At 66.7% G+C, this 112,547-nt stretch carries 95 protein-coding genes, 1 tRNA gene, 2 pseudogenes and 1 riboswitch; of the genes and pseudogenes, 51 read left to right on the forward strand and 47 right to left on the reverse strand.

All coding sequences use genetic code 11. The features are described 5' to 3' along the window. The 8 genes from ACYJP6_RS06805 to ACYJP6_RS06840 form a co-directional block, all read right to left on the reverse strand. Positions 1-890 (reverse strand): ABC transporter permease subunit (locus ACYJP6_RS06805; RefSeq protein WP_459474296.1); only part of this gene is annotated, 890 nt, incomplete at its 3' end. Continuing rightward, a complete protein-coding gene (locus ACYJP6_RS06810; RefSeq protein WP_459474297.1) occupies positions 887-1,795 on the reverse strand; it encodes an ABC transporter permease subunit in 909 nt (302 codons plus the stop codon). The genes ACYJP6_RS06805 and ACYJP6_RS06810, both read right to left, overlap by 4 nt. Further along, a complete protein-coding gene (potA, locus tag ACYJP6_RS06815) occupies positions 1,792-2,946 on the reverse strand; it encodes a polyamine ABC transporter ATP-binding protein (protein WP_145006888.1) in 1,155 nt (384 codons plus the stop codon). Before potA ends, ACYJP6_RS06810 begins: the two co-directional genes overlap by 4 nt. 54 nt (positions 2,947-3,000) lie before the next feature. Next, positions 3,001-4,041: a polyamine ABC transporter substrate-binding protein gene (locus tag ACYJP6_RS06820; RefSeq protein WP_459474804.1), complete on the reverse strand. Its 1,041-nt coding sequence runs from the start codon at positions 4,039-4,041 to the stop codon at positions 3,001-3,003. A 166-nt stretch (positions 4,042-4,207) separates the two neighbouring features. Then, positions 4,208-5,305: a polyamine ABC transporter substrate-binding protein gene (locus ACYJP6_RS06825; protein ID WP_459474298.1), complete on the reverse strand. Its 1,098-nt coding sequence runs from the start codon at positions 5,303-5,305 to the stop codon at positions 4,208-4,210. A 105-nt stretch (positions 5,306-5,410) separates the two neighbouring features. Continuing rightward, positions 5,411-6,769: an aspartate aminotransferase family protein gene (locus tag ACYJP6_RS06830; protein ID WP_459474299.1), complete on the reverse strand. Its 1,359-nt coding sequence runs from the start codon at positions 6,767-6,769 to the stop codon at positions 5,411-5,413. 22 nt (positions 6,770-6,791) lie between these two features. Further along, the gene (locus ACYJP6_RS06835; RefSeq protein ID WP_459474300.1) at positions 6,792-8,150 is read right to left on the reverse strand and encodes a glutamine synthetase family protein; all 1,359 of its coding nucleotides are present in this window, start codon (positions 8,148-8,150) and stop codon (positions 6,792-6,794) included. 34 nt (positions 8,151-8,184) lie between these two features. Further along, positions 8,185-8,934, reverse strand: a complete 750-nt coding sequence (locus ACYJP6_RS06840) for a gamma-glutamyl-gamma-aminobutyrate hydrolase family protein (RefSeq protein ID WP_459474301.1) — start codon at positions 8,932-8,934, stop codon at positions 8,185-8,187. A 406-nt stretch (positions 8,935-9,340) separates the two neighbouring features. Here ACYJP6_RS06840 and ACYJP6_RS06845 point away from each other — a divergent pair, with 406 nt between their 5' ends. Both ACYJP6_RS06845 and aguA read left to right on the forward strand, forming a co-directional pair. After that, on the forward strand, positions 9,341-10,717 hold the full coding sequence (locus ACYJP6_RS06845; RefSeq protein WP_145006875.1) for a glutamine synthetase family protein: 1,377 nt from the start codon (positions 9,341-9,343) through the stop codon (positions 10,715-10,717). 226 nt (positions 10,718-10,943) lie between these two features. Further along, positions 10,944-12,041: an agmatine deiminase gene (gene aguA / locus ACYJP6_RS06850; RefSeq protein ID WP_459474302.1), complete on the forward strand. Its 1,098-nt coding sequence runs from the start codon at positions 10,944-10,946 to the stop codon at positions 12,039-12,041. Between the two features lie 64 nt (positions 12,042-12,105). Here aguA and ACYJP6_RS06855 read toward each other — a convergent pair whose 3' ends face one another. The 3 genes from ACYJP6_RS06855 to desA all read right to left on the reverse strand — a co-directional run bounded on the left by ACYJP6_RS06855 (position 12,106) and on the right by desA (position 16,670). Next, a complete protein-coding gene (locus ACYJP6_RS06855) occupies positions 12,106-13,482 on the reverse strand; it encodes an OprD family porin (RefSeq protein ID WP_459474303.1) in 1,377 nt (458 codons plus the stop codon). A gap of 909 nt (positions 13,483-14,391) precedes the next feature. Beyond that, positions 14,392-15,369, reverse strand: a complete 978-nt coding sequence (locus ACYJP6_RS06860; RefSeq protein ID WP_145006870.1) for a sensor domain-containing diguanylate cyclase — start codon at positions 15,367-15,369, stop codon at positions 14,392-14,394. 113 nt (positions 15,370-15,482) lie between these two features. Next, positions 15,483-16,670 (reverse strand): delta-9 fatty acid desaturase DesA, encoded by a 1,188-nt coding sequence (gene desA, locus ACYJP6_RS06865; RefSeq protein WP_459474304.1) that lies wholly within the window; start codon positions 16,668-16,670, stop codon positions 15,483-15,485. Between the two features lie 252 nt (positions 16,671-16,922). Here desA and oscA point away from each other — a divergent pair, with 252 nt between their 5' ends. From oscA to ACYJP6_RS06895, 6 genes are all read left to right on the forward strand, one after another. Then, entirely contained in the window at positions 16,923-17,108 is a 186-nt protein-coding gene (gene oscA / locus ACYJP6_RS06870) for a sulfur starvation response protein OscA (protein WP_145006866.1), read from the forward strand. A gap of 76 nt (positions 17,109-17,184) precedes the next feature. Then, positions 17,185-18,186: a sulfate ABC transporter substrate-binding protein gene (locus ACYJP6_RS06875; RefSeq protein ID WP_459474305.1), complete on the forward strand. Its 1,002-nt coding sequence runs from the start codon at positions 17,185-17,187 to the stop codon at positions 18,184-18,186. Between the two features lie 105 nt (positions 18,187-18,291). After that, positions 18,292-19,104: a sulfate ABC transporter permease subunit CysT gene (gene cysT / locus ACYJP6_RS06880; RefSeq protein WP_459474306.1), complete on the forward strand. Its 813-nt coding sequence runs from the start codon at positions 18,292-18,294 to the stop codon at positions 19,102-19,104. A gap of 10 nt (positions 19,105-19,114) precedes the next feature. Then, positions 19,115-19,981, forward strand: a complete 867-nt coding sequence (cysW, locus tag ACYJP6_RS06885) for a sulfate ABC transporter permease subunit CysW (RefSeq protein WP_459474307.1) — start codon at positions 19,115-19,117, stop codon at positions 19,979-19,981. A gap of 6 nt (positions 19,982-19,987) precedes the next feature. Further along, the gene (locus tag ACYJP6_RS06890) at positions 19,988-20,956 is read left to right on the forward strand and encodes a sulfate/molybdate ABC transporter ATP-binding protein (protein ID WP_459474308.1); all 969 of its coding nucleotides are present in this window, start codon (positions 19,988-19,990) and stop codon (positions 20,954-20,956) included. A 451-nt stretch (positions 20,957-21,407) separates the two neighbouring features. Further along, positions 21,408-22,652: a methyl-accepting chemotaxis protein gene (locus ACYJP6_RS06895; RefSeq protein WP_459474805.1), complete on the forward strand. Its 1,245-nt coding sequence runs from the start codon at positions 21,408-21,410 to the stop codon at positions 22,650-22,652. Here the strand turns inward: ACYJP6_RS06895 and ACYJP6_RS06900 are convergent. From ACYJP6_RS06900 to gabD, 3 genes are all read right to left on the reverse strand, one after another. Continuing rightward, positions 22,649-23,845: an HDOD domain-containing protein gene (locus tag ACYJP6_RS06900; RefSeq protein WP_459474309.1), complete on the reverse strand. Its 1,197-nt coding sequence runs from the start codon at positions 23,843-23,845 to the stop codon at positions 22,649-22,651. The genes ACYJP6_RS06895 and ACYJP6_RS06900 overlap by 4 nt on opposite strands. 114 nt (positions 23,846-23,959) lie before the next feature. Further along, the gene (gene gabT / locus ACYJP6_RS06905) at positions 23,960-25,240 is read right to left on the reverse strand and encodes a 4-aminobutyrate--2-oxoglutarate transaminase (protein WP_459474310.1); all 1,281 of its coding nucleotides are present in this window, start codon (positions 25,238-25,240) and stop codon (positions 23,960-23,962) included. A 233-nt stretch (positions 25,241-25,473) separates the two neighbouring features. After that, the gene (gene gabD / locus ACYJP6_RS06910) at positions 25,474-26,922 is read right to left on the reverse strand and encodes an NADP-dependent succinate-semialdehyde dehydrogenase (protein WP_459474311.1); all 1,449 of its coding nucleotides are present in this window, start codon (positions 26,920-26,922) and stop codon (positions 25,474-25,476) included. A gap of 341 nt (positions 26,923-27,263) precedes the next feature. Between gabD and ACYJP6_RS06915 the strand changes: the two genes are divergently transcribed. The 4 genes from ACYJP6_RS06915 (at position 27,264) to sugE (ending at position 28,825) form a co-directional block, all read left to right on the forward strand. Beyond that, positions 27,264-27,340, forward strand: a tRNA-Arg gene (locus tag ACYJP6_RS06915). Positions 27,341-27,594: 254 nt separating this feature from the next. Beyond that, the gene (locus tag ACYJP6_RS06920; protein WP_459474312.1) at positions 27,595-27,825 is read left to right on the forward strand and encodes a hypothetical protein; all 231 of its coding nucleotides are present in this window, start codon (positions 27,595-27,597) and stop codon (positions 27,823-27,825) included. 121 nt (positions 27,826-27,946) lie between these two features. After that, positions 27,947-28,333, forward strand: coding sequence for a hypothetical protein (locus ACYJP6_RS06925; RefSeq protein WP_459474313.1), 387 nt, complete (start codon positions 27,947-27,949; stop codon positions 28,331-28,333). Positions 28,334-28,507: 174 nt separating this feature from the next. Further along, entirely contained in the window at positions 28,508-28,825 is a 318-nt protein-coding gene (gene sugE, locus ACYJP6_RS06930; RefSeq protein ID WP_140218247.1) for a quaternary ammonium compound efflux SMR transporter SugE, read from the forward strand. A 12-nt stretch (positions 28,826-28,837) separates the two neighbouring features. Here the strand turns inward: sugE and ACYJP6_RS06935 are convergent, their stop codons facing one another. Then, positions 28,838-29,323, reverse strand: a complete 486-nt coding sequence (locus ACYJP6_RS06935; protein WP_459474314.1) for a hypothetical protein — start codon at positions 29,321-29,323, stop codon at positions 28,838-28,840. A 109-nt stretch (positions 29,324-29,432) separates the two neighbouring features. Between ACYJP6_RS06935 and ACYJP6_RS06940 the strand changes: the two genes are divergently transcribed. The 8 genes from ACYJP6_RS06940 to ACYJP6_RS06975 all read left to right on the forward strand — a co-directional run bounded on the left by ACYJP6_RS06940 (position 29,433) and on the right by ACYJP6_RS06975 (position 38,775). Next, positions 29,433-30,515: a PQQ-dependent sugar dehydrogenase gene (locus ACYJP6_RS06940; RefSeq protein ID WP_459474315.1), complete on the forward strand. Its 1,083-nt coding sequence runs from the start codon at positions 29,433-29,435 to the stop codon at positions 30,513-30,515. 364 nt (positions 30,516-30,879) lie between these two features. Continuing rightward, a complete protein-coding gene (locus ACYJP6_RS06945; RefSeq protein WP_459474316.1) occupies positions 30,880-31,953 on the forward strand; it encodes a saccharopine dehydrogenase family protein in 1,074 nt (357 codons plus the stop codon). 66 nt (positions 31,954-32,019) lie between these two features. Continuing rightward, the gene (locus tag ACYJP6_RS06950) at positions 32,020-32,961 is read left to right on the forward strand and encodes a Gfo/Idh/MocA family protein (protein ID WP_459474317.1); all 942 of its coding nucleotides are present in this window, start codon (positions 32,020-32,022) and stop codon (positions 32,959-32,961) included. A gap of 119 nt (positions 32,962-33,080) precedes the next feature. Continuing rightward, positions 33,081-34,721, forward strand: a complete 1,641-nt coding sequence (locus ACYJP6_RS06955) for a methyl-accepting chemotaxis protein (protein ID WP_459474318.1) — start codon at positions 33,081-33,083, stop codon at positions 34,719-34,721. A gap of 154 nt (positions 34,722-34,875) precedes the next feature. After that, positions 34,876-35,130 (forward strand): hypothetical protein, encoded by a 255-nt coding sequence (locus ACYJP6_RS06960; RefSeq protein ID WP_459474319.1) that lies wholly within the window; start codon positions 34,876-34,878, stop codon positions 35,128-35,130. Between the two features lie 392 nt (positions 35,131-35,522). After that, positions 35,523-36,416 carry an SDR family oxidoreductase gene (locus ACYJP6_RS06965; protein WP_459474320.1) on the forward strand — a complete coding sequence of 298 codons (894 nt, stop codon included), beginning with the start codon at positions 35,523-35,525 and terminating at the stop codon, positions 36,414-36,416. A gap of 5 nt (positions 36,417-36,421) precedes the next feature. Next, positions 36,422-38,221 carry a glycoside hydrolase family 15 protein gene (locus ACYJP6_RS06970; RefSeq protein ID WP_459474321.1) on the forward strand — a complete coding sequence of 600 codons (1,800 nt, stop codon included), beginning with the start codon at positions 36,422-36,424 and terminating at the stop codon, positions 38,219-38,221. Next, positions 38,221-38,775: a DNA-3-methyladenine glycosylase gene (locus tag ACYJP6_RS06975; protein WP_459474806.1), complete on the forward strand. Its 555-nt coding sequence runs from the start codon at positions 38,221-38,223 to the stop codon at positions 38,773-38,775. Before ACYJP6_RS06970 ends, ACYJP6_RS06975 begins: the two co-directional genes overlap by 1 nt. 129 nt (positions 38,776-38,904) lie before the next feature. Here the strand turns inward: ACYJP6_RS06975 and ACYJP6_RS06980 are convergent, their stop codons facing one another. Both ACYJP6_RS06980 and ACYJP6_RS06985 read right to left on the reverse strand, forming a co-directional pair. Then, a complete protein-coding gene (locus ACYJP6_RS06980; RefSeq protein WP_459474322.1) occupies positions 38,905-39,858 on the reverse strand; it encodes a magnesium transporter CorA family protein in 954 nt (317 codons plus the stop codon). Between the two features lie 9 nt (positions 39,859-39,867). After that, positions 39,868-41,427 (reverse strand): RimK family protein, encoded by a 1,560-nt coding sequence (locus ACYJP6_RS06985; RefSeq protein WP_459474323.1) that lies wholly within the window; start codon positions 41,425-41,427, stop codon positions 39,868-39,870. Between the two features lie 173 nt (positions 41,428-41,600). On the opposite strand from ACYJP6_RS06985, the gene ACYJP6_RS06990 reads away from it, so the two are divergent. Beyond that, positions 41,601-41,894, forward strand: coding sequence for a DUF2845 domain-containing protein (locus ACYJP6_RS06990; protein WP_459474324.1), 294 nt, complete (start codon positions 41,601-41,603; stop codon positions 41,892-41,894). A gap of 201 nt (positions 41,895-42,095) precedes the next feature. Here ACYJP6_RS06990 and ACYJP6_RS06995 read toward each other — a convergent pair whose 3' ends face one another. The 5 genes from ACYJP6_RS06995 to pstS all read right to left on the reverse strand — a co-directional run bounded on the left by ACYJP6_RS06995 (position 42,096) and on the right by pstS (position 47,416). Next, positions 42,096-43,382 (reverse strand): putative porin, encoded by a 1,287-nt coding sequence (locus ACYJP6_RS06995; protein WP_459474325.1) that lies wholly within the window; start codon positions 43,380-43,382, stop codon positions 42,096-42,098. Between the two features lie 312 nt (positions 43,383-43,694). Further along, a complete protein-coding gene (gene pstB / locus ACYJP6_RS07000; protein WP_017638707.1) occupies positions 43,695-44,459 on the reverse strand; it encodes a phosphate ABC transporter ATP-binding protein PstB in 765 nt (254 codons plus the stop codon). 5 nt (positions 44,460-44,464) lie between these two features. Next, on the reverse strand, positions 44,465-45,340 hold the full coding sequence (gene pstA / locus ACYJP6_RS07005; protein ID WP_459474326.1) for a phosphate ABC transporter permease PstA: 876 nt from the start codon (positions 45,338-45,340) through the stop codon (positions 44,465-44,467). Further along, positions 45,340-46,314, reverse strand: a complete 975-nt coding sequence (gene pstC, locus ACYJP6_RS07010; RefSeq protein WP_459474327.1) for a phosphate ABC transporter permease subunit PstC — start codon at positions 46,312-46,314, stop codon at positions 45,340-45,342. Before pstC ends, pstA begins: the two co-directional genes overlap by 1 nt. A gap of 76 nt (positions 46,315-46,390) precedes the next feature. Then, on the reverse strand, positions 46,391-47,416 hold the full coding sequence (gene pstS / locus ACYJP6_RS07015; protein WP_459474328.1) for a phosphate ABC transporter substrate-binding protein PstS: 1,026 nt from the start codon (positions 47,414-47,416) through the stop codon (positions 46,391-46,393). Between the two features lie 464 nt (positions 47,417-47,880). Then, positions 47,881-48,044: riboswitch (yybP-ykoY riboswitch) on the forward strand. A gap of 9 nt (positions 48,045-48,053) precedes the next feature. Between pstS and mntP the strand changes: the two genes are divergently transcribed. Then, positions 48,054-48,626 (forward strand): manganese efflux pump MntP, encoded by a 573-nt coding sequence (mntP, locus tag ACYJP6_RS07020; RefSeq protein WP_459474329.1) that lies wholly within the window; start codon positions 48,054-48,056, stop codon positions 48,624-48,626. After that, entirely contained in the window at positions 48,626-49,486 is an 861-nt protein-coding gene (locus ACYJP6_RS07025; RefSeq protein ID WP_459474330.1) for an SMP-30/gluconolactonase/LRE family protein, read from the forward strand. Before mntP ends, ACYJP6_RS07025 begins: the two co-directional genes overlap by 1 nt. Here the strand turns inward: ACYJP6_RS07025 and ACYJP6_RS07030 are convergent. Then, positions 49,483-50,025 (reverse strand): cytochrome b, encoded by a 543-nt coding sequence (locus ACYJP6_RS07030; RefSeq protein WP_459474331.1) that lies wholly within the window; start codon positions 50,023-50,025, stop codon positions 49,483-49,485. The genes ACYJP6_RS07025 and ACYJP6_RS07030 overlap by 4 nt on opposite strands. A 320-nt stretch (positions 50,026-50,345) precedes the next feature. On the opposite strand from ACYJP6_RS07030, the gene ACYJP6_RS07035 reads away from it, so the two are divergent. Beyond that, entirely contained in the window at positions 50,346-51,308 is a 963-nt protein-coding gene (locus tag ACYJP6_RS07035) for a cation diffusion facilitator family transporter (RefSeq protein ID WP_459474332.1), read from the forward strand. A gap of 53 nt (positions 51,309-51,361) precedes the next feature. Here the strand turns inward: ACYJP6_RS07035 and ACYJP6_RS07040 are convergent, their stop codons facing one another. After that, positions 51,362-52,576, reverse strand: a complete 1,215-nt coding sequence (locus ACYJP6_RS07040; protein ID WP_459474333.1) for an MFS transporter — start codon at positions 52,574-52,576, stop codon at positions 51,362-51,364. A 78-nt stretch (positions 52,577-52,654) separates the two neighbouring features. On the opposite strand from ACYJP6_RS07040, the gene ACYJP6_RS07045 reads away from it, so the two are divergent. Beyond that, positions 52,655-53,146, forward strand: coding sequence for a MarR family winged helix-turn-helix transcriptional regulator (locus tag ACYJP6_RS07045; protein WP_459474334.1), 492 nt, complete (start codon positions 52,655-52,657; stop codon positions 53,144-53,146). 49 nt (positions 53,147-53,195) lie between these two features. Here ACYJP6_RS07045 and ACYJP6_RS07050 read toward each other — a convergent pair whose 3' ends face one another. After that, complete coding sequence (locus tag ACYJP6_RS07050) at positions 53,196-54,557, reverse strand: MFS transporter (RefSeq protein WP_459474335.1); 1,362 nt, start codon at positions 54,555-54,557, stop codon at positions 53,196-53,198. A 305-nt stretch (positions 54,558-54,862) separates the two neighbouring features. Here ACYJP6_RS07050 and ACYJP6_RS07055 point away from each other — a divergent pair, with 305 nt between their 5' ends. Together ACYJP6_RS07055 and ACYJP6_RS07060 are read left to right on the forward strand one after the other, a co-directional pair. Continuing rightward, positions 54,863-56,950 (forward strand): ATP-binding protein, encoded by a 2,088-nt coding sequence (locus ACYJP6_RS07055; RefSeq protein WP_459474336.1) that lies wholly within the window; start codon positions 54,863-54,865, stop codon positions 56,948-56,950. 381 nt (positions 56,951-57,331) lie between these two features. After that, a complete protein-coding gene (locus tag ACYJP6_RS07060; protein WP_459474337.1) occupies positions 57,332-57,613 on the forward strand; it encodes a hypothetical protein in 282 nt (93 codons plus the stop codon). A gap of 15 nt (positions 57,614-57,628) precedes the next feature. Here ACYJP6_RS07060 and ACYJP6_RS07065 read toward each other — a convergent pair whose 3' ends face one another. Further along, the gene (locus ACYJP6_RS07065) at positions 57,629-58,414 is read right to left on the reverse strand and encodes an aldolase (protein WP_459474338.1); all 786 of its coding nucleotides are present in this window, start codon (positions 58,412-58,414) and stop codon (positions 57,629-57,631) included. A 133-nt stretch (positions 58,415-58,547) separates the two neighbouring features. On the opposite strand from ACYJP6_RS07065, the gene ACYJP6_RS07070 reads away from it, so the two are divergent. Next, complete coding sequence (locus ACYJP6_RS07070) at positions 58,548-60,365, forward strand: alkaline phosphatase family protein (protein WP_459474339.1); 1,818 nt, start codon at positions 58,548-58,550, stop codon at positions 60,363-60,365. Positions 60,366-60,367: 2 nt separating this feature from the next. Here the strand turns inward: ACYJP6_RS07070 and ACYJP6_RS07075 are convergent, their stop codons facing one another. Next, positions 60,368-61,198 carry a PhzF family phenazine biosynthesis protein gene (locus ACYJP6_RS07075; protein WP_459474340.1) on the reverse strand — a complete coding sequence of 277 codons (831 nt, stop codon included), beginning with the start codon at positions 61,196-61,198 and terminating at the stop codon, positions 60,368-60,370. A gap of 193 nt (positions 61,199-61,391) precedes the next feature. Here ACYJP6_RS07075 and ACYJP6_RS07080 point away from each other — a divergent pair, with 193 nt between their 5' ends. After that, complete coding sequence (locus tag ACYJP6_RS07080; protein ID WP_459474341.1) at positions 61,392-62,132, forward strand: SDR family oxidoreductase; 741 nt, start codon at positions 61,392-61,394, stop codon at positions 62,130-62,132. A 42-nt stretch (positions 62,133-62,174) separates the two neighbouring features. Then, positions 62,175-63,023: an ureidoglycolate lyase gene (locus tag ACYJP6_RS07085; RefSeq protein WP_459474342.1), complete on the forward strand. Its 849-nt coding sequence runs from the start codon at positions 62,175-62,177 to the stop codon at positions 63,021-63,023. Positions 63,024-63,413: 390 nt separating this feature from the next. Here the strand turns inward: ACYJP6_RS07085 and ACYJP6_RS07090 are convergent, their stop codons facing one another. After that, complete coding sequence (locus ACYJP6_RS07090; RefSeq protein WP_186309191.1) at positions 63,414-63,551, reverse strand: hypothetical protein; 138 nt, start codon at positions 63,549-63,551, stop codon at positions 63,414-63,416. A 59-nt stretch (positions 63,552-63,610) separates the two neighbouring features. Beyond that, the gene (locus ACYJP6_RS07095) at positions 63,611-64,174 is read right to left on the reverse strand and encodes a TetR/AcrR family transcriptional regulator (protein ID WP_459474343.1); all 564 of its coding nucleotides are present in this window, start codon (positions 64,172-64,174) and stop codon (positions 63,611-63,613) included. Between the two features lie 74 nt (positions 64,175-64,248). Here ACYJP6_RS07095 and ACYJP6_RS07100 point away from each other — a divergent pair, with 74 nt between their 5' ends. From ACYJP6_RS07100 to ACYJP6_RS07110, 3 genes are all read left to right on the forward strand, one after another. Continuing rightward, entirely contained in the window at positions 64,249-65,121 is an 873-nt protein-coding gene (locus tag ACYJP6_RS07100; protein ID WP_459474344.1) for an alpha/beta hydrolase family protein, read from the forward strand. 159 nt (positions 65,122-65,280) lie between these two features. Next, the gene (locus tag ACYJP6_RS07105) at positions 65,281-66,402 is read left to right on the forward strand and encodes a hypothetical protein (RefSeq protein WP_459474345.1); all 1,122 of its coding nucleotides are present in this window, start codon (positions 65,281-65,283) and stop codon (positions 66,400-66,402) included. Positions 66,403-66,515: 113 nt separating this feature from the next. After that, a complete protein-coding gene (locus tag ACYJP6_RS07110) occupies positions 66,516-66,962 on the forward strand; it encodes a hypothetical protein (protein WP_459474346.1) in 447 nt (148 codons plus the stop codon). 256 nt (positions 66,963-67,218) lie between these two features. Here the strand turns inward: ACYJP6_RS07110 and ACYJP6_RS07115 are convergent, their stop codons facing one another. Then, positions 67,219-67,515: a hypothetical protein gene (locus ACYJP6_RS07115; protein WP_459474347.1), complete on the reverse strand. Its 297-nt coding sequence runs from the start codon at positions 67,513-67,515 to the stop codon at positions 67,219-67,221. Between the two features lie 269 nt (positions 67,516-67,784). On the opposite strand from ACYJP6_RS07115, the gene ACYJP6_RS07120 reads away from it, so the two are divergent. Beyond that, positions 67,785-68,909, forward strand: a complete 1,125-nt coding sequence (locus tag ACYJP6_RS07120; RefSeq protein WP_459474348.1) for an alpha/beta fold hydrolase — start codon at positions 67,785-67,787, stop codon at positions 68,907-68,909. Here the strand turns inward: ACYJP6_RS07120 and ACYJP6_RS07125 are convergent. The 4 genes from ACYJP6_RS07125 to ACYJP6_RS07140 form a co-directional block, all read right to left on the reverse strand. Next, positions 68,906-70,489 (reverse strand): GMC oxidoreductase, encoded by a 1,584-nt coding sequence (locus ACYJP6_RS07125; protein WP_459474349.1) that lies wholly within the window; start codon positions 70,487-70,489, stop codon positions 68,906-68,908. The two genes, ACYJP6_RS07120 and ACYJP6_RS07125, sit on opposite strands and share 4 nt — an antisense overlap. Before the next feature lie 159 nt (positions 70,490-70,648). Continuing rightward, a complete protein-coding gene (locus ACYJP6_RS07130) occupies positions 70,649-71,638 on the reverse strand; it encodes an SDR family oxidoreductase (protein WP_459474807.1) in 990 nt (329 codons plus the stop codon). A 469-nt stretch (positions 71,639-72,107) separates the two neighbouring features. Next, complete coding sequence (locus ACYJP6_RS07135; protein ID WP_459474350.1) at positions 72,108-72,608, reverse strand: GNAT family N-acetyltransferase; 501 nt, start codon at positions 72,606-72,608, stop codon at positions 72,108-72,110. A 125-nt stretch (positions 72,609-72,733) separates the two neighbouring features. After that, the gene (locus tag ACYJP6_RS07140; RefSeq protein ID WP_459474351.1) at positions 72,734-73,900 is read right to left on the reverse strand and encodes an MFS transporter; all 1,167 of its coding nucleotides are present in this window, start codon (positions 73,898-73,900) and stop codon (positions 72,734-72,736) included. Between the two features lie 97 nt (positions 73,901-73,997). On the opposite strand from ACYJP6_RS07140, the gene ACYJP6_RS07145 reads away from it, so the two are divergent. The 4 genes and pseudogenes from ACYJP6_RS07145 to ACYJP6_RS07160 all read left to right on the forward strand — a co-directional run bounded on the left by ACYJP6_RS07145 (position 73,998) and on the right by ACYJP6_RS07160 (position 78,616). Next, complete coding sequence (locus tag ACYJP6_RS07145) at positions 73,998-74,891, forward strand: LysR family transcriptional regulator (RefSeq protein ID WP_459474352.1); 894 nt, start codon at positions 73,998-74,000, stop codon at positions 74,889-74,891. A gap of 215 nt (positions 74,892-75,106) precedes the next feature. Continuing rightward, a complete protein-coding gene (locus ACYJP6_RS07150) occupies positions 75,107-76,519 on the forward strand; it encodes a sugar porter family MFS transporter (RefSeq protein ID WP_459474353.1) in 1,413 nt (470 codons plus the stop codon). 234 nt (positions 76,520-76,753) lie between these two features. Beyond that, positions 76,754-77,761 (forward strand): annotated as a pseudogene (locus tag ACYJP6_RS07155) (HAMP domain-containing protein); the annotation flags it as partial. Positions 77,762-77,848: 87 nt separating this feature from the next. Then, entirely contained in the window at positions 77,849-78,616 is a 768-nt protein-coding gene (locus tag ACYJP6_RS07160) for a methyl-accepting chemotaxis protein (protein WP_459474808.1), read from the forward strand. Positions 78,617-78,973: 357 nt separating this feature from the next. Here ACYJP6_RS07160 and ACYJP6_RS07165 read toward each other — a convergent pair whose 3' ends face one another. Continuing rightward, positions 78,974-80,410 carry a dihydrolipoyl dehydrogenase gene (locus ACYJP6_RS07165; protein WP_459474354.1) on the reverse strand — a complete coding sequence of 479 codons (1,437 nt, stop codon included), beginning with the start codon at positions 80,408-80,410 and terminating at the stop codon, positions 78,974-78,976. A gap of 235 nt (positions 80,411-80,645) precedes the next feature. Here ACYJP6_RS07165 and ACYJP6_RS07170 point away from each other — a divergent pair, with 235 nt between their 5' ends. Together ACYJP6_RS07170 and ACYJP6_RS07175 are read left to right on the forward strand one after the other, a co-directional pair. After that, positions 80,646-81,152, forward strand: coding sequence for a hypothetical protein (locus tag ACYJP6_RS07170; RefSeq protein WP_459474355.1), 507 nt, complete (start codon positions 80,646-80,648; stop codon positions 81,150-81,152). A gap of 353 nt (positions 81,153-81,505) precedes the next feature. Next, entirely contained in the window at positions 81,506-82,558 is a 1,053-nt protein-coding gene (locus ACYJP6_RS07175; RefSeq protein WP_459474356.1) for an acyltransferase family protein, read from the forward strand. 19 nt (positions 82,559-82,577) lie between these two features. Here ACYJP6_RS07175 and crcB read toward each other — a convergent pair whose 3' ends face one another. Then, the gene (crcB, locus tag ACYJP6_RS07180; RefSeq protein ID WP_459474357.1) at positions 82,578-82,955 is read right to left on the reverse strand and encodes a fluoride efflux transporter CrcB; all 378 of its coding nucleotides are present in this window, start codon (positions 82,953-82,955) and stop codon (positions 82,578-82,580) included. 13 nt (positions 82,956-82,968) lie between these two features. Further along, complete coding sequence (gene nhaA, locus ACYJP6_RS07185) at positions 82,969-84,138, reverse strand: Na+/H+ antiporter NhaA (protein ID WP_459474358.1); 1,170 nt, start codon at positions 84,136-84,138, stop codon at positions 82,969-82,971. A 222-nt stretch (positions 84,139-84,360) separates the two neighbouring features. On the opposite strand from nhaA, the gene ACYJP6_RS07190 reads away from it, so the two are divergent. The 5 genes and pseudogenes from ACYJP6_RS07190 to ACYJP6_RS07210 all read left to right on the forward strand — a co-directional run bounded on the left by ACYJP6_RS07190 (position 84,361) and on the right by ACYJP6_RS07210 (position 88,151). After that, on the forward strand, positions 84,361-85,530 hold the full coding sequence (locus ACYJP6_RS07190; RefSeq protein ID WP_459474359.1) for an HPP family protein: 1,170 nt from the start codon (positions 84,361-84,363) through the stop codon (positions 85,528-85,530). A 182-nt stretch (positions 85,531-85,712) separates the two neighbouring features. Beyond that, the gene (locus ACYJP6_RS07195) at positions 85,713-86,144 is read left to right on the forward strand and encodes a DUF4398 domain-containing protein (protein WP_459474360.1); all 432 of its coding nucleotides are present in this window, start codon (positions 85,713-85,715) and stop codon (positions 86,142-86,144) included. A 30-nt stretch (positions 86,145-86,174) separates the two neighbouring features. Beyond that, positions 86,175-86,558 (forward strand): annotated as a pseudogene (locus ACYJP6_RS07200) (DUF4398 domain-containing protein); the annotation flags it as partial. 108 nt (positions 86,559-86,666) lie between these two features. Beyond that, complete coding sequence (locus ACYJP6_RS07205; RefSeq protein ID WP_459474361.1) at positions 86,667-87,674, forward strand: zinc-dependent alcohol dehydrogenase family protein; 1,008 nt, start codon at positions 86,667-86,669, stop codon at positions 87,672-87,674. 84 nt (positions 87,675-87,758) lie between these two features. Further along, entirely contained in the window at positions 87,759-88,151 is a 393-nt protein-coding gene (locus tag ACYJP6_RS07210; protein WP_459474362.1) for a response regulator, read from the forward strand. Here the strand turns inward: ACYJP6_RS07210 and ACYJP6_RS07215 are convergent. Further along, positions 88,148-88,531: a response regulator gene (locus ACYJP6_RS07215; RefSeq protein ID WP_459474363.1), complete on the reverse strand. Its 384-nt coding sequence runs from the start codon at positions 88,529-88,531 to the stop codon at positions 88,148-88,150. The two genes, ACYJP6_RS07210 and ACYJP6_RS07215, sit on opposite strands and share 4 nt — an antisense overlap. A gap of 246 nt (positions 88,532-88,777) precedes the next feature. On the opposite strand from ACYJP6_RS07215, the gene ACYJP6_RS07220 reads away from it, so the two are divergent. Continuing rightward, positions 88,778-92,119 (forward strand): PAS domain S-box protein, encoded by a 3,342-nt coding sequence (locus ACYJP6_RS07220; RefSeq protein WP_459474364.1) that lies wholly within the window; start codon positions 88,778-88,780, stop codon positions 92,117-92,119. 540 nt (positions 92,120-92,659) lie between these two features. Here ACYJP6_RS07220 and prpF read toward each other — a convergent pair. The 5 genes from prpF to ACYJP6_RS07245 form a co-directional block, all read right to left on the reverse strand. Next, positions 92,660-93,811, reverse strand: a complete 1,152-nt coding sequence (gene prpF / locus ACYJP6_RS07225) for a 2-methylaconitate cis-trans isomerase PrpF (RefSeq protein WP_459474365.1) — start codon at positions 93,809-93,811, stop codon at positions 92,660-92,662. Positions 93,812-93,917: 106 nt separating this feature from the next. Then, complete coding sequence (gene yghX / locus ACYJP6_RS07230; RefSeq protein WP_459474366.1) at positions 93,918-94,808, reverse strand: YghX family hydrolase; 891 nt, start codon at positions 94,806-94,808, stop codon at positions 93,918-93,920. Between the two features lie 114 nt (positions 94,809-94,922). Next, entirely contained in the window at positions 94,923-99,041 is a 4,119-nt protein-coding gene (locus tag ACYJP6_RS07235) for a CheR family methyltransferase (RefSeq protein WP_459474367.1), read from the reverse strand. Positions 99,042-99,396: 355 nt separating this feature from the next. Then, positions 99,397-100,185 (reverse strand): nucleotidyltransferase domain-containing protein, encoded by a 789-nt coding sequence (locus ACYJP6_RS07240; RefSeq protein WP_459474368.1) that lies wholly within the window; start codon positions 100,183-100,185, stop codon positions 99,397-99,399. After that, positions 100,185-102,524: a DNA polymerase II gene (locus ACYJP6_RS07245; protein ID WP_459474369.1), complete on the reverse strand. Its 2,340-nt coding sequence runs from the start codon at positions 102,522-102,524 to the stop codon at positions 100,185-100,187. Before ACYJP6_RS07245 ends, ACYJP6_RS07240 begins: the two co-directional genes overlap by 1 nt. 211 nt (positions 102,525-102,735) lie before the next feature. On the opposite strand from ACYJP6_RS07245, the gene ACYJP6_RS07250 reads away from it, so the two are divergent. Together ACYJP6_RS07250 and ACYJP6_RS07255 are read left to right on the forward strand one after the other, a co-directional pair. Next, the gene (locus tag ACYJP6_RS07250) at positions 102,736-103,428 is read left to right on the forward strand and encodes a 3'-5' exonuclease (RefSeq protein ID WP_459474370.1); all 693 of its coding nucleotides are present in this window, start codon (positions 102,736-102,738) and stop codon (positions 103,426-103,428) included. A 106-nt stretch (positions 103,429-103,534) separates the two neighbouring features. Continuing rightward, complete coding sequence (locus tag ACYJP6_RS07255) at positions 103,535-104,578, forward strand: zinc-dependent alcohol dehydrogenase family protein (protein WP_459474371.1); 1,044 nt, start codon at positions 103,535-103,537, stop codon at positions 104,576-104,578. Here ACYJP6_RS07255 and ACYJP6_RS07260 read toward each other — a convergent pair. Further along, on the reverse strand, positions 104,575-105,066 hold the full coding sequence (locus tag ACYJP6_RS07260) for a hypothetical protein (RefSeq protein ID WP_459474372.1): 492 nt from the start codon (positions 105,064-105,066) through the stop codon (positions 104,575-104,577). The genes ACYJP6_RS07255 and ACYJP6_RS07260 overlap by 4 nt on opposite strands. Before the next feature lie 244 nt (positions 105,067-105,310). On the opposite strand from ACYJP6_RS07260, the gene ACYJP6_RS07265 reads away from it, so the two are divergent. Then, positions 105,311-106,330 carry a branched-chain amino acid aminotransferase gene (locus tag ACYJP6_RS07265; protein WP_145006632.1) on the forward strand — a complete coding sequence of 340 codons (1,020 nt, stop codon included), beginning with the start codon at positions 105,311-105,313 and terminating at the stop codon, positions 106,328-106,330. Positions 106,331-107,185: 855 nt separating this feature from the next. Here the strand turns inward: ACYJP6_RS07265 and ACYJP6_RS07270 are convergent. From ACYJP6_RS07270 to ACYJP6_RS07280, 3 genes are all read right to left on the reverse strand, one after another. Then, complete coding sequence (locus tag ACYJP6_RS07270) at positions 107,186-107,749, reverse strand: DedA family protein (protein ID WP_459474373.1); 564 nt, start codon at positions 107,747-107,749, stop codon at positions 107,186-107,188. A 9-nt stretch (positions 107,750-107,758) separates the two neighbouring features. Beyond that, positions 107,759-108,865, reverse strand: a complete 1,107-nt coding sequence (locus tag ACYJP6_RS07275) for a calcium:cation antiporter (protein WP_459474374.1) — start codon at positions 108,863-108,865, stop codon at positions 107,759-107,761. Positions 108,866-108,990: 125 nt separating this feature from the next. Beyond that, positions 108,991-110,091, reverse strand: a complete 1,101-nt coding sequence (locus tag ACYJP6_RS07280) for an acyltransferase family protein (protein WP_459474375.1) — start codon at positions 110,089-110,091, stop codon at positions 108,991-108,993. A 230-nt stretch (positions 110,092-110,321) separates the two neighbouring features. On the opposite strand from ACYJP6_RS07280, the gene ACYJP6_RS07285 reads away from it, so the two are divergent. Continuing rightward, on the forward strand, positions 110,322-111,272 hold the full coding sequence (locus ACYJP6_RS07285; RefSeq protein ID WP_459474376.1) for an adenosine deaminase: 951 nt from the start codon (positions 110,322-110,324) through the stop codon (positions 111,270-111,272). A 2-nt stretch (positions 111,273-111,274) separates the two neighbouring features. Then, on the forward strand, positions 111,275-112,081 hold the full coding sequence (hisN, locus tag ACYJP6_RS07290; RefSeq protein WP_459474377.1) for a histidinol-phosphatase: 807 nt from the start codon (positions 111,275-111,277) through the stop codon (positions 112,079-112,081). The last annotated feature ends 466 nt before the right edge of the window (positions 112,082-112,547 follow it).

Here is a 112,547-nt window from a genome sequence, read left to right on the forward strand (position 1 = left end):
TTGGCGGGGGGCGCCGTGAGGGTCGCCGTTTCGCGTTCGCGCTCGGTAATCTCGGAAGCCGTGGCGTCCATGGCTTCCTGCAGGCCCTGCAGACGCTTTTTCTCGGCACGCCGGGTGAAGTACCAGGCGAAGAAGGTGAACAGCGAGACCGCCAGCAGGATGAGGCTGGCGATGGCGTTGATCTCCGGCTTCACGCCGAGCCGCACCGCCGAGAACACCTCCATCGGCAGGGTGGTCGAGCCGGGGCCGGAGACGAAGCTCGCCAGCACCAGGTCGTCCAGCGACAGGGCGAAGGACATCATGCCGCCGGCTGCCAGCGAGGGGGCGATCATGGGGATGGTAATCAGCAGGAACACCTTCCAGGGCCGTGCGCCCAGGTCCATGGCCGCCTCTTCGATGGAGAGGTCCAGCTCGCGCAGGCGCGCCGACACCACCACCGCCACATAGGACGAGCAGAAGCTGGTGTGGGCGATCCAGATGGTCGCCACGCCACGATCCTGCGGCCAGCCGATCAGCTGGGCCATGGAGACGAACAGCAGCAGCAATGACAGACCGGTGATCACCTCGGGCATCACCAGCGGCGCCGTGACCATGCCGCCAAAGACGGTGCGGCCGCGGAAGCGCGGGATGCGGGTCAGCACGAAGGCCGCCAGCGTTCCGAGGATCACCGAGGAGATGGCCGTGTAGAAGGCGATCTCCAGGGAGCGAAACACGGCGCTCATCAGCTGGCTGTTGTCCAGCAGTCCGACGTACCACTTCACCGACCAGCCACCCCAGACGGTCACCAGGCGGGACTCGTTGAAGGAGTAAATGACCAGGATGACCATCGGCAGGTAGATGAACAGCAGTCCGAGCACCAGCATCAGGTTGGTGAACTTGAGGCCTCTCATAGCTTGCCCTCCAGCTCTTTGGCCTGATTGCGGTTGAACAGCACGATGGGCACGATGAGGATCAGCAGCATCACCACCGCCAGCGCCGAGGCCACCGGCCAGTCACGGTTGTTGAAGAATTCCTGCCAGAGCACGCGGCCGATCATCAGGGTTTCAGGGCCACCCAGCAGTTCGGGAATGACGAATTCGCCCACCGCCGGAATGAACACCAGCATGCAGCCGGCGATGATGCCGTTCTTCGACAGCGGCACGGTGATCCTCCAGAAGCTGGTGAAGCGACTGGCGCCCAGGTCGCCAGCGGCTTCCAGCAGGGTCAGGTCGTGCTTCACCAGGTTGGCGAACAGCGGCAGGATCATGAACGGCAGGTAGGAATAGACGATCCCCAGGTATACCGCGAAGTTGGTATTGAGCATCTGCAGCGGACTGCTGATGATTCCCAGGCTCATCAGGAAGCTGTTGATCAGGCCGTTGGTGGAGAGCAAGCCCATCCAGGCATAGACGCGGATGAGGATGGCGGTCCAGGTCGGCATCATGATCAGCAGCAGCAGCACCGTCTGCTTCTCGCGGCTGGCCCGGGCGATGGCGTAGGCCATCGGGTAGCCGATCAGCAGGCAGACCAGGGTGCTGATGCCGGCCATCTTCAGCGAGCCGAGATAGGCGTCCAGATACAGCGGATCGCCGGCGAACATCAGGTAGTTGCCGAAGTTGAGCGCGATGTCCAGTTGCTGGTCGGCGTAGCTGAACAGTTCTGTGTAGGGCGGGATGGCCACGTCCGCCAGCGAGAAACTGATCTTGAGCACGATCAGGAACGGCAGCAGGAAGAACAGGAACAGCCAGACGAAGGGCACGCCGATGGTCAGGCGGCGGCCATCGAGCAGGCGCTTGAGCAAGGGAGGTCTGGTCATGCTTGCAGTACCACGCCGCTGTCGTCTTCCCAGTACACCACCACGGCATCATCCCAGGTGGGGCGCTTGCCGAGGCGCTCGGCGTTGGCGATGAAGCACTGGACGACGGGACCGGTCGCCAGCTTGACGTAATACACCGAGTGACCGCCCAGGTAGGCGATGTCCTGCACGGTGCCGCTGCACCAGTTGTAGTCGGGGTGTTCGTGATCCGCCGGCAGGCTGGTGCCCATCAGCAGCTTCTCCGGCCGCAGCGCGAAGGTGATCTGCTTTTCCTGGGCCCGGGTGCTGATGCCGTGGCCGATGTAGATCGGTCGTTCCAGTTGGGGGCTGTGGATGATGGCGTGGTCGGCGCCGTCGTCGGTCAACTCGCCATCGAAGAGGTTCACGCTGCCGATGAACTCGCAGACCAGCCGGCTCGCCGGGGTCTCGTAGATGTCCATGGGGCTGCCCACCTGGGCGATCCAGCCCAGGTGCATGATGGCGATGCGCTCGGCCATGGTCATGGCCTCCTCCTGGTCGTGGGTCACCATCACGCAGGTCACGCCCACGCGCTCGATGATCTCCACCAGCTCCAGCTGCATCTGCGAGCGCAGCTTCTTGTCCAGGGCGCCCATGGGCTCGTCGAGCAAGAGCAGCTTGGGCCGCTTGGCCAGGGAGCGCGCCAGGGCCACCCGCTGGCGCTGGCCGCCGGAGAGCTGGTGCGGCTTGCGCTTGGCGTACTGGGTCATGTGCACCAGCTTGAGCATCTCGGCCACGCGGGCGTCGATCTCGGCCTTGGGCAGCTTGTCCTGCTTGAGGCCGAAGGCGATGTTCTGCTCCACGCTCATGTGCGGGAACAGCGCATAAGACTGGAACATCATGTTGATCGGCCGCTCGTAGGGCGGCATGTCGGTGATGTCCACGCCATCGAGGAAGATGCGGCCCTCGCTGGGCCGCTCGAAGCCAGCCAGCATGCGCAACAGCGTCGACTTGCCCGAGCCCGAGCCGCCGAGCAGGGCGAAGATCTCGCCCTTGTTGATGGTCAGGGAGACGTCGTCGACCGCGACGGTTTCGTCGAACTTCTTGGTGACCCGGTCGATCTTGACCAGGACTTCCTTGGCTTTCTTGTCGCCGGTGGCGGCTTTCTTGAAGGCACTGGTGGCAGTCGCCATGTACATCTCCCCTGGAAAATCGGGGACCGGCTCGGCCGGTCCGCTTCGCGTTGGTTACTTGCCGGACTTGACCCGCGTCCAGCTGCGGGTTTCCAGGCGCAGGATCTGCGGGGGCAGTTCCTTCATGACGTAGAGCTTGTCCATCACCGCCTGCGGGGGATAGACCGTTTGGTCCTGCCGCAACTCGGCATTCATCAACTCGCCCGCCTTGGGATTGGGGTTGGCATAGCCGACGTAGTCACTGACCTTGGCGATCACCTCGGGCTGCAGCAGGTAGTTGATGAAGGCATGGGCCTCCTTCACGTTCTGCGCATCCTTGGGGATGGCCAGCAGGTCGAACCAGAGGTTCGCGCCCTCCTTGGGAATCGCGTAGCCGATCTTGACGCCCTTCTTCGCTTCCTCGGCACGCGCACGCGCCTGGAAGACATCGCCGGAATAGCCGAAGGCCACGCAGATGTTGCCGTTGGCCAGGTCCGAGATGTACTTGGAGGAATGGAAATAGGTGATGTACGGCCGCACCTTCAGCAGCTGGGCCTCGGCCTTCTTGTAGTCGTCAGGATTGGTGCTGTTGGGGTCGAGCCCCAGGTATTGCAGTACCGCCGGGTAAACCTCATCGGGCGAATCCATGAAGGATACACCGCACTTGCTCAGCTTCTTGAGGTTCTCGGGTTCGAACAGGATGGCCCAGGAATCGAGCTTGTCGGTACCCAGGGCAGCCTTGACCTTGGCCACATTGTACCCGATGCCGTTGGTGCCCCATAGGTAGGGAACACCATATTGGTTGCCCGGATCGCTCTTTTCCAGCTGCTTGAGCAGCGCCGGATCGAGGTTCTGCCAGTTCGGTAGCTGACTCCTGTCCAGTTTCTGGAAGGCGCCCGCCTTGATCTGCTTGGCGAGGAAGTTGCTCGAGGGCACCACCACGTCGTAGCCGGTGTGGCCGGCGAGCAGCTTGCCTTCGAGGGTCTCGTTGGAGTCGAAGACGTCGTAGACCGGCGCGATGCCGGTGGCCTTCTGGAAGTCCTCCAGCGTGGTCTCGCCGACGTAGTCGCTCCAGTTGTAGACACGCACGGTCGGCTCGGCGACGGCGGTGCCCATGACGGTCAGGGTGGTCACGGCCAGCAGGGTTTTACGCAACGAAAGCACGGGCGGCTCCTTGGTCGGTGGGCATCGAGGCCGAGGCCTTTCAGCGGTCCATACAGACGGACGGCACGCCGGAGCTGCTCCGGCGTGCCGTCCTTTCATCCGCACGCGGCGGCGGACTTCACTTGCCGGACTTGATGGTGGTCCAGGTGCGAGTCATCAGACGCTGGGTCTTGGCCGGAAGATCCGGGAAGGCGTACAGCTTGGTCATGGTTTCCTGGGTCGGATAGATGCCCGGGTTGTTGCGGATCTCTTCGGCCACCAGCGGGGTCGCTGCCTTGTTGCCGTTGGGATACTGCACGTAGTCGCTGATCGCCGCGATCACCTTGGGTTCCAGGATGTAGTTGATGAACTTGAGCGCCCCCTCGGGGTTCTCGGCGTCCTTCGGGATGGCCATGGTGTCGAAGAAGGTGCCGGCGCCTTCCTTGGGAATGTTGTAGGCCACGGTCACGCCGTTCTTGGCGTCGGCCGCGCGAGCCTTGGCCTGGGCGATGTCGCCGGAGTAGCCGACGGCCACGCAGACGTTGCCGTTGGCCAGGTCGGAGATGTACTTGGAGCTGTGGAAATAGGTGATGTACGGACGCACCTTGAGGAACAGGTCCTCGGCGGCCTTGATCTCCTTGGGATCCTGGCTGTCCGGCTTGTAGCCGAGGTAGTGCAGGCCGGCGGGGATGATCTCGGTGGGCGAATCCAGCACGGCGACGCCGCAGCCCTTGAGCTTGGAGAGGTTCTCCGGCTTGAAGATCAGGTCCCAGGAATCCACCGGGGCGTTGTCGCCCAGGGCCGCCTTGACCTTGGCCGGGTTGTAGCCGATGCCGATGGTGCCCCACAGATAGGGAATGGCGTACTGGTTGCCCGGGTCGCTGACTTCCAGGGTCTTCATCAGCTGCGGATCCAGGTTGCCGTAGTTGGACAGCTTGGACTTGTCCAGCGGCTGGTAGACGCCGGCCTTGATCTGCTTGGCCAGGAAGGAGTTGGACGGCACCACCACGTCGTAGCCGGAACGCCCGGCGAGCAGCTTGGCCTCGAGGGTCTCGTTGCTGTCGTAGACGTCATAGACCACCTTGATCCCCGACTCCTTCTCGAAGTTGGCGATGGTGTCTTCGGCAATGTAGTCGTTCCAGTTGTAGACGTGCAGGACCTTGGGGTCCGCCGAGGCGTTACCGGCGAAAAGGCCGGCCAGGCTCAGCGCTAGAAGAGTCTTGCCAAAAACGTTCATGCGGTGGTGCTCCTCAAGTCATCGTTGGTCTGTCGTATCGGTGCGCGGCCAGCGCCCGCGCGCAGTCTGGCAAGGTCCGCCGCTGGGCTCAAGCCTGGCGGACCATCAACCGCGTCCGCGCAGCACCGCGAGGGTCTGATCGAGGCTGCGGCGAGCCAGGGTGACCAGCTCGTCGATGGATTCCGGGGTGATGACCAGCGGCGGGGCGATGATCATGGTATCGCCCACCGCCCGCATCACCAGGCCATTGCGGAAGCAGTGCTCGCGGCAGAGCATGCCGGCCCCACCCTCGTAGCGCGCCCGCGTCTGCTTGTCGCGCACCAGCTCCAGCGCCGCCAGCATGCCCACGCCGCGGGTCTCGCCCACCAGGGGATGGTCGGCCAGCTCGGCCCAGCGTTTCTGCAAATAGGGTGCCGTGCTGCTGCGGACCCGTTCGACGATGCCCTCGTCGCGCAGGATGCGGATGTTCTCCAGGGCCACGGCCGCGGCCACCGGATGCCCGGAGTAGGTGAAGCCGTGATAGAACTCGCCGCCTTCGTCGAGCACCCTGACCACCTCGTCACGCACCACCACGCCGCCCATGGGCACGTAGCCGGAGGTGAGGCCCTTGGCGATGGGCATCAGGTCCGGGGCATTGCCGTAGTACTGGCTGCCGAACCATTCGCCGGTGCGACCGAAGCCGCAGATGACCTCGTCGGCGATGAAGAGGATGTCGTACTTGTCGAGGATCTGGCGCACCCGCGGCCAGTAGCTTTCCGGCGGAATGATGACCCCGCCGGCGCCCTGGATGGGCTCGGCGATGAAGGCGGCGACGCGTTCCTCGCCGACCTCGAGGATCTTCCGTTCCAGCTGATCGGCCGCCCAGATGCCGAATTCCTCTGGACTCTTCTCGCCGCCTTCGCCGAACCAGTAGGGCTGCGGGATGTGCACGATGTCGGGCAACAGGCCACCCTGCTCGTGCATGGCCGCCATGCCGCCCAGGCTGGCGCCCGCCATGGTCGAGCCGTGGTAGCCATTCCAGCGGCCGATGACCACCCGCTTCTCCGGCTGGCCCTTGGTCGCCCAATAATGGCGCACCAGGCGCAGCACGGTATCGTTGGCCTCCGAGCCCGAACCGGTGAAGAACACGTGGTTCATGCCTTCCGGCGCCAGCTCGGCGATGGCCTTCGCCAGCTCCAGCGCCGGCGGGTGGGCGGTCTGGAAGAACAGGTTGTAGTAGGGCAACTCGCGCATCTGGCGGCTGGCCGCCTCCACCAGCTCCTCGCGGCCGTAGCCCACGTTGACGCACCACAGCCCGGCCATGCCGTCGAGGATGCGCTGGCCATCGCTGTCCCAGAGGTGGACGCCGGAGGCCTTGGTGATGATCCGCGCGCCCTTTTCGTTGAGCTGGCGATAATCGGTGAAGGGCGCCAGCAGATGCCGGCGGCTCAGGTCCTGCCAATGGGCAGTGGTAAAGGTAGTCACTCGCCTCTCCTCGGATCGTGCGTCAGACGCTGAGCAGCAGGAACTCCCGCTCCCAGGAACTGATCACGCGCTTGTAATTCTCGTGTTCGGCACGCTTCACCGCGACGTAGCCGCGGGTGAAGCGACCGCCCAGGTAACGTTCCAGGGTGGCGGATTGCTCCATGCGCTCCAGGGCCGCTTCCAGGGTCAGCGGCAGGCGCAGGTTGCGCCGCTCGTAGCCACGACCCTGCACTGGCGCGCTGGGCGAGACGTTCTCGACCATGCCCAGGTAGCCGCACAGCAGGCTGGCCGCCAGCGCCAGGTAGGGATTGGCATCGGCACCGGCCAGGCGATTCTCCACCCGGCGATTCTGCGGATCGGAATCCGGCACCCGCAGACCCACGGTGCGGTTCTCCTCGCCCCACTCCACGTTGACCGGCGCCGAGGTGTCGGGCAGGAAGCGGCGGAAGGAATTGACGTTGGGCGCGAACAGCGGCAAGGCCTCGGGGATGTACTTCTGCAAGCCGCCGATGTGGTGCAGGAACAACTCGCTCATGCTGCCGTCGGGGTTGGAAAACACCGTCTTGCCGGTCTTGAGATCCACCACGCTCTGGTGCAGGTGCATGGCGCTGCCGGGCTCGCCGGTCATGGGCTTGGCCATGAAGGTGGCGGTGACGTCGTGCTTGAGCGCCGCCTCGCGCAGGGTGCGCTTGAAGACGAAGATCTGGTCGGCCAGGTGCAGCGGATCGCCGTGGCGGAAGTTGATCTCCATCTGGGCGGTGCCTTCCTCATGGATCAGGGTATCCAGATCCAGCTCCTGGGCCTCGCACCAGTCGTACATGTCCTCGAACAGCGGATCGAACTCGTTGGCGGCGTCGATGGAGAAGGACTGGCGGCCGGTCTCCTGGCGACCCGAGCGGCCCACCGGAGGCTGCAAGGGATAGTCCGGGTCATCGCTGCGCTTGGTCAGGTAGAACTCCATCTCCGGCGCGACGATGGGCTGCCAGCCGCGCTCGGCGTAGAGCTTGAGCACCTTCTTGAGCAGGTTGCGCGGCGACAGCTCGATGGGAATGCCGCGCTTGTCGTAGGTGTCGTGGATCACCAGGGCGGTGGGCTCCAGCGCCCAGGGCACCAGGAACACCGCGCGGTCGTCCGGCCGGCAGTGCATGTCGATGTCGGCTGGATCGAGCAATTCGTAGTAGATGTCGTCGTCGACGTAGTCGCCGGTCACGCTCTGCAGGAGCACGCTCTCCGGCAGGCGCATGCCCTTCTCGTTGAGAAACTTGGCGGTGGGGGAAATCTTGCCGCGGGCGATGCCGGTCAGGTCGGCGACCAGGCATTCCACTTCGGTGATCTTGCGTTCTTTCAACCAGGCGGTCAGCCGGTCAAGCGGGGTGCTCATAAAGACCTCGAAGGTGCGAGCGGGGTGAACAGCATCAACGTCCGGCCGCGCGCTCCTTGCAGGCACGGCCGAACGCCTGGAATAGGGCGAGGTAGACGGGATGGCTGCGCACCTTCCACTCCGGGTGCCACTGCACGCCGCAGGCGAAGGTACGGGCCTCGCGGACCGAGACGGCTTCGATCAGCCCATCGGGAGCCAGGGCCTCGGCGCGCAAGCCGGGAGCCAGACGGTCGATACCCTGGCCATGGATGGAATTCACCTCGAAGCGCGGCGGTAGGTCCAGCGCTTCGAACACGCCACCCGGCTGCACCTCGACGGGGTGGTGCAGGCCATAGTGCTCGTCCAGGGTTTCGCCACGCTCGCGATGGTCCATGAAGGGGCCGGCCTCATGCACCTTCTGGTGCAGGCTACCGCCAAAGGCCACGTTCATCTCCTGGAAGCCGCGGCAGATACCCAGTACCGGCACGCCGGCGGCGACCGCCGCGCGCAGCAGCGGCAGGGTCACGGCGTCCCGCGCCGCATCGTGCAGGGTACCGGGTTCGCTGGGTGCGCCCTGGTAATGGCGTGGCTCGACATTGGACGGAGAACCGGTGAACAGCAGGCCATCGAGACGCTCGAGCAGGACCTCGGTGGCGATCAGGTCGGCCAGCGCGGGAATCACCAGCGGCATGCCCTCGGCGCCCTCCACCACGGCGCGCAGATACTTGTCGCCGGCGATGTGGAAGGGGTGCAGACCTAGTTGCTTGGTACAGGCTGTGACACCGATGAGCGGCAGCGCGGACATGGGACACCGGGGTGATCGAAACTCCTTGGAGCCTAGTCTTGTTCGTTTTTTTTCACAACCACCGGCAAAAGGTTTCGAGATTCTGCACAGACGCCCTGAAATGGCGGTCTGCAGCGGTGGCGAAATGCGCCAAAAACAGGCGCCTGCGCACCACCCCCGAGCACGGCTGCCTCCAGTTGACTTTGGTCTGCCTTTCGGATTGACTCCAGGGTGGTAACTCCGCTGATTGATATTTTAAACAGGGGCGCTGACAAAGCGTCGGAGCGCAGGCGAGACCGTCCTCTCAGGTCGCTGTCGGATCGACAGCGGGCACTCGTGCCCTCACTGCGGTTGGCCCACTGGGCAAACAGGCGCATCAGGCGCTAACCGTTTTGTCGAGCGCAGCCAAAAGCAAAGGTGTTTCATCATGTCGGTACCCCCGCGTGCCGTTCGTTTGGATGAAGCGACCGACTTCCTCAGGGAACACCCTGAGGTCCAGTTCGTCGATCTTCTGATTGCGGATATGAATGGCGTGGTGCGTGGCAAACGCATCGAACGCAACAATCTGCCCAAAGTCTTCGAGAAAGGAATCAACCTCCCCGCTTCGCTGTTCGCCCTCGACATCACCGGCTCCACCGTGGAAAGCACCGGTCTCGGCCTCGACATCGGCGACGCCGACCGCGTCTGCTTCCCCATCACCGACACCCTCTCCATGGAGCCCTGGCAGAAGCGCCCCACCGCGCAACTGCTGATGACCATGCACGAGATGGAAGGCGAGCCCTTCTTCGCCGACCCCCGTGAGGTCCTGCGCCAGGTCGTCCAGCGTTTCGACGAACTCGGACTCACCGTCTGCGCCGCCTTCGAGCTGGAGTTCTATCTGATCGATCAGGAGAACATCAACGGCCGCCCGCAGCCGCCACGCTCGCCCATCTCCGGCAAGCGGCCCCAGTCGGTCCAGGTCTATTCCATGGACGACCTCGACGAATACGCCGACTGCCTGCAGGACATCATCGACGGCGCCCGTGCCCAGGGCATCCCGGCCGACGCCATCGTTGCCGAATCCGCGCCGGCCCAGTTCGAGGTCAACCTCAACCACGTCGCCGATCCGATCAAGGCCTGCGACTACGCCGTGCTGCTCAAGCGCCTGATCAAGAACGTCGCCTACGACCATGAGATGGACACCACCTTCATGGCCAAGCCCTACCCGGGCCAGGCGGGCAATGGTTTGCACGTGCATATCTCCCTGCTGGACAAGGATGGCCACAACATCTTCGCCGGCGAGGATCCCGAGCAGAACGCCGCATTGCGTCACGCCATCGGCGGTGTGCTCGAGACCCTGCCCGCCTGCATGGCCTTCCTCTGCCCCAACGTGAACAGCTATCGCCGCTTCGGCTCGCAGTTCTTCGTGCCCAATGCGCCGAGCTGGGGCCTGGACAACCGCACCACCGCCCTGCGCGTTCCCACCGGCACGCCGGAAGCGCACCGCATCGAGCATCGGGTGGCGGGCGCCGACGCCAACCCCTACCTGCTGCTGGCCGGGGTTCTCGCCGGCGTGCACCACGGCCTGACCCGGCAGATCGAGCCCGGCCCGGTCACCGAGGGCAACTCCTACGAGCAGCACGAGCAGAGCCTGCCGAACAACCTGCGCGATGCCCTGCGCTACCTGGACGACAGCTCGGTGATGGCGGAATACATAGATCCCAAGTACATCGACATCTTCGTCGCCTGCAAGGAGCACGAGCTGGAGGAGTTCGAGCACTCCATCTCCGACCTCGAGTACAACTGGTACCTGCATACCGTGTAAGCAGGGCCGGCCGACCGGTTCCGCACCGGTCGGTCGTTGTCTCCTCCGAGCCCTGGGCGCCCCAAGGCTGCCTTGTCGCCTGACGCTCCTGGCTCCATGAAGTTAGACTGCGCCTCTCGGATCACTCATGCAGCACCTGCCGCAGCCCTCCCGCGTCGCCACGCCCGAGGCCGCCGGCCGCCCCCTTCCCTTTCAGCCCCGAAGACTCTGGACGGAGAGCCTCGCCATGACCACCCTCACCACGCCGCGTGCCGACGGCTTCCACATGCCCGCCGAATGGGCCGAGCAGCGCCAGATCTGGATGGTCTGGCCCGAGCGGCCGGACAACTGGCGCCTCGGCGGCAAGCCGGCGCAGGCGGCCTTTACCGCGGTCGCCCAGGCCATCGCCCGCTTCGAGCCGGTCACCATAGGCGCCTCGGCGCAGCAGTACGAAAACGCCCGCGCGCGCCTGCAGCATCCCAACATTCGCGTGGTGGAGATCAGCAATGACGACGCCTGGTGCCGCGATACCGGCCCGACCTTCGTCAGCGACGGCCAGGGTGGCGTACGCGGCGTCGACTGGAGCTTCAATGCCTGGGGCGGCCTGGACGGCGGCCTTTACTTTCCCTGGCAGCGCGATGACCAGGTCGCCGGCAAGATCCTGGCCATCGAGAACCTACCGGGCTACCGCACGCCAGACTTCGTTCTCGAAGGCGGCTCCATCCATGTCGACGGCGAAGGCACCCTGATCACCACCGAGGAATGCCTGCTCAACGCCAACCGCAATCCGCACCTGGATCGCCAGCAGATCGAGCGCTACCTGAGCGACTACCTGGCAGTGGACAAGGTGATCTGGTTGCCCCATGGCCTCTACAACGACGAGACCAACGGCCACGTCGACAACTTCTGCTGCTACGTGCGTCCGGGCGAGGTGCTGCTGAGCTGGTGCGATGACGAAACGGGCCCGAACTACAGCCGCTGCCGCGAGGCCCTGGCCGTGCTGGAGCGCGAGACCGATGCCCGTGGCCGTGCCTTCAAGGTCCACCGCATCGTCACCCCGGGCCCGCTGTTCGCTCGTGAAGAGGAATGCCGAGACGTTGATGCCTGCCTGGGCACCCAGCCCCGCCACGCCGGTGAGCGCCTGGCGGCTTCCTACGTCAACTTCCTGATCGTCAACGGCGCCATCATCGCCCCCACCTTCGACGTCCCCGAGGACGCCGAGGCCCTGCGCACCCTGCAGGCCTGCTTCCCCGAGCACGAGGTGGTCCAGGTGCCCGGCCGCGAGATCCTCCTGGGCGGTGGCAATATCCACTGCATCACCCAGCAGCAGCCAACGGGTCGCTGAGCCTTTTCTCCGACCATAAAAAAAGCCCGTCTCGCGACGGGCTTTTTCTTGACCTGGACGCGACTTAGAGCAGCGGCAGGGTGTAGCTGACGATCAGACGGTTTTCGTCGACGTCACGCTGACCGGGGACACCGGACTGCGAAACGGCCGGCAGGTCCGAACGCAGCATGGCGTTACGCCAGGTGAAGCCCAGGCCCTTGAGCTGGCCTTCCGGGATCACGTAGCTGACGGTCAGGTCGCGCTCCCATTCCATGGCATCCCCAGTGCGGGTACGGATGTTGTCGCCGCGTTGGTAGATGACGCCAGCGGTCAGACCCTTGACGCCCAGCTGAGCGAAATCATAGGAGTAGCGGGCCTGCCAGGTGTCTTCGCCGGAACGGGTGAAGTTGTTGATCTGGATATCGGTGATGGCGTAAGTCGAAGCGCCGCCATTCTCGTTCAGATACGGGAAGGCACTGTTGCCGTTGCTGCCCTGGTAGCCCAGACCGAAGGTATGGCCGTAGATAGAGTAGGTGAACAGGCCGCTGTAGAGGCGGTTGTCGATTTCACCCGTGGTACGGGTACCACCGTAGTAGCCGCTGGAAACGTAGACACCAGTGGTGTCGGCCTTGCGGTTCTCGCCCTGGCTGTTGCTATCGAAGTAGCGCAGGTCGGTCTTGAAGGTGCCGTCGCCCAGCTTGACGTTGTGTACCAGGCCCAGGAAATGCTGGTTGTAGAAGTCTTCCAGCTGACCGAAGTAGTACTGCAGGGTCAGGTCTTTGGTGACCTTGTAGTCGCCGCCGACGAAGCGGAAGTGATCGCTGTTGCGACGCACTGCGGCGGACGCAGCACCGTTGGAGCCAGCGATGGACAGATCGTCTTCATCGGTGGAGTTACGGTTCTTGGCGCGCTCCAGCTGACCAGCGACCAGGGTCAGGTCCTTGATGTCCTTGGAGGTGACTTGAGCACCCTGGAAGGTCTGCGGCAGCAGGCGGCCATCGTTGGAGACCACCACCGGCAGCTTGGGCATCAGGGTGCCGTAGCGGAACTCGGTTTCGGAGATCTTCATCTTGGCGGTAGCGCCCAGGCTGCTGAACTCATCAACGGCGCTGTTATCGGTATCGCGCGGGAACATGGTGCCGTTCTGCACGCTGCCACCGCTGGTGCCGTTGGCCTTGCCACCGCTGTCCAGACGCAGGCCCAGCATGCCGACCGCATCGACGCCGAAGCCGACGGTGCCCTGGGTGAAGCCCGACTGGTAGTTGAGCATGAAGCCCTGACCCCAATCCATCACACGAGAAGGATTGGCGGTACCGTTGCGGTTGTCTGTGTTGATGTAGAAGTTACGCAGACTGAGGGTGGCTTTGCTGTCGTCGACGAAGCCGGCAGCGTGCGAAGCGGCGATGAGGGACAGGTTCAGACAGGCCGCGGAGACCGCGACCACCAGTGGCTTCTTGACCATGTGTGCTCCAGGGGTGAATCGTTGTTATGCAGCCACCAGAGGTGTCAGCGCCTGCTGGTGGTGAGCCCGACGGGCTGTGCGGAAGGGAAAGCTAGAGGGCTTTTGTTTCAATTTGGAGAATTTCCCGGGCCTGGTCGACTTTTGAGTTGCGACCTCCAGCACAGGACCCCTGCCGCCGTCTTCCACGTTGCGAAAGCTAATTGCAAAAAAGCATTTCGTCTAGCAATACGTGGATGAAAACCCGCCCTGTGGTCTTCCCCTCTTGCTGGTCGGTCGTCTCGGGCGGGAACCTTGGTCATCCAGCCCTGCTGAAAGGGCTGTCCTTTCACCGCCAAGCCGCCGAACCACCCCGAGCCGCTACCGCTCTAGGCCGGCACTTTCAGCATTTTTGATAGCGTCCTAAGCGACTGTCTTGGCGTCATTCAGGCTAATAACTTTTTTGAATTCTCATATATATCAATGAGTTGTAATTTCTTGCTACGAAGCTGGCGGATAGTGCTCGTCAGCGGCGCCAAGACCGGCGCGGCACTCGCAGCTGGAAGTCTGCATCAGAGAAGGATCACTGCGCAGAGTGGCAGGGCGAAAAGTCTTGCCAATAGGTATGGCTAACGCCGCCCGGGCTACAGGGGGGACTCTGGCTTGATGATTGATAGCGGGAGGTTGAACGGCGGCACGCCGCGAGGATGCTTTGCAGCTGACTACGCGGAGTACCAGGGCCAATAGCAGCGCGCGAAAGGCGCCGGCGGCCCGAAGCCAACAGGACACGAGTGCACTGCCGACAAGCCAGAGGGACTTCCGGCCAGCGCCCGCTAAGGCCGATGGCAAGGGCAGCAGGATCGTCATAGCCAAACCAATAGCAGGGCAGCGCTGAGGACTGCCCTGCCCACCCTAGGCTGAACGAGTGCTGCGCTAGCCCTGGACGATCTGGTCCTTGCCCTGGCGCTTGGCCCGGTACATGGCTTCGTCGGCCCTTACGTAGAGCGTATCCAGGGACTCGTCGCCGTCGCGCAGGACGGTGGCTCCCTGGCTGATGGTGACCTTCAGCGGACCGTCGGCCGTGGGGACGGCGAGTTGCCGTACGGCGCGCTGCAGGCGGCCGCCGATCTGCAGCGCCAGGTCGCTGTCGCAGCCCGGCAGCAACAACGCGAATTCCTCGCCACCGATACGGCCGAACAGGTCGCCGCGGCGCGTGGTCTGGGCGCCGCACTCGGCAACACGCTGTAACACTTGATCGCCCATCTGGTGCCCGAAGCGATCATTGATCTTCTTGAAGTCGTCGATGTCGAGCAACAGGAAGGCCAGCGGCTCCCCTTCGCTCTGGGCGAACTCGAAGGCGCGCTGGGCGCTCTCGAAGAAGTGGCGGCGGTTGCTGCTGCGGGTCAGCACATCGGTGGTGGCCAGGCGCTGGAGCTCTTCCTCCATGCGCTTCTTGTCGGTGATGTCTTCGGCGATGCCGACCACCAGCAGCGGCATGCCGGCCTCGCTGCGCTGGCTGACGAAGCATTTGTCGCTGAGCCAGCGGATCTCGCCGTCGGCGCGGATGATGCGGTACTCCCGCGATTCGATGGCGCCCTGCTCGATCACCTGCTCCAGGGTGCGCTGGGCGTATTCGAGATCGTCGGGATAGATGTTGTTGAGCCAGGTGCTGTAGTCGCTCAGTACCAGCGACTGGGAGCGGCCGAAGATCTGTTCGTAGGCGGGGCTGACATAGATGATCTGGCGGGTGCGCCAGTCGAGTGCCCAGAGCACGGCGTTGACGCTTTCCAGGAGCGCGCTGAACAGCTGCTCGCGATCACGCAGGCGATCTGCCTCGGCCCGCGAATGCAGGAGAGCCAGAAGGTTCTCTTCCGGGGTGGGAAGAGCGGATAGCAGCGGTTGTTCGTCCATATACAAGTGCGCCTACGCGGGGTCCTGAAGGCATTAGAGACAGCCAGGAGGGGCCTGGTTCAATTCCCGCGTGATGCAGCCCACCGCTTCGGTGGGCTTTTGTGAAGCCTTTCTCAGGCGGCGCCGGCCGGGCGCAGGGAATAGGTCTTCAACTGTTCGGCGAACTCGCGCAGGGACTGGATACCACTGGCTTCGGCCTCGCCGATCCATTGGCGGGTCGCTGCCAGCATGTCGTGTCCGTTGGCGCTGGTGCGAGCCCAGATCTGCTGCAGCGCCAAGCGCTTCTCGTAGATCAGCTTCAGGGCCTGGCTGTGTTCCAGCAGCTCGTCGATGCGCACCTGGTGACGCGCCTTGAGCAGACTGGTCTCACGCGCCAGCAGGCCGCGGGCACGCCGGAACAGCGGGCGCTGGGAGGGCGCGGCACTGCCGCGCTCCTGGCGCAGCAGCGGGCCGATCACCTGCTTGCGGTACTGGGCCATGATCTGGAAGCGGTTGTTGAGGATGGCCATGGCGGTATCCATGTCCAGCTGGCCCTTGCCTTCGATGCGATGGGCGATGGGCGCGATGCGGTTGACCTTGGCCAGGCGCAGCCAGGTGAACAGCTTGATCCAGGCCCAGCCCATGTCGAATTCCCAGCGCTTGACCGACAGCTTGGCCGAGTTGGGATAGGTGTGGTGGTTGTTGTGCAGCTCTTCGCCACCGATGAGGATGCCCCAGGGCACCAGGTTGGTGGCGGCGTCGCGGCACTCGAAGTTGCGATAGCCCAGGGCATGCCCCAGGCCATTGACCACCCCGGCGGCCCAGAAGGGAATCCAGATCATCTGGACGGCCCAGACGGTCAGGCCCAGCGCGCCGAACAGGGCGAGGTCGATCAGCAGCATCAGGCCAACGCCGAGGTTGCGGTGACGGGAATAGAGCGTGCGCTCGATCCAGTCGTCCGGGCAGTTCTTGCCATAGATACGCAGGGTCTCGGCGTTGTTCGCCTCGGCCTTGTACAGCTCGGCGCCCTTACGCATCACGGTACCGAGCCCCTTGTGCACCGGGCTGTGGGGATCGTCCGAGGTTTCGCACTTGGCGTGGTGCTTGCGGTGGATGGCAGTCCACTCGCGGGTGTTCATCGCCGTAGTCAGCCACAGCCAGAAGCGGAAGGCGTGCTTGAGCGCGGGGTGCAGCTCCAGCGAGCGGTGGGCGGAGTAGCGGTGCAGGTAGACGGTGACACTGACGATGGTCAGGTGGGTGAGCACCAGGGTGACCAGCACCAGTTGCCAGACCGTCAGGTCGAGCAGGCCGTTGTAGCTCATGGACGCAGAAGACCTCGCGCGAGATGGTGTAGTGCAACTGTCACGGAAAGTTCAGTGAACAGGCGTTCGCGCATTATTTACAGGGTGGCGGAGAAATCCACCCCTCCCTTTTGCTACACAACGTGTCCTTCACAGACTGCTAATTCGAAAAGCGAATAAACAAAGCATTATTAGCAATTTAAAGAAATAAAGGTCGTCCCCCTAAGATGGCGCCAACTCATCGCCCATCCCCTCACTCGAGGACGCCTTCCCATGAGCTCCGTTCCGTTCCGCAGCCTGGAAAACCAGGACGAAACCGCACTGCTCCGCGATATCCAGCAAGCCCTGCGCGGGCTGAGATTCGGCGCCATCGAGATCACCGTGCACAACGGCCAGGTGGTGCAGATCGAGCGCAAGGAAAAATTCCGGCCGCAAAGCGGCAATCCGGCCAAGCACTAGGTCGCCGAGGTCAGCGGACGAGCGGGCAAGGCGCCCGCCAGACGGTGTCCGGCTTTCTCACTTCAAGGAGCGTTCCATGTCCATTCGCCGTTTCGCCCTGGCCGCCCTGGCCAGTGCCCTGTTCGCCAGCTCGGTCCACGCCGTCGAACTGCTCAACGTGTCCTACGATCCGACCCGTGAGCTCTACCAGCAGTACAACGCCGCCTTCGCCAAGCACTGGAAGAGCGAAACCGGCGAAGACGTGACCATCAAGAATTCCCATGGCGGCTCCGGCAAGCAGGCGCGCTCGGTGATCGACGGCCTGCAGGCCGACGTGGTGACCCTGGCGCTGTCCGGCGACATCGATGCCCTCAACCTGCGCCAGCAGCTGGTCGATCCCAACTGGCAGAAGCGCCTGGCGGACAACAGCACGCCCTACACCTCGACCATCGTCTTCCTGGTGCGCAAGGGCAATCCCAAGGGCATCAAGGACTGGGACGACCTGGTGAAGAAGGACGTCCAGGTCATCACCCCCAATCCCAAGACCTCCGGTGGCGCCCGCTGGAATTTCCTCGCCGCCTGGGCCTATGCCAAGGCCAAGTACGGCAGCGATGCCGAGGCGCTCAAGTTCGTCACCGAACTCTATCGCCACGCCCCGGTACTGGACACCGGCGCCCGCGGCGCCACCATCAGCTTCGTGCAGCGCCAGCTGGGTGATGTGCTGATCGCCTGGGAGAACGAGGCCTACCTGTCGCTCAAGGAAGAAGGCGGCGACCAGCTGGAGATCGTCACCCCGTCGCTGTCGATCCTCGCCGAGCCGCCGGTGGCCGTGGTGGACAAGGTGGTCGACAAGAAGGGTACCCGCAAGCAGGCCGAGGCCTACCTGCAGTACCTCTACAGCCCCGAGGGCCAGCGCATCGCCGCGCAGAACTTCTACCGTCCCCGCGACGCCAAGGTGGCGGCGGAATTCAAGGATCAGTTCAAGCCGGTCAAGCTGGTGACCATCGACCAGGAATTCGGTGGCTGGAAGGATGCCCAGCCGAAGTACTTCGCCGACGGCGGCGTGTTCGACAAGATCTTCGCCGACATCAACAAGTAAGCCTCTGGCCGGGACGGCTCACGCTGACCGGCCCGGAACAGGTATCGTTCCCCCCTCTGCGCCCTGGCGAATGCATCGCCGGGGCGCCTTGCAGAAGGACGCCCCATGTCTCGCCGTCTCTCCCCGGTCATACCCGGCTTCGGGTTGACCCTGGGATTCTCCCTGACCTACCTGGCGCTGATCGTGCTGATCCCGCTGGGCGCCATGTTCCTCCATGCCAGCCAGTTGAGCCTCGGCCAGTTCTGGTCGCTGATCACCGGCCGCCAGGTGCAGGCCGCCCTGCAACTCTCCTTCGGCACCGCCCTGCTCGCCGCCTTCGTCAACGGCATCCTCGGCACCCTGCTGGCCTGGGTGCTGGTGCGCTACGAGTTTCCCGGACGCAAGCTGATCGACGCCATGGTCGACCTGCCCTTCGCCTTGCCCACCGCGGTGGCCGGCATCGCCCTGACCGCCCTCTATGCGCCCAACGGGCTGATCGGCTCACTGTTTCCCTTCAAGATCGCCTATACCCCCCTCGGCATCACCCTGGCGCTGATCTTCGTCACCCTGCCCTTCGTGGTGCGCACCCTGCAGCCGGTGCTGGCGGACATCCCCAAGGAGATCGAGGAAGCCGCCACCTGCCTGGGCGCGCGGCCCTGGCAGGTGTTCCGCTACGTGCTGGTGCCGACCCTGCTGCCGGCCTGGCTGACCGGTTTCGCCCTGGCCTTCGCCCGTGGCGTGGGGGAATACGGCTCGGTGGTGTTCATCGCCGGCAACATCCCGTTCAAGACCGAGATCCTGCCGCTGCTCATCGTCTCCAAGCTGGACCAGTACGACTACACCGGCGCCACCGGCATCGGCGTGTTCATGCTGCTGGTGTCCTTCGTCATGCTGCTGCTGATCAACCTCCTGCAGCGCCGCATCCAGCCCAACATCTAAGGACGTCCGCATGAGCCTCATGACTTCGACCAAAGCCGATGCGCGGGCCAGTGCGCGCCGCACGCCGGTGGCCATCGCCCTGATCGCCAGCGCCTGGCTGGTGTTCCTGCTGATCCTGGTGCTGCCGCTGTACATGGTGCTGAGCCAGGGCCTGGCCAGTGGCATCGGCGCCTTCTGGGACGCCATCAGCGAACCGGATGCGATCTCGGCGCTCAAGCTGACGCTGTTCGCCACCGCCATCTCGGTGCCATTGAACCTGGCGTTCGGCCTGGCCGCGGCCTGGTGCGTGACCAAGTTCGAGTTCACCGGCAAGAGCCTGCTGATCACCCTGATCGACCTGCCCTTCTCGGTCTCGCCGGTGATCGCCGGCCTCATCTATGTGCTGCTGTTCGGCGCCCAGGGCCTGCTGGGCCCCTACCTGCAGAGCGTAGACGTGCAGATCGTCTTCGCCGTACCCGGCATCGTCCTGGCGACCATCTTCGTCACCTTCCCCTACGTGGCCCGCGAACTGATCCCGCTGATGCAGGAACAGGGCACCCAGGAGGAAGAGGCGGCGCGCCTGCTGGGCGCCAGCGGCTGGCAGCTGTTCTGGCACGTGACCCTGCCCAACGTGAAATGGGCGCTGATCTATGGCGTGGTGCTCTGTACCGCCCGGGCCATGGGCGAGTTCGGCGCGGTGTCGGTGGTCTCCGGCCATATCCGCGGCCTGACCAACACCCTGCCGCTGCACATCGAGATTCTCTACAACGAGTACAACATCGTCGCCGCCTTCAGCGTGGCGATCCTGCTGCTGATGATGGCGCTGGTGATCCTGCTGCTGCGGCAGTGGAGCGAGAGCCGCCTGAGCCGCCAACTGCAGCACCGTGACGAGGAATGAGCCGCCATGAGCATTGAAATCCAGGGCATCAACAAGAGGTTCGGCGCCTTCCAGGCGCTCAAGGACATCAACCTGCACATCGAGAGCGGCGAGTTGGTCGCCTTGCTCGGCCCCTCGGGCTGCGGCAAGACCACCCTGCTGCGCATCATCGCCGGCCTGGAATCGCCGGACGCCGGCAACATTGGCTTCCATGGCGAGGACGTCTCCGGCCGCGACGTGCGCGATCGCAACGTCGGCTTCGTTTTCCAGCACTACGCCCTGTTCCGCCACATGACGGTGTTCGACAACGTCGCCTTCGGCCTGCGCATGAAGCCGCGTCGCGAGCGCCCCAGTGAGGCGCAGATCGCCAGCAAGGTGCACGAACTGCTGAACATGGTGCAGCTCGACTGGCTCGCCGATCGCTATCCGGAGCAGCTCTCCGGTGGCCAGCGCCAGCGCATCGCCTTGGCCCGCGCCCTGGCGGTGGAGCCCAAGATCCTGCTGCTCGACGAACCCTTCGGCGCACTCGACGCCAAGGTGCGCAAGGAACTGCGCCGCTGGCTGGCGCGCCTGCACGAGGAAATCCATCTGACCTCGGTATTCGTCACCCACGACCAGGAGGAAGCCATGGAGGTGGCCGACCGCATCGTGGTGATGAACAAGGGCCAGATCGAGCAGGTGGGTTCGCCTGGCGAGGTCTACGAACAGCCGGCCAGCGACTTCGTCTATCACTTCCTCGGCGACTCCAACCGCCTGGCGCTGGGCGAGCGGGAGGTGCTGTTCCGCCCGCACGAGGTGGAGCTGGAGCGGGAGGCGCGGCCCGGCTATCACGCCGCCGAGGTACGCGATATCCGCCCGCTCGGCGCCATCACCCGGGTGACCCTCAAGGTGCCGGAGCAGAGCGAGGTGATCGAGGTGGAACTGGTCAAGGACCACCCGGTGCTGGCCGGCCTGCAACGCGGTACGCCGCTGCACTTCCTGCCGCGTACCCCCTGAGCGGCACCTTCGGTCGGCTGCGACCAAGGTCGTAGCCGATAACGTCAGACAACCGTTGCAACCTCCGGAAACTTGGCTCCATGATCGGGACGTCGAAGCCGTCATGGTTTCGGCATCGACCCGAGCACAAGAACAAGGAGGTCGCATGCCCAGGCGCTGGCCACTCGTGTTGTCGCTTCACCTGCTCGCCCTCGGTGCGGCGCTGTTGCTCTGGCAGAGCCTGGCTCTACCTGCGGCGGCCGGCATAGGCCTGACCTTGCTCGCCGCCCTCTGGCCCTGGCTGCTGGTGCGCGCCCCTGCCGCGCCGCCAGCGGCAGCCCTGCCACACGACGACCTCACCCGCGATCTCTCGCGCAGCACCGCGCGCAATGCCGTGGCCATCGCCGGTGTCGCCTATGCGGCCCAGCAGCTGGCGGCCAGGGTGCAATCCCAGGCCAGCGCGGCGGCGCAGATGGCCAGCAGCGCCGCCGCGCTGACCCAGACCGAGCAGGACAGCGCCGGCAGCGCCCGCCAGGCGCTGGACGTGGTGCAGCAGGTACACGAACGGAGCGAAGCCGGGCGCGAAGCCCTGGGCGAGGCGATCGCCGCCATCCGCGCCCTGAGCGATCACGCCCGCGATAGTCGGGAACTGATCGCCGGGCTCAGCGTGCGCACCGACAAGATCCAGCAGGTCACCGCGGTCATCCAGGCCATCGCCAGCCAGACCAACCTGCTGGCCCTCAATGCCGCCATCGAGGCGGCGCGGGCCGGCGAACACGGCCGCGGCTTCGCCGTGGTGGCCGACGAGGTACGGGGGCTGGCGGCGCGGACCTCCAGCGCGACCGGCGAGGTCGGGGTGATCGTCGCCGACATCAGCCAGCAGACCGGCGCCGTGGTCAGCCAGATCCAGGAGCTGGCCACCGCCCTGGAAGATGGCGTCCGCCGCGTCGAGCACACCGGCGAGGGCCTGCAGGAGATCGCCCGGCTCGCGCAGACCGCCGAACGCCAGGCGGGCGACATCGCCCAGGGCACCTCGGCCAACCTCGCCCAGCTGGAAAACCTGGCCGAGGCGGTGGCGCAGGTGCACAGCGACCTGGCCGACAGCGAGCGCCAGACCAGTCGCCTGAGCAGCGCCGCCGACGAACTGGTGGACATGGCCGAAGCCAGCAGCGAACGCCTGGCCGAAGTCGGCCTGGACAGCTATCACCAACGCATCTTCGAACTGGCGCGCCAGGGTGCGGATGCCATCGGCCGACGCTTCGAAGAAGACCTGGCCGCCGGCCGCATCACCCCGGAAGCCCTGTTCGATCGCCAGTACCAGCCCCTTCCCGGCAGCCAGCCACCCAAGTACCGCACCCGCTTCGACAGCTATACCGACGGCGTGCTGCCGGCGATCCAGGAGCCGCTGCTGACCCAGCACCCCGGACTGGTGTTCGCCATCGCCTGTACCCCGGAAGGCTACGTGCCGACCCACAACAATGCCTTCGCCCATGCCCCCACCGGCGACCTGGCGGTGGATACGGCGCGCAGCCGCAGCAAGCGCCTGTTCGGCGACCGCACCGGCAAGCGCTGCGGCAGTCATCAGCGGCGGCTACTGCTGCAGACCTACATGAGGGATACCGGCGAGGTGATGCACGACCTCTCAGTGCCGATCCTGGTGAACGGGCGGCACTGGGGCGGACTGCGCCTGGGCTACCGCCCCGATACCGCGCGCTAGGCCGGTTGCAGCTGGGTGACGGCCAGCTTCCAGACCGGCGCTTCCAGCCCCAGCATGCGGCTGGCCTTGTGTTCCAGCAGGCCGTCGAGGGACTCGCCGGGCGCCGGGCACGCCGCCTGGGCGGCCAGGTGCAGGATCAGTGAGGGCTTGGGCAGCACCCCGTGCAGGCCGTGCACCGCCGCCACCAATTCGCGCAACTCCAGCGGCAGGCGCCAGTGGCGCTGCAACTCCGTGGAGAACTCCTGGCTGTAGCGCGCCAGGGCGCGCTCCACCGCGGCCTCGTCGACCACGCCGCCCGCCGCGCACCAGCGCTGCAGCCCCTGCAGCACGGCCAGTTCGCCCAGGCGATGCAGCAGCCCTGCGGTATAGCAGCGCTCGGCGTCTTCGCGGGCATAGCGCAGCGCCAGCAGCCGCGCGCAATCGGCGGCGCGCTGGGCCAGGTGCAGATAGCCTTCGGCGCGCCCGGCCAGCAGCGGATCGGCCAGCCGCGTCGCGCGCTTGAGGCTCAGACCCAGCACCAGGTTGAGGGTGAAGCCCACGCCCAGGCGCGGCAGCGCCTGGCTGAGCGTCTGGCAGGACTGGCCGACGCGCTGGGAAGCGCTATTGGCCGCGGCGATCAGCGTCGCGGTGACCAGCGGATCATGGCTGAACTCGGTCTCCAGTTCGCCCAGGCTGCAGCTGGCGCTGTCGCGGCAGCGCTGGATGATGGCGGGCAGGTCGGCGAACAACGGCACGGCGTCGATCTCCGCGGCCATGCGCTGCAGATAGTCGTCCAGGGTGCCCTCGGGTCCGGGCTGGGTCGCCTGGGCATCCTCTCCCGCGGGCGGCAGGAGGCTGCGCAAGCGCCGCAGCAATTCTTCGGCGTTGTAGGGCTTGACCAGGTAGGCGGTGGGGGCGAGCCGCAGCGCCGCACGGACATAGGCGGCATCGGCCTGGTCGGAAAGCAGGATGACCGGCTGCAGGGGTTGGGTGCCGCGCTGGCGGATACGGCGCAGCAGGTCGAGTCCATCGCAATCGGCAGGGCGTTCGGCGATGACCAGGGCGCATCTTTTGCGCTGGTCCAGTTCGGCGAGGGCCTGGTAGCCATGGCCGTATTCGTGGACCTGGGCGTCGGCGCGTGCGGCCAGGACGAGTGACTTGAGCAGATCCCGGGTCCAGGGATTGGCATCAACGATGAGTATCAAGGGCGGCATCCCAACCAGCTCCTCCCAATGCCAGGCGAAGCGGCGGATGATGCGCCAAAAGGGAACTTTTTGCCAAGTCCGTCACAACAAAACCGCCCTCTTTCGAGGGCGGTCGATCAGCACTCAGGCCAATTCGGCAAAGCACTCGCCGATAATGGCCAAGCCGCGGTCCAGCTCTTCGTCGCTGGCGGTCAGCGGCACCAGGATGCGCAGCACGTTGCCGTAGCTGCCACAGCTGAGCAGGATCAGGCCTTTCTGGCGCGCGCGGACGACGATCTGGCTGGTCAGCTCGGCATCGGGTTGCTCGACGTCGCCGCCCTTGCCCAGCTCCATGGCGATCATGGCGCCCAGGCCCCGCACCTCGACGATCTGCGGATGCCTGGTCGCCAGTTCACGTAGGCCGGCGGTGAGGCGTTCGCCCACGGCCTTGGAGCGGTCCAGCAGGTTCTCCTGCTCGAAGGTCTCGATCACCGCCAGGGCCGCGGCGCAGGCGATGGGGCTACCGGCATAGGTACCGCCCAGGCCGCCGGGGGTGACGGCATCCATCACCGTGGCGCGACCGGTCACGCCCGACAGCGGGAAACCACCGGCGATGGACTTGGCGAAGGTCACCAAGTCGGCGTCGACGCCCATCTGCTCCATGGCGAAGAAGGTCCCGGTGCGCCCGGCGCCGGACTGGACCTCGTCGGCGATCAGCAGGATGCCGTGGGTGTCGCAGAGCTTGCGCAGGCGCTGCATGAAGTCCTTGGGCGCGGCATAGAAACCGCCCTCGCCCTGCACCGGCTCGAGAATGATGGCGGCCACGTCACCCGGGGCGGCATCGTTCTTGAAGATGCGCTCGACGCTGGCGATGGCGTCATCGACGCTGATGCCGTGCAGTTCGCAGGGATAGAGCGCGCGATAGACGCCGCCGGGCATCAGGCCCATGCCGGCCGAATAGGGCGCGACCTTGCCGGTGAGCGACAGGGTCATCATGGTGCGGCCGTGGTAGGCGCTGGAGAAGGCGATGACGCCGGCGCGCTGGGTGGCGGCGCGGGCGATCTTGACGGCGTTCTCCACCGCTTCGGAGCCGGAGTTGAACAGCGCGGTCTTCTTCGGGAAGTTGCCCGGCACCAGTTCGTTGAGCTTTTCGCAGACCTCGACATAGGGCTCGTAGGCCAGCACCTGGAAGCAGGTGTGGGAGACCTTGGTCAGCTGTTCCTGCACGGCCGCCACCACGCGCGGGTGCAAGTGACCGGTGTTGAGCACGGCAATGCCGCCGGCGAAGTCCAGGAACTCGTTGCCCTCGACGTCCCAGACCTTGGCGTTCTCCGCGCGGGCGACGAAGATCGGATGGGTCTGGCCGACGCCACGGGCGACGGCGGCGCTGCGGCGATGCATCAGGGAATCGTTGGTGTGGCTCATTGCAGTCCTCGATGGCCGCTCATCGTGCGGCCGGCTACGGAAAAAGCGCGGACCGGATTCCGGGCAGCATACGATGATCGACTGCCAACGGCCCGGCGTCCGCGCCGGGAAAAGCTGTGGGTCAGGCTGGAGCGCTGTTGGGCTTCGACGGTGGAGCCGTCTCAACCCAACCTACCTGGATCCTAGGTTGGGTTGAGCGCAGCGAAGCCCAACAGGCCCAGCCGAAAGCGGGATCAGACGCCCAGGCAGAGGTACTTGATCTCCAGGTATTCCTCGATACCGTACTTGGAGCCTTCGCGGCCCAGGCCGGAGGCCTTGACGCCGCCGAAGGGGGCGACCTCGTTGGAGATCAGACCGGTGTTGATGCCGACCATGCCGTATTCCAGCGCCTCGGCCACGCGGAACACGCGGGACAGGTCGCGGGCATAGAAGTAGGAGGCCAGGCCGAACTCGGTGTCGTTGGCCAGCTCGATGACCTCGGCCTCGTCCTTGAAGCGGAACAGCGGCGCCAGCGGGCCGAAGGTCTCTTCCTTGGACACCTTGGCGCTCTTGGGCACCTCGGCGAGGATGGTCGGTTCGAAGTAGCTGCCGCCATTGGCGTGGGCCTTGCCACCGGCGATGACCTTGGCACCCTGGCTCACGGCGTCGTCGATGTGCTCCTTGACCTTGGCGGCGGCCTTGGCGTCGATCAGCGGGCCGATGGTCACGCCCTCTTCCAGGCCGTTACCGACCTTGAGCTTGGCCACGGCGGCCTTGAACTTCTCGGCGAAGGCCTCGTAGACGCCGTCCTGGATGTAGAGACGGTTGACACAGACGCAGGTCTGGCCGGCGTTGCGGTACTTGGAGGCGATGGCGCCTTCCACGGCCTTGTCCAGGTCGGCGTCGTCGAAGACGATGAAGGGTGCGTTGCCGCCCAGCTCCAGCGACAGCTTCTTGATGGTCGGCGCGCTCTGCTCCATCAGCTTGGCACCGATCTCGGTGGAGCCGGTGAAGGAGATCTTGCGCACGATGGGGCTCTCGGTCAGCTCGGCACCGATCTCGGTGGCGGAGCCGGTGACCACGCTCAGCACGCCCTTGGGAATGCCGGCGCGCTCGGCCAGCTCGGCCAGGGCCAGCGCCGAGTACGGCGTCTGGCTGGCGGGCTTGATGACCATGGTGCAGCCGGCGGCCAAGGCCGGGCCGGCCTTGCGGGTAATCATCGCGGTGGGGAAGTTCCACGGCGTGATGGCGGCGGTGACGCCGATGGGCTGCTTGATCACCAGGATGCGCTTGTCGGCCTGGTGGCCGGGGATGGTGTCGCCATAGATGCGCTTGGCTTCTTCGGCGAACCACTCGATGAAGGAGGCGGCATAGGCGATCTCGCCCTTGGCCTCGGCCAGCGGCTTGCCCTGCTCCAGGGTCATCAGGCGGCCCAGGTCGTCCTGGTTCTCGATCATCAGTTCGTACCAGCGACGCAGCTTGGCCGAACGCTCCTTGGCGGTCAGCGCCCGCCAGGCCGGCAGGGCCCGGTTGGCGGCGTCGATGGCGCGCTTGGTCTCGGCGCGGCCGAGCTTGGGAATGGTGCCCAGGGTCTCGCCGGTGGCGGGGTTGTCCACGCTGACGGTGGCGCCGCTGTCGGCGTCGATCCAGGCACCGTCGACATAGGCTTGCTGGCGAAACAGGGAAGCATCTTTGAGCTGCATTACGGTCTCCTTGGCTGAAAGGGCCGGAAGCAAGGGCTTGACACCCCTGCGCCTGCGATAGGGTCAGGCCTGGCAACGCTGGCATGGCCACCGTTCAGTGCACCCTGACTCGCCGTGCAAAACGCTACGGCGTTCGAAATATTGAACGCATCCTAGGAGAATCCTGAACCCCTGCGCAAGAGCGAACGAGCCGTTTTCTCATCGACCTCGCCACTGTTTATGCAGTCCCTGCCCGACCCGACGAAACAGTCGTTCAAAATCAACAACATCGTGCATCCGGGCATGGACGGTCCGATGCAAGGTGAGTATGATGGCGACCGATTCAGCGTCACCGAATCGCTGCACTCGTAGCTCAGCTGGATAGAGTACTGCCCTCCGAAGGCAGGGGTCGTGGGTTCGAATCCCGCCGAGTGCGCCATCTCCTGTTCACCCCCCTGTGGTCGCGTGAACACCGCCAAAGCCCGCCATTGCGCGGGCTTTGGCGTTTCTGGCGGTCCTTCACGACCAATGGATGCCCTGCCCTGGCTGGCGCGGGCCGATCACCGGCCCGATTCGTCTGACCATCACCAGCAACGCCAGGGTGGTCTTGGGCTAAGCTGTGTTGACCTGCACCAGGTAAAGCCCACCGGCCGGATGCCGATACCCTGGTGATCACACAGCAAGGAAGCCTGTATGAAATACCTCCTGACCAGCTCGGTTACCCTCTTTCTCGCGGCCCCGGTCTTCACCGAGGACTCCGCCCTCGCCGAGGCCAGCCAGGCCATCCGGCCGGGCCTAGAGGCGGCGGCTCATTCGCTGCACCAGGCGCTCTTGCAAAGCACCGCGGCCGGGAGAGGCCCGGTGGCCGATGGCGCGCGGCTGCAACTGGCAGGACTGGACCGCCAGGCGCGCGCCGCCGATTAGCGCCGGGGCCGCTGGCGAGGGCAAGTAAGAGTGTTACCAAAGCTCGCTCCAGAGCCTTGCCGAACCAAGCGCCCAGCGCAGGTTCTCAAGGGCTTCCCATGGCCTATTCCGCGGCGCCCCGATGAAAGCCCTGTTTCCGCTGTTGCTGTTACCCCTCGCCCTCGGTGCCTGTACCAAGGAGCAGGGTCACCCAGACGATCTCGGTCTGCCCAGCTGCAACCTGGAGCAGCAGCGCGCCTTGCCGGGCGAGCTGGGTGGGTCGATCACCGATCCGCGGCAGGCGCATATCTCCATGCGCGCCAAGGTGCTGCAGGCGGATGTGAGCACGGCGCGGATCGCTCGGCGGATCGGTCAGCAGCAGGCGAACCAGTTCAGCGAGCACATTGCCCGGGTGCGGCAGCGGAGCGATGACTTCGTCGAGCAGCAGGGCTTCCTCAGTGCCGCCGAACGCGCCAGTTTCGACCGGGAGTTCGACGCCATCGCCGAGCAGATCTGCCAACCGCGTTAGCCGGTACCGGCCGCTCGCCGGGCCCCTCGGGTCGCAAGGCCCGGGTGTGAGCGGCTAGGATATCGGGGCCGATCCGGCGGTGAACTCTTGCCGCCGCTTTCTTCCAGCCCTGGGGACGCCCCCGAGATCGGTGGGCAGTGTTCCGGGACGGCCCGGTTACCGAGGAGGCCGTCCGTGGCTTGGTTCTATCTGGTGTGTGCGGGACTGCTCGAGGTGGTCTGGGCGTTTTCCATGAAGCAGTCCGCGGGCTTCTCGCGCCTCACCCCGACGGTGATCACCCTGGTCGCCATGGTGGCGAGCGTGGCGCTCCTGTCGATCTCCATGCGCAGCCTGCCGCTGGGCACCGCCTACACCATCTGGACCGGCATCGGCGCCGTGGGCGCCTTCGTGGTCGGCATCCTGGTGCTGGGCGAGGCGGCGAGTCCATTGCGGATCCTGGCCGCGGCCTTGATCGTCAGCGGGCTGGTATTGATGAAGCTGACCTCGTCCTGAGAGGGCTTTCGTCTAGCGCAGAACGCCCGCCCGGTCGGCACTGGGCCGGACCAGCCAGAGGAACAGCAGGCCACCGAGCAGGCCGCCCACGGCCATTGCCAGCAGCCCCTCCAGGGTGCGCGTGGCGTAGATCAGCACCGGCATGGGGGCGAAGGCGTCGATCAGGCGGATGGCGGCGATCAGGCTGACGCTGGTGGCCAGCGGCAGCAGGCAGGCCCGGTAGGCAACGCTGCCGCGCCCCAGCCAGAAGGCCGCGGCAAAGGCTGGTAACCAAGCGGCGAGCACGATGGCCGCGTAGACGGGTCCGAAGCCCAGCAGATCCTGCAACGAGGTCTGCCAGCGGGTGGCGGCGTCTATCGGCTGCCCCAGGCCCTGCAGCGCTGCCAGGTTGTATTGGGTCTGCACCAGGCTGCCCCAGGCGGTGGCCAGCAGCAGGGCGGCGGCGAAGGCCAGCAGGGTGCGAGGTCTGAGCAGGGCGCGCCAGAGCGGTGTGGACATGAGCGGACGTTCTCGAAGAGAGGCCAAGATGGTAGCGACAGCGGATGCCTGCGGTAGACCCTGGCCATGGGCCAAAGCTTCGGGGCCCAGGGCCTGGATTGTGTTACTGATGATGCTGCTGGGCGGTCCGCTGGCCACGGCCGCGCCGACCTACAAGATCGAGACGCTGGCGACCGGACTCGCGCGGCCCTGGTCGCTGGCCTTCCTGCCCGACGGCCGGGCGCTGCTCACCGAGGGCGCGGGACGGCTGCGCCTGCTGGTGCCGGATGCCCAGGGTCGGCTCGCCTTGCAAGCCGAAGCCATAGCCGGCCTGCCCGAGCTGTATAGCGAAGGCCAGGCGGGACTGTTCGAGGTGCTGCCGGACCCGGACTTTGCGAACAACCAGTTGCTCTATCTTTCCTACGCCACCGGCACGCGCCAGGCCAATCACCTGCGGGTGATACGTGCCCGGCTGGACGGCATGCGCCTGCAGGACCTCCGCACGCTGTTCACCAGCCAACCTGCCAAGCCCTTTGGCCAGCACTTCGGCGCACGCATGGCGCTGCTTGGCGACGGCACCCTGGCCATCGCCCTGGGCGACGGCAATGTGGAGCGTACCGACGCCCAGCGGCTGGATACCCATCTGGGCAAGATCGTGCGGGTGACCCGCGACGGCCAGGTGCCGGCGGACAATCCCTTCGTCGACCGCCCTGGCGCCCTGCCGGAGATCTACAGCCTCGGCCATCGTAACCCCCAGGGGCTGGTCTGGGTGGCCGAGCGCCAGGTGCTGTACGAGCACGAACACGGCTCCAAGGGCGGCGACGAGCTGAATCTGATCCGCGCCGGCGCCAACTACGGCTGGCCGCTGACCACCGGTGGCGTGGACTACACCGGCGCCCGCATCACGCCGTTCCGCGACCTGCCGGGCATCACCCCGCCGCTGCTGGAGTGGACGCCCTCTATCGCTCCGGCCGGCATGACCTGGTACGACGGTACGGATTTTCCCGTCTGGCGGGGCAGCCTGTTCGTGGCCGCGCTGCGGGAGAAATCGGTACGGCGGATACCCCTGGTGGACGGCAAGCCCGGCCAGCAGGAGCTGTTGTTCCAGGAATTGGACCAACGATTGCGCGATGTGCGCAGCGGACCGGATGGCACTCTCTGGCTGCTCACCGATGGCGAGGAAGGCCAGTTGCTGCGGGTGGTGCCGGGTTAGGTAGTGATTGCAGCCGTGGTGGTTAGCCGGGGTGCCGACCCTACACAGCGCTGATCCTGGCCATGCCGGCGCGCCGTAGCGACCGCCCCTACCGGCCGCCGTAGGTTGGGTTGAGCGCAGCGAAGCCCAACACTGCCCAAGCTGAACATCCCTGTTGGACTTCGACGATGAAGCCGTCTCAACCCAACCTACGGTCTATCAAGAGCCTGTGGCAGCAACGTTTCGGCTCAAAAACGAAACGCTCCGTCGAAACGACGAAAACTCCGTCGTTTCATCAAATAAAGCACAACGATTCGACGCTCTGACGCTCACATCTGGCAGCGCCGCTTTCTAAGCTGGAGCCTTCAACCTCGGAGGATCCGCCATGAAAGTCACCCTGCTCGGCGCCGGCCACATCGGCTATACCATTTCGCAATTGCTGCATGCCAGTGGCGACTACCAGGTGACGGTGGCCGATCGTGACGAGCGCGCCCTGGCCGCCATCGCGGCCCTGGGTGTACGGACCCGCACCCTGGATACCGCCGACGCCGCCGCTCTGATCGCCGCCCTGGACGATCAGGACGTGGTGCTCAACGCCCTGCCCTATCACCTGGCGATTCCCGTGGCCCAGGCGGCCAAGGCCACCAATACCCACTACTTCGACCTGACCGAAGACGTGAAGGCCACCAAGGCCATCCGCCAGCTGGCCGAGGGCGCGAGCAATGCCTTCATGCCCCAGTGCGGCCTGGCGCCCGGCTTCATCGGTATTGCCGCCCATTCGCTGGCCAAGCGCTTCGACAGCGTGCGCGAAGTGAAGATGCGCGTCGGCGCCCTGCCGGAATTCCCCACCAATGCGCTGAAGTACAACCTGACCTGGAGCGTCGACGGCCTGGTCAACGAGTACTGCCACCCCTGCGAGGCGGTGCGCAACGGCGAACTGCAACTGGTGCAGCCGCTGGAAGGCCTGGAGCACTTCTCCCTGGACGGCGTGGAATACGAGGCCTTCAACACCTCCGGCGGCCTGGGTACCCTCTGCGAGACCCTGCAGGGCCAGGTGGAAACCCTCGACTACAAGACGGTGCGCTATCCCGGGCACCGCGACCTGATGAAGTTCCTGCTGGAAGACCTGCGCCTGGCCGGTGACCAGGAGCAGCTCAAGGGCATCCTGCGTGGCGCCGTGCCCACCACCATGCAGGACGTGGTGCTGGTGTTCGTCACCGTCAGCGGAATGCGCGGTGGCAAGCTGGTGCAGGAAGTATTCAGCCGCAAGATCTTCGCCGCCGAGCGCGACGGCCAGCTGACCAGCGCCATCCAGATCACCACCGCTGCCGGCATCTGCACCGCGCTGGACCTGTTCCGCGAAGGCAAGCTGCCACAGCGCGGCTTCATCGCCCAGGAGCAGGTGGACATGGATGCCTTCCTGGCCAACCGCTTCGGCAAGGCCTACCAGCCGGCCTGATCGCGGAAGCTTAGCGACCGCCGAGGGGTCCATAACGGTACAGCCACCGTTAGAGGACCCTTCGTCATGCTCAGCGTCGCCATCGTCGGTTGCGAACAGATCCACGCCCAGGACTACCTGGACACCAGCCTGGCTGATCCGCGGGTGCGGGTGGTGGCGGTGGCCAGTGAGCGCGATCCAGAGCGTGCCCAGCGCCTCGCCGCGCCCCATGGCCTGCCGGTGCTGGACGACTTCCGGCAGCTGCCCGCGGTGGACCTGGCCTTCGTCACCACCGCCATCGATGACCATGAAGCCGCGGTGGCGGCCTTGCTGCCCCGCGCCCGCCACCTGTTCGTGGAAAAGCCGCTGGCCGTCTCGGCCGCGCGGGCCACGGCCCTGGCCGAGCGACTCGCCGGACGCTCCTGCTTCAGCGGCTTCTACCTGCGTACCGACCCGGCCTTGCAGCAGCTGCGCCAGCTGGCGCGGGATGGCGCCATCGGTACCCTCACCCACCTGTCACTGACCGCGGGCCATCCGGGACTGCTGGAGGGCTGGCTGAGCGAGTGGCCGGCGCACCTGAACGAGGCGCGCATGGGCTACGGCGCCTTCGGCGATCTGGCCGTGCATCTGCTCGACTTCAGCGCCTGGCTCACCGACCAGCCGCTGACGGTGGAACATTGCCGCCTGGAGCGCGACGCCCGCTGGCCACTGGATCACGGTGGCGAGGCCCTGCTCAGCGCCGGCGGGTTGCCGATCCACCTGCGCGCCAGCGCCACCCTGCGTGGGCCGCGGCTGGCCATCCGGCTAGACGGCAGCGCGGGAACGCTGGAAGTCTCCGCCGGACGGCTGCTGCTTCACGATGCCCAGGGCAACCGACAGATATTGGCGGAGGGCCTGGATCCCGGCGTGCCCCAGGGGGCCCTGGCGGTGTTCGACCGGTTGCTCGGCCAGGAGCGCCCGGAACTGGCCACCCTGGATGCCGCGCTGGCAGCCAATCGTCTGCTGGATCAGCTCTATGGACGGGGCTGAGGTGGCGGATGGCCTGCTCTAGAGCCCGCCCGGCGGTGTTAAAGGTCATCTGATAAGTGCCGATAGCAAGGGCATCCGGTGCAATCTGGCTGGCATCCCTCGCTGAAAGGAACTCCCCAATGGTCTGGTTCAACAATCTGGCGCTGGCGAAGAAACTCGCGATCGCCTTCGGTCTCTGTACGCTCATCACCCTGGGCATAGGTGCGGTCGGCATGAACGGGCTCAGGAGCCTGAATGGCCTGCTGGATTCGGTGCTGAACAACAATCTGCTGTCCATCACCCGGCTCAACGATGCCAAGAACAACGTGATCGGCCACAACCGCGACATCTTCCGATTGATGTCCATGGTCTATGCCAACGCGCCCCAGACCGAGCAGGACCGCATCATCGCCTCGCTGCGATCCAACCAGGCCGATGCCGAGAAGCCCTTCGCCGACTACCGCGCAACGCCCTTGCAAGCGGATGAAAAAGTCGCGGGCGACGCCTTCGAGGGTGAGTGGAAGACCTATATCGCCGGCATCGACACCGTCCTGGCGCGCCTGGCCGCCAAGGACGTGGCCGGTGCCAACCAGCTGTTGAACGAGCAGGTGCAGCCCAGCTATCGCAAGACCATGGCCGCCTTCAAGATCATGGTGGAGTCCAACAAGCGCCAGGGTAACGAAGCCGGCGCCGCGGCGATCGCCACCTACGGCAAGGCCTTCTGGATGCTCGCCGGCGGCCTGCTGCTGGCGGTGCTCTGCGCCCTGGTCCTGGGCATCGTCATCACCCGCATGATCGTCAGCCCGATCCGCGAAGCCGTGTCCAGCGCCGAGCGCGTCGCCGAGGGCGACCTGACCCAACCGATCCAGAGCACGCGCCGCGACGAAGCCGGCCAGCTGCTGCAAGCCCTGGGCGGCATGCAGCGCAGCCTGAAGGATACCGTGCAGCAGATGGCCGGCGCCTCCAGCCAGCTGGCCGCGGCCGCCGAGGAATTGCACGCCGTGACCGAGGAGACCTCGCGCGGCCAGGTTCGCCAGCATGACGAAGTGCAGCAGGCGGCCACCGCGGTCAACCAGATGACCGCCGCCGTGGAAGAGGTCGCCCGCAACGCCGCCTCCACCTCCACCGCTTCCCAGGAGACCAGCCATGAGGCCCAGCAGGGTCGCGAGCAGGTGCAGCAGGCGGCCAAGGCCATGGCGGTGATGACCGAGGAAATCACCGACTCCACCCAGAAGGTGCAGACCCTGGAAGGCCAGATCCGCGAGATCGGCAAGGTGCTGGAGGTCATCCGCGGCATCGCCGAGCAGACCAACCTGCTGGCGCTCAATGCCGCCATCGAAGCGGCCCGCGCTGGCGAGCAGGGGCGCGGCTTCGCCGTGGTGGCGGACGAGGTCCGTGCCCTGGCCCACAGGACCCAGGGCTCCACCGGCGAGATCGAGCGCATGATGAGCACCGTGCGCAGTAGCGCCGAAGAAGCGGTGAGCGCCATGCACAAGAGCCAGTCGCTGGCGGACGACACCCAGCAGCGGGCCAACCGCGCCGGCGAGGCGCTGGAGCGGATCACCGCCGGGGTGGCACGGATCGAGGAACGCAACCTGGTGATCGCCAGTGCGGCGGAGGAGCAGGCCCAGGTGGCTCGCGAAGTGGACCGCAACTTGGTCAACATCCAGGACCTGTCCACCCAGACCGCGACCGGCGCCCAGCAGACCGCCGCGTCCAGCCAGGAACTGTCGCGCCTGGCCACGTCCTTCCAGGGCCTGGTAGCCCAGTTCCGTTATTGAGAAACGACTGCGACCAGCGGTTGGCCTGCCGCCACCCAGCGGGCGGCAGGCTTCAAGCGCAACGGCGGGGCCTGGCGTGCCACGCGCAGCCAAGCGGCAGGGAACATTGCCCGCCAGAGTGGTTCTGAGCAGAACCTCTCGATTGGATGCGCCCATGCCCTTCACCTACGACGCCCGCCGCAGCTATCGCCTGATCGGCCTGGACGATGGGCGGCTGGCCGGCCAACTGCTGTGCGGTCAGCTCTACATCATGGTCACGGGCGACGGCACCCTGCCCCGGTCCTATGCCCAGCTGGAAGATGACCAGTTGCGCACCGCCACCGGCGACCTGATCGGCTGTCGCGAGGCGGACATCCTCACCCTGCAACGTACCGGTGTCGCCCTGCGCCTGGAGCCGCTCGACACCTGAAGGCTGGCGCTAGCGTGGCCCAGCCTGGCCAGGACCACCCGCAGGTCCGCCATGGCCACCGCCGGGACCACCATGCCCGCCGCCCGGTGGCGGCATGAACAGCCAGCACCCGGACAACGACAGTACTACGGCCAGCAGGGCCACCTTGCAGCTCTTAACCAACATCCGCTTTCTCCAACAGCGCAGGGACCTTCCCTGCGTCACCTCCTTGGACGCCAGGCCACGGCCAAAAAGGCGTAGCCGGGGGTAAAGCCGAGGTAAGAAATCCGTCCAAGTGGATACAGAGGCCGATGGACGCCGGGAACCTCGTGGCGGCTTTACCCCTCCATTTCCTTGAACGTCAGCGAAAAGCTGCCCAACGGGCGCCTTTCTAGCGCCTTTCAGGAGATGTCATGTCCAGCGACAACCAGTACGCCATGCAGAACCCCCTCACCCAGTATCCCCAGCCGGAGTTTCCCAAGCAGCCCCAGGAGGCGCCAGGCCTGGCCCAGGCGATGCAGCCGCGTCCCGATCATGGCGAGACCAGCTACAAGGGCTTCGGTCGGCTGGCTGGGCGCAAGGCGTTGATCACCGGGGCGGATTCGGGCATTGGCCGGGCGACCGCCATCGCCTATGCCCGCGAGGGTGCCGACCTGGTGCTCAACTACCTGCCGGAGGAAGAAGCCGACGCCCAGGAAGTGGTCAAGCTGGTGGAAGCCGAAGGGCGCCAGGCCTTCTGCCTGCCCGGTGACCTGAAGGACGAAGCCTTCTGCAACCAGTTGGTGAGCAAGGCGAAAGACGCCTTGGGCGGCCTCGACATCCTGGTCAACGTGGCCGGCAAGCAGACCGCGGTGCAGGACATCGCCGAGCTGACCACCGAGCAGTTCGACGCCACCTTCAAGACCAATGTCTATGCGCTGTTCTGGCTGTGCAAGGCCGCGCTACCGCACCTGCCGGCCGGCGCCGCCATCATCAACACCACCTCGATCCAGGCCACCCAGCCTTCGGAATTCCTGCTGGACTACGCCTCCACCAAGGCGGCCATCACCAACTTCACCAAGGCGCTGGCCAAGCAGGTCGCCAGCAAGGGCATCCGCGTCAATGCCGTGGCCCCCGGTCCCTTCTGGACGCCCCTGCAACCCAGTGGTGGCCAGCCGCAGGAGAAGATCCCCAGCTTCGGCGGCGAGACGGTGTTCAAGCGCCCCGGTCAGCCGGCCGAACTGGCCCCCATCTATGTACTGCTGGCCTCCCAGGAATCCAGCTATGTGACCGGTGAGGTCTATGGCGCCACCGGAGGCATGGGCTGACGGCCATGGTGGCCTTCGACCCGGCTCGCCAGGACGGCTATGCGCCCCTGGCGGGTTATGCCGCCCTCTCCGACGGTCGCTCGGTGGCCCTGGTGGCGCCGGACGGCTCGCTGGACTGGTGGTGCGTGCCCAACATGGATTCCGCCCCGCTGTTCGACCGCCTGCTGGATGCGCCGGCCGGCGGTTTCTTTTCGATCGCGCCGGTGGCCGACTACCGCGTCGAACGCGCCTATCGCGAAGACAGCAATGTGCTAGAGACCTGCTTCCACACCGCCGACGGCAGCGTGCGCCTGACCGAGTCGCTCAACAGTGGCTCGGCCGGTCGCCTGCCCTGGTGCGAGCTGGGTCGGCGTGTCGAAGGCCTCGCGGGGCGGGTCGAATTGCGCATCGAACTGGTGCCCGGCACCCAGGGCCAAACGGTCTCGCCGTGGATGCGCAGCACGCCCAATGGCGAAGTCATGCATGTCGATGGCGTCATGGCCACCCTGAGGTATTGCGAACGGCTGGAGATCCTCCAGTGCGACGACCGCCGGCTGGTGGCGCGCCTGGTGCTGGAAGCCGGCCAGCGCAGCGTCCTGGCGCTGACCGCGACCGAGAACGAGCCCCTGATCGTGCCGACGCTGGAGGAAGTCGACCAGCGCATCGACCGCAGTGACCAGGCCTGGCGCGAATGGGCCCAGGGTTTCGCCTATCGTGGCGAATTCCTCAGCGAGGTGAAGCGCTCGGCGCTGGCGCTCAAGCTGCTGCTCTACTCCCCCACCGGCGCCATCGTGGCGGCGGCCACCACCTCGCTGCCGGAGCGGATCGGCGGCGACAAGAACTACGAATACCGTTATGCCTGGGTACGCGATGCGGTCTTTACCATCAAGGCCTTCCTGCGCCTGGGCGCGCTTGGCGAGGCCCAGGCAGCCCTGGCCTGGATCCAGAACGTCATCCGCCGGCATGGCAATCGCCTGCACACCTGCTTCACCCTGGAGGGCGAGCTGGCGCCGGAAGAACGCACCATCCCGGTCCCCGGCTATCGCGACTCCCAGCCGGTGCGGGTGGGCAACCGTGCCAGCGCCCAGTGCCAGCTGAGTCTCTATGGTGATCTGCTGGAAACCTTCCGCCTCTATGCGAGCAAGGGCCATGTGCTGGATTTCGCCACCGCCAGCCTGCTCACCGACCTGGCCAATCTCTGCGCCGACAGCTGGCGCCAGCCGGACGCCGGCATGTGGGAATTGCCCGAGCAGCGCCACTACACCCTGTCCAAGCTGGGTTGCTGGTTCGCCCTGGATCGCGCCGTAACCCTGGCCCGTGAGGGCCATATCCCTGATGCGATGTGCGGTCGCTGGCAGCGCGAGCGCGACCGTATCCGCGACTGGGTCGACGAACACTGCTGGAGCGAACGCCAGCAGGCCTACACCTTCTATGCCGGCACCGAGCGGCTGGATGCCGGCCTGCTATTGGGCATCCGCTTCGGCTTCGATGGCGGCGCCCGCTCGGTCAGCACCCTGGCGGCCATCCGTCGCGAGTTGGCTCGCGGGCCCCTGGTCTATCGCTACAGCGGCGCCGAGCGCGAGGAAGGTGCCTTCCTCGCCTGTTCCTATTGGATGGTCGAGGCCCATGCGGTACTGGGCGAGGTCGATCAGGCGCGCGAGTTGATGCGCGAGGTGCTGGCCGCCAGCCTCAACGGCGTGGGCCTGATGACCGAGATGCGCGATCCCCAGGACGGCGCGGCCCTGGGCAACTTTCCCCAGGGCCTGAGCCATCTGGCCATGGTGCATGCTGCGCTGATCCTGGAAGAGCCGGAGCCCGAGGCGTGATGGAAGTGGACTTCGCTCGCCCGGTGGAGGAAGTCGCCCTCCTGCTGATCGGCGCCAGCCTGGCGGTCGACGGGGTGGGCGGTGTGATCGTCGAGACGGAAGCCTACGACGGCGAGGATCCGGCCTCCCACAGCTTTGCCGGCCCCACCCCGCGCAACCGGGCCATGTTCGGTCCGCCCGGGCATGCCTATGTCTATCGCTCCTACGGCATCCACTGGTGCTTCAACCTGGTCTGCCGCGAGGCCGGCCATGGCGCCGGGGTGTTGATCCGCGCCCTGGAGCCACGCTGGGGCCTGGAAGTGATGCGCGAGCGCCGCGGCGGCCTGGCCGATCGCCTGCTCTGCGCCGGTCCTGGCCGAGTCTGCCAGGCCCTGGGCATCGACGGCAGCCACGACGGCCTGCCGCTGGCAGGGCCGCCCTTCCAACTGGACCCGGCGACCGAGCCGGTGGCCGTGGTCCAGGGCCCGCGCATCGGCATCACCCGCGCGCGCGAGGTGCCCTGGCGCTTCGGCCTGGCCGGCTCGCGCTATCTGAGCCGGCGCTTTCCGGGCTGAGCGCCGGCTGCCGATGCTGTCGCTGGCCACGGCGCAGATCGATGACCAGGGTCAGGAGACCGAAGGCCAGGATCGCCAGGACGATGCCCAAGCCGAGCAGATGTCTTTCCATGCTTGCCTCTCTTGCTACTAGGCCGCACGTGCGGCGGATTCGGCCCGGCGCCGCAGCGAGCGGCGCAGGATCCAGGTCAGGCCAAGGCTCAACGCCAGCATCGCCACCAGCAGCAGCGAGTAGGACAGCCACCAGGGATGGCCGGCGGTCATCATGCTGAACTCCGACATGCCACCGATGCCGGCGATGAGGTTGAGCGGGAGGAACACCACGTTGACCAGGGTGAGGTTGCGCAGGGTCAGATTCATGCTGTTGTTGGCGAGGTTGCCGCGGGCATCCATAAGCCGGGCGAACACCGTGGCATAGATGTCCGCCTGGCGCCGGCACTGGTCGTTCTCGATGCTGAGGTCTTCCAGGCGCGCCCGCAGGGATTCGCCCAGGTCACGCTTCGCGGCGATCTGGCGCAGGCGGTCGAGTACCGCGCCATTGCCCTGCAGGGCGTTGATGTAGTGGATCAGGCTCTCGCTGAGGTTGAACATCTGCACCAGATGCTCGTTGGCCAGGGAGCTGTCGAAGCGCTGCTGCAATTCGCGACCGACCAGCTTGATGACCCGCAGATGGCCCTGGTAGTGGTGCACGCTGCGAAACAGCAGCTCCACCAGCACGTCCAGCGGATCCTGCAGGGCATGCGACGTCCCCTCGCTGGCCAGCAGCGACTGCCCGGAGGAGATGACCACCAGTCGCTCCGGTCGCCAGAGCAGGCCGAAGGACGACACCTCGAAGGCGAACCGCGCGCCGCCGGCATAGCGTTCCGGGCGTTTCCAGATCAGGAAGAGGTCGTCGCCCTGCCCTTCCAGCCGCGACACCTCATCGGGATCCAGCGCCGAGGCCAGGCGGTGGGCATCCAGGGCGAAGCTGCCCAGCAGCCAGGCCCGTTCCTGGGCATCGGGGTCGCGGCAGAACAGCACCGGCGCCGTCCGTTCAGGGGTCGGTATCAGGGCGCCGTCGTGCAGGGCGAAGCTCTCGATCATGGCGTGCTCCTACCAGCCCTGGCGCCGCTGATCCAGGCGCCGGACGAAATCCTCCAGCACCCGTCGGTAGAGGCTCTCGCCCAGCACGCCATCCTCGATGCCCGCGTCCAGGTTGGGGTTGTCGTTGACCTCGATGACCACCAGGCGCTCGTCATCCTGCTTGAGGTCGACGCCATAGAGGCCATCGCCGATCAGAGCGGCGGCCTGTACCGCCAGCTCGACCACCGCCGGTGGCACGGCGGCGATGGGCACCGCCTCGCAGCGCCCCCCGGTACTGCCCGACTCCGCCTTGTGGTTGTAGATCTGCCAATGGCCGGCGGACATGAAGTAGCGGCAGGCGTAGAGGGGCTCGCCGGCGAGCACGCCGATGCGCCAGTCGAAGGCGGTGTAGAGGTATTCCTGGGCCAGCAGCAGCACCGAGCGCTCGAACAGCTCCGCCGCGGCCTGGCGCAGCTCGGCGGCGTCGGCCACCTTGAGCACCCCACGGGAAAAACAGCCGTCGGGAATCTTCAGCACCAGCGGATAGCCCAGGCGACGGCCTACCTCCTCCAGCTCCTGGGGGCGTTCGCGATAGAGGATCTCGGTGCGCGGCATGCCCAGGCCGTGCATGGCCAGGAGGTCGGTGAGAAAGACCTTGTTGGTGCAGCGCAGGATGGACGCGGGATCGTCCAGCACCACCAGGCCTTCGCTCTCGGCCTTGCGCGCGAAACGGTAGGTGTGGTCGTCGACCCGGGTGGTGGCGCGGATGAACAGGGCGTCGTATTCCGCCAGCCGGCCGTAGTCCTTGCGCTCGATCAGCTCCACAGCGACCCCCAGGTCGCGCCCGGCGGCGACGAAGTTGGCCAGGGCCGCGGCGTTGGAAGGCGGCAGGCCTTCCTCGGGATCGTGGAGGATGGCCAGGTCGTAGCGTGCCTGGCGGCGCGAGGCCGGCTGCCGCCAGATGCGCCGGTTGAAGGCATCGAGGGCATCGGCGAAGGCGTATTGCTGGGCATCCTGCAGCCGGTGCAGGGCGCCACTCTTGATCCCGGCGATGTGCCAGTGGCGGCTGTGGCGCAACTCCACCTGCAGGATCGGGCAGGGAAAGGCGTCGAACAGCTGTCGGGCCAGGGCCTGCAGCGGCGCGAAGTCGGTCCGCCCGAAATAGAGGTTGAGGGTGAAGCCCTCGGTGGCGCCCAGCGGGTGCTCGGCGAGGGCCTGGTCCAGCAGGGCGTCGAGGTCCTCCAGCATCAGGCCGTAGAGCGCCTTGCGGTTGAGTTCGCTGAGGGTGCGCACCGAGGGGATGACGCGATGGCCACGCGCCTCCGCCAGCAGCGAGCAGTAGTAGCCATGGCCCAGGTAGCGGTAGTTGCGGCAGAGGTTGAGCACCTGGATGCGGCCACCGCCGGCGGTGAGGCGGCGGTCTTCCAGGTATTCCTGGGCGGTGACGATGCTTTCGCTGGGCAGGTAGTCCGACCAGTCTTCCTTGCGCTCGACGATGATCAGCAGGGTGCTGCTGGGCGGCAGGTGCAACACGGGCTCGGGTCGGGGAACGGGGGTGGCGACGGGCAGGCGGGCTTGGATCGCGACCATGGTGCGGACGGGACTCAGGGAGAAGGGGTGTCCAGCAATACGCCTCTCGCCGCCGGCTGTCCCGCGTCGTTACGCAGGCTTTATGGCCTGGCGGCGGAGTTGACCGAGATTTTGCGCCAGGCGTCCTGGCCGGGGGTTGGCTAAGCTCGGGGCTGTCCTGTCGTGGAGGCGCCATGCACGTCCGTCACCTGCTGCTAATTCCCCTGCTGCTGCCCCTGCTCGCCCAGGCCAGCCTGCGCTGCGGCCAGAGTCTCGTCGAGGAAGGCGACAGCGTCGAACAGGTCCTCGCCGCCTGCGGCGCCCCGGCCGAGCGCAAGGTGATCCCGCCCGCCCTGCGCAACAACGGCGTGCCCAAGTTCAACGCGGCCGAGACCCAGTTCTGGACCTATGGCCCGGCGAACGGGGCCACGCGCCAGCTCAGGTTCGTCGACGGCAAGTTGGTGGAGATCCGGGTGGAGCGTCAGTAGGCGGGAGCTTCCCTCACCCCAGCCCTCTCCCGGAGGGAGAGGGGGAAAAGCAGCAGCCCCTGCGTATGGGCGGAGCGGCTTCTGCGTAGGTTGGGTTGAGCGCAGCGAAGCCCAACACTTGCCAGGCGAGTCTCTCCATCGCGCAGGCAAAAAAGAACCGCCCGAGGGCGGCTCAAGCGGAGCACGACCTGAAGGCCGTGGTTAGAACTTGGCTTCCAGGTCCAACTGCAGGGTCTTGACGTCGGCATCGGTGCGGAAGCGGCTGGCGGTGTCGGACTCGGCGAGGAAATAGGTCAGGCCCACGCCGAAGTTCTTGTCGATCTCGTAGCCGAGCTTGAGCTTGTGGCCGCGGGCACCGGTCGAGCCGTTGCCGAAGTCGGAGTCGGTGAAGGCGCCCACCACGGCATTGCGCTGGACATCGCGGTAGTTGTATTCCAGCCCGACCCGCTGCATCAGCTTGGTCTTGGCGCCCACCAGCCAGGCAGTGTCCTCGCCGTCGTCGGCCTTGTCGTTGACCACGTACTGGCCATAGAAGGACAGCGGCACCCACAGCTTGGTCAGGTCCAGCTGGGCGAAGCCCTCGTAGAGCTGGAAGCGGTCGGTGGTGTTGCCATTGACCGCCAGGGCGCAGGGCGAGGTGACCGAGCCGGTGGTCGGGCAGGTGCTGTCCTGGTCCTTGTCGTAGGCGTAGACGCTGCCACCGACCATCAGCTTGGCGGCATCGCCCAGGTTGAAGCGACTGCCCAGCTGGCCGGCGTAGAGGCGCAGGTCGTGCCTGAACTCATAGCCCTCGCCGTCGACGTTGTCCTTGAGCACATAGTAACCGGTGCTGCCGAACAGCTCGGCGCCGCCGCCCAGGTCGTACCTGTAGGTGCCGGCCAGACCCTCGGGGTTGATGTCGGCGTCCCAGATGACGTCGCCGGTGCTGACCCACTGCTGGCCCATCTTGCCGCCCACCAGGTGCAGATTCGGCAGCGCCGTGGGGTGGTAGTCGATGTAGGCCTGATCCAGCCAGAGCTGCTTCTTGTTGAAGTAGCCGTTGAGGTCCTGGTTGGTGGAGCGGGCGTCGTCGCCGCCGCCGGTGGCGATGCGGATGCCGGTGTCCACCTGCGGATTGATCTCGCTGTAGGCGCCCAGTCGCGCCCGGATGCGCTGGCGGTCCCGGTCGCGACCGTTGTCCGGCTCGCCGCTGATGTCGATGCTTTCGTGGCGCACCCGCACGTCGCCCTTGATCTGGGTCTTGGCGGCCCAGGCCAGTTTCTTCTCGAAGTCGGAGGTCTTCTGCTGCTGGGCGACCTGGGCGGCGCGCGCCTGCTGCTCCTGCTGCAGGTCGCCGCGCAATTCGGCGTACTGGGCGGGGGAGATGGAGCCGTTGGCCTTGAGCATGTCGAGCAGTTTCTCATCGACGGCGGCACTCGCGGCGGCCGAGCAGGTGGCCAGGAGCACACCCGAGAACAGCGCCGTGAATCGATAAGGGTTAACAGACATTGGCAGATCTCCTTTCAAGACAATCCAGGCAGTAGTGGCTGGCAATGCAGCCCGTCACAAAGCTCGGTCAGTCTCGGCAGAAGAGATGTCGGTTTGCCTTCAATAAAGTAAAACTTTTAATACAAGCCTTTGAAAATAAATGAAAATTTCACGAGATAGCCATGCGTTGCGCCTTGAGAGACAGTCCTTCTCCGACCTGGGGACAGTTTCTTCCTCGGAGAAAACGGGCGGCCGCCCTGCCCTGCCACTTTCCGCCCACCCATGAAAAAGGCCACTCCGGGGAGTGGCCTTCGAGGACGAACGGGCCAGGCTTCAGCCGAAGCGACCGGTGATGTAGTCCTCGGTCTGCTTCTTGTCCGGCTTGGTGAAGATCTTGTCGGTCTTGTCCACTTCGATCAGCTCGCCCAGGTACATGAAGGCGGTGACGTCGGAGCAACGCGCCGCCTGCTGCATGTTGTGGGTGACGATCACCACGGTGAACTCCTGCTTGAGTTCGGCCAGCAGCTGTTCGATGCGCGCGGTGGAGATGGGGTCCAGCGCCGAGGTCGGCTCGTCCAGCAGCAGCACCCGCGGCCGCAGGGCGATGGTGCGGGCGATGCACAGCCGCTGCTGCTGGCCGCCGGAGAGGCCCAGGGCGCTCTGGTTGAGCTTGTCCTTGACCTCGTCCCACAGCGCCGCGCCGCGCAGGGCCTGTTCAACGCGGTCCTGCAACTCCACCCGGGACAGCCGCTCGTGGTGGCGGATGCCGTAGGCGACGTTGTCGGCGATGGACATGGGGAAAGGCACCGGCTTCTGGAACACCATGCCGATGGTGCTGCGCAGGCGGCTCAGCGAGTACTTGGGATCGAGGATGTTCTCCCCGTCCATGAGGATCTCGCCGGTCGCTTCCAGCCCCGGGTATTCGGAGTAGATGCGGTTGAAGATGCGCAGCAGGGTGGACTTGCCGCATCCGGACGGGCCGATGATGGCGGTGATCTGCTTGGCCGCGATGTCCAGGTTGATCGACTTGAGCGCCTGGTGGCCCTTGTAGCGGAAGCCGACGTCGCGCGCCTGCAGTTCCGGTATCTGCGTCTGCATGGTGGTCACTTGGAATCCCGGTTGCGAAAGAAGAAGCGAGAGGAAAGGTTCAGGAACAGCACGAACAGGGTCAGCAGCAGGGCGCCGGCCCAGGCCAGTTGCTGCCAGTTCTCGAACGGGCTCATGGCGAACTGGAAGATGGTCACCGGCACGGTGGCCATGGGCTTGAGCACGTCGGCGTTCCAGTACTGGTTGCCGAAGGCGGTGAACAGCAGCGGCGCGGTCTCGCCGGTGATGCGGGCGATGGACAGCAGCACCCCGGTCACCACGCCGGCGCGGGAAGCGCGCAGCAGGATCTGCAGGGTCACCTTCCACTGGGGGATGCCCAGGGCCAGGGCCGCTTCACGCATGGCCGGCGGCTGCAGCTGCATCATCTCGTCGGTGGTACGGGTCACCACCGGCACCACCAGCATGGCCAGCGCCAGGGCGCCGGCGAAGCCGGAGAAGCCCAGGCTGCCGCCGGTGTACTGGTTCAGCGTCACCACCACGGCGGTGTAGATGAACAGGCCGATGACGATGGACGGCGCCGACAGCAGGATGTCGTTGACGAAGCGCACCACCAGGCCGAGCTTGGAGTGGCGGGCGTATTCGGCCAGCCAGAGCCCGGCGAGGATGCCGATGGGCGCGCCGATGGCGGTGGCCAGCAGGGTGATCAGCACGCTGCCGAACAAGGCGTTGGCCAGGCCACCCTCGGCGGCGCCGGGCGGTGGCGTCATCTCGACGAAGATGCTCGGGCTCAGGGCGCTCACGCCCTTGATCAGGGTGGTACCGAGGATCCAGGCCAGGAAACCCAGGCCGAGCACGGCGGCGGCGCTGCCGAAGATCAGCGCGATGCCGTTCTTGATCCGGCGCTTGCGATAGAGATAGGCGTCGATCTGCATCAGTTACCTGCCTTGCGCGACAGCTGCGTCAGCATCAGCCGTGCCGCCAGCAGCACGAAGAAGGTCACCACGAACAGCAGGAAGCCCAGGGCGATCAGCGAGGAGCGGTGCAGATCGGTATAGGCCTCGTTGAATTCGTTGGCGATCACCGAGGCGATGGAGCTGCTCGGCATCATCAGCGAGAGGGAGAACTGGTGGGCGTTGCCCAGCACGAAGGTCACCGCCATGGTCTCGCCCAAGGCGCGGCCCAGGCCGAGGAAGGCGCCGCCGACCACCGCCGAGCGGGTATAGGGCAGCACGATGTCCCAGCAGACTTCCCAGGTGGTGGAGCCCAGGGCGTAGGCCGATTCCTTGAGCTGGGCCGGCACGCTGCGGAACACCTCGTACATCACCGAGGTGATGAAGGGCAGGATCATGATCGCCAGGATGATGCCGGCGGTGAGCATGCCGATGCCCAGCGGCGGGCCCTGGAACAGCACCCCGATCACCGGGATGGCGCCGAGGTAGTCGTTGATGAAGGGCGAGATGTGCGCGGCCATGAAGGGCCCGAAGACGAACAGGCCCCACATGCCGTAGATGATCGAGGGAATGCCCGCCAGCAGTTCCACCGCCGTGGCCACCGGACCGCGCAGCCAGGTGGGGGCGATCTCCGAGAGGAACAGGGCGATGCCGAAGGCGGTGGGCACGGCCAGCAGCAGGGCGATGAAGGAGGTCATCAGGGTGCCGTAGATGGGCACCAGGGCGCCGAACTTCTCGGCGCCGACATCCCACTCGGTGGAGGTGATGAAATCCAGGCCGAAGGTCATGAAGGCGTGGCGACCGCCCCAGAGGGTGGACGCGGCGGCGCCGACCAGTACCAGCAGTACCAGCAGCGCGGCGGAAAACAGCAGCCGGCGGAACCAGACATCGGCGCGGGTATCGCGGCGGATGCGCTGTTCCTGGGTGGCTGAGAGGGGTAGGGTTTGGTCGGTCATGGAGCTTTCCGTCTACCTGGAAGGACGCGCGAAACCGCCTGGACCCCAGGGGATCCAGGCGGCGGGACAGTCGTGCTTACTTCTTGAAGTCAGACGCCCAGTAGCCTTCGATCTGCTTGACCAGCGCATCCGGGACCGGGACGTAGTCCAGGGCCGCGGCATCCTTCTGGCCCTGCTCCAGGGACCATTTGAAGAAGTCGAAGGCGACCTTGCTGCGCTCTTCGTTCTTCGGCTCCTTGTACATCACGATCCAGGTGGTGGCGGTGATCGGCCAGGCCTCGGCGCCGGGCGCGTTGGTCATCAGCAGGTTGAAGTCCTTGGCGCTCTTCCAATCGGCGGTGGCGGCGGCGGCCTGGAAGCTCTTGGCTTCGGGCTGCACGAAGTTGCCGGCGGCGTTCTTCAGCTGCACGTGGGCCATCTTGTTGGTCAGCGCATAGGCGTACTCGACGTAGCCGATGGAGCCCTTGATCTGCTTCACGTAGGCGGCGATACCCTCGTTACCCTTGCCACCCACACCGACCGGCCAGTTGACGGTGGTGCCGAAGTTGAACTTCTCCTTCCACTCCGGGCTGACCTTGGCCAGGTAGTTGGTGAAGTTGTAGGAGGTGCCCGAGCCGTCGGAACGCCGTACCACGGTGATGGCGCTGTCGGGCAGCTTCATGCCGGCGTTCAGCGCGGCGATGGCCGGGTCGTTCCAGGTCTTGATCTCACCCATGAAGATCTTGGCCAGGACCGGACCGTCGAGCTTCAGCTTGCCAGGCTCGATGCCTTCTACGTTCACCACCGGCACGATGCCGCCGATGATGGTCGGGAACTGGCCCAGACCGCCCTTCTGCAGGTCGTCGGTGCTCATGGGCGCGTCGGTGGCGCCGAAGTCCACGGTGCCGGCCTTGATCTGGGCGATGCCGCCGCCGGAGCCGATGGACTGGTAGTTGATGCGGTTGCCGGTCTTCTCGCTGAAGGCCTGCGACCACTTCGACAGAACAGGGAACACGAAGCTCGAGCCTGCGCCCGTGACATCCACGGCGTGAGCGGCAGTGCTCAGGCAAAAGGCCGACAACAACAGGGAGAGGCTGAACGTGCGTTTCATTGGTTGCTCCATTACCTTAGTGAGGGCTGGCGCTAGGCTATTGCCGAAATGTGACAATTAGGTGTCAGCGCCATGACGAAACGGGGACGGCAGAGCGCCATCATTGGTCTTCGCCCCACGCGAGCTGAGCCTCGCCGCGAAGGCAGCGGTCTCCGTGCCCTGCAGGTCTTCGTCCACCCGCCGGCAGCGCTTCGCTCGCGCTCAGGTGCGTCCTAGAAGCAGTCCCTTCATCCCCCTACCCCGCCACCTGCGCGCGACCTGCAGCGGCCTGCCGGCGACACTCCGCAGTCGCGACCTTGGCCATTCGCGCCCACCCGCAGCAGCCTCTGCCGCAGCGGGAACCCTGCTGGAATGCGGCTTTCAAGCCTCCTGAGCGACTCGCTCGATCCCCACACGGCAGAAGATTTAGCCAAGGCTATATATATTAGAACTATCTACAAGATAGACTTTCTCTATCCGGCTAGGTAAGGTGGCGGCCTCTTTGGGGAGTAGCCTGCTTCCGCCGCGGCGGAAAGCGTCCTGGTCAACATACTCGGCAACCGCCGTGGTCAGGACAGCCAGTCAGGGTTGGCGAGACCAGAGGCATCACCGCGCCGTGCCGGGCGTGCGGCGATGTCTTGTGGATCCGAGCCCGGCCGGCGCTGTCACGATGAACCCCGCTTCCCTCATGTTCCTGGCCTTCGCCATGTCTACCGACGCCTTCGCCGCCGCCGTCGGCAAGGGCGCCAGCCTGCACAAGCCCTGCCTGCGCGAGGCCCTGCGCACCGGTGCCATCTTCGGCGTCATCGAAGCCATCACCCCGGTGATCGGCTGGGCCGTGGGCCTCACCGCCGCCCAATACGTGCAGCCCTGGGATCACTGGATCGCCTTCACCCTGCTCAGCGTACTCGGCCTGCGCATGATCTGGGCCGGCTTCGGCGCCCCCGACGCCGAAGAAGAAAAACCGCGCCAGCACTCCTTTCTGCTGCTGGCCCTCACCGCCGTGGCCACCAGCATCGACGCCCTGGCCGTGGGCGTGGGCCTGGCCTTCATCGACGTCAACATCATCACCGCCGCCCTGGCCATCGGCCTCGCCACCATGGTCATGGTGACCACCGGGGTGATGCTGGGCCGGGTGATGGGCAACCTGGTCGGCAAGCGCGCGGAAATGCTCGGTGGCGTGGTGCTGATCGTCATTGGCATCGCCATCCTGCACGAGCACCTGGCGGCCGTTACGCCCTGATGGCGCGGCTAGGGCGCAGCGCCCTCCTCGTGCTGGCCGCGGTCCTGCTGGCGGGTGGCGGCTTCCTCGCCTGGCAGCGCTTCTGGCCGGCCCAGGCCGTCAGCGGCTGGCGCTACCAGCTGGCCCACGCCGACATCGCCAAGGCCAGCGCCCTGGCCTGGCAGGGCGATGCCCTGCTCGCCGCGGAAGAACTCAAGGACGGCAAGGGTCGCCTGCTGCGCATCGACGCCCAGGGCCGGCGCCAGGTGCTCGGCGAAGGGCTGTCCAAACCCGACGGCCTGGTGCCCTACCGGAACGGCTTCGCCTACAGTCAGGAAGGCGGCACCCATCCGGTGCGCTGGTTCGACGCCGCGGGCAGTCGCGATCTCTTCACCGGCATCAATGCCCAGGGTCTCTGGGCCGAAGGCAGCTACCTCTATGCGGTGGAAGACCGCAAGGGTGAAGGCCGCCTGCTGCGCTACGACGCCGCCGATCGCAGCCTGACCGTGCTGCGCGACCACCTCGACGAAGCCGAATCCTTCACCCGCTGTCCGGATGGCACCGCCTTCTACACCGAGAAGGCCCGCGGCCTGGTGCGCCGGCTGAGTGACGACGGCCGCGATCCGCCGGCCCTCCACGATCTGCGCGAGCCGAGCTTTCTGCTCTGCGACCGGCGCGGGCTGTGGATCAGCGAGGACTCCACCCACCGCGCCCGGTTGCTGCTCTGGGATCGCCAGTCAGAACCAAGAGCCATCCTGACCTTCCTGCGCGCGCCCCAGGCGCTGCTGCCGCGGGGCGACGGCTACCTGCTGGCCGAAGGCGGCCGCGACCGCATCATCGCCCTGGATCCGGTGCCGAGCCTGGACGGCGCCGGCCGCTAGAGCATGCGCCTGAGGGTATCGTCCCGCCGGATCAGGTGGTGCCAGAGCGCGGCGAGCACGTGCAGGCCGATCACCCAGTAGAAGGCATTTCCCAGCCAGACATGCAGGCCCTTGAGCGATAGCGCCACTTCGCGATTCACGGCGAAGGGCGACGGCAGCGCCAGGTCGCTGGAGGGGATCTTCACCTCGCCGATGGTCAGCCAGACGGTGAACAGGCCGAGCAGCGGCTGGGCCAACAGGAAGGCATAGAGGGCGTAATGGGTCAGCCGGCCCACGAGCTCCAGGCTTTTCGCCAAGGGCGGTGTGATCGGCGGTACCGGATGACGGCGGCGTATCCATAGCCGCGGCAGCACCAGGACCAGCACCAGCAACCCCACCCAGAAATGGCTGAGCGTCACCCATTGCCGCTCTAGGGAGCCGCGCTCGAAGTGCCCCCGGTTGGTGATGAGGACATAGGCCAGCAGCACCAGCAGGGCCATCAGCCAATGCAGCAGCCGGGCACCGCGCACATAGCGGGAAAGCAGAGAACCTCTGGGCATGGCGACATCCTTACGGCAAGAAGAAGAGGCACCGCCGGCAGTGTAACGGCGCCCCGGGCGCAAGGGTATGCGCCTGTCAGGGACGCGCAGCCTCCAGCCGCGACCTGTTGGCGGGCTGCCGCTACGCTGCGCGGACATGAGGGTACGCCAGCGCCTTGGTTCTGCTCCCGCCGTCCGTGAACCTTGCGGAGGTCCCGGTGGCTAACCTGTGGTCACCCCGCCCAGCCAAACGGCTTGACCCTGAAGTGACTTCAGGCTTCAGCATGGTCAACAGATAGGCAACTGCCCGACCCGCCCCTTTTTCAGCGAGAGATCTACAGATGAGTGGCTCCACCCATCACCACGACCACGACCACGACCACGACCACGACCACCAGCATGGCCACGGACACGCCCATGGCCACTCCCATGCCCCGCGGGTGACCGCGGACAACGAACGCAAGCTCAAGCTGGTCTTCGGCCTGACCTTCGGCTATGCCATCGTCCAGGCCCTGGGTGGCTGGTGGTCCGGCTCGCTGGCCCTGATCGCCGACTCCGGCCACATGGTCTCGGATGCCGCCGCCCTGCTGCTGGCGCTGGTGGCCTATCGGGTGGCGGCCAAGGCAGCCAATGCCCGCTTCACCTATGGCTTCCACCGGGTACGTATCCTGGCGGCGTTGACCAACGGCGTCGCCCTGCTGCTGCTGGTGCTGTGGATCGGCTGGGAGGCGATCGCCCGGCTGCGCGAGCCCACCGAGGTGCTGTCCGGCCCCATGCTGGTGGTGGCGGTGATCGGCCTGGTGGTCAACCTCGCCGGCTTCCTGGTGCTGAACGGCGGGCACAAGGACGACAGCAACCTGCGCGGCGCCCTGCTCCACGTGGCCGGCGACCTGCTCGGCTCGGTGGGGGCCATCCTCGCCGCCCTGGGCATCCTCTGGACCGGTTGGACCTGGCTCGACCCGGCGCTGTCGCTGCTGGTCGCCCTGTTGATCGTCAAGTCGGCCTGGAGCCTGGTGCGCGACGCCGGCGCGGTATTGCTGCAGGCGGCGCCGCGGGAATTCGACACGGCCGGCGCCACGGCGGCGGTGCGCGCCCTGCCGGAGGTGGCCGAGGTGGGCCATCTGCACGTCTGGACCCTGACCGACGAAACCCGCATCGCCACCCTGCATATCACCCCGGCGCCGGGCAGCGATCCGCTGCGGTTGCCAACCCTGGTCGGCGATGTGCTGCGCGAGGGCCACGGCTTGCAACACGTCACCGTCCAGGTCGACCCACCCGGCACCCTCGACGCGCACTGCGCCTAGTCCAGTCCGGACCGCTGGCGCCCAGCCTGCGGCCGCCTCGCCAGGAATGCAGCCTAGGCCTCCTGGCAGTGCGCCGGCACGACGGCCCGCGCAGGGCGGGTCAGGCGCAGCCCGAGCCCCATCAGCAGCAGCACGCCCAGGGCCATCAGCAGCCAGGCGTTGGCCAGGCTGTCCAGCTGGTCGCGCAGGATGCCGGCGGCCAGCGGCGCCAGGCTGGCGATGAGGTAGCCGCCGCCCTGGACGAAGCCGAGCCAGGCGCCCGCCTCGGCCGGATCGCGGACCTGGTCCATCGCCAGGATCAGCGACAGCGGGAACAGCGCCCCTATGCCCAGACCGAGCAGGAGGGCGGTGGGCAGCGCCAGTGGCAAGGGCGCCAGGGCCAGGCACAGCAGCCCCACCAGCACCACGCCGAGCACGCCCAGCACCAGCGGACGCCGATTGCGCAGGCGGGCGATGACCGCCGAGAGCAGCAGGCCGGCGCTGACCTCGGCGAGGCTCAGGCCGCCCAGCAACAGGCCGCTGTCGGCGGGTTGCCAGCCGAGGCCGGTGTAGTACGGCGGCAGCCAGGCCAGCACCAGGGTGTAGGCGGCGGTGCCGATGCCGAAGAAAGCCAGCAACAGCCAGGCCTGCCGTGAACGCCAGGGCCGGGCCCGTGGCGCGGCGGTCGCTACCGGCGCGGCGGGACGTGCCAGCGCCAGCCAGGCGCCGAGGGCGAGCAGCACCGGCAGGGTCCAGAATGCGAGTCCCGGGGCCCAGCCCCAGCGCTCCGCCAGGGGCGCCGCGGTCGCTGCCGCCACCGCGGCGCCACCCATGATGCCGGTGGTGTAGAGCCCCATCAGGGTGCTGGTGCGCTGCGGATAGTGACGGCGGATATAGGCGGGGATCAGCGCCTGCACCAGGGCAATGCCGACGCCACCCAGGCCGGCGGTGAGGAGCAGGCCCGCGCCGCTTGGCTCGTCCCAGCGCAGTGCGTTGGCCAGGGCCAGCAGCAGCAGGCCCAGGGCGATGCCGCGACGTTCGCCCAGCGCCGCCTGCAAGCGGGCCCCGCCCAGGGCACAGAGGCCCATGGCGGCGATGGGCAGGGTGGTGAGGGCTCCGGCGCCACTGCCCTCCAGCCCGGTCGCGGCCTGGATGCCGTCCAGTAGCGGGCCGATGGCGGCCAGGATGGGTCGCAGGTTGAGACCGACCAGCAGCACCAGCAGCACGGCCAGGCAGGCGTCCTGCCGCGGCGTGGTAGCGGTCGGGGATGAAGGGGATGCGGAAAGCATGGACAATCTCCAGAATGATCCGGTATTTCTCTTGATGAGAAGTATCTTAACATCAAGATATATTCACGAGGTAACCCTATGGCCGATCGCGCCGAATCCGCCGTGGACCAGTGGCACCGCGAGCGACCCGACCTGGATGCCCTGCCCATGCGGCTCATCGGTCGTCTCGGCGAGGTCGCCCAGGTGCTGAGCCGCGACGTGCTGCAGCCCTTCTTCGACGAGCACGGCCTGCACTATGGCGAATTCGATGTGCTGGCCACTCTGAGGCGCGCCGGCGAGCCCTATGCCCTGAGCCCTACGGTGCTCTATGAGTCGGCCATGATCTCCTCGGGCGGCATGACCAATCGCCTCGACCGCCTGGAGCGCGCCGGCCTGATCGAGCGCCGGAAGCATCCCGGGGATCGCCGCAGCACCCTGGTGGCCCTCACCCCCCAGGGCTTCGCCCTGATCGACGGCCTGATGGCCGCCCACGTCGACAACGAGCGCCGCGCCCTGGCCACCCTCAGCGAGGCGGAGCAGCAGCAGCTGGATGCCCTGTTGGGCAAGTGGCTGGCCGCGCGTACGGAATGAAAAAAGCCGCGTGGCAGCGCCACGCGGCTTTATGGTCAGCGGTTGCGGCTCAACCCGCCGAGATGCGCTCCAGCGGTACCGGCTTGAGGCGTGGCGTGAGGAAGTGGATGACCAGGATGGCCACCAGGTAGGCGCTGCCGGCCACGATGAAGATCGGCTGGTACGACTTGAAGATCTCCAAAATGTAGCCGTTGTAGGTGGTCATCAGCATGCCGCCGATGGCGCCGGCGGTACCGCCGATGCCGATCACCGAGGCCACGGCTTCCTTGGGGAAGAGGTCCGACGGCAGGGTCATCAGGTTGGCCGACCAGGCCTGGTGCGCCGCGGCGGCCAGGCCAATGATGCCTACCACCAGCCACAGGCTGGAGACGAACTGGGCGGTGACGATGGGCACGACCGCCAGGGCGCAGAGCAGCATGGTGGTCTTGCGCGCCAGGTTGGCGCTGCGGCCGAGCTTCATCTGCTTGGAGGAACCCCAGCCGCCCATCACCGAGCCGATGTCGGCGAGGATATAGATGGCGATCAGCGGCGGGCCGAAGGATTTCAGGTTCAGGCCGTAGGTCTTGCCGAGGAAGTCCGGCAGCCAGAACAGGTACAGCCACCAGATCGGATCGGTGAGGAACTTGCCGGCGGCGTAGGCCCAGGTCTCGCGGAAGGTCAGCAGCTTGAACCAGGAGATCTTCACCGCGGTGGCCGGCTTGGCCGATACCGGCGAGCCGTCATCGGCCTGGATGTAGGCCAGTTCTTCGCGGCTCACCTTGGGGTGCTCGTGGGGACGGCGATAGATCAGCAGCCAGGCGATCAGCCACAGCGCGGTGACCACGCCGATGGAGATGAAGGCCGCCCGCCAGCCCCAGGCCAGGGTGATGGCCGGCACCAGCAAAGGTGTGATGATCGGCCCCATGGCGGTGCCGGCGTTGAAGATGCCGGTGGCCTGGGCGCGCTCCTTCTGCGGAAACCATTCCGACACCGCCTTGAGGCTGGCCGGGAAGCTGCCGGACTCGCCGAAGCCGAGGGTGAAGCGCACCAGCACGAAGTGGGTGACGGTATGGGCGATGCCGTGGCCGATGCTGGCGATGGTCCAGATGGTGAAGGCCAGGGCGTAGCCGATGCGCACCCCGACCTTGTCGATGATGCGGCCGAAGGTCAGGAAACCGATGGCATAGGCGCATTGGAACCAGAACACGATCTTGGCGTAGTCGGTCTCCGTCCAGCCCAGGTCCGTCTGCAGCGTGGGCTTGAGGATGCCGATCATCTGCCGATCGATGTAGTTGATGCCGATGGCGATGAACAGCAGGGCGCAGATCAGCCAGCGATAGCGGGTGATGCGGGAGGTGTGGGGAACGGCGGCGACGGGCGGGACCTGCGGCCGCAGGGCGGACTCCGTCTCGGGAGTGACCTGGATAGTCATCGAATAGGCTTCCTGACTTGTTGTTATTGACCGGCGTGAACCGGGGTCGTTGGAAAGCTGTTACCAAATATTCATATGACATCGTATGAGTGACATCGAGAGGTGTCAATCCACCCAAAGCAGAGTGGTCAGGCAGCCCTGCAGGGATTAAAGCTTGGCTAGCCCGAGCAGCCGGCGCGCGTGCCGATCCCCCTGAACACCGCCTTACAGAATCTGTGATGCGCCTGGCACTTTTCCGTCCCGGGTCGTCTAATACCGGTCTTTGAAGCGAAGCCGTCGCCTCATCTTTTCTCGCCGAGCCTGCCGTGCCTGCTGCCGATATCCCCGCCCTGCTGGCGCGCCTTGCCGAGCTGGAGCAGCGTAATCAACAGCTGCGCCAGCAACTCGACACCCGCGCCGCGCCCCATGAAAGTACCGCCGCCCTGGCCAGCGAGCGCTACCAGTTCCTGTTCAACGCCATGGACGAGGGCTTCTGCATCATCGAATTCCTCGACGGCCCCCATGGGCCGCTGAGCGACTACCTTCACATCGAGGCCAATCCGGCCTACACCGCCCATGCCGGCATTCCCAACATCGTGGGTAAGAAGCTGCGCGACGTGGTCGGCGACGAGGCCCAGGCCTGGCTCGACCGCTACGGCCAGGTGCTGCGCACCGGCGAATCCATCCGCTTCGAGCAGGAGCTGGTGGCCACCGGGCGCTACCTGGAGCTGACCGCCTTCCGCATCGAGCCGGCCAGCCGGCGCCAGGTCGCCGTGCTGTTCCAGGACATCACCCCGCGCAAGCGCGCCGAGGCAGCCCTGCGCCAGCTCAACGAGACCCTCGAGGAGCGGGTGCAGTCCGCCCTGGCCGCCAACCGGATCCTGGCCAACGTGGTGAACGGTGCCACGGCCCTGGTCCAGGTAGTGGACTTCGATTTCCGCTGGCTGGCGATCAACGACTCCGGGGCCGATATCCTCGAACGCGCACTGGGGGTCCGCCCCTCTATCGGCGGTTCCCTGCTGGAGAATCTCAAGCGGCGACCCGATCTGTACGAGGTCATCGTGCCGTTGTGGCACCGCGCCTTCGCCGGTGAGACCTTCCGCGAGATCATCTCGGTGAGCGAGGCGCCGACGCGGCGCCATTACGAGCTGCAATTCACCCCGTTGTACGACGCTGAGGGCCGCTGCATCGGCGCCTATGAGTTCGCCTACGACGTGACCGAGCGCTTCAACGAGCAGGAACGCGTCCGGCTGATGGAAGAGGCGCTGCGACAGTCGCAGAAGATGGAAGCGGTCGGCCAGCTCACCGGTGGCATCGCCCACGACTTCAACAACCTGCTGACCGGCATCCTCGGCTCGCTGGAGCTGCTCGACCTGCGCCTGCGCCAGGGCCGCCTGCAGGACCTGGGCCGCTACACCGGGACCGCCCGCAGCGCCGCCGAGCGCGCCGCGGCCCTGACCCATCGGCTGCTGGCCTTCTCGCGCCGGCAGACCCTCGATCCGCAGCCGGTGGCGCTGGCGCAGCTGGTGATCGGGCTCGAAGACCTCATCCAGCGCAGCATAGGCCCGCAGATCGTCCTGGAGCACGCGGCCGATCCGCAGCTCTGGCTGACCCACATCGACGCGTCCCAGCTGGAAAACGCCCTGCTCAACCTCTGCCTCAACGCCCGCGACGCCATGCCCGAGGGCGGGCGCATCCGCATCGTCCTGGCCAACGAGACCCTCGCCGACCCGCAGGCCGAGCAGTTCACCCTGCCCGCGGGCGACTACGTGCGCCTCACCGTGGGCGATACCGGCAGCGGCATGAGCGACGAGGTACGCGCCCGGGCGTTCGATCCCTTCTTCACCACCAAGCCCCTGGGCCAGGGGACCGGCCTGGGTCTCTCCATGGTGCACGGCTTCGTGCTGCAATCCGGTGGCGAGATCCGCATCGATTCCGCGCCTGGCGAAGGCACACAGGTTCATCTCTACCTGCCGCGTTACCGGCTCACGCCGGTCGCCAGCGCTCCCGTCGCGGCCGCGCTGGAACCCAACCTGCCGGGCCGTGGCGAGACCATCCTGGTGGTCGACGACGAGCCGACCATCCGCGCCCTGCTGGTGGATGTCATGACCGCCCAGGGCTACCAGGTACTGGAAGCCGCCGACGCCGCCACGGCGCTGACGCTGGTGCAACCCGAGACGCCGCTGGACCTGCTGGTCACCGACGTCGGCCTGCCCGGTACCCTCAACGGCCGCCAGCTGGCCGATGCCCTGCGCAGCCTACGCGCCCAGCTGCCGGTACTGTTCATCACCGGCTACGCGGAGAGCCAGATCATCGGCGCGAGCGATCTCGACACCGGCATGCGGGTACTGACCAAGCCCTTCACCCTGGATGCTCTGGAACGGCGTATCCAGCTGCTGCTCGGCGACGCCTGAACCCGCTGCAGGGCAGCCAAGCGTACTAGCCCTTTGCTATCATCCAGCAGAGTCTTCACCGAGATGAGACGCCCATGGACAAGCTCTCCCTGGTTCACCTGCTGCTGATCTTCACCACCATCGCCTTCATGGCCCTGCTGGCCTCACTGATTCGCTGATCCGCTATCGCCGTTAAGCCAGCCATAAGCCGGGTGCTGGCAAGCTTCATCCTGTGCCGACAAGGCATCGTAGAAGCTGACATCTGCGCTTTGAGCCCGGGTAGGACCCGGGCTTTTTTTTGCGCCGGAAAAAATGCGCAGCAGTCCACGCCGTGACGCTTTGGCACTGCGGCCAGCGCCGCACGCCCTGGCATGATGGGTCTCTCGTCCAGGAGGGACAGCCATGATCACGCGGATGCCGTCAGCCACAGCTTCATCCCTCGCCTTCGACGTCTGCCCCCTGGGCACCGCGGCGGCGTCGCTGTCCATCGAGATCCTCCGTGAGGGCTTCCTGGCCCTGGACGATCACGGCCAGCTCGACCTGGGACGCGTCATCAAGCGCCAGCTGCGCGAACGCCTGGTCGAGCGACTCGACGTCCAACTGAGCACCGCCGTGGTCGCCGCCCTGGATGACTCCCTGCCCACGGCGCCGACCAGCCTACAGCGACGCAGCGCAGGTGGCTGAAGGCAGCGAGCTCCCTCACTCCCGGTAATCCGGCTCCAGGCGCAGCAGCTGGCGCTTCACGCTCTCCAGGTGCAGCCGGGCGCTGTCGGCATTGCCTTGCAGCATCTGCTGGCAGGCGGCGTGGGCGATGGCCGGTGCCACCGGTTTCAGCGGCCGACCACTGGCCATGGCCTTGAGCTGCACCTCGGCGGCGCGCTCCAGGTAGTAGAGGTCGTCCCAGGCCTCGGCGATGCTCGGCCCCAGCACCAGCGGGCCATGATTCTTCAGCATCACCACGTCCGCCGTACCGGCCGCCCGGGCGATGCGCTCGCCCTCGGCCGCGTCGAGCGCCAGGCCGTTGTAGTCCTCGTCCACGGTCAGGCGGTCATAGAACTTCAGCGCCGTCTGCCCGGCCCAGACGAAGGGCTCGCCGTCCAGCAGGCAGAGCGCCGTAGCATTGGGCATATGGGTATGGAAGGCAGCCCGGGCCCGCGGATTGAGCCGATGCAGCTGCGCATGGATATGGAAGGCGGTCGCCTCGGGCGCGCCCTCGCCCAGCACCACCCCACCGTCGAAATCGCAGATCAGCAGTGACGAGGCGGTGACCTCGGCGAAGGCCAGGCCATAGGGATTGACCAGGAAGAGGTCATCGTGGCCGGGCACCACGAAGGAAAAGTGGTTGCAGATCCCCTCCCCCAGCCCGAGCCGGGCGGCCATGCGGAAACAGGCGGCCAGGTCGAGGCGCGCCTGGCGGATGGCGGGGGTGTCGAGATCGCGATGCAAGGCAACGGTGGATACCGCGGGATCGAAGGCGTGGGCCATGGAGAGCTCCTTGGAAAGAGGCCGGACTGCTGCACAAAGGATGCCGAGGCGCTGTCACCTCGCTGTCATCATAAAAATGCAGCAATCTTTTGTTACATCTGCAGCTCCTTCTCCAGCTTCCAGAGACCTGTCCATGGCGTTCCTCCCCACCCTCCTCGCCCGCGCCTGCTGCCTCACCCTGCTCGCCAGTTCCGCTGCCATGGCCGCCGCCCCGGCGCGCAACGTGATCCTCTTCATCCCCGACGGCCTGCGCGCCGGTATCGTCGATGAGCAGACCGCACCCAACCTGGCCCAGTTGCGCCGCGAGGGGGTGGACTTCCGGAACAGCCATTCGCTCTTCCCCACCTTCACCACGCCCAACGCCTCGGCCATGGCCACCGGGCACTACCTGGGCGACACCGGGGATTTCGGTAACACGATCTACACCGGCTTCCCGGTCCCCGGCGCGGGTGGCAGCGTCACGCCCTTCCTGGAAAACGACGAGGTGCTGGGCGATGTCGACGAGCATTTCGCCGGCAATTACCTGGACGAGGAGACGCTGCTGGCCGCCGCGCGCCAGGCGGGGCTGTCCACCGCCGCCGTCGGCAAGCTCGGTCCGGTGGCCATCCAGGACGTGACCGCCCGCGACGGCGAGAAGACCGTGATCGTCGACGACTCCACCGGCCATCCCACCGGCATTCCCCTGAGCCCCGCGCTGCAGGACGCCCTGAAACAGGCCGGCCTGCCGCTGGAAGCCCCGAGCCGGGGCGCCAATGGCAAGGCCGGCAACGCCACCACCCCGGGCACCCTGAGCGCCAACGTCGAGCAGCAGCGCTACTTCCTCGACGTCACCAACCAGGTGCTGCTGCCGCGCTTCAAGCAGGCGGGCAAGCCCTTCGTGCTGGTGTTCTGGTCGCGTGACCCGGACGGCACCCAGCACAACCAGGGCGACAGCCTGGGCAAGGTCACCCCCGGCATCAACGGCCCCACCAGCCTGGCCGCCATCCGCAACGTCGACGCCAACCTCGGCGCCCTGCGCACGCGCCTCAAGGAGCTGGGGCTGGACGGCAACACCGACATCTTCGTCAGCGCCGACCACGGCTTTTCCACCATCTCCAAGGAGAGCAAGACCAGCCCCGCCGCCCAGGCCAGCTATGCCGACGTGCCCAAGGGCCTGCTGCCCCCGGGCTTCCTCGCCCTGGATCTCGCCGCCGCGCTGAAGTTGCCGCTGCTCGATCCGGACGCCAAGGGCGCCGCGGTGGCGATGGACAAGGGCCAGCACCCGAGCAAGGCCAACGGCCTGATCGGCGCCGATGCGGCCAAGCCCGAGGTGGTGGTGGCGGCCAACGGCGGTTCCGACCTGGTCTATCTGCCCCAGGCCGATGCCAAGGCGCTGGCGCCCAAGGTGGTCGCGGCGCTGCTCAAGCAGGACTATGTCAGCGGTCTGTTCGTCGACGACGACCTCGGCCAGATCCCCGGCACCCTGCCCTTGTCGGCCATCAACCTCAAGGGCTCGGCGCTCACCCCCTACCCGGCCATCGTGGTCAACTTCCGCTCCTACGACAGCGGCTGCGGCAAGCCCGACGTCTGCGCCGTGGAGGTGGCCGACACCGGCCTGCAGCAGGGCCAGGGCATGCATGGCAGCTTCAGCCGTGGCGATACCCACAACTTCATGGCGGCCATCGGCCCGGACTTCCGCCAGGGCTTCGTCGACTCCAGTCCGGCCAGCAACGCCGACGTCGGCCAGACCCTGGCGCACCTGCTGCACCTGCAGATTCCGGCCAAGGGGCAACTGGTCGGCCGGGTGCTCGGCGAGAGCCTGGCCGGTGGCAAGCCGGTCAAGGCCAGCCATCAGCAGCAGCGGTCGAAACCAGCACAGGACGGCCTGGTCACCGAGCTGAAGACCCAGACCGTCGGCGGCACCCGCTATTTCGACGTCGCTGGCTTCAAGGGCCGTTCGGTCGGGCTGTGACGCTATAGCTCGAGGGTGCCGCGGATGCAGTCCTGCACCGCGCCACCCACCCAGATGCGCTCGTCGATCCGTGCCACCCGCACTCGGCCGCGGCGGCCCAGGACGGTCCCCTGGCTAACCAGGTAGCGCTCCGGCGCCAGGCCCGCCGGGATCAGCCACTGTGCCAGGCTGGCGTTGAGGCTGCCGGTGACCGGGTCTTCGGCGAACTCCTCGCCCATCAGCGCCCGTACCTCGAATTGCGCCTCGGCGGCGGGTCCCGTCCAGGGCGCCACCAGGCCGACGTTCAGGCCGCCCAGGGCGGCATAGTCCGGCTCGATCGCCAGCAGCTCCTCGCGATTCTCCAGCAGCACCGCCACCCAGCCGGGGCCGTTGTCGGCCCACTGGCTGGCCTGGATGCGATCCGGCGCCAGGCCGGTACCACGGGCGATGCGCGCCAGCACCTCGGGCTCCACCGGCCCGCCGCGCACCAGGGGCGGCGCGGCGAAGGCCAGTTCCTCGCCGGCCGCGCGGATCGGCACCAGGCCGGCACCGCACTCCTGGATCACCTCGCCCCCTTTGGGCCGCCCGCCTTCGCGCAACCAGACATGACAACTGCCCAGGGTCGGGTGGCCGGCGAAGGGCAGCTCGCGCACCGGGGTGAAGATGCGCACCCGGTAGTCCGCTGCCGGATCGGTCGGTTCGAGCAGGAAGGTGGTCTCCGACAGGTTGGTCCAGCGCGCCAGGGCGGCCATCTGCTCGGTGGACAGGTTATCGGCGCCGCAGACCACCGCCAGGGCATTGCCCTCCAGGGGACGGTGGGCGAAGACATCGACCTGATGGAAAGCGAGGGACATGGCGGCAGGCTCCTTGAGAGGGGGATGGCCGATTCTGCGCAGCCCGGTCTGGCGCGGCCAGCCACAGCCAGCGGACTAAACGCCCATACAGCAGGGGCGCGCCCCTGCCGCGGGGAAAAGATCCTTGCGCCCCCGGCCATGGCGGGCTAAACCCTTAGCCAGTGTCCGCCCATCCACTCTAGAGGTCCCGCTCATGAGTCATGCAGGCAAACGCGTCCTGGTCACCGCCGCGGGCCAGGGTATCGGCCGGGCCACCGCCCTCGCCTTCCACCGCGCCGGGGCCGAGGTCATCGCCACCGACATCGCGGCCGCCGCCCTGGACGCCCTCGACGGGCTGCGCACCCAGGTGCTCGATGTCACCGATGCCGCCGCCGTGGCGGCCCTGGCCGAGGAACTGGGCAGCCTCGACGTGCTGTTCAACTGCGCCGGCTACGTGCATGCCGGCAGCCTGCTCGAGTGTGACGAAGACGCCTGGCGCCGGTCCTTCGAACTCAATGTCACCGCCATGTACCGGCTGACCCGCGCGGTGCTGCCCGGCATGCTGGCCCAGGGCGGCGGCTGCATCATCAACATGGCCTCGCTGGCCTCCAGCCTCAAGGGCGTGGCCAACCGCTGCGCCTACGGCGCCAGCAAGGCGGCGGTGATCGGCCTGACCAAGTCGGTGGCCGCCGACTACGTCGGCCAGGGCATCCGCTGTAACGCCATCTGCCCCGGTACCGTGGATTCGCCCTCGCTGGACCAGCGCATCGCCGACCAGGCCGCCCGTGAAGGCCGCAGCGAAGCCGAGGTGGCCGCCGCCTTCGCCGCCCGCCAGCCCATGGGCCGGGTCGGGAAACCCGAGGAGATCGCCGCCCTCGCCCTATATCTCGCTTCCGACGCCGCCGCCTTCGTCACCGGGACCACCCAGGTGATCGATGGCGGCTGGAGCGTCTGAACCCCTTTCCGCCTGTACCCTCTCGTCTGTCTAGGAGCTCCGATGAAACTCTTGCGCTACGGCCCCCAGGGCCAGGAAAAACCCGGCCTGCTGGATGCCCAGGGCCGCCTTCGCGATCTCTCCGGCCAGGTGGCCGAACTCGCCGGCGAGGCGCTCGGCGCCGCTTCCCTCGCCCGTCTGCGCCAGCTGGACCCGGACAGCCTGCCGCTGGTGGAGGGTAGCCCGCGACTGGGCCCCTGCGTGGGCCGGGTCGGCAAGTTCATCTGCATCGGCCTCAACTACGCCGACCACGCCGCCGAATCGGGGCTGGACGTGCCCAAGGAGCCGGTGGTGTTCAACAAGTGGACCAGTGCCATCTGCGGCCCCAACGACCAGGTGCAGATCCCGCGCGGCTCGACCAAGACCGACTGGGAGGTGGAGCTGGGCGTGGTGATCGGCAAGGCCGGGCGCTACATCGACGAGGCCAAGGCGCTGGACCATGTCGCCGGCTACTGCGTGGTCAACGACGTCTCCGAGCGCGAATGGCAGCTGGAGCGCGGCGGCACCTGGGACAAGGGCAAGGGCTTCGACACCTTCGGCCCGCTCGGCCCCTGGCTGGTCACCGCCGACGAAGTGCCTGAGCCGCAGAATCTCGACCTCTGGCTGGAGGTGGATGGCCACCGCTACCAGAACGGCAACACCCGCACCATGATCTTCAGCGTGGCCCAGATCATCGCCTACCTGAGCCGCTGCATGAGCCTGCAACCGGGCGATGTCATCTCCACCGGCACCCCGCCAGGCGTGGGCATGGGCGTCAAGCCGCAAGCGGTCTACCTCAAGCCTGGCCAGGAAATGCGCCTGGGCATCCAGGGCCTGGGCGAGCAACGCCAGCGCACCGTGGCCGCGGACTAACACCTGCGTATCCGCCCCGCTCGCTCAGCGGGCCCTCACCCCAACCCTCTCCCCCAGGGAGAGGGGCGGTTGGGAGCGTCGGGGTCGGGCGGCGCAGCGGGCAAAGGTATGTTGGCGCTGAGCAAAGCGAAGCCCAACAGCCAAGCATCCTCAGGTGCCGAACCCCCTCCCGCAGCAGAAGGCCAGTGCGCGAATCGGATCAGCGGGCCCTCACCCCAGCCCTCTCCCCCAGGGAGAGGGGGCGGTTGGGAGCATCGGGGTCGGGCGGCGCAGCGGGCAAAGGTAGGTTGGCGCTGAGCAAGGCGAAGCCCAACAGCCAAGCATCAAGCCTTTACCCCTGGGAAGCGGATCCCGGTCGTAACTGAGCCGACCAGGCGCCCGCCCTGCCCACTAGCGCTGCGGGCTCAAGGGGCTGTCGTCCTGGTCCTCACGCTCTTCGGTGGTGCTGGTATTGCCCGAATCCGGCACATCGCCGTATTCGTCGTAGTCGTGCGGGGTCTGCTGGTCATCGGCGGGTTCGCGGCTCATGGGGTACTCCAATGCTAGGGCGCCCTCGGTGGAGTCCCCGCGCCGCGGCGGCGTTCCCGTCAGACCAGCGCCACCAGACGTTCGGCCACCCGGTCGAAGGGTTCGATGCTGCGCTGGGCGCGGCACAGCGGGATCACCCCTTGTACCGCCGCTACCAGCAGGGTCGCCAGCCCTGCGGCAGCCGCCTCGGGGTGGCCATGCTCGACCAAGGCCTCCTGCAGGCGCGCCTCCCAGCGGCGATAGATGCCCGCCGCCGCGTCCAGCTCGCGCTGGGCGATCTCGTCCACTGGCTCTTCCACCGCCACCGCCATCACCGGGCAACCGACGCGAAAGTCCGAATCCAGCAGGATGTCGCGCCAGAGGCGCAGGAAGCCCTGGATCCCCGCCAGCGCCCCGGCCTGCAGCTGCCGTTCCAGATCACGGCTGACCTGGGCCCCAGCCAGTTCCACCGCCTCCACCACCAGCTGGTGCTTGCCACCGGGGAAATGGTGATAGGTGGACCCCAGCGGCGCCTCGGCGCGCTTGATGGTCTCGCGGATGCTGGTGGCATTGAGGCCATGCCGGGCCAGCATGGCCGAGGCCGCCACCACCACCCGATCCCGTACCTTCGACTGCTCGGTCATCCATTCTCCTTGCTATGACAGCTGTCATAACCTACCGTCCAGGCATTATAACAACTGTCATAGGGACCACCCCCATGCCCAGCGATGCCCTCCAGGAGGAGCTGATCACAGCCGACGGCTATCGCCTGGGCACCTGCCGCTTTCCCGCTCAGGGTCCGCTGCAGGGCCGACTGATCGTCGCCGGTGCCACCGCCGTGCCCCAGGGCTTCTACCGCCGTTTCGCCCAGCACGCCGCCGCCCGCGGTTTCGAGACCCTGACCCTGGACTACCGTGGCATCGGCCGCTCGGCGCCGGCCTCGCTCAAGGGCTTTCGCATGGACCTGCTGGACTGGGCGCGCCAGGACCTCGCCGCCGCGGTGGAGGCCATGGCCCAGGGCGACGCCCCCCTCTACCTGGTCGGTCATTCCTATGGCGGCCATGCCTTCGGCCTCCTGCCCAACCACGCCAAGGTGGCCGGCTTCTACGTCTTCGGCACCAGCGCCGGCTGGCACGGCTACATGCCCCTGGGCGAACGCCTCAAGGTCCTGGCCATGTGGCGGTTGGTCCTGCCGGTGCTCACCTGGTGGAAAGGCTACTGCCCCTGGAGCGCCCTCGGCCTGGGCGAAGACCTGCCACGCGACGTCTATCGCCAGTGGCGCCACTGGTGCAGCCTGCCCCATTATTTCTTCGACGACCCGGCCATGCGCGGCATCGAAGCCGGCTTCGCCGCGGTGCGCACCCCCATCGTCGCGGTCAACGCCCTGGACGACCTCTGGGCCACGCCCCAATCGCGCGATGCCTTCATGCAGGCTTACCGCAACGTCGACCTGCAACGCCAAGACCTCGACCCCCGTCAGCATGGCGGCGCCATCGGCCATATGGGCTACTTCCGCGCCAGCGCCCAGCCATTGTGGGATGGCGCCCTAGACTGGTTCGTGAGCCTGCCGCCGGCGCCGCAGCCACGCTGAGCCCTGGGCGAGCGCTGCAAAACCATCCCTTCGGCCGATTGCGTATCCAGCCCTACCCTTTAGCTTATTCCTCAGCGAACGCCGGAGCGCTCCACATTCCCTCCTCGCCCACCGCTGCGGCCCCCTTCCGCAGCCAAAGCCCCCACAAGGACCGTCCCCATGCAAACCTCCCACGCCGTAGTGATGTCGTTGCTCTTGGCCAACACCGGTGCCGCCTGGGCCGAATCCCAGACGGCGAACGTCCAGCAAAGCGGTGGCTTCAATGTGGTGAATCTGAACCAGGGCAGCGAGATCTCGGCGCGGAACAAGGCCGATATCCAGCAGGACGGCATCTTCCTCAATGCCCAGGTCACCCAGGAAAACGACGCTGATGACAGCGTGCGGGTAGTGCAGAACGGCGGCAGGAGCTATGCCCTGGTGAGCCAGACCTGGGGCTCGCAACGGACGGTGGACATCGAGCAGATCAATGCCGGCTATGGCCGGGTGCAGGTCGAGCAGGGGCCGGGCGGCAGTAACGAGACGATCGTCCGGCAGACGGGTCTGCGGCAGGACACCTATGTGCACCAGGACGGTGGCTATCACCGGATCGACATCGACCAGAGCGGTTATCAGGCGGGTGACAACACCTTGGCGGTGCGCCAGGACGGCCTGAACGGCGTCTTGACGCTGGGCCAGCATGGTGACGCCCTGGACCTGCAGGTGGTCAGCTTCGGGCTGCGCAACACGGCCTGGGTGAGCCAGAACGGCGACGACTCGACCACCGTCGTCGAGCAGCGCGGCAACGACAACTACGTGGGGCTCAAGCAGGGCGGCGAGCGGGTGGACTCCAAGGTGGTCCAGCAGGGCAATGGCAACGATGCCCGGGTCCAGCATTCCAGCAGCTACTCGCGGCCCAGCACCGTCGACATCGCCCAGCGCGGCGAGCTCAACCGGGCGGAGGCGATCGTCTATGGCATCGGTAGCCAATTGACCCTGGCACAGACCGGTGACGGTAACAGTGCCTCCGCCATCGTCTCCGGCGAAGGCAATCAGCTGGACCTGGCATCCACGGGTGACGGCAATGGCATCACCGCCTACGCGCTGGGCAACGATGGCCAGCTGAAAGTGGACCAGCAGGGCGATGGCCTCGGGGTGACGGCCTATGTCACCGGCGATGCCTCCAGCATCGCCGTCAGCCAGAGCGGCTTCCAACACACCGCCAACCTGACCCAGAACACCGCAGGTAATGCCATCAACCTGACCCAGAGCGGGTTCTCCAACCATGCGGTGATCACCCAGTAGCCAGGGACACCGGGCGCGGTTGCGACCGCGTCCTCCTGAAGGAAACCGCTCTAGCGCCTCAATTTCCGGTCGATGCTGCCGTTAAGCTGTCATCCCCGGAAAAGGAGTTCGAGATGGCCATTTCAGTTTCCTTGAGCGGTATCGGCAAAGATGCCGCCCGCCCCATCACCCTCACCCCGGGTGGCACGACCGCTGCCCCTCAGGCCGACGACAGTTCGGTCAGGCACACGACGCGTGGCGTCGAGGTCACGCTCAAGGGGGTCGCCACATCGCCGGACCAGGACAAGACCAAGGAAAGCGGTGCGAGCGGCAGCTCTGGCAACAGCCGCCTGGAGATGATGCAGAAGGCCATCGAGATGGCCAAGAAGCAACTGGAGCTGGCGCAAAAGCAGTTGAGCGAAGCCCAGAGCCAGGGCAACGGCGACAACAAGGCCGCCATCCAGGCCGCCCAGGCCAACGTCGTCGCAGCAAGCGCAGCCTTGATGCAGGCCTACGCCGCCTATGCCGAAGCGCTCAAGAAAGCCAGTGGCGGCAGCGGCGGCGTCAGTACCCGGGCATGAGGCCCGCCCCTTCCCCGGCCGGTCTGGACTACCCTCCTCTCGTCTTCATCTACAGGAGGCTTCCATGGCCAACCGGCTGCTCGACCAGACTGCCCTCGTTACCGGCGCCGCCCAAGGCATAGGCACCGCCATCGCCCGGGCCTTAGTGGCCGTCTAGGTCACCCAGCTGCTGCTATACGGCGCAGCAGCCTCCGGCGCGCCGGACATCGCTGCTGACTACGACCCTAGGCGCTTGAGTGACTACAACGCGACTGCCTCAGGACTCAGCGGTCTGCTGGCCTGCCGCCTCATCCGGCTTGGGCCGGTCATCCGGATAGATGTCCTGGTCGGTGACGGCGGGATAGCTGCCCAGGGCGCGTAGCTGATTGATGGCATCGCGGATCACCTCGTAGAGCAACGGGGTGTTGCGCACCAGGCTCTGGCTGAGGGTACGGGTGACGCGCGCCGGGCGGGTCGGATCGATCAGGGTGATCACCAGGTTGTCGCCCTGGGACTCGAGTTCGTGCTTGATGGGCGGGTCCAACGCCGCCAACTGACTGCGAAGTGCTTGCATGAGGCCGACTATTCCCGACTGCTGTTGTTTCAGTCCGACTCGCAGGCCGGTGCAAGCGTTCCAGCGTTTCGCTTGCCCGCGCCTGGCGGCCTGACTTCAGGCCGAAGACCAGAGCGGGGCCGTAACGCTGATACCCATCACTACAGTCCTCAACCTAAAGTCTCTAGGTGAGTCGATCGCCTGGCCTAGCTGATGTTTACTGGCAGGCAAAGGGCGCTGTTGGGATTCGAGCCTTTCTATAGATGTTTTCTAGCGAACGGATGGCTGTCATGAACAAGCATTTCCAGCGGCAAGGCCCGGTCAGGGCGTTGTTCTCCCTCCTCACGCTACTGTCGCTGCTGGCCAGTCCCCTCGCCAGAGCGGACGGTCCACCGGCGCCGGTCGAGGGTGATTTCGTGGTCCCGAGCTTCACCTTCCATACAGGTCAGAAGCTCGACAACCTGCGCCTGCACTACCTGACGCTGGGCAAGCGCAGCAATCCTGCGGTCCTGGTGCTGCACGGTACCGGCCAGCAGGCCTCGGCGATGCTGAGCAAGGATGTGGGCGGCCAGTTGTTCGGCCCCAGCCAACCGCTGGATGCGAACAAGTTTTTCATCGTCATCCCGGATGCTCTGGGTACGGGCAATTCGGCCAAGCCTTCGGATGGCCTGCGCGCCACCTTTCCGAATTACGACTATGCCGACATGGTGCAGGCCCAGTACCTGTTGCTCACCCAGGGACTGGATATCCAGCACCTGCGGCTGATCATCGGCAACTCCATGGGCGGCATGCAGACCTGGATGTGGGGTGGCCTCCATCCCGGCTTCGCCGATGGCCTGGTGCCCATGGCGGCGCAGCCCACCGAGATGGCCGGGCGTAACTGGATGATGCGGCGCATGCTGGTGGAGTCGATCAAGCAGGATCCCGCCTGGGATCAGGGCAACTACCGCACGCAACCCCCTTCCCTGCGCCTGGCCAAGGTGATGTTCGAACTGGCCACCAGTGGCGGCACCTTGAACTTCCAGGAAATCGCTGGCACCCACGCCAAGGCCGACGAACTGGTCGACAAGCGCCTGGCGGCCCCGGTGACGGTCGATGCCAACGACTTCATCTACCAGTGGAATGCCGCGGCGGACTACGACGCCGAGCCGGGCCTGGCCAAGATCAAGGTGCCGGTGCTAGCCATCAACGCCGCGGACGACGAGCGCAACCCACCCGAGACGGGCCTCATGCAAGAGGCACTGAAGAAGGTGCCCAGCGCGCATCTGCTGCTGATTCCGGCCAGCACCGAGACGCGCGGACACGGCACCACGGGTCTCGCGAAGCTCTATGCGGCGCAGCTGGGGCAGTTCATCGCTAAATTACCCAAGGACACGGCTGAACAAACGTCGAGCGTAGCCCAGGCAAAGCCCTAGCCCAGGCGCGCGATGATCGCATCAGCCACCCGCAGCGAATTGGCGATGATGGTCAGCGTCGGATTCACCGCGCCTACCGAAGGAAAGAAGCTGGCATCCGTCACGTACAGATTGTCGATTTCATGGGTACGGCAATCGAGATCCAGCACCGAGGTCTTGGGGTCCTCGCCAAACCTCAGGGTCCCGGCCTGGTGCGCCGTGCCGCCAATCGGCGTGTCCTTGCCCAGATAGAGACGCCGATCCATGAGGTGCGGATGGATATCGGCCTTGTCGCAGATCTGCCGCAGCATTTCGCGCAGCGCCAGATGGCCTCGCGGGTGGGCCGTCTGCACATCCAGATGGACCTTGCCGTCGCGATAGAAAATCCGATTTTCCGAGCGTGGCAGGTCTTCCGAGGTCAGCCAGAAGTCGATGGAGTGCCGGGCGATCCACTCGAACGGCTGGTCCGGTAGCCAGTGCAGGAAGCCCGGCAGGCCCTCCGTCTGGATCTGCCGGCCATCGGACTTGCCGACCATCTGGATATGCCCCAGCGGAAAGTCATGGGGATTGCGCGGGGACTTCGGGTGCGCATGGTAGAAATCGTTGAGCCCCAGGGTCTTCTGGAATTCGGTCGGATTGGGGCTGCGCGAGATGGCCAGCACCGTCGAATTATGGTGGCGCATGTAGTTGCGCCCCACTAAGCCAGAGCGGTTCGCCAGACCACCGGGATGGTGCTCATTGGCCGAGCGCAGGAACAGCAGGGCCGACGACAGCGCGCCACAGGCGACCACGACGAGGTCGCCGCGGATGATATGGGTGTGCCCTTCGATCAGGGTCTCGACACCGGTGATAGCGGTGCCGGCGGCGTTGGTCAACAACCGACTGACATAGGCGTTTCTGAGCAGCTGTAGAGTGGGCCACCGCTGCAACGCCGGATCGAGGCAGATGATCTGGGCATCGGCCTTGCCATTGGTGAGGCTGGGATAGCCATCGAAGGGATCGCAGCGCAAGAGCTTGGAATGCGGGGTCGCCGCGCCGGTCTCGTCTTGCTCGATCAACCCGCCGATGGGCAGGTGGAACGGCTGGAGTCCTTCCCGGGCCCAGTCATCCGCCAGTTGCTGGATACGGGGCTCGTGCTTGATCGGCTGATGCTTGTAAGGGCCGGACGCAGCGGGTTCGGTGGGGTCTTCGCCGCGCTGGCCTCTGACCTCGTAGAGCTCCTCGGCGGCCTGGTAGTAGGGCTCGAAGACGTCGTACTTAAGCGGCCATTCCGGCGAGAGGCCGTCGGCGTGCTGCACCGCGAAGAAGTCTTCTTCGCGCAGCCGGAACAAAGCGGCGCCATAGACCTTGGAATTGCCGCCGACGAAATAATGCAGCCCGGGCCGGAAGGTGTCGCCCGCCGAGGAGGTCCAGGTTTCATCCGCCTGATAGCGGCCCTTGGCGAACACCTCGTCGGTGTCCCAGTTTTCCCGTTCGCGCTTGAGGTAATCGCCACGCTCGATCACCAGCACGCTCTTTCCGGTTTGCGCGAGCTTCCAGGCCAGGCTGCTACCGCCGGGGCCGGAGCCAATCACGACGACGTCGTAGTGTTCTTTGATCATCGGGGCCACCTGCAGGACTAAAGTCGCGGATCGCATCGCTACCGGCTCGCCAGCCGAGAGCACTACTGAATACGAAATCTCAGCTAACCCCTATCTCTACGCTCCCATCCTTTTCATCTCCTTATGCCTCGCCTCGATATCCCTGGGTCCGGCTGGACTTCAACGCCGCTTCAGCAGCTGACGCACACCGAGCACCGCCACCGCGCCGGCGAGGGCCCAGCAGGTGGAGCGATGGCGATCGGTGAACAGTTGCAGGCTCCTGGGCTTGGCCTCCTGGTCGAAGCGGCCATGGGCGGCGAACTCACCGGGAACGGGTTCGAACAGGTTGCCGGAGGCTTCCGCCGTGAGGGGCTCAGCGGTCAATTGCCCCGAATAGCACGTGCGCGCCAGATAACGGTCGATGAGACCCGGCACGAGGCGATTGCCCAGAATCGCCTTGATGGTCGGAAAGCCGAGCCAGACATTGCGTCTTCTATGCTCGGCGGCGAAGCGTATCGCCCGGGCCGCCACTTCCGGCTGAAATACCGGGGCGACGGGGCGGGCCTTGTGCCCCATCTTGTTCCGTGCCCAATCGAATTGCGGCGTATTGACCGCCGGCAAGTCGATCATGGTGAGGTGGACGTTCAACTTGTCATGCAGGATTTCCGAACGCAGAGAGTCGGTGAAACCCCGGATGGCGGCCTTCGCCCCACAATAGACGGCCTGCAAGGGGACCGATCTATAGGCCAGGGCCGAGCCCACGTTGACGATCACCCCGCGATCGCGGCTGCGCATGCGCTTGAGCGCCGTCATCATGCCGTTGACCTGGCCCAGATAGGTCACCTGCGTTCCCCGCTCGACCTCTTGAGCGGTCAAGGCGGATACCGGCGCGAAGACCGTCGCCATGGCAACGTTCACCCAGACGTCGATAGGGCCGAGCTGAGTTTCGATCAGCGCGGCGGCAGCCTCTACCGCTTCGGCATCCGCCACGTCGGTCGGTACCGGCAGCGCGGCAACACCCAGCGCCCGGGCGGCTTGCGCCGCCTGCTCGAGGCGCTGCGGGTCCCTGGACAGCAGGCCCACGTCGTAGCCTGCCCTGGCGAACTCCTCCACCGTGGCCCGTCCCACGCCAGCACCCGCTCCGGTAATCACGACTAGAGGCATAGTCAACATCCTCGCAAGACGATCAATGCCTGATGTCAATTCCAGGCAGGCTAGTGAAGTCTTATCGAGATCGAGTGGCGACCAGAAGTTCCCAGGCCAGGTATCTGCATGGCTTACGGATAAATTGATAGTGGATTAGCAATCAACCACTCAACCGATGAGCAACCGTTCCGCTCTGGCGCGCTGCATACGGAGATTGGCAATCTCACCCGGGGCATTCCGAATAATTCGACGAGCCTATATAAAGAGGCTTATCTAAGTTGTTATTAGATATTAAATAGCCACCCCAAAACCCATAAATAAAGAGTAGATAACTCGATGTAGTGGTCATTAACGAACAGCCAAAAGATGAGGTGTCCAAACCGCGTGAAAGATTAGCAGCGCTTGGACCTACTCGACCGGCGGCCATGGAGCGAAGTCCCAGGCACGCCGGTGGCTCTCGGGAGTGGTCGCGGCTGAAGCCGATGGGATCGACTCAGAGCGAGGACTCTTCCTGTTTGTACACCCGCAGTCCACGCGCCTGGTAGTTGGCCAGGGCCGCCGGGTGGTCGAGGGTGCAGGTGTGCACCCAGACGCGCTCGGTGCCGGGCCAGTCCCAGGCGGAACGCAGGGCATGGCTGAGCAGCGGGCCACCGAAGCCCGCGCCCATGAAGGCGCCGGCCAGGCCGAAGTAGCGGATCTCGACGTTGTGGCCATCCGGGCGGTACAGCTCGTAGTAGCCGGCGATGGCGCCGCGGTGATAGGCGACCCAGGTGCGATGACCCTCCTGCTCCACCAGGGCGCGCCATTCGGCATCGCTCCAGCGGTTCAGGTCGCTCCAGTCCCAGGCCTGGCCGACCAGGCCGTAGAGGAAGCGATTGAGTTCGGGTTGCGGCACCTCGCACTCGACGATCTGCAGGTCCGGCCGTGGCGGCTTTTCCCGCAGCTCGGCGGAAGACGTCATTTCGAGGTAGAAGGTGGTGCAGGTCCGGTCCATCGCCAAGGCTCCCTGGGAAAGGTCAGACCTTATTGTGACCAGGGCCGGGGACACGGTGCCAGTCTGAATGCGACCTCAGCAGGCCTGCTGCCTAAGGCACCCAGGGTGAGGTCGCAGACCCAGAGCTACCCCGCCACCGCCACGCCCGCCCGGCTGCGCCAGGCGAAGGCCAGCACCATCAGCAGACCCAGGGCGGCCATGCCGGCACCGGCCAGGGAGATGGAGGGATAGCCCAGGCCGGCGTTGATCACCGCGCCGCCGAGCGCCGCGCCTATGGCATTGCCCAGGTTGAAGGCGCCGATGTTCACCGCCGAGGCCAGGTTGGGGGCGTCCTGGGCGGCTTCCATCACGCGCATCTGCAGCGGCGGGACCAGGGCGAAGCTGGCGATGCCCCAGATGAGGATGGCAACGGCCGCCGGTAGCGGCCAGCGCATCAGCACGGTGAAGGCCAGCAGGACGACGATGAGCACGCCGAGGGAAGCGATCAGGGTGCGGTCGATGGACTTGTCCGCGGCCTTGCCGCCCCAGAGGTTGCCCAGGGTCAGGCCGACGCCGAACAACACCAGCATGGCGGTGATGAAGGCGGTGGAGGCGTGGGTCTCGCGGCTCAGGATGGGCGCGATGTAGGTGAAGACAGTGAACATGGCGCCGGAACCGACCACGGTCAGCGCCAGGGCGGCCAGCACCGGGGGCCGCGCCAGCACGCGGATCTCGGCCATGACGCCGTCGCTCGGCGGCAGGGTGACGTTGGGCAGGGCGAACCAGAGCGCGACCATGGTCAGCACCCCGAGCCCGGCGATGCCCCAGAAGGCCTGGCGCCAGCCGAGCAACTCACCGAGCCAGGTGGCCAGGGGCACCCCGCCGATGGTGGCCAGGGTCAGGCCCATGAACATGGCGGCCACCGCCCCGGCGCGCTTGTCCGGGGCGACCACGCTGGCCGCCACCAGGGCGCCGACGCCGAAGAAGGCGCCATGGTTGAGCGAGGTCACCACCCGGGCGATCAGCAGGCTGGTGTAGTCCGTGGCCAGGGCGGACATCAGGTTGCCCAGGGTGAAGATGGCCATCAGGCCGATCAGCAGTTGGCGACGCGGGATGCGCCCGGTGGTAAGGGTCATCAGGGGCGCGCCGATCAGCACGCCGAGGGCATAGGCGCTGACCAGCAGGCCCGCCGCCGGGATGGACACGCCGAGATCGGCGGCGATGCCGGGCAGCATGCCCATGGGGGCGAATTCGGTGACGCCGATGCCGAAGGCACCGGTCGCCAGGGCCAGCAAGGGAGGATTGATACGCATGGGAAAAGGCTCCTTATCTATGCGGTGAATGCTAAGCTCCTGCTGCAAGCGCCGGTAGCCGGCGGTTCTGGCATGCACCTTTGCTTGGGAGTCACAGATGGATCTGGCTGGTAGGTCGGGCGAGATGGCAGTCTTCGTGCAGGTGGTGGAGGCCGGCAGCCTCTCGGCCGCGGCCAGAGCCCTGCGCTTGACGCCTTCGGCGGTCAGTCGCTCCCTCGCCCGCACCGAGCAGCGCCTGGGTACCCGGCTGCTACTGCGTACCACCCGGGCCATCACGCTCACCGCCGAGGGGCAGGCCTATCTGCGTGCGGCGCGGCGCATCCTGGCGGACCTTGCCGAGGTGGAAGAAGCCATCGCCGACCAGGGCGTGCCCCAGGGCCGCCTGCGCGTCAGCGCCGCCCTCGGCCACGGCCGCATGACCATAGTGCCGCTGGTGGCGGCCTTCAGCGCCCGCTATCCCGATATCGTGGTGGACCTGGCGCTGGGCGACGAGGTGGTCGACATCCTCGCCGGCCAGGCCGACGTGGCAATCCGCTTCGGCCAGCTGGCCGACAGCCCCCTGACCGCCCGCCCCATCGGCATCACCGGCCAGGTGATAGTGGCCTCGCCGGCCTATCTCGCCCGCCACGGCACGCCCCAGGTGCCGGAAGACCTGCTCGGCCACAATTGCCTGAGATTCAACTTCCGCCGCGCCGCGCCCGACTGGCCTTTCGCCCGGGATGGCCGGGCGTTCTCCCTGAAAATCTCCGGCAACATCGAATGCAACAGCGGCGAAGCCCTGGCGCTGCTGGCCCGCGAAGGCGCCGGCATCGCCCGCATCGGCGCCTTCAGCGTGGCCGACGACCTGCGCAGCGGCGCCCTGGTACCGCTGCTGGAAGCCTGGAATCCGGGCGATCTGGAACCTATCCATGCGGTCTTCATCGGCGGCTCGGCCATGCCGGCGCGGGTACGGGTATTCGTGGATTTCCTAGTGGAGCGATTGGGTCGCTGAGCCGGGTGACTCCCGGATAGCGCCGTGGAATCGACACCCTGGATTTTCCCGGCGGCCGCCCATGGAACTCCAGCCGGCATCGCCGCCCTAATCAGCCACGCCCGGATTCATGGCGCCCCTTCGCTGACTCGAAACGCCGAGCTCGTTCGCTTCGCTGATGGCGGGTGCGTCCAGGTACCGGCTTCTTTCGTGTCTTGCCAGGATCTCGCTCCGCCATGTCCGTTACCGCTTCCTCCTCTTCCGCCGCCGACCAGAAGGCCTCGGCCCGCCGGCTGATCTTCATCACCGTGCTGGTCGCCACCATGGGCGCCCTGGCCTTCGGCTACGACACCGGCATCATCGCCGGCGCCCTGCCCTTCATGACCCTGCCGGCCGACCAGGGCGGGCTGGGGCTCAACGCCTACACCGAGGGGCTGGTCACCGCCGCGCTGATCGTCGGCGCTGCCTTCGGCTCGCTGGCGGCTGGTTATCTCGCCGACCGCTATGGCCGCCGCACCACCCTGCGCCTGCTGTCGATCCTCTTCGTGGTGGGCGCCCTGGGTACCGCGGTGGCGCCCTCGGTGGAGCTGATGGTGGCAGCGCGCTTCGTGCTCGGCCTGGCGGTGGGCGGCGGCTCGGCCACGGTGCCGGTGTTCATCGCCGAGATCGCCGGCCCCAAGCGCCGTGGCCGCCTGGTGAGTCGCAATGAATTGATGATCGTCAGTGGCCAGTTGCTGGCCTATGTGCTCAGCGCCCTGCTCGCCTGGCTGGTGCACGAGAATGGTATCTGGCGCTACATGCTGGCCATCGCCATGGTGCCGGGCATCCTGCTGTTCGCCGGCACCTTCCTGCTGCCCACCTCGCCGCGCTGGCTGGCGGCCAAGGGCCGGATCGAAGAGGCCGAGGCGGTGCTGGAGCGCCTGCGCGATACGCCCGAGGAGGTGGAACGCGAAGTGCAGGAGATGCGCGAGACCGAGGAGCAAGCCAAGCACCGCCCGCCGCTGCGCGAACTGCTCGGCCAGGGCTGGGTGGTGAAGTTGCTGTTGCTGGGCATCGGCCTGGGCTTCGTCGCCCAGTTCACCGGGGTCAACGCCTTCATGTACTACACCCCGATCATACTCAAGAGCACCGGCATGGGCACCAGCGCGGCTCTCACCGCCACCATCGGCAACGGCGTGGTCTCGGTGATCGCCACCCTGCTCGGCATCTGGGCCATCGGCCGCGCCGGCCGTCGCACCCTGCTGCTGGTGGGGCTGGTGATCGTGGTGCTGGCGCAATTGGCGCTGGGTAGCGTGCTGCTGTGGCTGCCGCAGAACCTGACCCAGAGCTACCTGGCGTTGGCCTGCATCCTGGTGTTCCTGCTGTTCATGCAGATGTGCATCGCGCCGGTGTACTGGCTGCTGATGTCGGAGCTGTTCCCCAATCAGGTGCGCGGCCTGCTGACCGGGGTGGCGGTGGCCGTGCAGTGGCTGTGCAACGCCACCGTGGCCTTCAGCTTTCCGGTGGCGCTGGAAGCCATCGGCAACTACACCTTTTATGTCTTCGCCGCCATCAACCTGGGCTCGCTGGTCTTCGTCTACTTCTGCCTGCCGGAGACCCGTGGCAAGTCGCTGGAAGAAATCGAGCGCCATCTGAAGAAAGAGCTCTGACACCTGGATAGCTGACTGTTCGCCGACGTTTCGGCCCGATTCGGACCAGATGGAATAATTTCACAGCCCGTATCAAGTCGTACTTTTCCAGGCCGATGGAGAGTGAAGGCATGTCGCCGTCACTCTCCGCGCCAGGCGCGACCGGGGCTTTGGATGAACATCAAACAGAAACTCACCTCGCTTTTCGCGGTAACCGCCTGCCTCCCGGTGATCCTGGTGGCGGGCGTGGTCATCATGAACGTGCGCAGCCAGGCGACCGGCGATTTCGTCGAGAACAGCGGCCGCGAAATCCGCCAGATCGACCGCAACATCCAGCAGTTCTTCTCCGGCATCCAGCAGAATGTCGACTTCCTGGCCAAGGAGCCGGGCCTCGTCGGACTCGCCGGCCTGAAGAACTACAGCGGCGCCGATGCCGCCCAGTTGCCGCAGCCGGAAGTCGGCCAGCAGGCCCTGGACTATTTCACCCGCTTCGCCAAGACCCACCCCACCACCGCCTACCTCTCGGTCGGCCTGACCGATGGCGGCTACGTCAGCTGGCCGGACGACACCAAGCTGGCCAACTACGATCCGCGCGTACGGCCCTGGTACCAGGCCGCCATCGCCAATCCGGGCAAGGTGGTGCGTACCCCAGCCTATTATTGGGCGACCGACGACGTCTCCCTGATGGGCGTGGTGCGGACGATGGAAGACGCCAGCGGCAAGCTGCGCGGCGTGGTGGGCCTGGACATCTCCCTCAAGCAACTCACCGACCTGGTGAAAAGCATCACCCTGGGCCAGAGCGGCTACCTGATGCTGGTGGAAGACAACGGCAACGTGCTGGTCGACCCCCGCGAGCCCAAGCACAACTTCAAGCAGCTCAAGGAGCTGGGCGACGCCTACCAGACGCTGAACGGCATCCAGAGCGGCCTGGGCGAGGTCAGCCTGAACGGCACCGAGTACATGGTCAACGTCTACCAGGCCAAGGACCTGGGCTGGAAATTCATCGGCCTGATCGAGCGCAGCGAGGTGATGGGCAAGGCCACCAGCCTGACCTGGCAGATCGCCGGGATCACCGCCGTGCTGGCACTGGTGTTCGCCCTGCTCGGCGCGGCCTTCGCCGGCATGATCGTGCGGCCGATCCGCGGGGTGTCCGCCGGCCTGGAATCCATCGCCCAGGGCGAAGGCGACCTGACCAAGAGCCTGAACGTACAGGGCAAGGATGAAACCGCCACCCTGGCCGGCTGGTTCAACCAGTTCCTCGCCAGCATCCGCCAACTGGTGCAGCGCATCGGCCAGGCCTCCAACGACCTGCAGCAGGCCTCGCAGACCACCACCCAGGCCGCCGCCAGCATGAACGAGGTGGCGGGCCGCCAGCGCGAAGCCGTGGAGCTGGTCTCCACCGCCTTCAACGAGATGGTCGCCACCTCCAACGAGGTGGCGCGCTCCTGCAGCCAGGCCGCGGCCTCCGCCGATGCCGGCCACCACCGGGTACAGGAAGGCTACGGCCAGATCGAGCGGGCCACCGGCAACGTCAACCAGCTCAGCGGCAGCCTGGCCCAGTCGGCCCAGGCCATGGCGGTGCTGGAACAGGACAGCCACAACATCAACACCATCCTCGACACCATCCGCGGCATCGCCGAGCAGACCAACCTGCTGGCGCTCAACGCGGCCATCGAAGCGGCCCGCGCCGGCGAGCAGGGTCGTGGCTTCGCCGTGGTGGCCGACGAGGTTCGCGCCCTGGCCAAGCGCACCGCCGACTCCACCGGCGAGATCGACGGCCTGCTCGGCAACCTGGCGCGCAAGACCCAGGAAGTCACCCGGCAGATCGAGACCAGCCTGGGCCTGTCGCAGACCAGCGTGGCCTCCATCAGCGAGGCACGCGGCAGCTTCGAGGGCATCCGCCAGTCGGTGGACGAGATCCGCGACCAGGCCCTGCAGATCGCCGCGGCGGCCGAGGAGCAGCATCAGGTGGCCGAGGACATCAATCGCCACATCGCCCAGATTCACGACGACGCCCAGCAGGTGGAAGGCCTGGCCCAGTCCACCTCCCGCGACTCCTCGCGCCTGTCGGAACTCTCCGGTGAGCTGAATGGGTTGGTGAGACGTTTCAAAGCCTGATGCGTCGCGGCCCCCGACAGCCCCGCCGGTGATTCCGGCGGGGCTTTTTGTTGGGCTTCGCGGTGCTCAGCGCCAACCTACGAAGGAGCTGTCGTCGCTATGCTCCGGCGGGGCTTCTTTGATAGGGCGTAGAGCTCATAACGTGTGGATAAGGCTGCGCCGTTATCCACCCTACTCAGGACTCCATTTCCCACTCGGGACACCCCCTTTGCCGCGTGAGGGAGAGGGGGAAGCGGACAAGTGAAGTCGTAGCGTGGAAAACGGCGCAGCCTTTTCCACTTCTGGCGCACGGTGGATTGTGTCGTTGGGCTTCGCATCGCTCAGCGCCAACCTACGACGCTCCACAACAACCGGGCCTCAGGCGCCGGAGGGTAAGCCCTGGTCGCGGTCTTCGCGCAGAGTGCTGTGGGCGGACTGGCAAATCTCGCGCAGGCCGGTCTTGAGGCCCTCTTCCAGGGTGGGGTGGTAGAAGGGCATGTCGAGCAGCGAGCTGGCGGTTTCGCCATGGATCAGCGCCAGTACCAGCAGGTGACCGATGTGGTCCATGCCGGGGCCGACCATGGCGGCGCCGGTGAGCTTGCCGGTGCCCGGCTCGGCGTAGAACCGGGCGATGCCCTGGTTACGTGCCTCGACCCGGGCGCGACCCTGGTCGTGATAGGAGGAGGTGCCGATCAGGCTGCCTTGGTCCGGCGGGTTGCCAAGCACCGCCACCGGCGGATCGGTGAAGATCAGGGAAAACCGCGGTGATCTCTGGGTCGCCCGGACGTCGGGGTAGCCGGCCGCGTTACGCCCGGCGATGGCACCCTCATCGGACGCCTCGTGGAGGATGGGACGGTCATGATCGGCATCGCCCGCGATGAAGATCGACGAAGAACCGCATTGCAGGGTCTGGGGGTCGTAGACCGGCGTGCCGTGGTCATCGAGTTCGATGCCGGTGGTCTCCAGCCCCAGGCCCTGCAGCCGCGGTGGCCGGCCGGCAGCGACCAGCACGTAGTCGAAATCGCCCTCGCCCTTCGCCGCGCCGGACCAGGATAGCCGCACCCCTTCACCGGTACGCCGGGCATCCACCTCGACGTTCAGGTAAAGCCTCAGGTCGCGCTCGAGGATCTTGCGCAGCTCGGTCTTCACCTCGACGTCTTCGAGCGCGCCCAGGCCATCATCCTGGCCGAACAGGGTCACGGCCACGCCCAGGCGCGCCATGGCCTGGGCCAGTTCCAGACCGACCGGCCCGGTGCCGATCACCGCCAGGGAACGCGGCAGGTCGGGCAGCTCGAACAGGGTGTCGTTGGTGAGCGCGCGATCACCGAGGCTGGCGAAGGGTTCGGGCACCAGCGGATAGGAGCCGGTGGCGATGATCACGTTGCGGGCCTGGACCCGCCGGCCATCGCTCAACTCCAAGAAATCCGCCGCGAGGAACCGCGCGGTGGCCTGCTGCGCCACCCCGTCGGGCAATTTCGCGAAGCCCTCCTTGGTGGCCGCGACGAAATGATCGCGCTCGCGCCTGACCCGGGCCAGGACGGCGGCGCCGTCGACCCGCACCTGGCCCACTTCGATACCGAAGGTCCCCGCGCGCTGTACGGCGTGATGGGCCTCGCCCGCCACGATCAGCAGCTTGGAAGGCATGCAGCCCACCGAGGCGCAGGTGGTGCCGGCCCAGCGGTCATCGATCAGCAAGGTCCGGGCACCCCGCCGGCGGGCCGCCCGTTCGGCGGCGAGGCCCGCGGTTCCCGCGCCGATCACGGCGACGTCGCACTGCAGATCGGGGGTGGTGGTACGGGCTGCTGGGTCACTCATCACATCACCTGAGGTTGCGGAAGGGTAGACCCGACTCGCGCCAGGACTCCAACTACGGACCCCAAGCGCAGCGTCTGGGTTGCATCCCCAACTCGTGACCCACTTCGACAAAAATCCGACATCTTTTGTCAGGAGCGTCAAATTACACGCCACTCATCACCTTATACTGGCCATCTGGAACCATTGAGGCGTCATATCCTCAATTAGCCAACTTAAATGGACAAAGGGCACTCACATGGAACGTGACATCAGCAAGATCCCGCTCATCACCGATTGGTCCTACCTGATCGCCCTGGAAACCGGCCTGTTCACCCGTGGTGAACTCAGCGGAGCGGTACTCAAGGCACTCAACGACCAGGCCCGCCTGCTGTCCCGTCGCTATCTGGTGCAGAAGTCCAAGCTGGACGTACGCAAGCTGTCGCCGGCCGAGACCGAGATCCTCGATACCCTGAGCGATACCGCCGCCAGCCTGCGTCGCCGCCAGCGCCTGCCGCACAACATCGTCAAGAGCCTGAGGGCCGGTGGCCTGATCGCCGCCGTCGAGCGCAGCGTCTGTGCCTCGGGCGTGCTGCAGTGCCACAACGGCTTCTACGAAGACGGCCTGGAGCCCGGCGCCTTCGAGCGTATCGTCATCAGCCATCCCCAGGAATTCGGCGATCACGCCCGCCAGAGCGCCGCGCTCTATTTCGCCCAGGAACAGCCGCAAGACATGCAAGACCAGCCGCTGCAGGCCAGCGCCTGATGCGCGGGACGCGGGCAGCGAACGTGGCGGCCGGGAGGCCTCAGACCACGTCCGCCTGCCTGCGTCCGGCGCCCCTGGCGACCTTCCTCCCAGCGCTTTCCCGGAATCCCTGGCGCATGACGCCCGCCCTCGCCCCGCTCAGCCCCCCATAGCGCCCCCTGCCCTCGCCGGCTGGCCGATCCCCTGCGGATCGCGCCGGCTGTCGCCTCCGCGCTGCCGGTCCGTCCGGTGGCGACCTTTGCCTATGCCCGTGCAGCCCACGGGCACCCTGCCGATGCCGTCCGCGTCGCTGCCTGCCTGGAGTTCGCTCCCGGGTGGTCGCGACGCTCTGGCCACGGCTGCGAGGAGCAGACATGACCACCCCCCACCTTCCCCATGAACGCAACAACTTCGATTTCCTGAGATTCGCCGCGGCGTCCACCGTGGTCATCGGCCACGGCTTTTGGCTGTCGGGCCATATCGGCGCCGAACCGGTCCGCAACTTCACCGGCTTCACCGACGCGGCCAACATCGCCGTCTATGTGTTCTTCGTGATCAGCGGCTTTCTGATCACCGCCTCCTTCCAGCGCAGTCGCAATCCGTTGGACTTTCTCGCCAAGCGCGCCTTGCGGATCTTTCCGGCGCTGATCGTCTCGGTGCTCTTCTCGGTACTGGTGGTGGGCTGGCTCGCCACCAGCCGGGAGACGGGCGCCTATTTCAGCGACCGCCAGACCCTGGGCTTCTTCAAGAACATCCTGCTGGTGACGCGCTTCGAGCTGCCCGGCGTGTTCACCGGCAACCCCTTTCCCGACACGGTGAACGGCAGCTACTGGACCCTGCCCTACGAGGTGTTCATGTACCTCTCGGTGCTGATCATCGGCGTACTGGGGCTGCTGACCCGTTCGGTAGTCATGGCCACCCTGGTGGTGCTGGTGCTGGGTAACTTCCTGCTGCTGCCGCAGATGGACATCGCCAGCTTCGTGCTGCACAAGGTGTTCAGCCTGGGCATGTTCTTCTTCGCCGGCGCCCTGCTGCAGCTGGCAGGGCCACGGATCCCCTGGCGCCTGGACATCGCCCTGGCGCTCTGCCTGCTGTCGCTGGCGGCCATCCTCTGGCGGACGCTACCGGTGATCCACCTGCTGTCGCTGGCCTACGTGATCATCTACCTGGCCCAGGTGCGGGTGCCGGTGCTGCATGGCTTCGGCCGCTTCGGCGACTATTCCTATGGCCTCTACCTGTTCAACTTCCCGGTCCAGCAACTGCTCATGCACTGGTTCCCCGACCGCTTCTCGCTGGGAGGTTTCCTGGTGGTGAGCTATGCGGTGACCCTGGGCCTGGCGGTGCTCTCCTGGCACCTGATCGAGGCACCGGCGCTGAGGTTCAAGCCGCGCCGCCAGGCTCCGGTCGTGCCAGCCTCGCCCAGCTGACCGGCAGCGGCCGGTCGACTCAGGCGAGGCGGCCGGCCAGGGCGAAGCCAGCCAGGGTCAGCAGCAGCGACCCCAGCACATGAAGGGTGACGGTGAGCGCTGCCCAGCCCAGGCGGCCGCTCTGCAGCAGCCCCACCACCTCGGCGGAAAAGGTCGAGAAGGTGGTGAAGCCGCCGCAGAAGCCCGTCACCAGCAGCAGCTTCCACTGGGCTTCCAGCCCCGGATAACGGGAAAACAGCCCCAGGGCGAGCCCGATCACGAAGCCGCCGACCAGATTCACCAGCAGGGTGCCCAGCGGCAGCAGGGGGAACAGCGCATTGAGGCGCAGCCCCACCCACCAGCGGCAGGCGCTCCCCAAGGCACCGCCGAACATCACCGCGAACAGGGCATAGGGCATGGCAACTTTCCTCTCAGGATCGACGGGCGGCGACGAGCAGCACGGTGGTGCCCGCCAGGGCCGCCAGCAGCGACCCCAGTAGCACTCCGACCTTCACCTCGTCGACCAGGAAGGGCGCTCCGGGAAAGGCCAGGGCGCCGATGAACAGACTCATGGTAAAGCCAATCCCGCAGAGCAGCGCCACGCCATAGAGCTGCAGCCAGCTGGCGCCTTCCGGCAGCCGCGCCAGGCCACTGCGGATGGCCAACAGCGCCAGCGCGCCGATACCGAGCTGCTTGCCGAAGAACAGGCCCAGGGCCACGCCCAGGGGAACCGGCTCCAGCAACTTGTCGGGGGTCATGCCGGCCAGGGAGACCCCGGCATTGGCGAAGCCGAACAGCGGCACGATGAGGAAGGCCACCCAGGGATGCAGCGCGGACTCGAGCTTGAGCAACGGCGAGGCGTCGTCGGCTTCGGTGTCGCCCAGCGGGATGAACAGCGCCAGGAGCACCCCGGCCAGGGTCGCATGGATCCCGGAATGCAGCAGGCAGAACCACAGCAGCGCCCCCACCAGCAGATAGGGCAACAGGGCGCTGACCTTGAGGCGATTGAGCACGAACAGCACGGCTAGCAGCCCCGCCGCAGCGAGCAGCATGCCGCTGGCGAGCTCACTGGTATAGAACAGCGCAATGATGAGCACCGCGCCGAGGTCGTCGAGGATCGCCAGCGCCGAGAGAAACACCTTGAGCGACGCCGGCACCCGCGAGCCCAGCAGCGAGAGCACCCCGAGGGCGAAGGCGATGTCGGTGGCGGCGGGAATGGCCCAGCCCGAGAGGGTCTGGGGATCGTGGCGATTGACCAGGGCATAGACCAGCGCCGGCACCGCCATGCCGCCCAGGGCCGCGAGGCCCGGCAAGGCGCGATCGCCCCAGCTGGAAAGCTGACCGACCACCATCTCGCGCTTGATCTCCAGGCCCACCAGCAGGAAGAACAGCGCCATCAGCCCATCGTTGATCCAGTGGCCGACGGACAGGCCAGCGAACTCGGCATGCAGGCTGGTGAAATAGGTATCCGCCAGCGGCGAGTTGGCGACGCCGAGGGCGATGGCCGCGGCCACCATCAGCACGATGCCGCCAGCCGCCTCGGCCGCGCAGAACTTGTTGAGGAAAGCCAGGGCTTTGGTCGGGGAAAGGGGCAAGGACATGGACAGCCGTACTCCGCGCGGCGGCCCGACCTGCGCTTGGTTCAACCTGTCCTACCGCACCACCGCGGCGACACCCAGCCCCGAATGGTACTACGGCCCGGGCCGAAAATCCCGCGCCGCTCTGGGCCGCGGATCCAGTGCTGGCCTGCCTTGCACGGTCTTGCCAGGCGTGGACGCAAGGAGGACGATCAGCGCCCGTTCTGCCCACCCACTGCCTTGCCCATGCCCCAGGAACCGCTCACGCCACCGCCCTCGCCCGCCTTCTTCACCCGTCTCGGCCAGGGCCTGCGGGCCTTCTGGCCGGCCGCCCTGCCCATCGACGCCCGCGAGCGGCTGCGCGCCAGCATCGGCGCCGGGCTCGGCATCCTGCTGGTGGCCCTGCTGGCGGCCTGGTGGCTGGAAGGCCAGCCGGTGCACCAGCACGGCGCCCTGGCACTGGCCCTGGTGGCGCCGCTGGGCGCCAGCGCCGTGCTGGTGTTCGCCCTGCCCTCCAGTCCGCTGGCGCAGCCCTGGTCGGTGGTGGGCGGCAATACCCTCTCGGCGCTGATCGGCATCGCCTGCGCGCTGTGGATTCCCGAAGCCAACCTGGCCGCCGCGGTGGCCGTCGCCCTGGCCATCGCCGCCATGTTCTGCCTGCGCTGCCTGCACCCGCCGGGGGGTGCCTCGGCACTGCTGATGGTGCTCATCGGCGCCCAGGACTTCAGCTATGCCTGGACCCCGGTGGCGGTGGATTCGCTGCTGCTGGTCAGCGCCGGGCTGCTCTACAACAACCTCACGCGTCACCCCTGGCCCCATGTACCGCGGCCGGCCGAGCCGAGCGGCGAGACGCGCCTGCAGCGCGCCGACCTGAACGCCGTGCTGGCACGCTACAACCAGGTGCTGGACATCAGCCGCGACGACCTCGCCGCCTTGCTCGAACAGGTGGAGGCGCGCGCCTACCAGCGCAAGATGGGCGAGTTGCGCTGCGCCGACGTCATGAGCCGGGAGCCGGTGACGGCCCGCGCCGAGATGCCGCTGCAGCAGGCCTGGGCGCTGATGCGCGCCCGGCGCATCAAGGCGCTGCCGGTGGTGGATCGCCAGGGGTATCTGCTGGGCATCGTCACCGTCGCCGACTTCATGCGGCAGATCGACCTGGACGTCCACGAAGGCCTCGGCTGGCGGCTGCGCTCGCTGGTCCGGCCGCGGGAGCGCCAGGGCGAACGCACCGTGGGCCTCATCATGACCCGCACCGTGCGGGTGGCCAGCAGCGACCGCCTGCTGATCGACCTGGTGCCGGTGTTCTCCGAGAACGGCCACCGCCACATCCCCATCATCGACGGCTCGCGTCGCCTGGTGGGCATCATTACCCAGTCGGACCTGATCCGGGCGCTGTACCAGGCGGTGCGGGCCTGATTCGCCGCGCAGGCATACCTGCCGGCTGCGGTAGCGCCGCGGCGGTCGCCAGGATCAACCGTCGTTTCCCTTCCTGATCAGCCAAACCGCCCTCGGCGGCGGCTCTGCAGCGAACCTCGCGGCGTTTTCGCCGTCTCAAGGGCACTGTCGCCCATTCCGGGCGGCCTGCCAGGAATGTTCGGATGAAAACCGGTCCCTCTCGTGCCTCCCCGTTCGCCGCGCCCCGGGCGCTGCTCGCCAGCCTGGTCCTGGGCGGCGGCCTGCTGCTCGCGGGTTGCGCCGGCACCCCGCCCACCGCGCAGATGGCCGTGACCCAGTCGGCCGTCAACGAAGCCGTCAGCTCCGGTGGCAACCAGTTCGCCCCCATCGAGACCAAGTCCGCCCAGGACAAGTGGACCGAGGCCCAGGCGGCGCTGTCCAACGAGAACTACGCAGACGCCAAGCGCCTGGCCGAGCAGGCCGAATGGGATGCCCGCCTGGCGACCCGCAAGACCCAGGCCGCCAAGGCCGCCGCGGCACTGCGGGATGCGCAGAACAGCATCCAGCAGATCCGCGAGGAAGGTCAGATCAACCTCCAGCTGCAACAGAATCTACAGAAAAAGGTGCAGCAGTAAGGCTGCCCGCTCTCTCGAAGGACGATACCCATGCGTAAACGTTTTCTGCTCCCCGTACTGTCGGCGCTGACCCTCACCCTGGCCGCCTGCGCCACCCCGCCCAATCCCAACCTGGAAAAGGCGCGCAACGACTACTCCGCGCTGGAATCCCAGCCGCAGGCCACCCAGCTGGCGGCGCTGGAAACCAAGGACGCCGGTGCCTGGCTGGCCAAGGCCGACAAGGCCTACAAGGACGGTGAGAACGAGCAGACCGTCGACCAGCTGGCCTACCTGACCCAGCAACGCATCCAGACCGCCATGCAGACCATCAAGCTGCGGATGGCCGAAGCCGAGCTGAAGAAGGTCGACGCCGAGCGCGGCGAAGCCCGCCTGAACACCCGCACCCAGCAGCTGCAGCAACTGCAGAAGGCCATCAAGTAAGGCCCGACGGGCGCAGGTCCCGCGAGGGAATCCTGCGCCCTGCAGCGTGGTCCTCTACAGACCCGCGAGCCCTCTGCTCGCCATCGCTCTGGAGGATTCCCCATGAATGCCATACGCCTGCGCAAACCCGGTGGCCTGGACCAGCTGGAACACGTCGAGCTGCCCGACCCGGGCCAGCCCGGTGCTGGCGAGATCCGCGTGCGGATCAAGGCCAGCTCGCTGAATTTCCATGACCTGGGCGTGGTACTCGGCAAGATGCCGACCGCCGATGGCCGCATTCCCATGTCCGATGGTGCCGGGGTGGTCGAGGCCGTCGGGGCCGGGGTCAGCGAATTCGCCGTGGGCGATCACGTGGTGTCCACCTTCTTCCCCGACTGGCTCGATGGCGAACCGCCAATCGACGACTTCTCCACCACCCCCGGCGACGGTGTCGATGGCTTCGCCTGCGAGGTGGTGGTCCGTCCAGCCACCGCCTTCACCAGGGCGCCCCAGGGCTACAGCCATGCCGAAGCGGCCACCCTGACCACCGCCGGACTCACCGCCTGGCGCGCGCTGGTAGTGGACGGCAACCTCAAGGCCGGCGACAGCGTGCTGGTCATGGGCACCGGCGGCGTCTCGATCTTCGCCCTGCAGATCGCCAAGGCCATGGGCGCCACGGTGATCGCCACCTCTTCCTCGGACGAGAAGCTGCAGCGGGCCTATGCCCTGGGCGCCGACCACCTGATCAACTACCGCAGCGAACCGGAATGGGGCGCCAAGGTGCAGGCCATCACCGCCGGGCGGGGTGTCGACATCGTGGTTGAAGTGGGCGGACCGGCGACCCTGGCCCAGTCCATCCAGGCGGCCCGCATCCATGGCCACCTGGCCTTGATCGGCGTGCTCACCGGGGTCGAGGGGCAGGTGCCCACGGCCAACCTGATGCGCCGCCACCAGCGCCTGCAGGGGCTGATCGTCGGCAGCCGGCGCCACCAGCAGGACATGATTCGCGGCCTGGAAAGCACCGGCATTAAGCCGGTCATCGACCGGAGCTATCCGCTCCGCGAGATCGCCCAGGCCTTCGCCTTCCAGAAGGACGGCAGCCACTTCGGCAAGATCGTGCTGGACATCTGATAATCGTCAGACGAATGCAGGGCCGCGTCCCAGGCGGCTCTGCTAGACTGCCGGAATCGCCACCTGTGCGTTCCGGAAGTCCCGATGACCTCGCCCACCATTCCTCCCTATGCCGTCGTCATCGAAGACAACGCGCTGCTCGGCGACCTGCTCGGCAGTCATCTCGAAGACCGGCTGGGCTGGACCTGCGTCCGCTTCGACAATGCCGACGACGCCTTGGTACACCTGCTGCAGCAACAGCAGGCGCCCGCGCTGGTGGTCACCGACCACCTGATGCCCGGTCAGCTGCGCGGTGGCGAACTGGCGCAGATGCTGTTGCAGCGCTGGCCCACGCTGCCCATGGTGATCACCTCGGGCTATGGCTACGAGATCACCACGGCGTTGCCGCCCCAGGTGATCTTCCTGCAGAAGCCCTGGACGCTCGACGAGGTGGATTCGGCGGTACGCCTGGCCCAGGCCAGGCCGGGCGCCGACTAGAGACCGAGCTGGCCGCAGGCCTTGAGCAACTGGTCGATACTCCAGGGCTTGGGTAGGAACAGCGCCCGCTCCTCGCGTTCGGCGTACTGTTGCCCGGTATAGCCGGAGGACACCACGATCGGCAGCTCGGGAAAGCGCTGGCGCACCTGCCTGGCCAAGGCGAGACCATCCAGCCGACCGGGCATGCGCACGTCGGTGAACAGCAGGTCGGGCGGCAGGGGATCCGCCTCCAACCAGTTCCAGGCAGCGTCGGCGGTCTCGAACGACTGGACGGCATAGCCTTCCATTTCGAACACCTCCGTCGCCAGCGATCTCAGGACGGGATCGTCCTCGACGACCAGCACGGTGGTAACGGCGGTGGAAGAAACGACATCGGTCATGGCAACGCTACTTCATTAGTACGACTAATAGGACCGAATTTGCGCGAATTGGATCACAACGCTCGGATGGACGGTAGATCGCTTCGTATCGGCCCTTGTCAGATACCCGGAAGGTTACTTAATTCCCGCCTGGTCGGAAAAAGTTGCCGATGAAGCCCTGGCCATAGTCGAACGCTACCGCCCTGGGTCACGCTGGACATCTCGCCGATCTCCTCCCCGCCCCTCTGCTCACCCTCGAACGACTCCATGGCTGACCCTGATCTGTCCCCCGCCGAACTCCAGGCAGAAGTACGCCGACTCCGCGCCGCCCTCGCGCAATCAAGCCCCTTGCCACCGCAGGATGCCCAGCGGCGCCTGGCGATCTTCGATGGTGCCATCGACTTCGCCATGGTCGTGCTCGACCTCGACGGCATCGTCACCGACTGGAACAGCGGTGCCGAACGCCTGCTCGGCTGGACCGCGGAGGAGATGCGCGGCCATGACGTGGAGCGTTTCTTCACCCCGGAAGACAATCGCGCCGGCAGGGCCGCGCTGGAAATGCGCCTGGCCCGGGAAGAGGGTCGCGCCGAGGACGAGCGCTGGCACTTGCACCGCGACGGCTCGCGCTTCTGGGCCAGCGGCGAGATGCATCCGCTGCACGACGATGCCGGGCGCCATACCGGTTATGTGAAGATCCTGCGCGACCGCACTCCCCAGCATCTGGCCGGCGAGGCACTGCGGGAGAGCGAGCGTCATCTCAACGAGGTCCAGCAGCGCCTGGTCGAGAGCGAGCGCTACTGGCGCGGCCTGTTCGAGCAGCTCGAGGAGGGCTTCATCCTCGGCACCATCCTGCGCGACGAACAAGGCCGCGGTCGCGATTGGCGCTACGACCAGGTCAATCGCGCCTGGCTGCAGAATTTCGGCCTCACCACGGAGCAAACTATCGGCCGTACCGCCCGCGAGATCTTTCCCGACCTGGAAGACAGCTGGGTCGAGGATTTCACCCGGGTGGTCGATACCGGCCAGTCGTTCAGCTACGTCCGGCAATTCCAACACGACGGCTGCTGGTACGAAGGCCACGCCCACAAGGCCGGCCCGGACAGCTTCCTGGTGCTGTTCCTGGAGGTCACCGAGCGCGAGCTGGCGGCCCAGGCCAAGCGCAGCGAGGAACGCTATCGCCTGGCGCTGCTGGAACTCGGCGAGCGCTTCGGCCAGTTGAGCGACATCGACGCCATCACCGAGGTCGCCTGCGCCACCCTGGGCACTACGCTTGACGCCCACCTCGTAGGCTACGGCCTGGTGGATGCCGAGGCCGAGACCATCAGCATCGAGCGGGACTGGACGATTCCCGGGGCGCGGAGCCTGGTCGGCACCCTGCATTTCCGCGATTACGGCAGCTACATAGAAGACTTCAAGCGCGGCGAGACGGTGGTCATCCAGGACGTCCGCGAGGACCCTCGGACCCGCGACCATCTCCCGGCCCTGGAAGGCCTGGACACCTGCGCCTTCATCAATACCCCGCTGTTCGAGCACGGCCGCTTCATCGCCCTGCTGTACGTCAGCTCCAGTACCCCGCGCCAGTGGACCCCGCGAGAGCTGCAGTTCATCCGCGAAGTCGCCAACCGCACCCGCTCGGCCACCGCGCGTCTGGCCGCCGAGCAGGCCCTGCGCGACAGTGAGATGAATCTGCGGCTGGTCGCCGATACCCTGCCCTGCCTGATCGCCTTCGTTGATCGCGAGCTGGTCTATCGCTTCGTCAACGCCGAGGCCCCCAAGTGGTTCAGGGATGCGCCGGAGAGCATCCTGGGACGCGGCATGGCCGAGGTCTTTTCGCCGGCGCTGTTCGCCGCGCGCCACCACGCCATCCAGGGCGCCCTGGAAGGCACCCCGGCGCGCCTCGACCTGCCCTGGGCCTGGCCCGATGGGCGGCGGCGCATCGCCGACATCCACTATCGCCCACGGCGGGATGCCCGGGGCGCGGTCGACGGCTTCTATGTGTTCGCCCAGGACGTCACCGCCCAGCGCGACGCCCAGGCGCTGATCCAGGCGCAGAATCTCAGTCTCAGCCAGGAGGTGCAGGCACGTACCGTGGAGCGGGACCGGCTCTGGGCGCAGAGCGAGGACCTGCTGCTGATCGCCGACTTCGCCGGACGGCTCCTGCGGGTCAGCCCGTCCTGGTCACGCCGCCTGGGCTATTCCGAAGCCGAGCTGCTCAGCCGGCCCTACACCGAACTCATCCATCCGGACGACCTGCCCAAGGTGCTGACCGCGCTGGACGAACTGCGCCGCAGCGGTCTGCCGGCGCGCCTGGAAAATCGCGTCCAGGCGGCCAACGGCAGCTGGCACTGGCTGTCCTGGACCCTTTCGCTGGACACCGACCAAGAGCGCCTCACCGGTGCCGCTCGCGACGTGACCCGGGAAAAGGAAGCCATGGAGACCCAAGCGCTGCTGGAAGAACAGCTGCGCCAATCGCAGAAGATGGAGGCGGTCGGCCAACTCACCGGCGGCCTGGCCCATGACTTCAACAACCTGCTGGCAGGCATCGTCGGCAGCCTCGATCTGCTCACTGTGCGGATCGGCCAGGGCCGGCTGAACAACCTCGAGCGCTACACCACGGCGGCCCAGGGCGCGGCCATGCGCGCCGCCGCCCTGACCCATCGGCTGCTGGCCTTTTCCCGTCGGCAGACGCTGGATCCCAAGCCGACCGACGTCAATCGCCTGGTCGCCGGCATGGAAGACCTGATCCGCCGCACCGTGGGTCCGGCCATCCAGATCGAGGTGGTGGCCGCCAGTGATCTCTGGCCGACCCTGGTCGATCCGCCACAACTGGAAAACGCCCTGCTCAACCTCTGCATCAACGCCCGCGACGCCATGCCCGAGGGCGGGCGCATCTATATCGAGACCGGCAACCGGGTGCTCGACCCCCGGATGGGGATGATGCGCGACCTGGAGCCCGGCGAGTACATCACCCTGAACGTGACGGATACCGGCTGCGGCATGCCGCCCGAGGTGATCGCCAAGGCCTTCGATCCCTTCTTCACCACCAAGCCCATCGGCGTGGGCACCGGCCTCGGCCTGTCGATGATCTACGGCTTCGTGCGCCAGTCCGGCGGCCAGGCCCGCATCCATTCCCAGGTCGACCAGGGCACCAGCGTCACGCTGTTCCTGCCGCGTCACCGCGAAGCGGCGGCCATCGCCGATGCGACCAGCAGCCAGCCGGTGCTGCCGCGGGTCGGCCATGGCGAGACGGTGCTGGTGGTGGACGACGAGCCCACCGTGCGCATGCTGGTGGTCGAAGTGCTCGAGGAGCTGGGCTACGCCGCCCTGGAAGCCGCCGATGCTAGCGCTGGCCTGCGGCTGCTGGAGTCCGACGTGCGCATCGACCTGCTGGTCAGCGACGTCGGCCTGCCCGGCGGCATGAACGGCCGGCAGATGGCCGACGCCGCGCGCCAGCGCCGCCCGGCGCTCAAGGTGCTGTTCATCACCGGCTACGCCGAAAATGCCGTGGTCGGCAACGGCCACTTGGAGCCGGGCATGCACGTGATGACCAAGCCCTTCGCCATGGACGCCCTGGCGGTACGCATCCGCGACCTGATCGAAGGGATCTGAAGTCCAGAGGCGGACACTTCCGAGCGGCTCATCCCTCACCCCAGCCCTCTCCCGGAGGGAGAGGGGGCGGTTGGGATACGTAGGGTGGATAACGGCGCAGCCTTATCCACCGTTTCGAACGGGACATGGCAGTGGAAAAGGCTGCGCGGCTTTCCACGCTACGGAGCGCGACCCTCGCAGGCGAGCCACAACCCGCGCCGGCCTCGAACGCCCCCTCTCCCCCAGGGAGAGGGTTGGGGTGAGGGCTGAGGCGCGCCAGGGTATCCCCCTCTGTTGGGCTTCGCTGCGCTCAACCCAACCTACGCGGACGATCCCGACCGTAGGGTGGATAACGGCGCAGCCTTATCCACGACTGGAGCCGGGGCTTGCCCAGTGGAAAAGGCTGCGCGGTTTTCCACGCTACGGGGCGCGGCAAAGGTGCACGAACCATAACCCGCGCCGACCTCGACCGCCCCCTCTCCCCCTGGGAGAGGGCTGGGGTGAGGGCTGAGGCGCGCCAGGGTATCCCCCTCTGTTGGGCTGCGCTGCGCTTAGCCCAACCTACTCGATCTCCGCCGGTACCCGCACCCAGCCCTCCATGAGCCGGCGGGCGCTGCGGCTCATGATGGCTTTTTCCACCTGCCAGCTGCCCGCCACCACCCGGGCCTGGGCACCGACGGCCAGGGTGCCGGCGGTATGGCCCATGCGCACCTGGCGGCCGTCGAGGTCGCCGGTCAGTTGGTTGACCAGGGTCCCCGGCAGCGCCGCCGCCACCGCCACGGCGACCGCGCCGGTGCCGGGGATGGCGTGGTGCAGCTTGCCCATGGAGATCATCCGGGCGATGAGGTCGAGTTCCCCGGCCTGCACCTGCTTGCCGCCGGCCACCCGGTAGGTCTGCGGCGGGGCGATCAGGCACAGCTTGGGCGTGTGCGGGCGCTCGGCCGTGGCCTGGGCCGCCGTCTCGGCCAGGCCCATGGCCACCGCGCCCGCGGCGCGCAGGGCTTCCAGGCGCTCCAGCAGGGCCGCGTCGCCGTTGACCTGCGCCTGGGTCTCGGTGCCGCTCAGGCCCAGGGTCTCGGCGCGCACGAAAATGGTCGGATTGCCGGCGTTGAGCAGGGTTACCGGCAGCCGCCCCAGACCGGCCACCTCCAGCTCGTCGAGCGCCCGTCCCGAGGGCAGCACGCTACCATCGCTACCGGTGGGGTCGAGGAATTCGAGCACCACCTCGGCGGCGGGAAAGGCCACGCCATCGAAGCGGAAGTCGCCCTCCTCCTGCACCTCGCCGGCCACCATGGGTACTCGTGCGAGGATGCGCTTACCCAGGTTGGCCTGCCAGATGCGTACCGTGGCCAGGCCGTCACGGGGCGCCGGCACCAGGCCCTCGCTGATGGCGAAGGGACCGACGGCGGCGCTGAGATTGCCGCAGTTGCCCGACCAGTCGATCACCGGCACCTCGATGGCCGGCGCGCCGAACAGGTAGTCGACGTCGCAATCCGGCCGGCAGGAGGGGGCGATCACCACCACCTTGCTGGTGCTGGAGGTGGCGCCGCCCAGGCCGTCGATCTGCTTGCCATAGGGATCGGGGCTACCGATGACCCGCAGCAGCAGGGCATCGCGGGCAGGACCGGCGGGTGGCAGGTCGCGGGCGTGGAAGAACACGCCCTTGCTGGAGCCACCGCGCATGTAGACGGCGGGAATACGGTGTTGCGGCATGGTGGGTCTCCTCAGCCCAGGTGGTTAACAAACGATGCGCACGGCAAGGCAGGCGGGTCCGCGCAGCCACCCAGGACCTGGGGGCTGCGCCGGGATACCGACGCGATCAGCTCAGGTAGCGGCCGAACCAGCCCAGGGTGCGCTCCCAGGCCAGGCGCGCGGCGGCTTCGTCGTAGCGCGGGGTGGAATCGTTGTGGAAGCCGTGGGTGGTGCCGGGGTAGCTGTGCACCTCGAAGGTCTTGCCGGCGGCCTTGAGCGCCGCCTCGTAGGCGGCGGCGCCCTCGTTGATGCGCGGATCGTTCTCGGCGTAATGGATCAGCAGCGGCGCCTTGATCTGGGCCACCTCTTCCGCGCGCGGTTGCCGACCGTAGAAAGGCACGGCCGCCGCCAGCTCGGGATAGGCCACGGCCGCCGCATTGGCCACCCCGCCGCCATAGCAGAAGCCGGTGATGCCGACCTTGCCGGTACTGAATTCGTGGCTCATCAGGGTTTCCACGGCGGCGAAGAAGTCGTTCATCAGCTTTTGCGGATCGACCTGTTGCTGCAGCTCGCGGCCCTTGTCGTCATTGCCGGGATAGCCACCCATGGAGGTCAGACCATCCGGTGCCAGGGCCAGGTAGCCGGCCTTGGCCAGGCGGCGGGCAACGTCCTCGATATAGGGATTGAGACCGCGATTCTCGTGTGCCACCACCACCGCCGGTACCTTGCCGCCGGCCTTGGCCGGGCGCACCAGGTAGCCACGGACCCGCCCATGGCCCTGGGGCGAGGGGTAGTAAACGTACTCGGCGACGATGTCCGGATCGGTGAATTCCACCTGGGTGGCCAGGGCGTAGTTGGGGCTCAGGGCCGCCAGCACCCCGGTGGCCGACAATCCTAGAACCGCGGCGCAGGCGCCGGCGCGGTCGAGGAAGTCGCGGCGGCTAATGCGACCGTGGACATAGAAGTCATAGAGTTCGAGCAGTTCGGGCGAGAAATCCTTGGCGGTGAGACGGGTCATCGCGGCGCTCCTCTGGCGGGACGCGGGGTGTCCGACCCGGATGGGCCGGCGCCCCGCTGACTCCCGAGTGTGCCGCGAATCGTCTGACTATGCCACCGTAACACCCGCCCGGCGCTAGGTCGACGCGCGCAACTCGTGCAGCACGGCGATCAAGGCCTCGAAGCTGACCGGCTTGTTGAGATGGCGGGCGAAACCCGCCGCCCGCGCCTTGTCGATATCCAGCCGGGTGCCATAGCCGGACAGCGCCACCGCCGGGGTGCCGACGTTGCGATCACCCGCCCGTACCTGGCGCAGGAATTCATGACCGTCCATCTCCGGCATGCCGATGTCGGAGAGGATGACGTCGAAATCCTGCGCCTGGGCCAGCGCCAGGCCGCTCCGAGAGTCGGTCGCCGGGGTGACCAGCACGCCCTCTTCCTCGAGCAGCAGCTGCAGGGTCTCGACGATGTCGGGAGAGTCGTCCACCAGCAGCACCCGTAGCCCGGTAATGGACTGCTCCTCCGCTCGCGCCTCGGGCGAGTGCCGACGCTCGTCCGCGCATAGCGGCAGCCAGACGCTGAAACGCGCGCCCTGGCCGAGGCCCGCGGAATGGGCCTCGATCCGCCCGCCATGGGCCTCCACCAACTGCTTGACCAGGGCCAGGCCGATGCCCAGGCCGTGCTGGGCGCGGGCGGTGTACTTCATTTCCGCCTGGCCGAACATCTCGAACACCCGCGGCAGGAAGTCGGGGTCGATGCCCTGCCCGGTATCGCTGACGTCCAGCCGCGCCTCGCTACCGTCGACGCCCAGGCTGATCTCCACCTGGCCACCGGCCGGGGTGAACTTGATGGCGTTGTTGAGCAGGTTCCAGACGATCTGACCGATGCGGGTGGCATCCGCCTGGACGTACAGCGGCGCCTCCGGCAGCCGCGGGCAGCTGACCTGCACCTCGCCCGCCAGCGGCCGGATCACCTCGGCGATCTCACGCAGCTGCTGCGCCAGGTCGAGGCTCTGGCGCTCCAGCTTGAGCTTGCCGGTGCGGATGCGCGAGAGGTCCAGCAGGTCGTCGATGATCTGCGCCTGGCTGCGTACCGCGCGCTGGATGGCCTCGGTGGCACGGCGCGCCAGGGGCACGTCGCGCAGCACCGGCGAGCGGGTCAGCAACTCGCTGTTGAGCTGGATCAGATTGAGCGGATGCTTGAGTTCGTGGGACATCACCGCGAAGAACTCGTCCTTGAGCTGACCCAGGGCGCGCTGCTGGGCCTGCTGGGTGGCGGCCTCGCTGGAGCGCACGTGGTCGGCGGTGGCGTCGCGGGCGATCTTGGCGTAGCCGCGCCCGCCGAAAGCATTGCTCATCCGGCTGAGCACCCCGGTGCAATACAGGCGACTGCCATCCTTGCGTCTCAGCCAGCGCTCGTTGCTGGCGGCGCCATCCTCGTCGGCGGTGCGCAGCTCCGCCTCCGGCACCTGGGCGGCGACGTCCTCCGGGGTGAAGATCAGGCCCATCGGCTGGCCCAGGGCTTCACGCTCGCTGTAGCCGAACAAACGGGTGGCGCCACCGTTCCAGCTGTTGATGATGCCGCCGGCGTCCAGGGTGACGATGGCGTAGTCCTGGATGTTCTGCGCCACCAGGCGCATGTTTTCCTCGCCGGCGCGGGCGCGGTCCTGGGCCAGGCGCCGCTCGGTGATGTCGATGAAGGTCAGCACCGCGCCTTCGATGCGATCCTCGGCAGTGCGGTAGGGCAGCAGCCGCGCCAGGTACCAGCGCTCGTCGTGGCTGCGGACCTCGCGTTCGATCAGCCGCAGGGATTCGAACACCTGGCTGGCGTCGTCGGCCAGCTCGGGGTAGTCCAGCCGATGGGTGATGTCGAGCAGCGAACGCCCGGTATCGCTGACGATCATGTTGAAGATACTGGCAGCGCGCGGAGTGAATCTCTTGATGCGCATGCCACGGTCGACGAACACCGTGGCGATGTCGGTGGAGGTGATGAGGTTCTGCAGATCGTCGTTGATCTTGCCGGTTTCCTCGATCTTGGACTTGAGCTCGTAGTTGACGGTGATCAGCTCTTCGTTGATCGACTGCAGCTCTTCCTTGCTGGTCTCCAGCTCTTCGGTGGCCGAACGCAGCTCCTCGTTGATCGCCTGCAACTCCTCGTTGGAAGCCTTGAGCTCCTCGGTGGAGGTCTCGGACTGCTCGATGGTCAGTTGCAGCTGCTCCTTGGTGCGCTGCAACTCGGCTTCCAGCTGGGTGAGGACGCTGTCCTTGGCCTCGGTGTGATCGCTGCGGGAATCGGTGCTCATGACGTCTTCGACTTCGTCGAAGAGCACCAGCATGTAGTCGGTGCTGGTGTCGCTGTCGCGGAAGGGCCGCACCACCATGTTGATGTAGTAGCTGCGGTCGTCGCGCTGGATGTGCACCCGCCGCGCCTCGACACTCTTGTTGCTCTGCAGCGCCTGGAACAGCGCGGTACGCAATTCCAGGCGCAACTCCTCCAGCACCAGCGCCGGCAGGTTGTAGCTGGGCTCGCCGCCGACGTAGCGGAGGAAGCGCCCGGCCCGCTCGGACATGTGCACGATGTTGGATTCGCGGTCAACGATGATGCTCGGCGGCGCGTACTGCTCCAGCACCCGCTGGTGCACCTCGGCGAAGGACACCTTCTTGCGCCGGCCGACCTGGTGCGGAGGTAGGCGCACGCTGTGCATCCCGGGATTGAGATTGAGCAGTGGCGTGGGGCGTACCACGCTGGTGGTGTGCTTGGCGCGGTAGATGCGGTTCTTCTTGTCCACCGTGGCGAACAGGTTGCTCTGCACGTCGGCGGACTCGGAACTGCCGAGGAACAGGAAGCCACCCGGCTTCAGCGCGAAGTGGAAGGTATGCAGGATCTCGGCCTGCACCTCCCGGTCCAGGTAGATCAGCAGGTTGCGGCAGCTGATCAGATCGAGCCGGGAGAACGGCGGATCGCTGAGCAGGTTGTGCTGGGCGAACAGCACCTTCTCGCGCAACTCCTTCTTCACCCGGAACTGATTCTGTTCCTTGAGCAGGTGCTGGCGCAGTCGGGAAGGCGCGACATCGGTGACGATGGAGCCCGGATAGACGCCATGCCGGGCCATGGCCAGGGCATGCTCGTCGAGATCGGTGGCGAAGATCTGCAATCGTGCTCCGGACTGGCGCAGCTCGGCCTGCTCGGTCAGCAACATGGCCAGCGAATAGGCCTCCTCGCCGCTGGAGCAGGCCGCGCTCCAGACGCGCAGCTCCTGGTCGTCCTCGTTGATTGGCAGATGCTCGAACAATTCCGGGATGACATCCCGTTCCAAGGCCTCGAAGGCCTCGCGATCGCGAAAGAAATTGGTCACGCCGATGAGCATGTCCTTGAGCAGCGCCGGGGTTTCCTCGGGATGCTCGTGGAGAAAGCTCGCATAGGCCGGCATGTCGGCGATGGTGTTCACCTGCATGCGCCGTTCGACCCGGCGCAGCACGGTAGCCGTCTTGTACTGCTTGAAATTGTGCCCGGTGCGGGTGCGCAGCAGGGTGAGGATGTCGCGCAGCGCCAGCTGCATGGCCTTGCTCGAAGCGCCCGGCACCCGCGCTTCGAAATCGATCTGGCGCATTTCGCCCTGGCTCAGCGAATTGATGGTGATGGCCAGCTCCAGCAGCTTCTGCGGCATGTCTACCACGGGCAGCACGAAGTCCACCGCGCCCGCGGCGATGGCACTGCTGGGCATGGACTCGAACTCGGCGTCTTCCGGCGATTGCGCCAAGGTCACCCCGCCCTGCTCCTTGACCCGGCCCAGGCCGACCGAGCCATCGGCGCCGTTGCCCGACAGCACGATGGCGATGGCCCGTGTCTTGTGCACGTCGGCCAGGGCGCGGAAGAACAGGTCCACCGCGACGTGATCACCCTGGGGCCGCTCGGCCGGGCTCAGGCGCAGGTAGCCGTCGTTCATGGTCAGGTCCGCGCCGGGCGGAATCACATAGACGTGTTCGGCCTCGATGGGCACCGGCTCGGTGACCTGGCGCACCGGCAGCCGGGTCGCCCGCTGGAGGATCTGGTCGAGATTGCTCTGGTGTTCGCGCGCGAGGTGCATCACCACCACGAAGGCCATGCCGCAGTCGGCCGGCAGGGCTTCGAAGAAACGCAACAGCGCCTGGATACCGCCGGCGGAAGCGCCGATCCCCACCACCGGGAACGGCAGGTCACTGGGGGTCAGGTGCTTGGAATTGTTGGGTCTGGCCACATCCGCCTGTTTGCTCATCTATCCGCCGTCTGAAAATCCAAGAAATCATCGTTACCGCTGCTGGCGCGGCCAAGGGTCCATCTTCTTCACGCGGAAAAGGCCCGTCGCCACCGGAGTATAACGAGCGCTCACCCCGAGGGCGGGCCTCATCCTGCAGTCAGGGGGCCCAAACGACGGTTGCATCACCCCAATGGGACTGGCTAGACAGAAGCGAGTGCGAGCGAAGCGTTTGTCGCGGCGGGATGCCCTGGTGGATGAGGCCAAGCCGTCATCCCCCTACGCCAAACCTTACCCGCGCGCCCGGACCGCCCATCTCTCGTCTGCGGGAGAGGGCTGGGGTGAGGGCGCTCTGGAGCGGCCTGCCAATGGGACCTCAGTACCCCGCCTGGCCCAATTGCCGTTCGAACCACGCGAGGAAGGCAGCCAGCCGCTGAGCGAAGTCGGTCGCGGCAGCCTGGGGCTGCAGGGCTTCCCGGTAGAAGAATTCCAGGGCGGGGCGCTGCTCGGGATGGCGCCCCAGGGCACGCGCCAGATGGTCTGCCAGGCTCCAGGGCCAACCGGTCTCTTCCGGCCGGCGCAGCAGGTGGAGCGCGCGCAGCAGGCGCCGCGCGGCCTCGCGCTGGACACTCAGGCGTTCGGCGGCCACCGTGCAGGTGGCGATCGCCGGAACGAAGCCCCGTAGCAGCGGCAGCACCTCGCCATTCACCGCCCGGGCGATGGCCACCTCGGGCGTGAAGGGCGCGAAACGGCGCGCCAGGTCCTCGCCCCACAGCCAGCGGCACTGGTGCTTGAGCCAATAGCCCCAGCTGTAGCGGTGGGCGGCGGCGAGCGCCTCGGCCCGACGACCGAGGTCGAAATCGATCTTGCTGACGGCGGGATGCTGGTGCTCCAACACCCGCCTGAGCTGCTCCAGCGCCTGCAAGGCTTCAGCCGGGCAGGCATCGCTGAGGATCAGCGTGAGATCCAGGTCCGATCGCCCTGGTCGGGCGCGACCCTCGGCGACGCTGCCATAGACATAGAGCGCTACCAAGTGGACGCCCAGGAGCGCCGGCAACTGGCGGCGCATGGCCGCCAGCACGGCGCGGTACTCGGCCTGGAAGGGCACGCGGGGCACCTGGCGGATGAAACCCGCCTCATCCAGCCCGCCATCCGTAGCCGTCATCAGAACAACCCCATTTGCCGATCCAGCAACCGCTCGAAGCGGTCGCCGACGAAGGGCAAGATGGCGTCGGCCACTGGCGCCAGCTGGCGCTGCACATAGTGGTCGTAGTCCGGCGGTGCATGGGGCAACTCGACCGGCTCGGGGCCGGCGGTGGTGATCAGGTAGCTGATCCAGCCACCGCGGCGGAATTGGCTGCGGCGCCCGAGCCGGGCGTTTTCCGCCTCGACCAGCCGCGCGGCGCGCACCTGGGGTGGGCCGGTGCTCTGGTACTCGTCCAGCGGCCGCCGCAGGCGCTTGCGATAGACCAGCAGGTCGTCGAATTCGCCGGCGCGGGTGCGGGCGACGAAGTCGCGCAGGTACTCCTCGTGGGGCTCGCCGGTGAAGATGCGCAGATAGAGTTCGCGCTGGAAGCGCTGGGCCAGCGGCGACCAGTCGCTGCGTACCGTTTCCAGTCCCTTGAACACCAGCTCGGGCTGGCCATCCGCACCCGGCCGCAGTCCGGCGTATCTCTTCTTGCTGCCCTCCTCCGCGCCGCGGATGGTGGGCATGAGGAAGCGGGCGAAGTGGGTTTCGTATTGCAGCTCCAGATGGCTGGCCAACCCCAGCTCGGCCTGCAGTTGTTCGCGCCAGTGGGCATTGACCGCCGCCACCAGTTCGCGCCCGATGCGCTCGGCCTCGGCCTCTCCGTGGGCACCCCCGAGCCAGACGAAGGTGGAGTCGGTGTCGCCATAGATCACCTGGTGGCCGCGCGCCTCGATCAGCTCGCGGGTGCGGTGCATCACCGCGTGGCCGCGCAGGGTGATGGACGAAGCCAGGCGGTGATCGAAGAAGCGGCAGTGCGGGGTGCCCAGCACCCCGTAGAAGCTGTTCATGATGATCTTCAGCGCCTGGGCCAGGGGCGCGTTGCCGGCACGCTTGGCCGCATCGCGCCCCTCCCAGACCCGCGCCACCATCTCCGGCAGGCAGTGCCGGCTGCGATGGAAGCGCGCGCCGCGAAAGCCCGGCACCGTCTCTTGCTCGGGCAGCGCCAGGCCCTCCACCAGCCCCACCGGGTCGATCAGAAAGGTGCGGATCAGCGAGGGGTAGAGGCTCTTGTAGTCCAGCACCAGCACCGAGTCGTAGAGCCCCGGCCGCGAATCCATGACGAAGCCGCCCGGGCTGGCCTCGGGCGGCTGGGCACCCAGCTTGGGCGCGACGAAACCCTGGCGGTGCATCAGCGGCAGATAGAGGTGGTAGAAGGCGGCGATGGAGGCGCCATGGCGCTCCAGCGGCAGACCGGTGACGCTGGCCCGCTCCAGCAGGAAGCGCAGCAGCCCGGTCTTCTCGAAGATGCGGGTGACCAGCTCGCAGTCCACCAGGTTGTAGCGCGCCAGGGCGCTCTTCTCGCCGGCGAACATGCGGTTGATGGAGGCCATGCGGTCGTGGGGATTGTCGATGGCCTTGCCTTCGCCCAGCAGGGTACGGGAGACGTTTTCCAGGCTGTAGGAGGGAAACACCCAGGTCGCCGACTTGAGCGCCTCCACCCCATCGATGATCGGCCGCCCGGCCAGCAGGGCAAAGAAGGGGCGCCCCTGGCCGCCGGGTTCGTAGCGGTCGTCCTCGGGCGCGCCCCGGCCCAGGTGCAGGGGCACGCCCAGGGTGCGGGCGTGCTCGTGGAGCACCCGGATGTCGAAGTGTAATACGCTCCAGCCGATGATGACGTCGGGATCATGACGCGCCAGCCAGGCATTGAGGCGCCGCAGCAGGGTGGCGCGGTCGGCGACGTATTCCAGGTCGAAGTCCACCGCCACCTCCTCGCCGGTGGGCGGGCCGAGCATATACACCTGGCGCTGGCCGCAGCCGTGCAGGCCGATGCTGTAGAGCTCGCCGCGCTCGCTGGTCTCGATGTCCAGCGACAGGGTGCGCAGGGTCGGGCGGTAGTCGGCCGCCGGCCGCAACGGGGAGGCGCGCTCGCCGGCTACCGGCAGCTGTACCGGCGCGGTGATGAAGCGCTCCATGAGGAAGCGGTCCGCCGGGGCGATGTCCGCCTCGTAGACCTCGATACCCGCCGCCGTGAGGCGTTGCTCGAGGTCGCGCAGGGTGCGATAGCGCGGCGCATAGAGCCCCAGGACGGGGCGCCGCTGGAAGTCCTGCAGCGCCAATTCGCGCAACTCGACCCCGGCGGGCAACAACGGCTCGATGTCCGCCCGTCGCTCGGCGGGCACGAAGGCCACCGCCTGCTGTGCCGGTATCCGCACCTGCCGCGGCCCGGCATCGGTGGCGAACCAGAACACCAGTTCCATGCCGGTGGAAGTCTCGCGCCAGAGGCGTGTCAGCAGGAAACCCTGGGCGGCAGCCAAAGCGGTGGCGCTCCTCATCGTCGCTCAAAGCACCATTCTCGCAAGGCCGGCCACGGCCGGCGACCCCGACGCGCCCAATGGTCCGCTCGTCGCCCACGACGGATGCCCTGTGTCCTGTGGCGATGATCTTGCATCGAATGCGCACACCCGTCGTAGAGCCGACCCTTACGGCTTCTGGGCGCATCCTTGGTTACCCGTGTCAGGCAGTATCATGAATTCCTCGTCGTCGTCCTCTTCCACCGTCGCCGTCCCCGGCTACAACGCCCTGCAACTGCGGGTGCTCGAGCAGGCGCAGCGCTGGCTTGAGCAGGACGTGCTGGTGCTGGATACCGAGGCGACCGGCCTGGGCGAAGAGGCGCAGCTGATCGAGGTGGCGGTGATGACCCTGAGCGGCCGGGTGCTGCTCGACACCCTGGTGCGCCCCGCCATCGCCGTGCCGCGCGAAGCGACCCTGATCCACGGCCTGACCGATGCCCATCTCACCCAGGCGCCCACCTTTCCCGAGGTCTTCGCCCGGCTCTGGCCGCTGCTGCAGGGCCGCACCGTGCTGGCCTACGGCATGGCCTTCGACTATCGCCTGCTGGGCTACAACGCCCGCTTGCACGGCCTGGCGCTGCCGCCGGAACTGGAGCGGGAAACGCCACCGGTGCAACTGGTGGATGGCACCCGCCTGCACTGCCTGATGCAGCTCTATGCCCAGTTCTGGCAGGAACCCAGCCTCGACAGCCGCAGCCAGGACGGCTGGCGGCGCAAGGCCTTGGCCATGGCCGCCCGCCAGCAGGGCGTCGCGGTGCAGGAAACCCATCGCGCCCTGCCCGATTGCCGGCTCAAGGCCGCCCTGGTCCAGGCTCTGGCCGGCGCGGCGCCGGCTACCTGGCGCGGGCTGCAGGCGCTGGCCGGCTAGCCGCCCGCCCTCCTCGCTACCCTTGCGCCACTGACAAACTATTCAGGCAGCCTCGCGCCAGGCGCTTTGCCATACTGGCGGAAGTCATCCCTGCCGAGGCCAGCCCATGAAAGCCGTCGTCTACGAAGCCTTTTCCGCGCCGCCACGCTTGACCACCGTACCGGACCCCACCCCCGAACCCCATGGCGTGGTGGTCAGGGTCATGGCGACCGGTGTCTGCCGCAGCGACTGGCACGGCTGGGTCGGCCACGACGGCGACATCGAACTGCCCCATGTGCCGGGCCACGAGCTGGCCGGGATCGTGGCGGCGGTGGGCCAGGACGTCCGCCGCTGGCGGATCGGCGACCGGGTCACGGTCCCCTTCGTCGGCGGTTGCGGCGCCTGCCCCCAGTGCCACGCCGGCCACCAGCAGGTCTGCGATCACCAGTTCCAGCCCGGCTTCACCCACTGGGGCTCCTTCGCCCAGTACGTCGGCATCCACCAGGCCGATCTCAACCTGGTGGGCCTGCCCGAGCAACTGGATTTCGCCACCGCCGCCAGCCTGGGCTGCCGCTTCGTGACCGCCTTTCGCGCGGTGGTCGACCAGGGCAAGGTCAGCGCCGGCCAGTGGGTGGCGGTACACGGCTGCGGCGGGGTCGGGCTCTCGGCGATCATGATCGCCAGCGCCCTTGGCGCCCAGGTGGTGGCCATCGACATCACCGCCGACAAACTGGCGCTGGCGCGCCGCCTCGGTGCGGTGGCCACCCTCGACGCCACCCAGGTGGCCAGCGTGCCCGAGGCGGTGCGGGAGCTCACCGGCGGCGGTGCCCATGTCTCCCTCGACGCCCTGGGTCATCCCACTACCTGCTGCAACTCCATCGCCAGCCTGCGCAAGCGCGGCAAGCACGTCCAGGTCGGCCTGCTGCTGGGCGACCAGGCGACGCCGGCGCTGCCGATGGACCTGGTGATCGCCAGGGAACTGGAAATCCTCGGCAGCCACGGCATGCAGGCCCATCGCTACGATGCGCTGCTGGCCATGCTGCACAATGCCACCCTGGCGCCGGAGCGCCTGATCGGCCGCACGATCGGCCTGGCCGAGTCCATCGAGGCTTTGATGCACATGGACCGCTTCGAGGGCACCGGGGTGACCGTCATCACCCGCTTCGACTAGTCCGGCTCCGCCGCCTGCAACACCCAGCGCAGGCCCTGCAGGTCTTCGGCCGAAAGGGTCTCGCGCAGGCGGCAAAGGCGGTAGTTGACCCGGGTGTTCATGGCCACCCATTCCAGGTCCTGGCGCGTGGGCTGGCCGATGAAGTACTCGCCATAGCGCTCGTCCAGCCCGGCCATGCGGTACTGCCCCTTGAGCGGCAGGTAGAGCCGCCCATTCATTTCCCAGCGACTGGCGCTGCAGCCATGGAAGCGCACCTTGTCGCCGAAGGTGGACAGCTGGGTACGGAAGTCGGTGGTGGCATGGCCGGCGCTGGTCTTGAACTGGCTGGCGATGACACTGAAGACGATGCCCTCGGGCGAGGGGGCACCGCGCCACTCGATGACCCGGCGATTGAGCGCCGTATCGAAGGCATCGGTGAAGATTCCGGCGGCCTGCGCCGTGAGCGTTGGCAGGGTCAGGGCACCCAGCAACGTCATCGTTGTTTTCAAAACGAGCTCCTGGTGGCGACCCAAGCGGCCAAGCCTGAGGCAGCAGGCAGCAGCGGCAAAGGGCCAGCGTCATGCTTTGGAGACCCGATTGGCTGAAAGGTGCCCCCAGCGGTCCGGATAAGCGGTATCTTTCACAGTCTGAGGACGGCGCTTTCCCGTCCACCCCTTGAACCGTCGCCGGCGAGGCGCACGGCCATCACCCTGAAACGACCGGCCCGACCGCCGGAGAGCACTGCGAGGATCTATGAGCGCTGCGGACATCGATTGGAAGACCCTCGGTTTCGACTACATCAAGACCGACTTCCGCTTTATCGCCACCTATCGCGACGGCAGCTGGCAACCCGGCGAGCTGACTCGCGACAACCAGCTGCACATCAGCGAAGGCTCCACGGCCATCCACTACGGCCAGCAGTGCTTCGAGGGCCTCAAGGCCTATCGCTGCCAGGACGGCTCCATCAACCTGTTCCGTCCCGACCGCAACGCCGCGCGCATGCACAAGAGCTGCGCCCGTCTGCTGATGCCGCCGGTCCCCACCGAGCTGTTCATCGACGCCTGCCAGCAGGTGGTCAAGGCCAACGAGGCCTGGATCCCGCCCTACGGCACCGGTGGCGCCTTCTATCTGCGACCCTTCGTCATCGGCGTGGGTGACAACATCGGCGTGCGCACCGCCCCTGAATTCCACTTCGTGGTCTTTGGCATCCCGGTCGGTGCCTACTTCAAGGGCGGCATGACCCCGCACAACTTCGTCATCTCCGGCTACGACCGCGCCGCGCCCCAGGGCACCGGCGCCGCAAAGGTCGGCGGCAACTACGCCGCCAGCCTGATGCCCGGTGCCCAGGCCAAAGCCGAAGGCTTCGCCGACTGCATCTATCTGGACCCCCTGACCCATCGCAAGATCGAGGAAGTCGGCTCGGCCAACTTCTTCGCCATCACCGGCGACGGCAAGTTCGTCACCCCGCGTTCCGAGTCGGTCCTGCCGGGCGTGACCCGCATGTCGCTGATGGACCTGGCCCGCGAGCGGCTGAACCTGGAAGTGGTCGAGGGCGACGTCTTCATCGACCAGCTCGACCAGTTCGTCGAAGCCGGCGCCTGCGGCACCGCCGCGGTCATCACCCCCATCGGCGGCATCCAGTACGGCGAGAAGCTGCACGTCTTCCACAGCCTGACCGACGTCGGCCCGGTGACGCGCAAGCTGTACGAGGAACTGACCGGTATCCAGACCGGCGACAAGCCGGCGCCGGAGGGTTGGATCGTCAAGGTCTGACTCGCGGTTGGTTTGGTTTGAAGAAGGCGCCTCAGGGCGCCTTTTTCATTGGACAAGGGGTTGGCGGTAGGTTGGGTTGAGCGCAAGCGAAGCCCAACGCTACGGTGCTACAGGCTTGGCTTTGTCGGTGCCTTGGCTGCTTATCGAGTGCGTTGACGGTTTTGATTTCGCCCACCCGGGCGAGTCACTTTTGCCAATCGCGGCAAAAGTAACCAAAAACGCTTGCCCCGGACATCCGGCCCTCCGCTGCGCTCCGGGTCCGCTCACGCCAGCGCCGCTCCGGGGTCGGCCTACACGGGCCGTCCATGGCCCGTTAGGCCTCTCGCCGCATCCATGCGGCTCGACCCACTCCACGACACTGGCGTTCGCCCTCCTGAACGGGGCGATTCACGTGCCTGATGCTTTGGGTGCAAACCGGTAGGGTGGACAACGGCGCAGCCTTGTCCACGCGTTAAGCGTTACTCCCTCAGTGGAAAACGCTGCGCGGTTTTCCACGCTACAACCTGTGAACACCCAAGTATCAGGCTTGCGTCCCGTCCCCGTCAGTGAGGCCGAGTGCAGGCGTTGCGCAGGGGGATGCGAGGCAGGACGCCGAGCAAGGCGCGAGGGGCAGGAGGCCCCTTCGTGCCGTGCCCCCGGAGCGGCGCCGGAGCGCGGGGACCCGGAGCGCAGCGAAGGGCCGAAACGTGGGGACAAGCGTTTTTGGTTACTTTTTTGGCGTTTGAAAAAAGTGACTCGCCCGGGTGGGCGAAACAGCAACCATCAGCAAACCACGATAATAAGCCAGTACAACAGCTCAAACCCAAAGCCTTGGGCTTCGCCTGCGCTCAACACAACCTACACAACCAACCTCCCCTACACCCCCTCCCGCCGCCGCAGGATGGCGCGGGCGCCGATGAACAGCACCGCCACACAGATCGCCGCGGCGATGAACCAGCGCTTCGACACATGATGCTCGGCGAAGAAATCCCGCAGGATCTCGCCCACCGCGTAGCCGATGCCGGTCATGAAGAAGCCCCACAGCAGCGCGCCGATGATGTTGTAGAACAGGAAGCGCCGCGGCCGCACCCCGCTGGCGCCGATCAGCAGCGGGCCGATCAGGCGGAAGCCGTAGGCGAAGCGGATGCCGATGATCCACAGTGCCTCGTGGCGGTGGATGCGGCTGCGCAGCCAGTCGATGCGCTGCTGCTGGTGCTTGAAGCGGCGCAGGATGCCATCGCCATAGCGACGGCCGAGAAAGAACAGCGTCTGGTCGCCGATGAAGCCGCCCAGGGCCACGCACAGCGCCGTGAGCGGGAACAGCAGATAACCGTGGCGCGCCGCGATACCGGCCAGGATGGCGACGCCGTCGCCCTCCACCAAGGCGCCGATAACGGCCGCGCCATAGCCGTAGTTGCTGATCATCTCGCTGTCGATCATGGCGCAGTCCTAGAGACCGAGGATGGTCAGCATGATGAAGGTGCCGAACAGCACGAAGTGGGTCATGCCCTCGATGGCGTTGGTCTCGCCGTCGTTCAAATTGATGGCGGCGACGATCAGGGTCACGGCCATCATCACCGTCTGCACCGGGGTCATGGCCATCTGGATCTGCTGGCCATTGAACAGGGCGATGGCCTCCACCACCGGCACGGTGAGGATGACGGTGGACAGGCTGGCGCCCAGGGCGATGTTGATCACCGACTGCATACGATTGGCCATGGCCGCGCGCAGCGCCGTGAGGATCTCCGGGCTGGCGGAGATCACCGCCACCACCAGGGCGGGCACCAGAGCCGGCACGGCCAGGCCTTCGAGGCCGGTATCCAGCGACTTGGACATCACCTCGGCCAGGGCCCCGGTGGCGACGATGCCGACGATCAGCAGGCCGATGGACAGGGCCGAACTGCTCTTGCCATGCCCGCCCGTCTCGGCCTGCCCTTCCACGGCCGGGCGCTTGCGCTTCTTCTCCGGGTAGTTGTAGCTGAAGAAGTAGCTGTGTGGACCGGTCTGCATGCGCAGGAACAGCGCATAGAGCAGCGCCATGGCGCCGATGGTGAAGAAGGAATAGACGTGCCACTGGGCCGTGGGGATGAATTCCGGGACCAGCATGGAAATGCTCACCGCGGTCATGATCATCACGCCGTAGCTGCGGCTGGAATCGTCGTTGTAGGGCTGCTCGCCGTGCTTGATGCCACCGAGCAGCGCGGCCAGGCCGATGATGCCGTTCATGTCCAGCATCACAGCGGCGTAGATGGTGTCCCGCGCCAGGGTCGGCGAATGGTCGTGGCTCATCATGATCGCCAGGATGATCACCTCCACCAGTACGGCGGAGAGGGTCAGGATCATGGTGCCGTAGGGATCGCCGACCTTTTCCGCCAGCAGTTCGGCGTGGTGGGCCACGCGCATGGCCGCGCAGATGATGGCGGCGATCAGACCACCCGCCGCGACCAGCGCCAGGGTCTGGCCACCGCCGAGCAGCGCGTGTTCGAACACATAGGCCAGCACCGTGGCACCGATGGCGACCAGCAGCAGGGTTTCGTCTTTGAGGGCGGCGAGCATGGAAAAGCGTCCTTAAATGAGCAATGCCCTGTTACGACCGCCGTGAAGGGCAAAACGCTCGCGGGCCCGGGCACCCAGGTCGCCACCGCCCCCCCTGGAAGCGGCGGCGGTGGCCCAGCAGCCGCTCAGCTGACCCGGGCGCGTGGCGCCAGGCGCTTCCACATGGCCTTGGTGCCCAGGGCGCAGGCCTGGCGATAGCCCAGCGCGTGGCGCTCCACCAGGTACCAGGACACCACCGCTAGCGGCAGGGTGATGCCGATGGAGAGGATCACCATGGTCCAGGTCTCGATGCCCGGGATCACCGCGGCCAGGGTCTGCTGCACCGGGAAGGAGTAGATGTAGAGGCCATAGGAATAGTCGCCCACCTCATTGAAGGCGCGGATGCGGCCGGCCGGGACGAAGGCGAGGTAGAGCAGCACGTAGCCCAGCACCAGGTTGTAGACCAGGAAGAAGCTGTCGCGGTCGGGCGTGGCCACGGCCAGCAGCGCCACGGCGGCGACGAAGGCCGCCCGTGACAGCGGGATGTAGCCGCGCAGCACATAGAAGGCGCCCCCCAGGAAAAACATCTGGAACAGCCGCAACAGGTGCGATTCGCTGGCGAAGAAGTAATGGGCGAACAGCTTGAACAGCGCGGCGCCCACGGCGAACAGCAGGATGGCACGCTGGAAATGGCGGCTGTCCAGGCGCAGCCAGAGCACGAACAGCCAGAGCAGCGCCAGGGCGCCATACATCCCGACCTCGAAGGGCAGCGTCCACAGCGAGCCGTTGACGATGGTCTGCAGAGGATTGCCCTCGAACAGCCCGGGCAGGTCGAATTCGGCGCCGGCGATCAGGCCGGTGTTCTTGAACAGGTAGAACCAGGTCTGGGGATCGCTCAGGTAATCCTGCAAGGGCGCCCGGGTCATCCAGGCGCCCAGGCCGAGCACCGTCAGCATCAGCATCACCAGCAGCCCCGGCACCACCCGCAAGGCGCGGCCCCAGACGAAGTCGATGATGTCGGCGCGACTGAGCAGGCTCTTGGTGACCAGGAAACCGCTGGTGATGAAGAAGATGTCGACTGCGATGTCGCCGAGGGTCATGCCCAGGCTCTCGCGTCCCGGCTCCGCCGTGGCGGTGCCGCTGGAGATGGCGAAGCTGTGGCTGAAGACCACGGCGAGGGCCGCGATCATGCGAATCAGATTGAGATTGTTGTTCTTGCCGCCAACGTAATCCTGAACGGTCTGCACGGATACCTCACGCCTGGTGTTTGAAGCCATGCGTCCCGATTGTAGTCAGATCCAGACCCATTGCAGGGGTTATGGCCATTTGCTGGCCCAAAGCGTGGAATGCTGGGAGTTTCTGACCACCGAAGCCACCGTACATCGGCCAGGGGGAACCTGGAGGGCTGCGATTGCGCCGGCAAAGCGTGCGACAATTGTCCACTGCTTTATTCACATTAGGCGATATCGAGGTTTCCATGTACGACTGGCTCAATGCCCTGCCCAAGGCCGAACTGCACCTGCACCTGGAAGGCACCCTGGAGCCCGAGTTGCTGTTCAAGCTGGCCGAGCGCCATGGCGTCGCCCTGCCCTGGGGCGATGTCGAGGCCCTGCGCGCCGCCTACAACTTCGGCAACCTGCAGGAATTCCTCGACCTCTACTACGCCGGCGCCGACGTGCTGCGCACCGAGCAGGACTTCTACGACCTGACCTGGGCCTATCTGCAGAAGTGCAAGGAGCAGAACGTCATCCACACCGAGCCCTTCTTCGATCCCCAGACCCACACCGACCGCGGCATTCCCTTCGAGGTGGTGGTGCGTGGCATCACCCAGGCGCTGGCCGACGGGGAAAAGCAGCTGGGCGTGACCAGCGGCCTGATCCTCAGCTTCCTGCGCCACCTTTCCGAGGACGCCGCCCAGGCCACCCTGGACCAGGCACTGCCGTTCCGCGAGCACTTCATCGCCGTCGGCCTGGACAGCTCCGAGCAGGGCCATCCGCCGAGCAAGTTCAAGCGCGTCTTCGCCCGCGCCCGCGCCGAGGGTTTCCCGGCCGTGGCCCACGCGGGCGAGGAAGGTCCGCCGGAGTACATCTGGGAGGCCCTGGACCAGCTCGGCGTGGTGCGCATCGACCACGGCGTGCGTGCCTTCGAGGACGAGCGCCTGATGGCCCGCCTGATCGACCAGCAGATCCCGCTCACCGTCTGCCCGCTGTCCAATACCAAGCTCTGCGTGTTCGACGACATGAGCCAGCACACCATCCTCAAGATGCTCGACCGCGGCCTGAAGGTCACCGTCAACTCAGACGATCCGGCCTACTTCGGCGGCTACGTCACCGAGAACTTCATGGCCCTGCACGAAGGCCTGGGCATGACCCAGGAGCAGGCTCGGCGCCTGGCGCAGAACAGCCTCGACGCGCGCCTGGTGAAATGAGCATGAGCCTGAGCGCTGCCGAGATCTCCTACTACGAACGCTTCGCCGAACGCCTGGCCGACGCCGCCGCTGTGGCCATCCAGCCCTACTTCCGCGCCCAGCTGGCGGTGGACGACAAGGGCGACGCCGCCGTCGCCGGCCGCCGCTACGACCCGGTGACCATCGCCGACAAGGCCGCCGAACGGGCCATGCGCGAACTCATCCAGGCCGAGCATCCCGACCACGGCATCCTCGGCGAGGAAGAAGAAAACGTCGCTGGCAGCAGCCCCCTTAGCTGGGTGCTGGACCCCATCGACGGCACCCGCGCCTTCATCACCGGCCTGCCGCTATGGGGCACCCTGGTGGCGCTCAACGACGGCAGCCGTCCGGTGATCGGGGTGATGAACCAGCCCTTCACCGGCGAGCGCTACCTGGGTACCCCGGCCGGCGCCTGGCGCAACGGCGTGCCCCTGCGCACCCGCGCCTGCGCCAGCCTCGCCCAGGCGCGGCTGATGTGCACCAGCCGCGACATCTTCGACACCCCCGAACGCCTGGCGGCCTTCGACGCCGTCGCCGCCGAAGTGCAGCTGGCCCGCTTCGGCGGCGACTGCTACGCCTACTGCATGCTGGCCTCGGGCTTCGTCGACGTCATCATCGAGGCGGGCCTGCAGCCCTACGACGTCCAGGCGCTGATCCCCATCATCGAAGGCGCCGGCGGCCGCATGACCGCCTGGGACGGCGGCGATGCCCAGCAGGGGGGGGCCATCCTGGCCTGTGGTGATCCGGCGCTGCATGCGCAGTTGGTGGAGCGGTTACAGCGTCTGGCGTAGAGGCGGCTGCTTTCGTAGGTTGGGTTGAGCGGAGCGAAGCCCAACGGTTTGGGCATTAGGTGTCTTAGCTGATTATCGAGTGCTCGGATGGCTTTTGTTTCGCCCACCCGGGCGACTCACTTTTTTCAAACGCGAAAAAAATAAGCAAAAACGCTTGCCCCACGTTTCGGCCCTCTGCTGCGCTCCGGGTCCCCTCGCTCCGGCGCCGTGGCAGGGGCACGGCACGAAGGGGCCTCCTGCCCCTCGCGCCTTGCTCGGCGTCCTGCCTCGCATCCCCCTGCGCAACACCTACACTCGGCCTCACTGACGGGGCGGGGCGCAAGCCTGAGGCTGAGGTGTTTACAGGCGGAGCCAGAGCGATTCGTAGCGTGGATAACCGCGCAGCGTTTTCCACTGATGAGCTTGATCATGAACAGTGGACAAGGCTTCGTTGTTGTCCACGCTACGGGTTCTTCAACTAATACTT

The organism is Pseudomonas sp. No.117 (assembly GCF_054558395.1).

What these genes read in the sequence shown, in the direction of transcription:
- ACYJP6_RS06840 (WP_459474301.1), bottom strand. Translation starts at nt 8,934, where the DNA reads ATGTCCGCGCTGCCGCTCATCGGTGTCACAGCCTGTACCAAGCAACTA.
- ACYJP6_RS07045 (WP_459474334.1), top strand. Translation starts at nt 52,655, where the DNA reads ATGGCCGATCGCGCCGAATCCGCCGTGGACCAGTGGCACCGCGAGCGA.
- ACYJP6_RS07135 (WP_459474350.1), bottom strand. Translation starts at nt 72,608, where the DNA reads ATGGACCGGACCTGCACCACCTTCTACCTCGAAATGACGTCTTCCGCC.
- ACYJP6_RS07220 (WP_459474364.1), top strand. Translation starts at nt 88,778, where the DNA reads ATGGCTGACCCTGATCTGTCCCCCGCCGAACTCCAGGCAGAAGTACGC.
- cysT (WP_459474306.1), top strand. Translation starts at nt 18,292, where the DNA reads ATGTCTCGCCGTCTCTCCCCGGTCATACCCGGCTTCGGGTTGACCCTG.
- desA (WP_459474304.1), bottom strand. Translation starts at nt 16,670, where the DNA reads ATGAGCTACAACGGCCTGCTCGACCTGACGGTCTGGCAACTGGTGCTG.
- ACYJP6_RS06860 (WP_145006870.1), bottom strand. Translation starts at nt 15,369, where the DNA reads ATGGACGAACAACCGCTGCTATCCGCTCTTCCCACCCCGGAAGAGAAC.
- ACYJP6_RS07145 (WP_459474352.1), top strand. Translation starts at nt 73,998, where the DNA reads ATGGATCTGGCTGGTAGGTCGGGCGAGATGGCAGTCTTCGTGCAGGTG.
- crcB (WP_459474357.1), bottom strand. Translation starts at nt 82,955, where the DNA reads ATGCCCTATGCCCTGTTCGCGGTGATGTTCGGCGGTGCCTTGGGGAGC.
- ACYJP6_RS06985 (WP_459474323.1), bottom strand. Translation starts at nt 41,427, where the DNA reads ATGGTCGCGATCCAAGCCCGCCTGCCCGTCGCCACCCCCGTTCCCCGA.
- ACYJP6_RS06810 (WP_459474297.1), bottom strand. Translation starts at nt 1,795, where the DNA reads ATGACCAGACCTCCCTTGCTCAAGCGCCTGCTCGATGGCCGCCGCCTG.
- ACYJP6_RS06965 (WP_459474320.1), top strand. Translation starts at nt 35,523, where the DNA reads ATGTCCAGCGACAACCAGTACGCCATGCAGAACCCCCTCACCCAGTAT.
- ACYJP6_RS07150 (WP_459474353.1), top strand. Translation starts at nt 75,107, where the DNA reads ATGTCCGTTACCGCTTCCTCCTCTTCCGCCGCCGACCAGAAGGCCTCG.
- aguA (WP_459474302.1), top strand. Translation starts at nt 10,944, where the DNA reads ATGACCACCCTCACCACGCCGCGTGCCGACGGCTTCCACATGCCCGCC.
- ACYJP6_RS06935 (WP_459474314.1), bottom strand. Translation starts at nt 29,323, where the DNA reads ATGTCCACACCGCTCTGGCGCGCCCTGCTCAGACCTCGCACCCTGCTG.
- ACYJP6_RS06970 (WP_459474321.1), top strand. Translation starts at nt 36,422, where the DNA reads ATGGTGGCCTTCGACCCGGCTCGCCAGGACGGCTATGCGCCCCTGGCG.
- ACYJP6_RS06920 (WP_459474312.1), top strand. Translation starts at nt 27,595, where the DNA reads ATGAAATACCTCCTGACCAGCTCGGTTACCCTCTTTCTCGCGGCCCCG.
- pstS (WP_459474328.1), bottom strand. Translation starts at nt 47,416, where the DNA reads ATGGAGCAACCAATGAAACGCACGTTCAGCCTCTCCCTGTTGTTGTCG.
- ACYJP6_RS07090 (WP_186309191.1), bottom strand. Translation starts at nt 63,551, where the DNA reads ATGAGCCGCGAACCCGCCGATGACCAGCAGACCCCGCACGACTACGAC.
- ACYJP6_RS07070 (WP_459474339.1), top strand. Translation starts at nt 58,548, where the DNA reads ATGGCGTTCCTCCCCACCCTCCTCGCCCGCGCCTGCTGCCTCACCCTG.
- ACYJP6_RS07060 (WP_459474337.1), top strand. Translation starts at nt 57,332, where the DNA reads ATGATCACGCGGATGCCGTCAGCCACAGCTTCATCCCTCGCCTTCGAC.
- ACYJP6_RS07110 (WP_459474346.1), top strand. Translation starts at nt 66,516, where the DNA reads ATGGCCATTTCAGTTTCCTTGAGCGGTATCGGCAAAGATGCCGCCCGC.
- ACYJP6_RS07235 (WP_459474367.1), bottom strand. Translation starts at nt 99,041, where the DNA reads ATGAGCAAACAGGCGGATGTGGCCAGACCCAACAATTCCAAGCACCTG.
- ACYJP6_RS07205 (WP_459474361.1), top strand. Translation starts at nt 86,667, where the DNA reads ATGAATGCCATACGCCTGCGCAAACCCGGTGGCCTGGACCAGCTGGAA.
- ACYJP6_RS06995 (WP_459474325.1), bottom strand. Translation starts at nt 43,382, where the DNA reads ATGTCTGTTAACCCTTATCGATTCACGGCGCTGTTCTCGGGTGTGCTC.
- ACYJP6_RS07270 (WP_459474373.1), bottom strand. Translation starts at nt 107,749, where the DNA reads ATGATCGACAGCGAGATGATCAGCAACTACGGCTATGGCGCGGCCGTT.
- pstB (WP_017638707.1), bottom strand. Translation starts at nt 44,459, where the DNA reads ATGCAGACGCAGATACCGGAACTGCAGGCGCGCGACGTCGGCTTCCGC.
- ACYJP6_RS07065 (WP_459474338.1), bottom strand. Translation starts at nt 58,414, where the DNA reads ATGGCCCACGCCTTCGATCCCGCGGTATCCACCGTTGCCTTGCATCGC.
- ACYJP6_RS07160 (WP_459474808.1), top strand. Translation starts at nt 77,849, where the DNA reads ATGAACGAGGTGGCGGGCCGCCAGCGCGAAGCCGTGGAGCTGGTCTCC.
- ACYJP6_RS07215 (WP_459474363.1), bottom strand. Translation starts at nt 88,531, where the DNA reads ATGACCGATGTCGTTTCTTCCACCGCCGTTACCACCGTGCTGGTCGTC.
- ACYJP6_RS07040 (WP_459474333.1), bottom strand. Translation starts at nt 52,576, where the DNA reads ATGCTTTCCGCATCCCCTTCATCCCCGACCGCTACCACGCCGCGGCAG.
- ACYJP6_RS07030 (WP_459474331.1), bottom strand. Translation starts at nt 50,025, where the DNA reads ATGCCCAGAGGTTCTCTGCTTTCCCGCTATGTGCGCGGTGCCCGGCTG.
- ACYJP6_RS07210 (WP_459474362.1), top strand. Translation starts at nt 87,759, where the DNA reads ATGACCTCGCCCACCATTCCTCCCTATGCCGTCGTCATCGAAGACAAC.
- potA (WP_145006888.1), bottom strand. Translation starts at nt 2,946, where the DNA reads ATGGCGACTGCCACCAGTGCCTTCAAGAAAGCCGCCACCGGCGACAAG.
- ACYJP6_RS07085 (WP_459474342.1), top strand. Translation starts at nt 62,175, where the DNA reads ATGAAACTCTTGCGCTACGGCCCCCAGGGCCAGGAAAAACCCGGCCTG.
- ACYJP6_RS07025 (WP_459474330.1), top strand. Translation starts at nt 48,626, where the DNA reads ATGGCGCGGCTAGGGCGCAGCGCCCTCCTCGTGCTGGCCGCGGTCCTG.
- ACYJP6_RS06845 (WP_145006875.1), top strand. Translation starts at nt 9,341, where the DNA reads ATGTCGGTACCCCCGCGTGCCGTTCGTTTGGATGAAGCGACCGACTTC.
- ACYJP6_RS07175 (WP_459474356.1), top strand. Translation starts at nt 81,506, where the DNA reads ATGACCACCCCCCACCTTCCCCATGAACGCAACAACTTCGATTTCCTG.
- ACYJP6_RS07075 (WP_459474340.1), bottom strand. Translation starts at nt 61,198, where the DNA reads ATGTCCCTCGCTTTCCATCAGGTCGATGTCTTCGCCCACCGTCCCCTG.
- gabD (WP_459474311.1), bottom strand. Translation starts at nt 26,922, where the DNA reads ATGCAGCTCAAAGATGCTTCCCTGTTTCGCCAGCAAGCCTATGTCGAC.
- ACYJP6_RS06940 (WP_459474315.1), top strand. Translation starts at nt 29,433, where the DNA reads ATGATGCTGCTGGGCGGTCCGCTGGCCACGGCCGCGCCGACCTACAAG.
- ACYJP6_RS06945 (WP_459474316.1), top strand. Translation starts at nt 30,880, where the DNA reads ATGAAAGTCACCCTGCTCGGCGCCGGCCACATCGGCTATACCATTTCG.
- ACYJP6_RS07105 (WP_459474345.1), top strand. Translation starts at nt 65,281, where the DNA reads ATGCAAACCTCCCACGCCGTAGTGATGTCGTTGCTCTTGGCCAACACC.
- cysW (WP_459474307.1), top strand. Translation starts at nt 19,115, where the DNA reads ATGAGCCTCATGACTTCGACCAAAGCCGATGCGCGGGCCAGTGCGCGC.
- ACYJP6_RS06855 (WP_459474303.1), bottom strand. Translation starts at nt 13,482, where the DNA reads ATGGTCAAGAAGCCACTGGTGGTCGCGGTCTCCGCGGCCTGTCTGAAC.
- ACYJP6_RS06835 (WP_459474300.1), bottom strand. Translation starts at nt 8,150, where the DNA reads ATGAGCACCCCGCTTGACCGGCTGACCGCCTGGTTGAAAGAACGCAAG.
- ACYJP6_RS06950 (WP_459474317.1), top strand. Translation starts at nt 32,020, where the DNA reads ATGCTCAGCGTCGCCATCGTCGGTTGCGAACAGATCCACGCCCAGGAC.
- ACYJP6_RS07140 (WP_459474351.1), bottom strand. Translation starts at nt 73,900, where the DNA reads ATGCGTATCAATCCTCCCTTGCTGGCCCTGGCGACCGGTGCCTTCGGC.
- ACYJP6_RS07095 (WP_459474343.1), bottom strand. Translation starts at nt 64,174, where the DNA reads ATGACCGAGCAGTCGAAGGTACGGGATCGGGTGGTGGTGGCGGCCTCG.
- ACYJP6_RS07275 (WP_459474374.1), bottom strand. Translation starts at nt 108,865, where the DNA reads ATGCTCGCCGCCCTCAAAGACGAAACCCTGCTGCTGGTCGCCATCGGT.
- ACYJP6_RS06875 (WP_459474305.1), top strand. Translation starts at nt 17,185, where the DNA reads ATGTCCATTCGCCGTTTCGCCCTGGCCGCCCTGGCCAGTGCCCTGTTC.
- ACYJP6_RS07080 (WP_459474341.1), top strand. Translation starts at nt 61,392, where the DNA reads ATGAGTCATGCAGGCAAACGCGTCCTGGTCACCGCCGCGGGCCAGGGT.
- ACYJP6_RS07125 (WP_459474349.1), bottom strand. Translation starts at nt 70,489, where the DNA reads ATGATCAAAGAACACTACGACGTCGTCGTGATTGGCTCCGGCCCCGGC.
- hisN (WP_459474377.1), top strand. Translation starts at nt 111,275, where the DNA reads ATGAGCCTGAGCGCTGCCGAGATCTCCTACTACGAACGCTTCGCCGAA.
- ACYJP6_RS06955 (WP_459474318.1), top strand. Translation starts at nt 33,081, where the DNA reads ATGGTCTGGTTCAACAATCTGGCGCTGGCGAAGAAACTCGCGATCGCC.
- ACYJP6_RS06925 (WP_459474313.1), top strand. Translation starts at nt 27,947, where the DNA reads ATGAAAGCCCTGTTTCCGCTGTTGCTGTTACCCCTCGCCCTCGGTGCC.
- ACYJP6_RS07195 (WP_459474360.1), top strand. Translation starts at nt 85,713, where the DNA reads ATGAAAACCGGTCCCTCTCGTGCCTCCCCGTTCGCCGCGCCCCGGGCG.
- ACYJP6_RS07255 (WP_459474371.1), top strand. Translation starts at nt 103,535, where the DNA reads ATGAAAGCCGTCGTCTACGAAGCCTTTTCCGCGCCGCCACGCTTGACC.
- ACYJP6_RS07120 (WP_459474348.1), top strand. Translation starts at nt 67,785, where the DNA reads ATGAACAAGCATTTCCAGCGGCAAGGCCCGGTCAGGGCGTTGTTCTCC.
- ACYJP6_RS06900 (WP_459474309.1), bottom strand. Translation starts at nt 23,845, where the DNA reads ATGCCGCCCTTGATACTCATCGTTGATGCCAATCCCTGGACCCGGGAT.
- ACYJP6_RS07250 (WP_459474370.1), top strand. Translation starts at nt 102,736, where the DNA reads ATGAATTCCTCGTCGTCGTCCTCTTCCACCGTCGCCGTCCCCGGCTAC.
- ACYJP6_RS07240 (WP_459474368.1), bottom strand. Translation starts at nt 100,185, where the DNA reads ATGACGGCTACGGATGGCGGGCTGGATGAGGCGGGTTTCATCCGCCAG.
- pstC (WP_459474327.1), bottom strand. Translation starts at nt 46,314, where the DNA reads ATGACCGACCAAACCCTACCCCTCTCAGCCACCCAGGAACAGCGCATC.
- ACYJP6_RS07050 (WP_459474335.1), bottom strand. Translation starts at nt 54,557, where the DNA reads ATGACTATCCAGGTCACTCCCGAGACGGAGTCCGCCCTGCGGCCGCAG.
- ACYJP6_RS07035 (WP_459474332.1), top strand. Translation starts at nt 50,346, where the DNA reads ATGAGTGGCTCCACCCATCACCACGACCACGACCACGACCACGACCAC.
- ACYJP6_RS07265 (WP_145006632.1), top strand. Translation starts at nt 105,311, where the DNA reads ATGAGCGCTGCGGACATCGATTGGAAGACCCTCGGTTTCGACTACATC.
- ACYJP6_RS07100 (WP_459474344.1), top strand. Translation starts at nt 64,249, where the DNA reads ATGCCCAGCGATGCCCTCCAGGAGGAGCTGATCACAGCCGACGGCTAT.
- ACYJP6_RS06890 (WP_459474308.1), top strand. Translation starts at nt 19,988, where the DNA reads ATGAGCATTGAAATCCAGGGCATCAACAAGAGGTTCGGCGCCTTCCAG.
- ACYJP6_RS06820 (WP_459474804.1), bottom strand. Translation starts at nt 4,041, where the DNA reads ATGGGCACCGCCGTCGCCGAGCCGACCGTGCGTGTCTACAACTGGAGC.
- ACYJP6_RS06975 (WP_459474806.1), top strand. Translation starts at nt 38,221, where the DNA reads ATGGAAGTGGACTTCGCTCGCCCGGTGGAGGAAGTCGCCCTCCTGCTG.
- ACYJP6_RS06990 (WP_459474324.1), top strand. Translation starts at nt 41,601, where the DNA reads ATGCACGTCCGTCACCTGCTGCTAATTCCCCTGCTGCTGCCCCTGCTC.
- ACYJP6_RS07190 (WP_459474359.1), top strand. Translation starts at nt 84,361, where the DNA reads ATGCCCCAGGAACCGCTCACGCCACCGCCCTCGCCCGCCTTCTTCACC.
- mntP (WP_459474329.1), top strand. Translation starts at nt 48,054, where the DNA reads ATGAACCCCGCTTCCCTCATGTTCCTGGCCTTCGCCATGTCTACCGAC.
- nhaA (WP_459474358.1), bottom strand. Translation starts at nt 84,138, where the DNA reads ATGTCCTTGCCCCTTTCCCCGACCAAAGCCCTGGCTTTCCTCAACAAG.
- ACYJP6_RS06825 (WP_459474298.1), bottom strand. Translation starts at nt 5,305, where the DNA reads ATGAACGTTTTTGGCAAGACTCTTCTAGCGCTGAGCCTGGCCGGCCTT.
- ACYJP6_RS07115 (WP_459474347.1), bottom strand. Translation starts at nt 67,515, where the DNA reads ATGCAAGCACTTCGCAGTCAGTTGGCGGCGTTGGACCCGCCCATCAAG.
- ACYJP6_RS07285 (WP_459474376.1), top strand. Translation starts at nt 110,322, where the DNA reads ATGTACGACTGGCTCAATGCCCTGCCCAAGGCCGAACTGCACCTGCAC.
- yghX (WP_459474366.1), bottom strand. Translation starts at nt 94,808, where the DNA reads ATGACCCGTCTCACCGCCAAGGATTTCTCGCCCGAACTGCTCGAACTC.
- gabT (WP_459474310.1), bottom strand. Translation starts at nt 25,240, where the DNA reads ATGAGCCACACCAACGATTCCCTGATGCATCGCCGCAGCGCCGCCGTC.
- ACYJP6_RS06895 (WP_459474805.1), top strand. Translation starts at nt 21,408, where the DNA reads ATGGCCAGCAGCGCCGCCGCGCTGACCCAGACCGAGCAGGACAGCGCC.
- ACYJP6_RS06960 (WP_459474319.1), top strand. Translation starts at nt 34,876, where the DNA reads ATGCCCTTCACCTACGACGCCCGCCGCAGCTATCGCCTGATCGGCCTG.
- ACYJP6_RS06980 (WP_459474322.1), bottom strand. Translation starts at nt 39,858, where the DNA reads ATGATCGAGAGCTTCGCCCTGCACGACGGCGCCCTGATACCGACCCCT.
- prpF (WP_459474365.1), bottom strand. Translation starts at nt 93,811, where the DNA reads ATGCCGCAACACCGTATTCCCGCCGTCTACATGCGCGGTGGCTCCAGC.
- ACYJP6_RS07170 (WP_459474355.1), top strand. Translation starts at nt 80,646, where the DNA reads ATGGAACGTGACATCAGCAAGATCCCGCTCATCACCGATTGGTCCTAC.
- ACYJP6_RS07165 (WP_459474354.1), bottom strand. Translation starts at nt 80,410, where the DNA reads ATGAGTGACCCAGCAGCCCGTACCACCACCCCCGATCTGCAGTGCGAC.
- pstA (WP_459474326.1), bottom strand. Translation starts at nt 45,340, where the DNA reads ATGCAGATCGACGCCTATCTCTATCGCAAGCGCCGGATCAAGAACGGC.
- oscA (WP_145006866.1), top strand. Translation starts at nt 16,923, where the DNA reads ATGAGCTCCGTTCCGTTCCGCAGCCTGGAAAACCAGGACGAAACCGCA.